Annotated in this window: 104 protein-coding genes and 5 pseudogenes (2 of these 109 cut by a window edge); 52 read left to right on the top strand and 57 right to left on the bottom strand. The window is 62.9% G+C overall.

The window, feature by feature from the left end:
- Positions 1-886 carry the 5' portion of a glycosyltransferase family 39 protein gene (locus ABIE49_RS24250; RefSeq protein ID WP_192739207.1) on the bottom strand. It extends 719 nt beyond the left edge of the window, so only the first 886 of its 1,605 coding nucleotides appear in the window; its start codon is at positions 884-886; the stop codon falls past the left edge of the window.
- 115 nt (positions 887-1,001) lie between these two features.
- Between ABIE49_RS24250 and lepA the strand changes: the two are divergent.
- The 5 genes and pseudogenes from lepA to ABIE49_RS24225 all read left to right on the top strand — a co-directional run.
- Positions 1,002-2,814 (top strand): annotated as a pseudogene (gene lepA / locus ABIE49_RS24245) (translation elongation factor 4).
- Positions 2,815-2,985: 171 nt separating this feature from the next.
- Entirely contained in the window at positions 2,986-4,233 is a 1,248-nt protein-coding gene (locus ABIE49_RS24240) for an MFS transporter (RefSeq protein WP_192739209.1), read from the top strand.
- A gap of 90 nt (positions 4,234-4,323) precedes the next feature.
- Entirely contained in the window at positions 4,324-5,496 is a 1,173-nt protein-coding gene (locus ABIE49_RS24235) for an acyl-CoA dehydrogenase family protein (RefSeq protein ID WP_192739210.1), read from the top strand.
- A 17-nt stretch (positions 5,497-5,513) separates the two neighbouring features.
- Positions 5,514-5,969 carry a DUF1801 domain-containing protein gene (locus tag ABIE49_RS24230; RefSeq protein WP_192739211.1) on the top strand — a complete coding sequence of 152 codons (456 nt, stop codon included), beginning with the start codon at positions 5,514-5,516 and terminating at the stop codon, positions 5,967-5,969.
- 12 nt (positions 5,970-5,981) lie between these two features.
- Positions 5,982-6,047 (top strand): annotated as a pseudogene (locus ABIE49_RS24225) (AsnC family transcriptional regulator); the annotation flags it as partial.
- A gap of 840 nt (positions 6,048-6,887) precedes the next feature.
- Here ABIE49_RS24225 and ABIE49_RS24220 read toward each other — a convergent pair.
- The 4 genes from ABIE49_RS24220 to ABIE49_RS24205 all read right to left on the bottom strand — a co-directional run bounded on the left by ABIE49_RS24220 (position 6,888) and on the right by ABIE49_RS24205 (position 13,594).
- Positions 6,888-9,107: a putative bifunctional diguanylate cyclase/phosphodiesterase gene (locus tag ABIE49_RS24220; protein ID WP_192739212.1), complete on the bottom strand. Its 2,220-nt coding sequence runs from the start codon at positions 9,105-9,107 to the stop codon at positions 6,888-6,890.
- 341 nt (positions 9,108-9,448) lie between these two features.
- Positions 9,449-11,566 (bottom strand): methyl-accepting chemotaxis protein, encoded by a 2,118-nt coding sequence (locus tag ABIE49_RS24215; protein ID WP_354066955.1) that lies wholly within the window; start codon positions 11,564-11,566, stop codon positions 9,449-9,451.
- Between the two features lie 84 nt (positions 11,567-11,650).
- Complete coding sequence (locus ABIE49_RS24210; RefSeq protein ID WP_192739213.1) at positions 11,651-12,826, bottom strand: ABC transporter substrate-binding protein; 1,176 nt, start codon at positions 12,824-12,826, stop codon at positions 11,651-11,653.
- Positions 12,827-13,207: 381 nt separating this feature from the next.
- Positions 13,208-13,594, bottom strand: coding sequence for a L,D-transpeptidase (locus tag ABIE49_RS24205; RefSeq protein WP_354066954.1), 387 nt, complete (start codon positions 13,592-13,594; stop codon positions 13,208-13,210).
- 283 nt (positions 13,595-13,877) lie between these two features.
- Here ABIE49_RS24205 and mepA point away from each other — a divergent pair, with 283 nt between their 5' ends.
- The 4 genes from mepA to modC all read left to right on the top strand — a co-directional run bounded on the left by mepA (position 13,878) and on the right by modC (position 17,166).
- The gene (gene mepA / locus ABIE49_RS24200; protein ID WP_192739215.1) at positions 13,878-14,825 is read left to right on the top strand and encodes a penicillin-insensitive murein endopeptidase; all 948 of its coding nucleotides are present in this window, start codon (positions 13,878-13,880) and stop codon (positions 14,823-14,825) included.
- 183 nt (positions 14,826-15,008) lie between these two features.
- Positions 15,009-15,794, top strand: coding sequence for a molybdate ABC transporter substrate-binding protein (gene modA / locus ABIE49_RS24195; RefSeq protein WP_192739216.1), 786 nt, complete (start codon positions 15,009-15,011; stop codon positions 15,792-15,794).
- Entirely contained in the window at positions 15,794-16,489 is a 696-nt protein-coding gene (modB, locus tag ABIE49_RS24190; protein ID WP_192739217.1) for a molybdate ABC transporter permease subunit, read from the top strand. The genes modA and modB overlap by 1 nt, the downstream gene beginning before the upstream one ends.
- A 2-nt stretch (positions 16,490-16,491) precedes the next feature.
- Positions 16,492-17,166: a molybdenum ABC transporter ATP-binding protein gene (gene modC / locus ABIE49_RS24185; protein WP_192739218.1), complete on the top strand. Its 675-nt coding sequence runs from the start codon at positions 16,492-16,494 to the stop codon at positions 17,164-17,166.
- Positions 17,167-17,288: 122 nt separating this feature from the next.
- Here modC and ABIE49_RS24180 read toward each other — a convergent pair whose 3' ends face one another.
- Positions 17,289-17,540, bottom strand: a complete 252-nt coding sequence (locus tag ABIE49_RS24180; RefSeq protein WP_192739219.1) for a hypothetical protein — start codon at positions 17,538-17,540, stop codon at positions 17,289-17,291.
- 185 nt (positions 17,541-17,725) lie between these two features.
- Entirely contained in the window at positions 17,726-18,619 is an 894-nt protein-coding gene (locus ABIE49_RS24175; protein ID WP_192739220.1) for a LysR family transcriptional regulator, read from the bottom strand.
- Between the two features lie 446 nt (positions 18,620-19,065).
- On the opposite strand from ABIE49_RS24175, the gene ABIE49_RS24170 reads away from it, so the two are divergent.
- Positions 19,066-19,419, top strand: a complete 354-nt coding sequence (locus ABIE49_RS24170) for a DUF1127 domain-containing protein (RefSeq protein WP_192739221.1) — start codon at positions 19,066-19,068, stop codon at positions 19,417-19,419.
- Positions 19,420-19,454: 35 nt separating this feature from the next.
- The gene (locus tag ABIE49_RS24165; RefSeq protein ID WP_192739222.1) at positions 19,455-19,742 is read left to right on the top strand and encodes a DUF1330 domain-containing protein; all 288 of its coding nucleotides are present in this window, start codon (positions 19,455-19,457) and stop codon (positions 19,740-19,742) included.
- Positions 19,743-19,800: 58 nt separating this feature from the next.
- Here the strand turns inward: ABIE49_RS24165 and ABIE49_RS24160 are convergent, their stop codons facing one another.
- The 6 genes from ABIE49_RS24160 to ABIE49_RS24135 form a co-directional block, all read right to left on the bottom strand.
- Positions 19,801-20,994 carry a CaiB/BaiF CoA transferase family protein gene (locus tag ABIE49_RS24160; protein ID WP_192739223.1) on the bottom strand — a complete coding sequence of 398 codons (1,194 nt, stop codon included), beginning with the start codon at positions 20,992-20,994 and terminating at the stop codon, positions 19,801-19,803.
- Between the two features lie 244 nt (positions 20,995-21,238).
- The gene (locus ABIE49_RS24155) at positions 21,239-22,168 is read right to left on the bottom strand and encodes a glycine reductase (RefSeq protein WP_192739224.1); all 930 of its coding nucleotides are present in this window, start codon (positions 22,166-22,168) and stop codon (positions 21,239-21,241) included.
- Positions 22,169-22,373: 205 nt separating this feature from the next.
- Positions 22,374-22,886 (bottom strand): hypothetical protein, encoded by a 513-nt coding sequence (locus ABIE49_RS24150; protein ID WP_192739225.1) that lies wholly within the window; start codon positions 22,884-22,886, stop codon positions 22,374-22,376.
- 83 nt (positions 22,887-22,969) lie between these two features.
- Positions 22,970-23,761: a hypothetical protein gene (locus ABIE49_RS24145; RefSeq protein ID WP_354066952.1), complete on the bottom strand. Its 792-nt coding sequence runs from the start codon at positions 23,759-23,761 to the stop codon at positions 22,970-22,972.
- Positions 23,762-23,777: 16 nt separating this feature from the next.
- Positions 23,778-24,638: a hypothetical protein gene (locus tag ABIE49_RS24140; RefSeq protein ID WP_192739227.1), complete on the bottom strand. Its 861-nt coding sequence runs from the start codon at positions 24,636-24,638 to the stop codon at positions 23,778-23,780.
- A gap of 149 nt (positions 24,639-24,787) precedes the next feature.
- Positions 24,788-26,581 carry a potassium/proton antiporter gene (locus ABIE49_RS24135; protein WP_192739228.1) on the bottom strand — a complete coding sequence of 598 codons (1,794 nt, stop codon included), beginning with the start codon at positions 26,579-26,581 and terminating at the stop codon, positions 24,788-24,790.
- A gap of 274 nt (positions 26,582-26,855) precedes the next feature.
- Between ABIE49_RS24135 and ABIE49_RS24130 the strand changes: the two genes are divergently transcribed.
- The 5 genes from ABIE49_RS24130 (at position 26,856) to radC (ending at position 31,836) form a co-directional block, all read left to right on the top strand.
- On the top strand, positions 26,856-28,172 hold the full coding sequence (locus tag ABIE49_RS24130) for a mechanosensitive ion channel family protein (RefSeq protein WP_192739229.1): 1,317 nt from the start codon (positions 26,856-26,858) through the stop codon (positions 28,170-28,172).
- A gap of 118 nt (positions 28,173-28,290) precedes the next feature.
- The gene (gene map, locus ABIE49_RS24125) at positions 28,291-29,115 is read left to right on the top strand and encodes a type I methionyl aminopeptidase (protein WP_192739230.1); all 825 of its coding nucleotides are present in this window, start codon (positions 28,291-28,293) and stop codon (positions 29,113-29,115) included.
- A complete protein-coding gene (locus tag ABIE49_RS24120; protein ID WP_192739231.1) occupies positions 29,116-29,805 on the top strand; it encodes an HAD family hydrolase in 690 nt (229 codons plus the stop codon).
- Positions 29,806-30,035: 230 nt separating this feature from the next.
- A complete protein-coding gene (locus ABIE49_RS24115; protein WP_192739232.1) occupies positions 30,036-30,995 on the top strand; it encodes an MBL fold metallo-hydrolase in 960 nt (319 codons plus the stop codon).
- Positions 30,996-31,122: 127 nt separating this feature from the next.
- Positions 31,123-31,836, top strand: a complete 714-nt coding sequence (radC, locus tag ABIE49_RS24110; RefSeq protein ID WP_192739304.1) for a RadC family protein — start codon at positions 31,123-31,125, stop codon at positions 31,834-31,836.
- A 48-nt stretch (positions 31,837-31,884) separates the two neighbouring features.
- On the opposite strand, the gene ABIE49_RS24105 is transcribed toward radC, so the two are convergent.
- Positions 31,885-33,792, bottom strand: a complete 1,908-nt coding sequence (locus ABIE49_RS24105; protein ID WP_354066951.1) for a serine hydrolase — start codon at positions 33,790-33,792, stop codon at positions 31,885-31,887.
- A 135-nt stretch (positions 33,793-33,927) separates the two neighbouring features.
- Positions 33,928-34,326 (bottom strand): annotated as a pseudogene (locus ABIE49_RS24100) (helix-turn-helix domain-containing protein); the annotation flags it as partial.
- Positions 34,327-34,547: 221 nt separating this feature from the next.
- On the opposite strand from ABIE49_RS24100, the gene ABIE49_RS24095 reads away from it, so the two are divergent.
- Positions 34,548-35,015 carry a hypothetical protein gene (locus ABIE49_RS24095; RefSeq protein WP_354066949.1) on the top strand — a complete coding sequence of 156 codons (468 nt, stop codon included), beginning with the start codon at positions 34,548-34,550 and terminating at the stop codon, positions 35,013-35,015.
- Between the two features lie 128 nt (positions 35,016-35,143).
- Positions 35,144-36,253 carry a helix-turn-helix transcriptional regulator gene (locus tag ABIE49_RS24090; protein ID WP_192739234.1) on the top strand — a complete coding sequence of 370 codons (1,110 nt, stop codon included), beginning with the start codon at positions 35,144-35,146 and terminating at the stop codon, positions 36,251-36,253.
- 50 nt (positions 36,254-36,303) lie between these two features.
- Here ABIE49_RS24090 and ABIE49_RS24085 read toward each other — a convergent pair whose 3' ends face one another.
- Positions 36,304-36,441 carry a hypothetical protein gene (locus tag ABIE49_RS24085; RefSeq protein ID WP_192739235.1) on the bottom strand — a complete coding sequence of 46 codons (138 nt, stop codon included), beginning with the start codon at positions 36,439-36,441 and terminating at the stop codon, positions 36,304-36,306.
- On the opposite strand from ABIE49_RS24085, the pseudogene ABIE49_RS40100 reads away from it, so the two are divergent.
- A pseudogene (locus ABIE49_RS40100) lies at positions 36,432-36,518 on the top strand (JAB domain-containing protein); the annotation flags it as partial. The gene ABIE49_RS24085 and the pseudogene ABIE49_RS40100 overlap by 10 nt on opposite strands.
- 171 nt (positions 36,519-36,689) lie before the next feature.
- Here ABIE49_RS40100 and ABIE49_RS24080 read toward each other — a convergent pair.
- From ABIE49_RS24080 to ABIE49_RS24070, 3 genes are all read right to left on the bottom strand, one after another.
- The gene (locus tag ABIE49_RS24080; RefSeq protein ID WP_192739236.1) at positions 36,690-37,505 is read right to left on the bottom strand and encodes an SDR family NAD(P)-dependent oxidoreductase; all 816 of its coding nucleotides are present in this window, start codon (positions 37,503-37,505) and stop codon (positions 36,690-36,692) included.
- 62 nt (positions 37,506-37,567) lie between these two features.
- Positions 37,568-39,820, bottom strand: a complete 2,253-nt coding sequence (locus tag ABIE49_RS24075) for an adenylate/guanylate cyclase domain-containing protein (protein ID WP_192739237.1) — start codon at positions 39,818-39,820, stop codon at positions 37,568-37,570.
- A 230-nt stretch (positions 39,821-40,050) separates the two neighbouring features.
- Entirely contained in the window at positions 40,051-40,935 is an 885-nt protein-coding gene (locus ABIE49_RS24070) for a substrate-binding domain-containing protein (RefSeq protein ID WP_192739238.1), read from the bottom strand.
- A 91-nt stretch (positions 40,936-41,026) separates the two neighbouring features.
- Between ABIE49_RS24070 and ABIE49_RS24065 the strand changes: the two genes are divergently transcribed.
- The 6 genes from ABIE49_RS24065 to ABIE49_RS24040 are packed head-to-tail and all read left to right on the top strand — an operon-like array spanning position 41,027 to position 44,618.
- Positions 41,027-41,719 carry an ABC transporter permease gene (locus tag ABIE49_RS24065; RefSeq protein WP_192739239.1) on the top strand — a complete coding sequence of 231 codons (693 nt, stop codon included), beginning with the start codon at positions 41,027-41,029 and terminating at the stop codon, positions 41,717-41,719.
- A 2-nt stretch (positions 41,720-41,721) separates the two neighbouring features.
- Entirely contained in the window at positions 41,722-42,444 is a 723-nt protein-coding gene (locus ABIE49_RS24060; protein WP_192739240.1) for an ABC transporter ATP-binding protein, read from the top strand.
- A gap of 22 nt (positions 42,445-42,466) precedes the next feature.
- Entirely contained in the window at positions 42,467-43,294 is an 828-nt protein-coding gene (locus ABIE49_RS24055) for an extracellular solute-binding protein (protein ID WP_192739241.1), read from the top strand.
- The gene (locus ABIE49_RS24050) at positions 43,294-44,100 is read left to right on the top strand and encodes a molybdate ABC transporter substrate-binding protein (RefSeq protein ID WP_192739242.1); all 807 of its coding nucleotides are present in this window, start codon (positions 43,294-43,296) and stop codon (positions 44,098-44,100) included. The genes ABIE49_RS24055 and ABIE49_RS24050 overlap by 1 nt, the downstream gene beginning before the upstream one ends.
- Positions 44,101-44,113: 13 nt before the next feature.
- Positions 44,114-44,302 carry a hypothetical protein gene (locus tag ABIE49_RS24045; protein ID WP_192739243.1) on the top strand — a complete coding sequence of 63 codons (189 nt, stop codon included), beginning with the start codon at positions 44,114-44,116 and terminating at the stop codon, positions 44,300-44,302.
- Entirely contained in the window at positions 44,253-44,618 is a 366-nt protein-coding gene (locus ABIE49_RS24040; RefSeq protein ID WP_192739244.1) for a hypothetical protein, read from the top strand. The genes ABIE49_RS24045 and ABIE49_RS24040 overlap by 50 nt, the downstream gene beginning before the upstream one ends.
- A gap of 62 nt (positions 44,619-44,680) precedes the next feature.
- On the opposite strand, the gene ABIE49_RS24035 is transcribed toward ABIE49_RS24040, so the two are convergent.
- The gene (locus ABIE49_RS24035; RefSeq protein ID WP_192739245.1) at positions 44,681-46,234 is read right to left on the bottom strand and encodes a serine hydrolase domain-containing protein; all 1,554 of its coding nucleotides are present in this window, start codon (positions 46,232-46,234) and stop codon (positions 44,681-44,683) included.
- A 185-nt stretch (positions 46,235-46,419) separates the two neighbouring features.
- Between ABIE49_RS24035 and ABIE49_RS24030 the strand changes: the two genes are divergently transcribed.
- From ABIE49_RS24030 to ABIE49_RS24015, 4 genes are all read left to right on the top strand, one after another.
- Complete coding sequence (locus ABIE49_RS24030; RefSeq protein WP_192739246.1) at positions 46,420-47,388, top strand: LysR family transcriptional regulator; 969 nt, start codon at positions 46,420-46,422, stop codon at positions 47,386-47,388.
- A gap of 100 nt (positions 47,389-47,488) precedes the next feature.
- On the top strand, positions 47,489-48,199 hold the full coding sequence (locus ABIE49_RS24025; RefSeq protein ID WP_192739247.1) for an SDR family NAD(P)-dependent oxidoreductase: 711 nt from the start codon (positions 47,489-47,491) through the stop codon (positions 48,197-48,199).
- Between the two features lie 36 nt (positions 48,200-48,235).
- Entirely contained in the window at positions 48,236-48,484 is a 249-nt protein-coding gene (locus ABIE49_RS24020; protein ID WP_192739248.1) for a tautomerase family protein, read from the top strand.
- Between the two features lie 713 nt (positions 48,485-49,197).
- On the top strand, positions 49,198-49,509 hold the full coding sequence (locus ABIE49_RS24015; RefSeq protein WP_192739249.1) for a putative quinol monooxygenase: 312 nt from the start codon (positions 49,198-49,200) through the stop codon (positions 49,507-49,509).
- 174 nt (positions 49,510-49,683) lie between these two features.
- On the opposite strand, the gene ABIE49_RS24010 is transcribed toward ABIE49_RS24015, so the two are convergent.
- The 9 genes from ABIE49_RS24010 to ABIE49_RS23970 form a co-directional block, all read right to left on the bottom strand.
- Positions 49,684-50,961, bottom strand: coding sequence for an RNA polymerase sigma factor (locus tag ABIE49_RS24010; RefSeq protein WP_192739305.1), 1,278 nt, complete (start codon positions 50,959-50,961; stop codon positions 49,684-49,686).
- A 31-nt stretch (positions 50,962-50,992) separates the two neighbouring features.
- Positions 50,993-51,385 carry a YciI family protein gene (locus ABIE49_RS24005; protein WP_192739250.1) on the bottom strand — a complete coding sequence of 131 codons (393 nt, stop codon included), beginning with the start codon at positions 51,383-51,385 and terminating at the stop codon, positions 50,993-50,995.
- Between the two features lie 72 nt (positions 51,386-51,457).
- The gene (locus tag ABIE49_RS24000; RefSeq protein WP_192739251.1) at positions 51,458-51,829 is read right to left on the bottom strand and encodes a YciI family protein; all 372 of its coding nucleotides are present in this window, start codon (positions 51,827-51,829) and stop codon (positions 51,458-51,460) included.
- Between the two features lie 170 nt (positions 51,830-51,999).
- Positions 52,000-53,073, bottom strand: coding sequence for a hypothetical protein (locus ABIE49_RS23995; RefSeq protein WP_192739252.1), 1,074 nt, complete (start codon positions 53,071-53,073; stop codon positions 52,000-52,002).
- A 177-nt stretch (positions 53,074-53,250) separates the two neighbouring features.
- Positions 53,251-53,922: an AprI/Inh family metalloprotease inhibitor gene (locus tag ABIE49_RS23990; RefSeq protein ID WP_354067590.1), complete on the bottom strand. Its 672-nt coding sequence runs from the start codon at positions 53,920-53,922 to the stop codon at positions 53,251-53,253.
- A gap of 146 nt (positions 53,923-54,068) precedes the next feature.
- The gene (locus ABIE49_RS23985) at positions 54,069-55,058 is read right to left on the bottom strand and encodes a 2-hydroxyacid dehydrogenase (RefSeq protein WP_192739254.1); all 990 of its coding nucleotides are present in this window, start codon (positions 55,056-55,058) and stop codon (positions 54,069-54,071) included.
- Positions 55,058-55,846, bottom strand: coding sequence for an ABC transporter permease (locus tag ABIE49_RS23980; protein WP_192739255.1), 789 nt, complete (start codon positions 55,844-55,846; stop codon positions 55,058-55,060). Before ABIE49_RS23980 ends, ABIE49_RS23985 begins: the two co-directional genes overlap by 1 nt.
- Entirely contained in the window at positions 55,843-56,643 is an 801-nt protein-coding gene (locus ABIE49_RS23975) for an ABC transporter ATP-binding protein (protein WP_192739256.1), read from the bottom strand. Before ABIE49_RS23975 ends, ABIE49_RS23980 begins: the two co-directional genes overlap by 4 nt.
- 5 nt (positions 56,644-56,648) lie before the next feature.
- Positions 56,649-57,668, bottom strand: coding sequence for an ABC transporter substrate-binding protein (locus ABIE49_RS23970; protein WP_192739257.1), 1,020 nt, complete (start codon positions 57,666-57,668; stop codon positions 56,649-56,651).
- A gap of 135 nt (positions 57,669-57,803) precedes the next feature.
- On the opposite strand from ABIE49_RS23970, the gene ABIE49_RS23965 reads away from it, so the two are divergent.
- Positions 57,804-58,625 (top strand): creatininase family protein, encoded by an 822-nt coding sequence (locus ABIE49_RS23965; protein ID WP_192739258.1) that lies wholly within the window; start codon positions 57,804-57,806, stop codon positions 58,623-58,625.
- Between the two features lie 473 nt (positions 58,626-59,098).
- Positions 59,099-61,099 (top strand): carbohydrate porin, encoded by a 2,001-nt coding sequence (locus ABIE49_RS23960; RefSeq protein WP_192739306.1) that lies wholly within the window; start codon positions 59,099-59,101, stop codon positions 61,097-61,099.
- Between the two features lie 32 nt (positions 61,100-61,131).
- Here the strand turns inward: ABIE49_RS23960 and ABIE49_RS23955 are convergent, their stop codons facing one another.
- The 4 genes from ABIE49_RS23955 to ABIE49_RS23940 all read right to left on the bottom strand — a co-directional run bounded on the left by ABIE49_RS23955 (position 61,132) and on the right by ABIE49_RS23940 (position 66,412).
- Positions 61,132-62,439 (bottom strand): hemolysin family protein, encoded by a 1,308-nt coding sequence (locus tag ABIE49_RS23955; RefSeq protein WP_192739259.1) that lies wholly within the window; start codon positions 62,437-62,439, stop codon positions 61,132-61,134.
- A 235-nt stretch (positions 62,440-62,674) separates the two neighbouring features.
- Positions 62,675-64,306 (bottom strand): FMN-binding glutamate synthase family protein, encoded by a 1,632-nt coding sequence (locus ABIE49_RS23950; protein WP_192739260.1) that lies wholly within the window; start codon positions 64,304-64,306, stop codon positions 62,675-62,677.
- 204 nt (positions 64,307-64,510) lie between these two features.
- Positions 64,511-65,383 carry a patatin-like phospholipase family protein gene (locus ABIE49_RS23945; protein ID WP_354066947.1) on the bottom strand — a complete coding sequence of 291 codons (873 nt, stop codon included), beginning with the start codon at positions 65,381-65,383 and terminating at the stop codon, positions 64,511-64,513.
- Positions 65,384-65,638: 255 nt separating this feature from the next.
- The gene (locus ABIE49_RS23940) at positions 65,639-66,412 is read right to left on the bottom strand and encodes a ferredoxin--NADP reductase (protein ID WP_192739262.1); all 774 of its coding nucleotides are present in this window, start codon (positions 66,410-66,412) and stop codon (positions 65,639-65,641) included.
- 305 nt (positions 66,413-66,717) lie between these two features.
- Between ABIE49_RS23940 and ABIE49_RS23935 the strand changes: the two genes are divergently transcribed.
- The 5 genes from ABIE49_RS23935 to ABIE49_RS23915 all read left to right on the top strand — a co-directional run bounded on the left by ABIE49_RS23935 (position 66,718) and on the right by ABIE49_RS23915 (position 73,764).
- Positions 66,718-67,722, top strand: coding sequence for an ATP-grasp domain-containing protein (locus ABIE49_RS23935; RefSeq protein WP_192739263.1), 1,005 nt, complete (start codon positions 66,718-66,720; stop codon positions 67,720-67,722).
- The gene (locus ABIE49_RS23930) at positions 67,715-69,031 is read left to right on the top strand and encodes a bifunctional folylpolyglutamate synthase/dihydrofolate synthase (protein ID WP_192739264.1); all 1,317 of its coding nucleotides are present in this window, start codon (positions 67,715-67,717) and stop codon (positions 69,029-69,031) included. Before ABIE49_RS23935 ends, ABIE49_RS23930 begins: the two co-directional genes overlap by 8 nt.
- Before the next feature lie 108 nt (positions 69,032-69,139).
- A complete protein-coding gene (locus tag ABIE49_RS23925; protein ID WP_192739265.1) occupies positions 69,140-70,141 on the top strand; it encodes an NADP-dependent oxidoreductase in 1,002 nt (333 codons plus the stop codon).
- Between the two features lie 120 nt (positions 70,142-70,261).
- Entirely contained in the window at positions 70,262-71,557 is a 1,296-nt protein-coding gene (locus ABIE49_RS23920; protein ID WP_192739266.1) for a YcaO-like family protein, read from the top strand.
- 44 nt (positions 71,558-71,601) lie between these two features.
- Positions 71,602-73,764, top strand: coding sequence for an AfsR/SARP family transcriptional regulator (locus ABIE49_RS23915; protein ID WP_192739267.1), 2,163 nt, complete (start codon positions 71,602-71,604; stop codon positions 73,762-73,764).
- An 18-nt stretch (positions 73,765-73,782) separates the two neighbouring features.
- Here ABIE49_RS23915 and ABIE49_RS23910 read toward each other — a convergent pair whose 3' ends face one another.
- The 6 genes from ABIE49_RS23910 to ABIE49_RS23885 all read right to left on the bottom strand — a co-directional run bounded on the left by ABIE49_RS23910 (position 73,783) and on the right by ABIE49_RS23885 (position 81,868).
- Positions 73,783-74,193, bottom strand: a complete 411-nt coding sequence (locus tag ABIE49_RS23910; protein ID WP_192739268.1) for a hypothetical protein — start codon at positions 74,191-74,193, stop codon at positions 73,783-73,785.
- A gap of 83 nt (positions 74,194-74,276) precedes the next feature.
- Positions 74,277-74,687 (bottom strand): hypothetical protein, encoded by a 411-nt coding sequence (locus ABIE49_RS23905; protein ID WP_192739269.1) that lies wholly within the window; start codon positions 74,685-74,687, stop codon positions 74,277-74,279.
- Positions 74,688-74,723: 36 nt separating this feature from the next.
- Positions 74,724-76,472 carry a peroxidase family protein gene (locus ABIE49_RS23900; protein WP_192739270.1) on the bottom strand — a complete coding sequence of 583 codons (1,749 nt, stop codon included), beginning with the start codon at positions 76,470-76,472 and terminating at the stop codon, positions 74,724-74,726.
- Positions 76,473-76,563: 91 nt separating this feature from the next.
- Complete coding sequence (locus ABIE49_RS23895) at positions 76,564-77,265, bottom strand: adenylate/guanylate cyclase domain-containing protein (protein WP_192739271.1); 702 nt, start codon at positions 77,263-77,265, stop codon at positions 76,564-76,566.
- A 307-nt stretch (positions 77,266-77,572) separates the two neighbouring features.
- Entirely contained in the window at positions 77,573-80,743 is a 3,171-nt protein-coding gene (locus ABIE49_RS23890) for an efflux RND transporter permease subunit (protein WP_192739272.1), read from the bottom strand.
- 9 nt (positions 80,744-80,752) lie between these two features.
- Positions 80,753-81,868: an efflux RND transporter periplasmic adaptor subunit gene (locus tag ABIE49_RS23885; RefSeq protein WP_354067586.1), complete on the bottom strand. Its 1,116-nt coding sequence runs from the start codon at positions 81,866-81,868 to the stop codon at positions 80,753-80,755.
- On the opposite strand from ABIE49_RS23885, the gene ABIE49_RS23880 reads away from it, so the two are divergent.
- Together ABIE49_RS23880 and ABIE49_RS23875 are read left to right on the top strand one after the other, a co-directional pair.
- The gene (locus ABIE49_RS23880) at positions 81,771-82,109 is read left to right on the top strand and encodes a hypothetical protein (RefSeq protein WP_354067751.1); all 339 of its coding nucleotides are present in this window, start codon (positions 81,771-81,773) and stop codon (positions 82,107-82,109) included. The genes ABIE49_RS23885 and ABIE49_RS23880 overlap by 98 nt on opposite strands.
- 53 nt (positions 82,110-82,162) lie before the next feature.
- Complete coding sequence (locus tag ABIE49_RS23875) at positions 82,163-82,993, top strand: hypothetical protein (protein WP_192739274.1); 831 nt, start codon at positions 82,163-82,165, stop codon at positions 82,991-82,993.
- A gap of 43 nt (positions 82,994-83,036) precedes the next feature.
- On the opposite strand, the gene ABIE49_RS23870 is transcribed toward ABIE49_RS23875, so the two are convergent.
- From ABIE49_RS23870 to ABIE49_RS23855, 4 genes are read right to left on the bottom strand one after another with little or no spacing between them, the layout of a single operon-like run.
- A complete protein-coding gene (locus ABIE49_RS23870) occupies positions 83,037-83,771 on the bottom strand; it encodes an amino acid ABC transporter ATP-binding protein (RefSeq protein WP_192739275.1) in 735 nt (244 codons plus the stop codon).
- Positions 83,758-84,408: an amino acid ABC transporter permease gene (locus ABIE49_RS23865; RefSeq protein WP_192739276.1), complete on the bottom strand. Its 651-nt coding sequence runs from the start codon at positions 84,406-84,408 to the stop codon at positions 83,758-83,760. The genes ABIE49_RS23870 and ABIE49_RS23865 overlap by 14 nt, the downstream gene beginning before the upstream one ends.
- Before the next feature lie 3 nt (positions 84,409-84,411).
- Positions 84,412-85,074, bottom strand: coding sequence for an amino acid ABC transporter permease (locus tag ABIE49_RS23860; RefSeq protein WP_192739277.1), 663 nt, complete (start codon positions 85,072-85,074; stop codon positions 84,412-84,414).
- 24 nt (positions 85,075-85,098) lie between these two features.
- The gene (locus ABIE49_RS23855) at positions 85,099-85,884 is read right to left on the bottom strand and encodes a transporter substrate-binding domain-containing protein (RefSeq protein ID WP_192739278.1); all 786 of its coding nucleotides are present in this window, start codon (positions 85,882-85,884) and stop codon (positions 85,099-85,101) included.
- Positions 85,885-86,325: 441 nt separating this feature from the next.
- On the opposite strand from ABIE49_RS23855, the gene ABIE49_RS40095 reads away from it, so the two are divergent.
- The 5 genes from ABIE49_RS40095 to ABIE49_RS23830 all read left to right on the top strand — a co-directional run bounded on the left by ABIE49_RS40095 (position 86,326) and on the right by ABIE49_RS23830 (position 91,318).
- The gene (locus ABIE49_RS40095) at positions 86,326-86,670 is read left to right on the top strand and encodes a cysteine rich repeat-containing protein (RefSeq protein ID WP_502915922.1); all 345 of its coding nucleotides are present in this window, start codon (positions 86,326-86,328) and stop codon (positions 86,668-86,670) included.
- A gap of 78 nt (positions 86,671-86,748) precedes the next feature.
- Positions 86,749-86,964: a hypothetical protein gene (locus tag ABIE49_RS23845; protein ID WP_192739279.1), complete on the top strand. Its 216-nt coding sequence runs from the start codon at positions 86,749-86,751 to the stop codon at positions 86,962-86,964.
- 170 nt (positions 86,965-87,134) lie between these two features.
- A complete protein-coding gene (locus ABIE49_RS23840) occupies positions 87,135-88,451 on the top strand; it encodes a TAXI family TRAP transporter solute-binding subunit (protein ID WP_192739280.1) in 1,317 nt (438 codons plus the stop codon).
- A 126-nt stretch (positions 88,452-88,577) separates the two neighbouring features.
- Complete coding sequence (locus ABIE49_RS23835) at positions 88,578-89,717, top strand: FAD-dependent monooxygenase (protein ID WP_192739281.1); 1,140 nt, start codon at positions 88,578-88,580, stop codon at positions 89,715-89,717.
- Entirely contained in the window at positions 89,714-91,318 is a 1,605-nt protein-coding gene (locus ABIE49_RS23830) for a benzoate-CoA ligase family protein (RefSeq protein WP_192739282.1), read from the top strand. Before ABIE49_RS23835 ends, ABIE49_RS23830 begins: the two co-directional genes overlap by 4 nt.
- Positions 91,319-91,419: 101 nt before the next feature.
- Here ABIE49_RS23830 and ABIE49_RS23825 read toward each other — a convergent pair whose 3' ends face one another.
- Complete coding sequence (locus tag ABIE49_RS23825; RefSeq protein ID WP_192739283.1) at positions 91,420-91,929, bottom strand: MarR family winged helix-turn-helix transcriptional regulator; 510 nt, start codon at positions 91,927-91,929, stop codon at positions 91,420-91,422.
- Complete coding sequence (gene maiA / locus ABIE49_RS23820; protein WP_192739284.1) at positions 91,919-92,551, bottom strand: maleylacetoacetate isomerase; 633 nt, start codon at positions 92,549-92,551, stop codon at positions 91,919-91,921. Before maiA ends, ABIE49_RS23825 begins: the two co-directional genes overlap by 11 nt.
- A gap of 109 nt (positions 92,552-92,660) precedes the next feature.
- Between maiA and gtdA the strand changes: the two genes are divergently transcribed.
- A complete protein-coding gene (gene gtdA, locus ABIE49_RS23815) occupies positions 92,661-93,701 on the top strand; it encodes a gentisate 1,2-dioxygenase (RefSeq protein WP_192739285.1) in 1,041 nt (346 codons plus the stop codon).
- Positions 93,702-93,822: 121 nt separating this feature from the next.
- On the opposite strand, the gene ABIE49_RS23810 is transcribed toward gtdA, so the two are convergent.
- The 4 genes from ABIE49_RS23810 to ABIE49_RS23795 all read right to left on the bottom strand — a co-directional run bounded on the left by ABIE49_RS23810 (position 93,823) and on the right by ABIE49_RS23795 (position 97,945).
- Positions 93,823-94,656, bottom strand: coding sequence for an ABC transporter permease (locus ABIE49_RS23810; RefSeq protein ID WP_192739286.1), 834 nt, complete (start codon positions 94,654-94,656; stop codon positions 93,823-93,825).
- Positions 94,649-95,422, bottom strand: a complete 774-nt coding sequence (locus ABIE49_RS23805; RefSeq protein WP_192739287.1) for an ABC transporter ATP-binding protein — start codon at positions 95,420-95,422, stop codon at positions 94,649-94,651. Before ABIE49_RS23805 ends, ABIE49_RS23810 begins: the two co-directional genes overlap by 8 nt.
- Positions 95,423-95,553: 131 nt before the next feature.
- A complete protein-coding gene (locus ABIE49_RS23800) occupies positions 95,554-96,558 on the bottom strand; it encodes an ABC transporter substrate-binding protein (protein WP_192739288.1) in 1,005 nt (334 codons plus the stop codon).
- Positions 96,559-96,580: 22 nt separating this feature from the next.
- Positions 96,581-97,945, bottom strand: coding sequence for an FAD-dependent oxidoreductase (locus tag ABIE49_RS23795; protein ID WP_192739289.1), 1,365 nt, complete (start codon positions 97,943-97,945; stop codon positions 96,581-96,583).
- A 35-nt stretch (positions 97,946-97,980) separates the two neighbouring features.
- On the opposite strand from ABIE49_RS23795, the gene ABIE49_RS23790 reads away from it, so the two are divergent.
- A complete protein-coding gene (locus ABIE49_RS23790) occupies positions 97,981-98,346 on the top strand; it encodes a hypothetical protein (protein ID WP_249135251.1) in 366 nt (121 codons plus the stop codon).
- Here the strand turns inward: ABIE49_RS23790 and ABIE49_RS23785 are convergent, their stop codons facing one another.
- Positions 98,347-99,144 carry an enoyl-CoA hydratase-related protein gene (locus ABIE49_RS23785; protein ID WP_192739290.1) on the bottom strand — a complete coding sequence of 266 codons (798 nt, stop codon included), beginning with the start codon at positions 99,142-99,144 and terminating at the stop codon, positions 98,347-98,349.
- 171 nt (positions 99,145-99,315) lie between these two features.
- Between ABIE49_RS23785 and ABIE49_RS23780 the strand changes: the two genes are divergently transcribed.
- Positions 99,316-100,290: a 2-dehydropantoate 2-reductase gene (locus tag ABIE49_RS23780; protein ID WP_192739291.1), complete on the top strand. Its 975-nt coding sequence runs from the start codon at positions 99,316-99,318 to the stop codon at positions 100,288-100,290.
- Positions 100,291-100,337: 47 nt separating this feature from the next.
- Positions 100,338-101,120 carry an SDR family oxidoreductase gene (locus ABIE49_RS23775; protein ID WP_192739292.1) on the top strand — a complete coding sequence of 261 codons (783 nt, stop codon included), beginning with the start codon at positions 100,338-100,340 and terminating at the stop codon, positions 101,118-101,120.
- Between the two features lie 9 nt (positions 101,121-101,129).
- Here the strand turns inward: ABIE49_RS23775 and ABIE49_RS23770 are convergent, their stop codons facing one another.
- Together ABIE49_RS23770 and ABIE49_RS23765 are read right to left on the bottom strand one after the other, a co-directional pair.
- Positions 101,130-101,858, bottom strand: a complete 729-nt coding sequence (locus tag ABIE49_RS23770; RefSeq protein ID WP_192739293.1) for an aspartate/glutamate racemase family protein — start codon at positions 101,856-101,858, stop codon at positions 101,130-101,132.
- 36 nt (positions 101,859-101,894) lie between these two features.
- Entirely contained in the window at positions 101,895-102,581 is a 687-nt protein-coding gene (locus tag ABIE49_RS23765) for an alpha/beta hydrolase family protein (RefSeq protein ID WP_192739294.1), read from the bottom strand.
- Positions 102,582-102,839: 258 nt separating this feature from the next.
- Here ABIE49_RS23765 and ABIE49_RS23760 point away from each other — a divergent pair, with 258 nt between their 5' ends.
- Both ABIE49_RS23760 and ABIE49_RS23755 read left to right on the top strand, forming a co-directional pair.
- Positions 102,840-104,681 carry a di-heme-cytochrome C peroxidase gene (locus ABIE49_RS23760; protein ID WP_354066946.1) on the top strand — a complete coding sequence of 614 codons (1,842 nt, stop codon included), beginning with the start codon at positions 102,840-102,842 and terminating at the stop codon, positions 104,679-104,681.
- A 165-nt stretch (positions 104,682-104,846) separates the two neighbouring features.
- Complete coding sequence (locus ABIE49_RS23755; RefSeq protein WP_192739295.1) at positions 104,847-106,595, top strand: flavin-containing monooxygenase; 1,749 nt, start codon at positions 104,847-104,849, stop codon at positions 106,593-106,595.
- Between the two features lie 33 nt (positions 106,596-106,628).
- Here the strand turns inward: ABIE49_RS23755 and ABIE49_RS23750 are convergent, their stop codons facing one another.
- Positions 106,629-106,871 carry a hypothetical protein gene (locus ABIE49_RS23750; protein WP_192739296.1) on the bottom strand — a complete coding sequence of 81 codons (243 nt, stop codon included), beginning with the start codon at positions 106,869-106,871 and terminating at the stop codon, positions 106,629-106,631.
- A 287-nt stretch (positions 106,872-107,158) separates the two neighbouring features.
- Between ABIE49_RS23750 and ABIE49_RS23745 the strand changes: the two genes are divergently transcribed.
- Both ABIE49_RS23745 and ABIE49_RS23740 read left to right on the top strand, forming a co-directional pair.
- The gene (locus ABIE49_RS23745; RefSeq protein ID WP_192739297.1) at positions 107,159-108,121 is read left to right on the top strand and encodes an alpha/beta hydrolase; all 963 of its coding nucleotides are present in this window, start codon (positions 107,159-107,161) and stop codon (positions 108,119-108,121) included.
- A 113-nt stretch (positions 108,122-108,234) separates the two neighbouring features.
- Positions 108,235-109,518: a serine hydrolase domain-containing protein gene (locus tag ABIE49_RS23740; RefSeq protein ID WP_192739298.1), complete on the top strand. Its 1,284-nt coding sequence runs from the start codon at positions 108,235-108,237 to the stop codon at positions 109,516-109,518.
- A gap of 130 nt (positions 109,519-109,648) precedes the next feature.
- Here the strand turns inward: ABIE49_RS23740 and ABIE49_RS23735 are convergent.
- The 3 genes and pseudogenes from ABIE49_RS23735 to ABIE49_RS23725 form a co-directional block, all read right to left on the bottom strand.
- A pseudogene (locus tag ABIE49_RS23735) lies at positions 109,649-110,406 on the bottom strand (IS5 family transposase).
- 76 nt (positions 110,407-110,482) lie between these two features.
- Entirely contained in the window at positions 110,483-112,165 is a 1,683-nt protein-coding gene (locus ABIE49_RS23730; protein ID WP_192736524.1) for a methyl-accepting chemotaxis protein, read from the bottom strand.
- A 214-nt stretch (positions 112,166-112,379) separates the two neighbouring features.
- Positions 112,380-113,351, bottom strand: coding sequence for a LysR family transcriptional regulator (locus ABIE49_RS23725; protein ID WP_192736523.1), 972 nt, complete (start codon positions 113,349-113,351; stop codon positions 112,380-112,382).
- 186 nt (positions 113,352-113,537) lie between these two features.
- On the opposite strand from ABIE49_RS23725, the gene ABIE49_RS23720 reads away from it, so the two are divergent.
- A complete protein-coding gene (locus ABIE49_RS23720; RefSeq protein WP_192736522.1) occupies positions 113,538-114,062 on the top strand; it encodes a YybH family protein in 525 nt (174 codons plus the stop codon).
- A gap of 13 nt (positions 114,063-114,075) precedes the next feature.
- Here ABIE49_RS23720 and ABIE49_RS23715 read toward each other — a convergent pair whose 3' ends face one another.
- Positions 114,076-115,343, bottom strand: the 3' portion of a protein-coding gene (locus tag ABIE49_RS23715; RefSeq protein WP_192736521.1) for a methyl-accepting chemotaxis protein. Its footprint extends 808 nt past the window's final position; 1,268 of the gene's 2,076 nt are visible here — the last part of the coding sequence; its start codon lies beyond the right edge, outside the window; the stop codon is at positions 114,076-114,078.

Here is a 115,343-nt window from a genome sequence, read left to right as displayed (position 1 = left end):
ACGCCAGCGCCACTCCCGCCAGCACCACCGGCAACGCCAGCAGCGCCAGATTATGGCCGACATAACCGAGCGCCAGGTTGTCGATCATGCGGCGGTCGGTGAGCGAATAGATTTCGCCGGCATAGGTGAGCGGGACGAAATTCACGTCCCTCAGCCAGATCAAATGCGGGACCATCGCCACGGCGAGCACGAAGATGGCCACCCACGGTGCCGGCGAGCGCAGGAATTGCAGGCGCAGCGGATGGATCAGCGCGGCGAGGCCGATGGCGCCGATCATGGTCAGCGCCCAGTATTTGGTCATCAGCGCCAGCGCGCCGGCGATCCCAAGCAACCATCCGGATTTCACGCTGCGCTTCTCGAACGCGTCGAGATAGGCCAGCACCAGAAGCGGCAGCGTCACCAGCTGCAGCAGGTCCGGATTGTACTTGAAGCCCTTGAAGTTGAAGATCGGATAGAGCGCGAGCATCACCACGACGAGGAAGGCGCGGCGGTGATCGACCACGCGCAGCGCCAGCAGCCAGCAGATCACGAGCCCCAGGCCCAGCGTCGCCATCGCCAGCGCATAGGTCGCCCAATCGGTGACCGGAAACAGCCTGAACCAGGCGCCCGCCACCCATCCCGACAGCGGCGGATGCTTGCCATAGCCGAGCAGGAACTTCTGGCCCCAGCCGAACGCCTCGGCGACGTCCATATGGATGTCCTGGCCGGTCTTCAGATTGACCAGGATCAGCGTCCAGAGCGCGGCATGGACCACGGCAAAGCCGCTCACCAGCCACAAAGCGCCCTTGGGGTCGCTGGCGCATGAGGCCAGCCATGCCGCCAGCCGCCGGACGGACAATCTGCGCCTGGAACGCGCGGCGGCGGGTAAAATTGATGCAGTCGACATGGAGGAGTGCGTAGCGCGTTTTTGGCGCGCGTGGAATCGGCTTGGCGTGAAGAATGCCCCTTAAAATACAGCAATATGGTTGCCGCACGGGGATGTGAATGCTATCCCGCGACCCATGACAACTGCCCCGATTTCCAACATCCGCAACTTCTCCATCGTCGCCCATATCGACCATGGCAAATCGACGCTGGCCGACCGCCTGATCCAGACCACGGGCGGGCTGACCGATCGCGAAATGGCGGGCAAGGAGCAGGTGCTCGATTCCATGGATATCGAGCGCGAGCGCGGCATCACCATCAAGGCGCAGACCGTCCGGCTGAAATACCGCGCCAAGAACGGCAAGGACTACATCTTCAACCTGATGGACACGCCGGGCCATGTCGACTTCGCCTACGAAGTCTCGCGCTCGCTGGCGGCCTGTGAAGGATCTCTGCTGGTGGTCGACGCCAGCCAGGGCGTCGAGGCGCAGACGCTCGCCAACGTCTACCACGCGCTCGACGCGGGTCATGAGATCGTGCCGGTGCTCAACAAGGTCGACCTGCCCGCCGCCGAGCCCGAAAAGGTCAGGCAGCAGATCGAGGACGTGATCGGCATCAGCGCCGCCGACGCGGTGATGATCTCGGCCAAGACCGGGCTTGGCATTCCCGACGTGCTGGAAGCCATCGTCACTCGCCTGCCGCCGCCGAAGGGCGACCGCAACGCGACGCTGAAGGCGCTGCTGGTGGACAGCTGGTATGACGTCTATCTCGGCGTCGTCGTTCTCATTCGTGTCGTCGACGGCGTGATGAAGAAGGGCAGCCGCATCCGAATGATGGGCAACCAACGCCGCCTATGACGTCGAGCGCGTCGGCTTCTTCACCCCGAAGATGACGCAGATCGACGAACTCGGCCCCGGCGAGATCGGCTTCATCACCGCCGCGATCAAGGAAGTCGCCGACACGAGAGTGGGCGATACCATCACCGACGATCGCAAGCCGATCACCGACATGCTGCCGGGCTTCAAGCCCGCGATCCCCGTGGTGTTCTGCGGCCTGTTCCCGGTCGATGCCGACGACTTCGAAACGTTGCGCGCGGCGATGGGCAAGCTGCGGCTCAACGACGCCAGCTTCTCGTTCGAGATGGAGACCTCCGCCGCGCTCGGCTTCGGCTTCCGCTGCGGTTTCCTCGGGCTGTTGCATCTGGAAATCATCCAGGAGCGCCTGCAGCGCGAATTCGATCTCAACCTGATCGCGACCGCGCCGAGCGTGATCTACAAGATGCACCTGACTGACGGTCAGGAGATCGAAATCCACAATCCCGTCGACATGCCCGACGTGGTCAAGATCGCCGAGATCCAGGAGCCATGGATCGAAGCCACCATCCTCACCCCCGACGAATATCTCGGCAGCGTGCTGAAGCTTTGCCAGGACCGCCGCGGTTCGCAGAAGGAGCTGACCTATGTCGGCTCGCGCGCGATGGTGAAGTATGATCTGCCGCTCAACGAGGTCGTGTTCGATTTCTACGACCGGCTCAAATCGGTCTCGAAGGGCTACGCCTCGTTCGATTATCATCTGACCGACTACAAGCCCGCGGATCTCGTCAAGATGCAGATCCTCGTCAACCTCGAGCCGGTGGACGCATTGTCGATGCTGGTGCATCGCACCCGCGCCGAAGGCCGCGGCCGCGCCATGGTCGAGCGGATGAAGGAACTGATCCCGCCGCACATGTTCGTGATTCCGATCCAGGCTGCGATCGGCGGCAAGGTGATCGCCCGCGAGACCGTCCGCGCGCTGCGCAAGGACGTCACCGCGAAATGCTACGGCGGCGACATCACGCGCAAGCGCAAGCTTCTGGAAAAGCAGAAGGAAGGCAAGAAGAAGATGCGGCAGTTCGGCAAGGTCGACATCCCGCAGGAAGCCTTCATCGCCGCGCTGAAGGTGGATAGCTGAGGCGCGCTTCGCGCACTTTGCCCGCTGGCTCAACGACCTGCGCCGCCCAAACCCTGGCGGTGAGATGCGAAAACCTGTGACCGGCCATTCGTCCGCCGCCTTGCTCTGCCGCGGCGGATAGGTCACCATCGTCCCGCGCACACAAAAAATATCACAAGCGCGAGGAAACGCATGAGCAAGCCCGCCGGTTTCTCCCAGTCCGGCTCCTCCTATGGCTGGATCGTCGTCGGCGCAGGCGCGCTGATGACCTGTGTCGGGTTCGGCACGATGCTGTCGCTGGCGGTGTTCCTGCAGCCGATTGCGACGGATACGGGCTGGTCGGTCAGCGGCGTCTCGGCGGCGGCGACGATCGATTTCCTCGCCATGGGATTTGCGGCGTTCTTCTGGGGCGCATTGTCCGACCGGTTCGGCACCCGCATCGTGGTTTTGGCCGGCGCGGTGCTGCTGGGCATCGGTCTGGTCGGCGCGAGCCAGGCCGCGAGCCTCTGGCAATTCCAGTTTTTCTTCGGCGTGCTGATCGGGATCGCTGCGGGGAGTTTCTATGCGCCGATGGTCGCGGTGGCGAGCGCCTGGATCGAACATCGCCGCAGCCTTGCGGTGGCGCTGGTGTCGGCCGGCATGGGCGTGTCGCCGCTGACGATTGCACCATTCGCAAGCTATTTGATCACGACCTATGACTGGCGCACGGCGATGCTGGTGATCGGCATCGCATCCTGGGCGCTGTTGATCCCGGCATCGTTCCTGGTGCGTCCGGCGCCGGAAGCCGCTCCACCTGCGAGCGGCGGGACGGACGCGCCGGAAGTGCAGTGGTCCGTCGGACAGGCGTTGCGGACCCCGCAATTCATCACGCTGGCGCTGGCGCATTTCGCCTGCTGCGCGGCGCATTCGGGGCCGATCTTCCACATGGTGAGCTACGCGATGATCTGCGGCATCGCGCCGCTGACCGCCGTCACCGTCTACAGCCTTGCCGGATTCTCCGGACTTGGCGGCCGGCTGCTGCTCGGCGTCATGGCCGACCGCCTCGGCGCCAAGCCGGTGCTGGTCGGCGGACTGTTCGTGCAGGCGATGTCGGTCGCGACCTATCTTGCGGTCGGCCAGCTCGGCGAGTTCTATGCGCTGTCCGTGATCTTCGGACTCGCCTATGGCGGCGTGATGCCGCTCTATGCGGTGCTGGTACGCGAATATTTCGGCGCGCGCATCATGGGCACGGTGTTCGGCGCGGTCTCCGCCTTTGCCAGCCTCGGCATGGCGCTGGGACCTTTGGCCGGCGGATGGGTGTTCGACACTTTCCACGCCTATAACTGGCTCTATGTCGGCTCCTTCGCGATCGGCATTACCGCGGTCGCGGTGGCGCTGAGTTTCCCGTCGGCGAAGCGGCCATCGCAGCCGTCGCTCGATCTCGGACGCGCCGCGGCCTGAGATGCGTATTCTCCGCCGCCTTGATCGGGGGCGGCGGATGGGCCACCATCGCCCCTCGCGCAAACAAAACAAGACAATGCGAGGAAGCGCATGAACAAGCACCCCGGCCTCGACCTCGTCGAGCGCGCGCGCATGCTGCAGCCATTGATCGCACGCGACGCCGACGAAATCGAGCGGACGCGGCGGCTGACGCCTGACGTGACCACCGCCCTGATCGAGAACGGGCTTTATCGTTCGTTGCTGCCGCAGAGCCTCGGCGGCGCCGAATTGCCGCTCGAGATATTCATGCAGATGCAGGAGGAAATCGCCAAGGCCGATGCTTCCACCGCCTGGTGCCTGGGCCAATGCAGCGTCTGCGCCATGACCGCCGCCTATCTCGATGCCGATGCCGCCAGCGTGATTTTCAACGTCGCGCCCGGCATCCTTGCCTGGGGCGCGATCAAGCATGAAGTGCAGGTGGTGCCCGGCGGCTACAAGGCCAGCGCGCGCTGGGATTTTGCCAGCGGCTCCCGGCAGGCGAGCTGGCTCGGCGCCCATGTCCGGGTCGTCGAGGCCGACGGCAGCCCGCGCCTCAAGGCGGACGGCTCGCCGGAGATCCGCACCATCCTGTTTCCGGTGGCTGATGCCACGATGTACGACGTCTGGGACGTCATCGGTCTGCGCGGCACCGGCACCGATTCCTATTCGGTCGATAATCTCTTCATCCCGGACAAATTCGCGGCGCTGCGCGACGACCCTGCGGCGCTCCGCGAGAACGGCCCGCTCTACAAGCTCTCCACCAACATGGTGTTCAGCATGGGCTTTGCCGCGACCTCGCTCGGCGTCGCGCGCGCGACGCTGGATGCCGCCACCGATCTGGCGCGCGGCAAGACGCCGCAAGGCCTCAAGGCGATGCGCGACAACAACGCCGTGCAGGGCCTGATCGGGCGCACCGAGGCGACCTTGCGCGCCGCGCGCGCCTATCTCTACACCACCGCGGCGGAAGTCTGGCGCGACCTGGCGCGCGGCGACGCCCTCACCGAGCAGCACCGCATCGCGCTGCGGATCGCCGCGACCTGGACCATCCATCAATCGGCCTCCGTGGTCGACACCGCCTATCACATGGCCGGCGCCACCGCCGTCTTCAGCGCCAACAAGTTCGAACGGCGCTTTCGCGACATGCACGCCATCGCGCAGCAGATCCAGGCCCGCGATACCCATTACGAGGATGCCGGCAAGGCGATTCTTTTCGCCAATCTCGACACGCCGCCGACGGCGCGCTGATGGGGCTTGCGAGGAAAATGGCCGGAACGAAAGCTGCAAAAAAGCAGCCCGCGAAAAACCCGGCTTCCGCCGTCGAAGCCGTCTTCGCCGCCTATCCCAAACCGGTCAAAGCCAGATTGCTGGCGCTGCGCCGGCTGATCTTCGACACCGCGAAAACCACCAAGGGCGTCGGCGCGCTGGAAGAGACGTTGAAATGGGGACAGCCGAGCTATCTCACGGCGGAGACCAAGAGCGGCAGCACGATCCGGATCGACCAGGTCAAGACCGAGGCCGGCCAGTACGCGGTTTACTTCCATTGCCAGACCAATCTGGTCGAGACGTTTCGCGAGCTTTATCCGGAGCTGCGTTACGAAGGAAACCGGGCCATCCTTCTTGGCGCGGAGGATAAGGTGCATGAGGCCGAGTTGCGCCACTGCGTGGCGCTGGCGCTAACCTATCATCTGGGGAAGCGGAAGGGCGCAGGAGCGAAGTAACTGATCACCGTCATTGCGTCGATCGAGTCGAGCTTTGCGCTGAGCCAGGTGAAGTATTCGATCGCGCTGCCGGTGTGAGGCGTGAGACGCGCATCGCCGCCCCAATGCTGTCGTCCTCCGCGAAAGCGGGGGACCAAGTACGCTGCGGCTTTTCGGTTCTATCATTGACGTCTCTGGAATACTGGATCACCCGCATGCGCGGGTGACGACAACTGAATATGACGTTGCGATCTCGCGACGCATTGCGCCCGAGCTTTGCCAGAAACTTCCCGCCCTCTCATCAAGAGGGCGCAGGGAAGACCGGGTGCGCGCTGCACCCGCGGTCCCGTGTGCGGTTTGCACTAAGTAGGCTGCACACGAGCATACAGGGCAGCGGAGAACACCCGGCCTTCCCTGCGCAATGGCTTTACGGCTTATGCCGTGATCTCCCCGGAGACGAGTTCTTGGTTGACTCCGTCGCTGCCGTTCCCGCTTACGCTTCTCCGACAGCTTGACGCCAGCAACGGGCGCCAGGACCACACGGTTTGCCGTACGCTTATCCACGCCATCGTCGAGGCGTAAACCAGCGTCCACCGCAACCCGTCCAACGTCCGTGACGACGGCCGACGCCCTTCTGAGTAGGACGGGATGGCCGAATATATGCACCTGATTGTCATTCTGGTAAACAGAAATATTTTTGATTTCTGGGCTTGACACGAGTTCCGTAAATCGGAATTGATTTGCCCGTCGGGTCGTTTTGTCGCAGGCATGCGTTCATTTGTGAGAAGCGAACCGCGCAAAAGGTCGGCTCCCTCCCCCCTTGCGGGGGAGGGCTGGGGAGAGGGGTTCACACGGGCAGTCCCGATGACGCCACCCCTCTCCCTAACCCTCCCCCGCAAGGGGGGAGGGAACCGACCGTTCGTGTGGATGGACCTTCCCTTACGCCACCAGCGCCGCATCCACCTCGGCCGCTTCACCGCGCTGCGCCTTCAGCAGGCTGATGATCTCGGCATTGGGGCGGGCGCGACTGAACAGAAAACCCTGGCCTTCGTGGCAGCCTTCGTTGCGCAGGCAGCTCAGTTCGGCTTCGGTTTCGACGCCTTCGGCGGTGATGGTGACGCCGAGGCCCTTGCCGAGGCTGATGATCGAACGCACGATCGCCTGCGCGTCGCGGTTGGAGCCGAGGTCGCGCACGAACGACTGGTCGATCTTGATCTTGTCGAACGGAAAGCTGCGGAGATAACTCAGGCTGGAATAGCCGGTGCCGAAATCGTCCATCGAGATGCGGACGCCGAGCGCGCGCAGCGCATGCAGCGTCGCCAGCACCTGGCTGCTCTTTTCAAGCACCAGCGTCTCGGTGATCTCGAGTTCGAGCCGCGTTGCCGCCAGACCGGTTTGTTTCAACGTTTCCATCACCATCGACAGCAGATTGCCGACGCGGAACTGCAGCGGCGACAGATTGACCGCGACACGGACGTCGTCGGGCCATTGCGCCGCATCCATGCAGGCGCGGCGCAGCATCAAGCCGCCGACGGCGTTGATCAGGCCGGTCTCTTCGGCAACGGGGATGAACTCGCCGGGCGAGATCATGCCGCGTTCGGGATGCGGCCAGCGCACCAGCGCCTCGAAGCCGGTGACGCGACCGGTCGAAAGGTCGACCAGCGGCTGATAATGCGGCCGCAGCAAATCGTTCTCGATCGCGTGGCGCAGCTCGATCTCGATCTTGCGGCGGGACTGGGCGCGGGCGTCCATTTCGGCTTCGAAGAAGCTGAACGTGCCACGGAACTCGTTCTTGGCGCGCGACAGCGCCATGTCGGCGTTCTTCAGCAATCTCTCGGACTCGTCGCCGTCGCTCGGCGACATCGCGATGCCGACGCTGGAGCCGATCACCACCGAATGGCCGTCGAGCAGATAGGGGTCGCCGATCGCCTCCAGCAGGCGCCTGGCCAGCAGCACGGCGTCTTCGGGGCGCGTCACCCCGCTCTGGACGATCGCGAACTCGTCGGAGTTGAGGCGCGCCAGCACGTCTTCCTCACGCAGCGTCGATCGCAGGCGCTTGGCGACACCGCGCAGCAGCTTGTCACCGATGCCGTGGCCGAGCGTGTCGTTGACCGCCTTGAAATTGTCGAGGCCGAGCACCAGCACCGCCACCTTTTCCGCACTGCGCCGCGTATGCAGCAGCAGATCGTCCATCTGCTGACGCAACAGGGTGCGGTTCGGCAATCCGGTCAGGCCGTCGTGCTGGGCCATGAAGGCAAGCCGCGCTTCGGCACGTTTGCGTTCGGTGATGTCCATCAACGCCAGCAGTACGGCTGGCTGGTCGCCGTAAACCAGCTGGCGCGAATAGATCGCCAGATCAATCAGCGCGCCGTCGGCCCTGACATGCTTCCAGGTCCGGGCCGCCTGTTCGTCGCCGCTCCGATCGCCCGCCCACGGCAATTCCGGATCGAACGCCTGCAGACTGCGGATCGTCAGTCGCTCGAACTCGGAGCGGCTATGGCCGTAGTGCTGGACCGCGGCGTCGTTGACGCCGAGAATGCGCTCGCCATCCAGCGAACAGACGATCATCGGCACCGGGTTGCTGTCGAACAGCAGGCGGAATGACGCCTCGCGCTGTTTCAGCTCGGTAATGTCGACGCGCAGACCGATGACGCCGCCGTCTTCGGTGAGCCGCTCGTCGATCAGGATCACGCGGCCATCGGCCAGCGTCTGCTCGTGACGATCGCCGGGCTGGTGAAGCCTGGTCAGACGCTCGGTGAGCCATTCCTCCTCGCGGCCGATCGCTTCCGGATAATCGCCGCGCTCGACGCCGACGCGGATGGTGTCCTCCAGCCGCGCGCCCGGCCTGAACAGGTCGGAGCTGCGGGTGTAGATCTCCGCATATTTCTTGTTCCAGAGAATGTAGCGGCCTTCGGCGTCGAGAAACACGATGCCCTGGGGCAGGATGTCGATCGCCTCGCGCAGCCGCTCATGCGATTTGCGCGCGTCCGCAATCGCAGCCTCCGCCTCGGCGCGCGTGCGCAGGATTTCGCTGCGCTCGGCGGGACCATGGCGGCGATTACCTGAAAGCTTTGGGCTGGGTTTTACCGGTCGACCGAACAGGCGAGCAATCGAAGTCCGCTTTGGTTGCTTGATTGTCTTTTGCCTTATCTTCGGCATTGCTGCGCCTCGCCCGCCTTCTGCGTGCAATGTTCTCCGATAAGTGTCTGAAAAAATGGTATCTCTTGCCGGTTCGAAGCGCCCCGTGCCCGGCTCTCCGATGCCCGCTAAAAAGGCTGGTTCACGCTATGCGTGTGTTGCTGCAACAGGCGCGCGAGACCAAACGGGAGTGCGCACGCAGAATCTCATCCAGCGCACGAAGAACACGCGACACGCATTCGGATTGCACACGGAATGCGCGAAATCTCGCGCCGGCGCATCAATATGCGCCAATGGTCGGCAGGGTTATTGAAGCGTTAAGCCGGCGCTGATCCTCGCACAGTGCAAGCTGCCTGAAGAGTTTAGGCCGCGCGCACCGTGTCGAGGAATTTGCCGACTTCCAGCCGGAGGCGGTTGCTTTCGCCGGACAGTGACTGGGCCGAGGAAAGAACCTGCGCGGAAGCGGAGCCGGTCCGGCGGGCGCCCTGGTTCACATCGACAATGTTGGTGGCGACATCGGAGGTGCCCACTGCGGCCTGCTCGACATTGCGCGCGATCTCCTGCGTGGCGCCGCCCTGCTGCTCCACGGAGGTCGAGATCGTCGCCGCGATCTGCGAAATCCGGCCGATGGTGGCGCCGATCTGCTTGATCGCCAGCACCGATTCCTGGGTCGCCACCTGCATCCCGGCAATCTGGCTGCTGATTTCCTTGGTTGCATTGGCGGTCTGCGCGGCGAGCGCTTTCACTTCCTGGGCGACCACCGCAAAGCCCCGTCCCGAATCACCCGCGCGCGCCGCCTCGATGGTGGCGTTGAGCGCCAGGAGATTGGTCTGTTCGGCGATCGTCGTGATCAAATTGACGACGTCGCCGATCCGCAAGGCTGCCTTCGACAGCTCGTTGATGCGGGCGTCGGTCATTTCCGCCTGATTGACGGCTTCGCCGGCGATCCGGTTCGACTCCTGGACCTGACGGCTGATTTCGGCGACCGAGGCGGTCATTTCTTCCGTCGCGGCGGCGACCGATCTGACGTTTGAGGAGGCTTCCTCAGACGCCGCCTCCACCCTGCCGGAGAGCTGCTGCGTCTCTTCGGCGGTCCGGCTTAGACTGGTCGCCGAGGCCTCGAGCTCCGTCGAGGCCGAGGATACGGTCTGCACGATCTCGCCGACCGCAGCCTCGAATTCGGCCGCGAGTTTCTGCATTTCCGCCTTGCGCTGGGCATGCGCTTGCTTTTCGGTTTCCGAACGTTCCGCGCGCAGCCGGTTCGATTCCAGCATGTTGTCCTTGAAGACCTGCAGCGCGCCAGCCATGTCGGCGATTTCGTCCGAACCGCCGGTCGAGATGCTGGTCGCCAGATCGCCCGAGGCAATCGACTTCATGCTGTTCTGCAGATGCACCAGGCGCCGCACCACGCCGCGCCCGACATAGTACCAACCGATGACCAGCGCCGTTAAAAGGCTGACGAGCGCAAGACTGATCAGGATGATGCGTCCCTGCCCGATCTCCGCCTCCGATTCACGGACCGCGGTGGCAGCGCCCGCTTCGCTGCGCTTACGCAGGCTGGCGACTTCCTTCTCGAACTCCTGGGCGAGCGTGCGGTTCTCCGTCACCACATTGGCGCCGGCCTTCGCGGCCACCAGTTCGCGTTGCTTGAGCTCGAAAATGTTGCCGGCGTCCTTGCCGGTCTTGACCAGCTCATCGACCAGTTTCGACGCCTCGGGATTCTTGAAGGTCGCGGCGGCCTTGCCAAGGCGGCCCGCGGTCGCCGTGAAGCGGTCCTTGACCGGCGGCAGCAGGTCGGAGGACGGCAGGTCGGCGGCCTCGACCAGGATTCCCAGTATCAAATTGGATTCCGCGCGCAACTCCAGGATGGCTTGCAGCGACGCCAGTTCGTTGTCGGCCAGCGCCGACAGCGTCTTCTGAACGACTTCCAAATCCTTGTTGTCGGCCGCGGTCTGCAGGCCCATCGTCAGGCTGAACCCGGCGTCATCGGCCATCGGCGCCAGTTTTTCGGCGAGCTTCTGATGCGATTTGCGCAGGCTCGCGACCAGCGCGTCGCGCGCGGCGGCAATGGTCTGGCGTTCGGTGACGGATTGCAGCAGCCGGTCGAGATTGACCAGGATGCGATCGGCGGTCTTGCTGACTTTGGCGACGTCATCGGGAGCCAGCGCGCCGATGCTCTGCTTGAGCTCCTGACGCGCGGCGGTCAAGATTTTGGAGGCGTGATCGCGCTCGGCCTGATCGGTCGCGGCGAGCAGGCGGGGTGCCGCGGCGGCGACGTCGCCGGCGGCCCTGGCGACCTCGGAGGCCCGTGTGATCTCAGGCAGGCTCTTCTCGGAGATCGCGCCCAGCGAACGCCCGAGGCTGTCGTAGGAGATGATCGCGCTGCCGCTTGCGAGCACCGTGAGCGCGGCGACGACGCCAAAGGCCATAAACAAGCGACCACGAAGGCCGAGGCGATACCACGACATGCCAGCGTTCATCGCAAAACTCCAAATAACAAATAACAACGGCAAAATAGCGCCGCGAGCAGCGGGGCGTTACCCGGTGCTCGCGGCCTGTTGTGCTTACGATCCGGTCTTCTCGAGCCGGTCGACCGCCTTGAAGCTGCCGTCCGCCTGGATCACGGTCAGGAACACCTCATTCGAGCCGCGGTTGCTGGTGGGACTGTAGGAGAGTTTGAAGCCGCCGAGATCGAGGCTGCCGGCCTTTTGCACGGCGTCGATCATGGCCTGGCGGGTGAGGTCGCCATCAACCTTCTCCAGCGCGGCGGCAATCGCACGGCCGACGAGGTAACCCTCGAGCGAAACGAAGCCGGGCTGCGCGTCGGGCGCGCTGGCCTTGAGCGAAGCATGGTAGCGGCCGACCACCGGGATCGCCGCGTCCTTCGGGAAAGGAACGACCTGCGTGATCACGACGCCGGTGCCGGCAGCGCCGAGTTCCTTTGCCAGCGCGTCGGAGCCGACAAAGGAGATGTTCACGAAGGTGGCGTCGAGCTTGATCTGCTTGGCCAGCTTGATGAACTCAGCCGCGGGCTTGTAGGGGCTGATCATGATCACGGCCTGGGGCTCGGCCTTCTTGATGGCCAGCAGCGCGGCCTTCACCGCCACCGTGTTGCGTTCGAAGGTGCCTTCGCCGGCAAGCTGCATCTGCCGCTTTTCGAGCGCCTTCTTGACGCCGGCAAGGCCGGCCTGACCGAAAGCATCGTCCTGGTACATGATCGCGATCCTGGTCGCGCCGAGATCCTTGGTCACGCGTTCGACCATGGCTTCGGTTTCCTGGAAGTAGCTGGCGCGAATATTCATCACCAGCGGCTTGTGCGGCTCGCGCAGGAATTCGGCGCCGGTGAAGGCACCGATGAAGGGCGCGCCTGCCGCCGTTGCGATCGGCTGGGTGGCGGCGGATGTCGGGGTGCCAACCGCGCCGACGAGCGCGAACACCTTGTCTTCCTCCAGCAGCTTCTTGGCCGCTTCGATCGACTTGGTCGGCTCATAGCCGTCGTCGACGCTCTTGAGCTCGAGCTTGCGGCCCTTGACGCCGCCGGCCTTGTTGATTTCAGCGAAGGCTGCTTCCAGGCCGATCTTCATGCCCTGGCCCAAGGCCGAGGCCGGGCCGTCAAGCGCCGCGGCCTGACCAAACACGATCTTGTCGGCCGACACGCCGTTTTCGGCGGATGCGGGAATGCTGGTCGCGAGGAGAACGGCCGACGCAGCAAGGAAGGCGTTGAACGGAGTAGCTCGCATATGAATTTGTCCTCTGGCGGGTGTAATGGTCGAACGGATCTGCTGGCCCCCGTCATCGTTGGCATGACGACACAGCAACACTGCGTTGCGATTGTGAGCCAGATAGCTTCAGAACAGATTAATGATTGACCGGTGCGTATTTGTACGGTTGCGGGTTCGAGGCGCGGTTCACGGCGGGGTTGCACCTGTGAAAACACCGCCGCACAAGGCGATCGACGCCCAACCAAAGACTCGGGAAATACCCAAAGCAGAATCGCCACTTGCGCGGATCAGCGACAAGTGTCCGAAAGTTCGACGGTGATCAGCAGGGTTATCGAAGGGTTAAGATGATGATCGCCTGATCGCGCGACGCCGCCGGCGACCGCACTTCGGCACTCTACCCTAATTGATTTGAATCCGCGTATTGCGCGGGCCGTTACGCTGCACCAGCGCGAACAGCGCCGCCGCATGCGACGGGTGCAGCCTGACGCAGCCATGCGAAGCGGGGCCGCCAAGCCGGCGGATATCCGTGGTGCCGTGGATGGCGAAGCCGTAGTGGAAGAAGATCGCGTGCGGCATCGGCGAATTGTAATATTTGCGCGAGAAGTAACGCCGCGACATCCATTGCGGACGGAATACGCCGCTCGGCGTGCCATAGCCGCTGCGGCCGGTCGAGACCGGCCAGCTGTACCGCATCGCGCCGTCGATGCTGACCGCCATGCGCTGCGATGATTTGTCGATCTGGACCACGACAGCGGCGCGTGCCGGGTTCAGTGCCAATGCCGACATGACAACCGCGGCCACAAATGACAGCCCCAATCGAAATTTCATAATGACGCCCTGCCGTCAAAAAATGCTCTCTAATGGCGGCATGATGTGTTTTGGAAACGCGCCGTTGTAAAGAGCGGCGGCCCGCCGGGCGCAAAGGGTCCGAATTAATCTTAACCCGGGGCGACCGGGATAGCGTGGAAATGCCGCGTGCAGATGCTGTGGGAGATCAAACAATTGCGATTGGCGCGGTTGTCCCGCGCGGCCGATTCCATGTTACGTCTTGGGCAGCTAGAGTGATCCGATGACACCCCGCCTGATTCTGATCCCGCTCCTGGTCTTGATCGGTCTCGCCAATGCCACCATGGCATCGGCGCAGGACAAGGGCAGCGTTGACCCCAAGCCGCTGCCGCCGCTGGCCAATCCAAACGATCCCAACATTGCCGCCAAGGAATTGTTCGGCCGCAAGGTGCTGCCGGCGACGACGCCGACGCGGGTGCTCGGCTTCTACGCCCATGGCTGCATCGCGGGCGCGGAGGGACTGCCGATCAACGGCGACGCCTGGCAGGTGATGCGGCTGTCGCGCAACCGCTACTGGGGGCATCCCGACATGGTCGCGCTGGTGAAGCGGCTGGCCAACAAGGCGCACAAGGATGCCGGCTGGCCCGGCATTCTGGTCGGCGACATGTCGCAGCCGCGCGGCGGCCCGATGTTGACAGGCCACGCCAGCCATCAGGTCGGGTTAGATGCCGACATCTGGCTGACACCGATGCCGAACCGCCGGTTGTCGCGCAACGAGCGCGAGGAAATGTCGGCGGTCATGATGGTGCGCTCCGACCGGCTCGACATCGATCCAAAGGTGTTCACACCAGGCCATCTGGTGGTGATCCGCGCCGCCGCGCAGGAGCCGACGGTGCAGCGCATCTTCGTCAATGCCGCGATCAAGAAGGCGCTGTGCCGCGAGGCCAAGGGCGATCGCGGCTGGCTGCACAAGGTGCGACCGATGTACGGCCACGACTATCATTTCCACATCCGCATCAAATGCCCGCCCGGCGCCGGCGAATGCGAGAGCCAGCCCGATCCGACCGAAGGCGAAGGATGCAGCGCCGGCGACCTCGCCTTCTGGTTCAAGGATTCGGTGCTCCATCCGAAACCGCCGCCCGTCCCGCCAAAACCAAAGCCGCCGATGACGATGGCGCAGCTCCCGCCGGCCTGCAAAGCGGTGCTGACCGCTCCGGACGCGAAGCAATAACCGGCGGTGCGGAGCCTTTGCGCCGCGCCAACAATGCTGTAAGGTTCGCCACGCGATCTTCCTGATGGACCGTAAGTCTCAGGAAAATGACCGGAACGGCGCTTCCGATTGTCGCATCCCTGACCCAACCAACGCCTGATTTGCGCGCGCCCACCGCGCCGCGGACTCGCACGGAGCGCCAACATGTATCGTCTCGCCGGAATTCTTGCCGCCTTTTTCATTCTGTTCGGCGCGATCCATTCGCCTGCTGCCGCGCAGGACAAGACGATTACCGTCTTCGCCGCCGCCTCGATGAAGAACGCGCTCGACGACATCGACGCCGCCTATACCGCCAAAACCGGCGTCAAGGTCACCGTGAGCTATGCCGCGAGCTCGGCACTCGCAAAACAGATCGAACAGGGCGCGCCGGCCGACGTCTTCATCTCCGCCGACACCGACTGGATGGATTACGCGATCGGCAAAAAGAACATCAACGAACCGACCCGGGTCAACCTGCTCGGCAACACCATCGTGCTGGTCGCGCCGAAGGATTCCAAAATCGACAATGTCAGCATCGGTGCGGGCTTCGATCTCGCCAAGCTCGCGGGTGACGGCAAGATCGCGACCGGCGACGTCAAATCCGTGCCGGTCGGCAAATACGCCAAGGCCGCACTCGAAAAGCTCGGCGCCTGGCAGGCGGCCGAGCCGAAATTCGCGATGGCCGACAGCGTGCGCGCGGCACTGACGCTGGTGGCGCGCGGTGAAGCCGTACTTGGCATCGTCTACTCCACCGACGCCAGGGTCGAGCCCGGCGTCAGGATCGTCGGTACCTTCCCGGGCGATTCCCATCCCGCGATCATTTATCCCGTCGCGGCGACCACGACCGCGAAACCGGAGACCTCGGATTATCTTGCCTTCCTGCGCTCGACCGCAGCCAAGAACATCCTCGAGAAATACGGCTTCAAGTTCCTGGTCAGCCCCTCGACCTGATGTTCGATATCTCGCCGACGGAATGGACGGCGATCCTGCTCAGCTTGCGGGTCGCCATCATCGCAACGCTGGTGGCGACGCCGTTCGGCATCGCGCTGGCGTGGCTGCTGGCGCGGCACAATTTCTGGGGCAAGTCGATCCTCGATGCGCTGGTCCATCTGCCGCTGGTGCTGCCGCCGGTCGTGACAGGCTATCTGCTGCTGCTCACCTTCGGCCGCCGCGGCATGGTCGGCGCGTGGCTGGCCGACAATCTCGGCATCGTGTTCGCGTTTCGCTGGACCGGAGCTGCGCTGGCTTGCGGCGTGATGTCGTTTCCGCTTCTGGTGCGGCCGATCCGCCTCTCGATCGAGGCGATCGACCGGCGGCTTGAACAGGCATCGAGCACGCTCGGCGCGGCACCGTGGCAGGTGTTTGCGACCGTGACCCTGCCGCTGGCACTACCGGGCATCCTCGCCGGCATGGTGCTCGGCTTTGCCAAGGCGATCGGCGAGTTCGGCGCCACCATTACGTTCGTCTCGAACATTCCCGGTGAGACCCAGACGATTTCCTCGGCGATCTATTCGCTGATCCAGACGCCCGACGGCGACCGCGCGGCGGGGCGGCTGGTGCTGATCTCCATCGTGATCGCGATGGGCGCGCTGATCGCATCCGAGTGGTTCGCACGGCGCGCCACGCAGCGCCTGCACGGGAACTGACCATGCTGCGCGTCGAGGTCACAAAGCAGCTTGGCGAGTTCTCGCTGGAAGCCTCGTTCACCAGCGAGGGCCGCGTCACCGGCCTGTTCGGCGCGTCCGGCGCCGGCAAGAGCTCGCTGATCAACATGATCGCGGGCTTGCTGCGGCCCGACCGCGGCGTCATCACCCTCGACGGCGAAACGCTCGACGACACCTCGACGGGCGCGCACGTGCCGCCGCACCGCCGCCGCATCGGCTACGTGTTCCAGGATGCGCGGCTGTTTCCGCATCTCGACGTGCGGCAAAATCTCGACTACGGCCGGCGCATGAACAGCCTCGCCGAGGACCCGGCGCAGCATGCGCGCATCACCGATCTGCTCGACATCGGCGGCTTGCTGGATCGCCGGCCCGGAAAACTTTCCGGCGGCGAGCGTCAGCGCGTCGCGCTCGGCCGCGCGCTGTTGTCGAAGCCGCGATTGCTGCTGCTCGATGAGCCGCTGGGATCGCTCGATGAAGGACGCAAGGTCGAAATCCTGCCTTATCTGATCCGACTGCGCGACGAGGGCATCCCGATGGTCTATGTCAGCCATGATGCAGCGGAGCTGCGCCAGCTCGCGACGCAGATCGTGATGCTGCGCAACGGACGCGTCACCGCGCTCGGCGGCGTGAAGGTGCTGACGGGCAGCACGCCTGCTTGATGTCGTCCGTGATCCAGATCACATCTGAACAACGATAAAATCGAAAAACGTCAATGTTTATAGTCACTTCCTGAACACCTGTTCAGAAAAATCTTTCGAACTATTTTCGCGGACGACACGTCTCATAAGCGCATCAGGCAATCACGCCTAGCACAATGGAGACTACAAATATGTTCCGTAAAATCGCTCTTGCAGCCGCTGCCGCGATCGCTCTGACCGCTGCTGCTGTTGCCCCGGCTTCGGCCGGTGGTAAGGGTGGCCACGGTCATGGTGGTCATCACGGTCATGGCCATCACGGCCATCATCATGGTCATCATCATCACGGTCATGGCCATCATCACCACCACGGTCATCATCACCACGGCCATCATCATCACGGCCACTTCTACATCGGCGGAAGCTGCTGGCGGACGGTGTGGACCGACTTCGGACCGCGTCGCGTCTACGTCTGCGGCCGCTATCTGTAAGCTGACGGCCATCGCAAGAAGGCCTCAGCCGAAGGCTGGGGCCTTCTCCCTTTTGCAGGGTTCGCCGTGACGAAGTCTGGCGAAGCAACGTTTTAGCTCACGCGCTTGCCTGCACGGTGCGCACCCAGCACGTCACGCAACGCCTGGATCTTCGGCGAGCCCGCGCCCTTGCGCCAGATCAGGTAGGTATCCGCCCTGTTCTCGCCCGGCGGCAACCGATGAACTCTCAGGCGCTTGCTCTCGGGAAACGTGGTGAGAACGCTTTTCGGCAACAGCGCAACGCCCATTCCCGCCACCACACATCCAAGCATCGCATGGTAGGAGCCGAGCTCGATCGTGCGTTCCGGCATCTGGTCGCGAAGCGCGTACCAGTCCTCCAGCCGCTTGCGATGCGGGCAGCCGTGCTCGAAGGCAATGATGGTTCTCGGAAAGTATTCTGTCTTGCCTTTGCTCTTGCCTTGACCGATCGCCGGCATGCCGGCCGCGGAAACGATCACCGGCTCCTCCTCGAACACCGCGACCTTTTCGAACAAGGCGTCCGCTATCGGCAACGTCACCAGCGCGGCATCGAGCTCGCCGGCCAGGATGGCCTTTGAAAGCGTCGGCGGATTGCCGGTGCGCAGTTCGAACTCCACCTCCGGATAGAGACGATGATATTCGCTGACCGGTCCCGGCAAGCGAACGGCCGCGGTGCTCTCCATCGCGCCGAGGCGAAAGATTCCCCTCGGCCGCGGATCCTGCACCGCGTTGCGCGCTTCATCGGCCAGTGCGAGCAGGCGGTCCGCGTAATCGAGCAGCACCTGACCGGCCGGTGCAAGATGCAGGCGCTTGCCCTCGCGAATAAAGAGCGCAACGCCGATATCGTCCTCGAGCTGGCGGATCCGCGTCGTGACGTTGGATTGGACGCGATGCAAATGCTCCGCCGCGCGCGTCACGCCGCCCTCGCGTACGACCGCACTGAAGATCTTCAGGTCGGACAAATCCATACATCTCTCCACGGGATCATAATTATCATAATTATTCATTTTATGTGATGTACGTCCCGCCGTAAAGAGGTCCCACCGCAGCGCCCCGGAAGACCCGGCGGCGCAAGCCGCGATCTATGGAGGTCACGATGGCAACAGAGCATGCAATCCAAGGCGACCCGTCCGACATTCGCCGAGCCTCGCCGGTCGCGCTTCTTCTACTGACGGAGCGGATGGTCCGACAGGCGCGAACCGCCAGAGCTGCGGCTATCGGTAACACCGTCGCTCGGGGGTTCGCGGCTGCCGCGCGCGGCGTGCGCCTGCTGTCATTGGCCGCCTGTGACGCGTTCGCCTTGCGCGACACCCTCATGCCCGCGCGCAGGCGCGGCCGAACGCACCATCTCAATCACCATCAGTGACAACGAAACGACGACGCCACCGGCATCACCTTTGAAAGAGAAACGATCATGCGGATCACCATCATGAAACTGGTTCGACTAGAGCCTTTTCCGTTCCGATGGAATCGGAACGGGGCTCTAGATTCTTGTTTTGACGCGTTTCCTTCACGCGAACCGGTATCCACTTCGCTCGAAAACGCTCTAGACACCGGCTCTCTCGCCCTGAACGCCTTTCGTGCCCTGCGAACGGCCGGCGCAGCACTTTGGCGCTGGCGGCAGCAGCGGCTGGCGGCGGCGGAGCTGCACAGCCTGAGCGACCACTCGCTGAGGGATATCGGCATCGCGCGAAGCTACATCGACGAACAGGTGCGCCTTGCCGCCAAACGCTACGCGCGGCCGCGCAACTCAACCAGATTGACCTGATTTCACATCACCAGACCTGAAACGGAGAAACCATCATGGCCAAGGCTTACTGGATCGTACGCGTCAGCGTTCATCAGCCGGCGCGGTACCCGGACTACCTCGCCGCGGCGCGCCCGGCCTTCGAAAAGTTCGACGCCAAATTCATCGTGCGCGGCGGCGCGTACGAGCTGATGGAGGGACAGGCACGCGAGCGCAACGTCGTGGTCGAGTTCGCGGATTTCGCAACGGCGACCGCCTGCTACCGCAGCGACGAATATCAGAAGGCAAAGGCGATCCGCCAGGCGAACGCGGATACCGACTTCATCATCATCGAAGGCGCCTGACGATGAAAGTCTGGATATTCATGCTGGTGGTGCTGGCGTCCGCCTCAGGGGTGACTCGCTAAACGATTTCGCGTGCCCGCAAATCCGCGATCGCGGCCGCGTCGTAGCCGAGCGAGGCCAGCACCTCGTCGGTATGGGCGCTGAGTTCGGGCGCCATGCGGTCGAGCTTGCCGCCGCCATGGGCGAGCTGAAACCCGCTGCCGGCAAAACGAAGCCGGCCGTAGGGCGTGTCGATTTCCTGAATCGCGCCGCGCGCTGCGATCTGCGGGTGATCGATCACTTCCTCGACCTTCCAGATGCTGGCGCAGGGCGCGCCGGCCGCTTCCAGGATGGTCTCCCACTCGCGCGGGTCTTTCTTCGACAGGGCGTCCTCGATGATGGCGCGCAAGGCCGGCTCGTTTTCCTGCCTCGCGAACCAGTCGACGAAGCGCGGGTCTTCCAGCGCATCGGCACGGCCGAGCGCCTTCATCAGCGACTGATACTGTTTCTCGCTGTTCACGGCGAGCAGGAGATAACCGTCGCCGGCCTTGAACAGATTGGCGGTCGGCCGGCGGCTGACGGCCTGATTGCCTGACAGTTGCTGGCGATGACCGGCAACCGCGTAATCCGCCACCTGACCTGAAAGAAACGCCAGCGTCGCCTCCAGCATGGAGACGTCGACCATCTGCCCCTTGCCGGTATGGGTGCGCTGGAACAGCGCGCTGGAGACACCGAACGCCGCGGTCGAACCGGACAAGACGTCGCAAACCGCGAAGCCGGCGCGCGTCGGTCCGGTCTCGGCGTGGCCTGTAATGGACATGATGCCTGATAGGGCCTGGATCTTGCCGTCATAGCCGGCGCCGAGCCGTGCCGGACCGGTCTGGCCAAAACCCGAAATCGCGCAATAGATCAGCCGCGGATTGATCGCCGAGAGCGCCGCATAGCCGATGCCGAGCTTGTCCATCACGCCGGGACGGAAATTCTCCATCACCACGTCGGCCTGCGCCGCGAGCTGCTTGACGATGGCGATCGCTTCCGGCTTTTGCAGGTCGAGCGTCAGGCTGCGCTTGTTGCCGTTGATCGCCTGCCAGCCCGGCGCGAGACCGCGCTCGGCCCATTCGCGGGAGAGCGGCGTGCGGCGCATGTCCTCGCCCTCGCGCCGCTCCACCTTGATGACGTCGGCGCCGAGCAGCGCGAGCTGGTAGCTGGCATAGGGGCCGGCCAGCACCTGCGTGAAGTCGAGAATCTTCACGCCTTCGAACGGTCGGGTCAATGGGAGGTCCTCCTGACGATTCTTCCCCTCTCCCCTTGTGGGAGAGGGTGGACGCGACGCGCAGCGTCGCGGACGGGTGAGGGGTTCTCTCCTCACGGCAACATTTCGAGATGAGGATAGAGACCCCTCATCCGGCGCCATAGCCGATGCAAAGCATCGGCGTTCTAAGAACGGCGGCCGGAGGCCGCCTATGCCACCTTCTCCCACAAGGGGAGAAGGGAAGTAGCGCGACCGTCCTCCGAAATCACGCCGCGCGGTTGCCGCGCGCGATTTCTTTCTGCTTGTCGAACTCGGCGCGGCGCCGTGCCAGTTCTTCCGGGCTCATCTGCGCGATGTTGTTGTAGTCGAGCTTCCAGGAGGCATCGTCGCTCCAGCGCAGCGGCGATTGCATCGTGGTGCGCGCGCCGGACGCGGTTTCGAGCAGGCGCAGCGCCAGTTCGAGCGTCTCCGCCTGCGAGGCCACGTCCTGCGGCTTGCCGGCGGAGTTGCCGAGCGGAAAGTCCGAAAACAGGAAGCGCGGCACGGCGGCGTGTTCGACGATGTCCTTGGCGCAGCCCATCACCACCGTGGCAATGCCGCTCTCTTCGAGATGGCGCGCGACCAAAGCCGAAGTCTGGTGGCACACCGGACAGTTCGGCACCAGCACGGCGACATCGACCTTGTCGGCGAGGCAACGCTCAAGAATCTCCGGCGCGTCGGTGTCGATGGTGACGCGATGGCTGCGATTGGTCGGCGCACCGAAGAAGCGCGGCGCCACCTCGCCGATCCGCCCCGCGGCTTGCGCCTTCAGAAGCTGCGGTAGTGGAAACCAGGTGCCGCTGTCGGTTGCTGACGTGTGCTTGCGGTCATAGCCGATATGCGAGATCCGCAGATCGTGCTGTTTCGAAGTATCGCCGTCATACACCGTGTAGAATTTCGCGCCGCCGTTATACGCGGCGCCCGGCCCCTGATCGCCCTTGGTGGGATCATATTGCGCGGCGGTCGTAACGATGGTCACCCGCGATTGCGCCAGCGGCTTTTTCAGCGGCTGGAATGGCGCATCGACGTAATGCGCCCAGCGGTAGGGCATGGTGTAGCCGATCGCCGCGTAATAATCGCGGGTCCGCTGCATATAGGGGACCGCGGAATCGTAGTCGGGCGCAAAGCCCAGTTGATCGTCGGACGGACCGGACATTGTTGTGTCTCCTGCGTTTCCACCGTGAGGGCGCTGATCTGGCTTGAGCACTAAGCTAGTGATAGTCAGCCTGTTCCTCAACAGCGGATATTGCACGAGCCGACCAAAGACCATGCGCGCCACGGCCGGACAGCAGGCCTTAACCGCGGGCTGGTATCTTGTTTTGCCTGTGCGGGTGCCGGCAACGCGGCGGCGCGGCGCGCGCCTAGTCCTCCTCGGCCGGCTCACCAATTCTGCACGGGCGCAAGGCATCGCCGCCCTTGAGCACGATGATCGAGACCGCCGCATGATTCTGCCGGAAATCGTTGAGGCGGAAGATTCCGGCGGCGTAGCGTTCGCGCAGGCCTTGTTCCACCCTGGCGTCGATCGGATCACGGAAGATTTCGCGCGCACGCATCAAACCCAGATCACCATAGTCGCGGTACAGATTCGAGGTGTGCTGCAAGCGCGAGGACAGATACCAGAACATCGCCGAGCGGTATTCCTTCAAGGCGTCTCTCGGACAGGACAGCGGCGTACAGACACGCAAAGCCAGCGTGATCTTGTCGGGGTCAAAGTTGGGGAAACGATCATCGATCGAGCGCCCGCCGCGGTCGCGCGAGCCGCGCGAGGGAATCGCTTTCGTTCCAGCGACATGCTGTCGACCGTAGCAGGCCGGCGCCGTCTTTGGCTCGGACATGTATCTCTCCACGCGAGCGAAAACACCGAAGCCGATCATCGCGACGCCGCCGACGGCCAGACCTGTGGCAACCGCGCGCCAGCGGGTGAAGAAGCCCGAAGGCAAGCCTTGTTCGAGCATGCTCATCCGCATGCGTTCTTGCTGGGTTGAGCAGGGCCTACGACAGGCATCGGGGGCATCCCGCGCGGCGGCGGCGGACTTCCGAAGACTCCCGGCGTTCGGTTTGACATGAGCCGGGCAACATCGCTGGCCGGGATGTAACCGTCGGCTTCGAGCGCGACCAGTCCTTCCTTGAGTTGCGGATCGATCCGGGCGCTGGGCATGCCGGCCGCGTCTTGCTTGTAATCGATCGGCCCGCCGGCAATCATTGCCGATGGGCTGCCCGCCTGTATTTGCCATTCTTCACGCGCCTGAACGACCAGCTTGGCATACTGCCGAACCGCCTCGTACAAATGATCCCGGTGCGGCTTCTGACAGAAGCGCTGCGGCTGTTCCCTGGTCAGGCACGCCACATAGGCGCCGCCGCGCACGACCCGGTGCTCGACGACATAGAGGCTATCGAAAGCTGCGTTCCTCTGCGTCGCGGTCAATTCGGCCGTAGCGGCGCGGTCGGTGCAGATGCGATGAACCCGCTGCAACAGCGCGTCACCGCCGCCGGCCTGCTCGATCGCCGCCGCTGGGTTGCCGGCGTTGGCGGTTTCGACGAAACCCCGGTCGAGCGCTTTGCCCGCCTGCTTCATGAAGTAGACACTGGCGCCTCCGACGGCGAATGCCAGTGCGACTCCGAGCGCCATGCCGCCGACCTGCTTGACCAGCGGCGGCATCCCGCCGCCGGAAGACGCCGGGATCGGTCTCGACGCGTCAGGCTCCGGCTGTATCCCGCGCCGGCCAAAACCGCCATCCTGTCGACTCATGGTCTTTCCCTTTCGATCAGCGGCGCGCGCGCTGCTTGCACAGGCGATCCAGGTCGCCGGCGTACATGGTTTTGTCGGTAGAGCCGTCGCTCTGCGCCAGACCCGAAGTCGGCGTGATGCGGGATGGATTGAGCAACAGGGTGTAGCGGATAGCATCGAACGGCAGACCAAAATGATCGGCCCAGTTCTGCAACGACGTACACAATCCCTGACGGTTGCTGACTTCGCCGCCGGTCGGGTCCACGGGGCGCGCGAAACTGGGAGCGCCGAACGCGCCGATCCGGAAGCCCGCCAGCGAGCCCGGTTGAGCGTCGGATACGTCAAAGGCCGCATAGCCCTCAAATCCGACGCGGGGCGCCGATCCAGGCGTCAAGCCTTGCAGGCGCCAGCGGATCGGCTGATCGGCGATAATGACGACCGCATCGCGCGGAGCCTGTTTGAGGTCGAGTTGAAGAATCCGATAGCCGTCCTGATCGACAGCCTGTCGCGCCTGCGACGACGTTCCCCCGCCACCCGGTTTTGTGCTGTCGAATGCGACCGCGATAATCTGAAGCGATGCGGTCGTGCCGGAGGCCATTTCCGGCCTGCCGGTCAGCGCCCTGAGCCTCGCGATCTGCCGCCCGCGTTCCTTATCCAACACCGAGGTGACGATGCCTGGCTTCGATGCCGGCTCGTCGCGGGGACCGGCCTGCTCCAGAATCTGCTGAAACCTGTCATTGTTGCGACCGGCGACCGAGCCGAGCACGTGCCCGTACGTCATCGTCAGCACGACAAGCGGCGTGGCGATAAAACCGAGCACCGTGAACCAGACAAGAAAGCGAATGACCTGATCAAGCAGTGGCGGTCGCGGCGGCGGATCTGTTTGCGTCACACTCATCAACGGGCCCGATGGCCGCCGGGGGAGCGCGACCTTTCCGGGCTCAAACTTACACGGAGAGGTTGAAAGGCTTTTTTGAGTACCAGACTAAAAGTCGCTCGATCCCGGCCATGTTTGATTAACGGGTTGTGTCTTTTCGAGACGACACCTCAGACCCCCGCGACCTGCGACCATATCTCGGCGAGCTTGCGCCTGAACCGCTGCATGCGCGTCAGGGGCACGGCCACTTCGTCATCCTCGGGCAGCCGCAGGCCGATGACACTGACCCGGCCGCCACTGATGCTGCGCGCGACCAGGACGATGGGATCCAGCACCAGCTCGGCGCCTTCCTTTGGCGCGTGGTCGAGATGGATGTCGAAATGATCCGCCAACGTCAGCTTGGCCTGCTCTTCACCGACCGCAACGCCGTAGATCGCAGCGAGTTCGCCCAGCGTGTGTTCGCCCGACACCGTGAAATCGCCGAGCAGATGCGGATCGGGCGCCGCGCTCGGCGCCATGTCGACGAAGAACCGATCCAGCGCCTCGGCCTTTTCCGGCGGCGCCAGCAGATAGATGTAGTCACCGGGCGCGATAGGATCGGCCTCGATCGGCGAGAGGATCCGCTGGTCGCGGATCACCAGCGTCGGCTTCGACCAGGACGGGATCAGCCCGCGACGGAAATACAGGCTCTTTGAGCGCACGGGATAGCCGACCAGTTGCTGCTCGAGCTGGCCGGGCAGATCGAGCTCGACGCGGCGCGGGCCACGGTCCGCGCGGGGCAGCGCCACATGCAGCAGCCGCGCCGCCGGCGCCAGCGTCCAGCCCTGCAGCAGCAGCGAGATGAAGACGACGACAAAGGCGACGTCGAAATAGAGATAGGCTTTCGACAGCCCCACCAGCATCGGGATCGATGCCAGGAAGATCGCCACCGCGCCGCGCAGGCCGGTCCAGGCGATGAAGAGCTTTTCCCGCCAGTTGAAGCGAAACGGCGCGAGACAGAGAAACACCGCCAGCGGACGCGCCAGCAGCATCAGCACCAGCGCCACCAGCACGGCCGGACCGATGCTGCTCACCAGCCGCTGCGGCGACACCAGCAGGCCGAGCATGACGAACATCACGATCTGCGCCAGCCAGGTCGCGGCATCGAGGAACGTCACCACCGAATTATGCGCGCGCGTCGGCCGGTTGCCGATGATGATGCCGGCGAGATAGACCGCGAGAAAGCCGCTGGCGTGCGCGATCTGCGCCGCCCCGAAAATCACCAGCGCCGCGGTGGCGACAAAGGGCGCATGCAGGCCTTGCGGCAGCGCCACGCGATTGAGCCCCACCACCACCAGACGGCCGCCGATCACGCCGACGACGGCGCCGAGCCCGGCTTCACGGATGAATTCCAGCGCGATATGCACGGCCGAGCTTTGACCGAGCGAAATGTACTGGACCAGCATCAGCGTGAGGAAGACCGCGAAGGGATCGTTGGTGCCGGATTCGGCTTCCAGCGTCGCACCCACCCGGGGGCGCAGCCGCAGGCCCTGCGCATGCACCAGCAGGAACACCGCCGCCGCATCGGTCGAGGCCACGACGGCGCCGACCAGCAGCGACTCGCTCCAGTTCAGGTCGAGCACATATTTGGCGAACGGCGCCGTGACCAGGGCGGTGAGCAACACGCCGACCGTCGCCAGCACCGTGGACGGCGCCAGCACCGCACGGATGCTTTGAAACCGTGTTTTCAGACCGCCGTCGAACAGGATCAGCGCCAGCGCCACCGACCCCACCAGATAGGTCGAGCGCACGTCGTCGAAGCTCAGCTGGCCGGGCCCGGAATCGCCCGCCAGCATGCCGATCAGCAGGAAGACCAGCAGCAGCGGCGCGCCAAAGCGCAGCGCCAGCAGGCTCGAGAGAATTCCGGCCATAATCAGGACGGCTCCGAGCAAAATCGCCAGACTTACTGAATCGAGAGAAGCCATAAATTTAGGGAAGCCTCGAATCTAGAGAAGATTTGCACCTCTGCAACGTTGGGCAAATACTTGCAATTGCATCCTTATCGTCGCCACAGTTGAACGCCAACCCATTTCTCCAGATAGCGGCAATGTGCCCGGTTTATCGGCCTAACTTGCCCTTGCGGACGTCTGGTATCGATGGCATCCGCAGCGGGCTTGTGGGAATCTGCCAGCGCTTCGAATCAATTTTGCATGATGGGGCGGCTTGATAAGCAAGCTGGCCCCGAACGAGATTTTGCCGATGGATCCGAAAGAGATTATCGAGTTGCTGCACACCACCGCGCGGTCGCTCGGCGCGGAGGTCACCTCGCCCTGGTTCTATCTGCAATTTGGCCTGATCCTCGCCGGCGCAGGCATCGCCTATGCGAGCGACGCGGCGATTCGTTCGCGGGTCGACATGACCTCGTTCGCGATGGGCTTGCCGCTGCCGCTCAGGCACTTCGCCCGCGTGCTGGTCTTCAGCGCTTCCACCGCGGTGTTCGCCGTCCTGATGATCGCCGCCCGCATCACGATGTACCACTCGACCTGGCCGAGCCGCAGCTATCTGCTGGCGGTCTGCGCCAAGCTGGCGCTGGCCTGGCTGGTCATTCGCCTCGTGACATCGGTCATTCGCAACGAGTTCATTGTCCGCCTGGTGTCGCTGTCGGCGTGGCTGGTCGCAGCGCTCAGCGTCGTCGGCCAGCTTCAACCGACCCTGGACTTGCTGGATTCGGATGCGGCCTCGATCGTGCTCGGCGGATTGCGGTTGACGCCGCTGGTCCTGATCAAGCTCGGCGCCCTGCTGATCGTGGCGCTGTGGCTGACCAACATCGCCAGCAATTTCGTCGAAAGCCGCATCACCCGCTCCGCGGACCTGACGCCGTCGATCCAGGTGCTGCTGGTGAAGATGATCCGCATGGGCCTGATGGTGCTGGCGATCATCATCGCGCTCAGCGCCGTCGGCATCAATTTGTCCGCGCTCGCGGTGTTCTCCGGCGCGGTCGGCGTCGGTATCGGTATCGGCCTGCAGAAGATCGTCGCCAACTTCATCTCGGGCATCATCCTGCTGGCGGACAAATCCGTAAAACCCGGCGATCTCGTCACCATCGGCGACAGTTCGGGCCGCATCAGCGCGATGAAGACGCGCTACATTTCGGTCGCCGCCGGCGACGGCCGCGAATTCCTGATCCCGAACGAGGATCTGGTGACCCAGAAGGTCGTGAACTGGACCTATACCGACAAGAACACGCTGGTGAAGGTGCTGTTCGGCACCAATTACGACGCCGATCCGCGGCTGGTCTGCAAGCTCGCCATCGAGATCGCCGCGGCCGCGCCCCGCGCCATCAAGAACAAGCCGCCGAACTGCATCCTGACCGAATTCGCCGAGGCCGGGATGAAGTTCTCCCTGACCTTCTGGATCGCGGACCCCGACGGCATGGACACCGTGAAGAGCGACGTGATGCTGGCGCTGTGGGACGCCTTCAAACGCGAGGGCATCCGGGTTCCCTATCCGGTGCGTGAAATCCGGGTCCGGGGCGGCGCGCTGCCGGTCGAATCCGTGGTTGAGGTTTCCAGCTGAAATCAAGCGTTTAGATGCCCTCCAGCCCGCCAACCTTGGCTTGCACTGCTGGCCGCGATCATTAAATTAGGCGGCAAATCAGCCTTTGACGCCCTCAATTCCGAAGCATGACCCGCCCATGAGCTATATCGAAGCAACAGATACCTCCTTGCGAAAGACCGGACAGATCAAGCTGCATGGCGCGAGCGGTTTCGCCGGCATGCGCAAGGCGGGCGCCCTGGTCGCCAAATGCCTCGACGAGCTCACCGACATCGTCAAGGAAGGAATTCCCACCTCGCGGATCGACGAGTTCGTCCGCGATTTCGCCTTCAGCCATGGCGCCTATCCGGCGACGCTGATGTATCGCGGCTACCGCTATTCGACCTGCACCTCGATCAATCACGTGGTCTGCCACGGCATGCCCGGCGACCGCGCGCTGAAGGAAGGCGACATCGTCAATATCGACGTCACCTTCATCGTTGACGGCTGGTATGGCGATTCCAGCCGCATGTATGTGATCGGCCCGATCGCCCGCAAGGCCGAGCGGCTGATCGAGGTCACCTATGAGGCGATGATGCGCGGCATTGCCGCCGTTAAACCCGGCGCTACCACCGGCGACATCGGTCACGCCATCCAGAGTTTTGTCGAGCCGCAAGGCATGAGCGTGGTGCGCGATTTCTGCGGCCATGGTTTGGGGCGCATGTTCCACGACGAGCCGAACATCATCCATATCGGCCGGCCCGGCGAAGGCGTCGCGCTGAAGCCCGGCATGTTCTTCACCATCGAGCCGATGATCAACCTCGGCAAGCCGCATGTGAAGATCCTGTCCGACGGCTGGACCGCTGTCACGCGCGACCGCTCGCTGTCGGCGCAGTTCGAGCATTCGGTTGGCTTAACCGCTGATGGCGTCGAAATCTTCACGCTGTCGCAACGCCACGCCGAGAAGCCTCTGGCCAAGGCATAATTGGCCCGGCGCGTAACCCTGCCCCGCAGGCCGAAGGCCATCGTCTTCGATATGGACGGCCTGCTGATCGACACCATTCCCGCCTATGTCAGCGCCATGGTAGAGGCCGGCCATGATGTCGGACACGTCGTCTCGAACGACGAAGTCCTGTCGCTGGTCGGGCTGCTCGGCGCGGAGTTGGAGGCGCAGCTTCGTGCCGACCATGGCGCGGCGTTTCCACTCCCTGCCTATATGGCGGCAGTCTCGGCACGGCTTGGCCCGATACTGAACGCCGGCGTTCCCTTGAAGGCCGGCGCTTCAGAATTGCTGAAAGCGCTGGCACGGGCGGACATGCCGATGGCAGTCGGGACCTCGATGACGCGGAAGGAAGCGCTTCATCATCTGAACCGTTGCAAGGTCGAACATTTCTTCCGCAGCGTCGCCGCGCGAGACGACGTGGCCCGCGGCAAGCCGCATCCGGACGTTCACCTGAAGGCGATGTCGTCGCTGGGGGTAGAGGTCAGCGATTGCCTGATCCTCGAGGATTCCTTCAACGGCGTGCGCGCGGCGCATGCGACCGGCGCCATGGTAATCATGGTGCCGGATGTGGTAGCGCCGACGCCGGAGATTGCGGCGCTTTGCATCGGCGTGGCCATCGACCTGCATCAGGTCGAGGAGATCATCGGGTGGATGGAAACCCCGGCCAACTGATTTCCTGCCTTTGCGGCAGTTGATGATTGCAACGCACGAAATACTGGATTCCGACGCCATGAGGACGATGGCCAAGATCCTAGTTGCAAGTCGTTCTCAATATCCTGCGGCAAGATGCCGGTCCTTTAACTTGAATCCCTGCGGAATACGCCGCGCGCGACGGTGTAGAACTCACGCGGACGCTCTCGGTCGGGGCCTCCGACGGGCGATCAACCAAGGGAGCAAGAACAATGTTCGAGATTTCACGCAGAGATCTGATTCTCGGAAGCACAGGGGCCGCGCTCGTTTTCGGCCTCAAGGGACCGGTTTCGTTCATCGATGCGGCGCACGCGCAGCGCGCCGCGGACAGCCTCAAATACAAGGTCGGCGACATCGAGGTGTTCAGCCTGCATGAGGGCTCCGTCGAGCGCACCGTCACTGAAGCCATGGTCAAGAATGCCTCGCTCGACGACGTCAAGAAGGCGCTGACCGCGGCGGGCATCGGGCCTGACAAGATCGACAACCCCTTTACCGTCACGGCGATCCGAACCGGCGGCAAGGTCGTGCTGTTCGATACCGGCTTCGGCGGCAACGGTCCGGCCACGGTGGGCAAACTCGCCGACAACATGAAGGCCGCCGGCCTCGATCCCGCGACCGTCTCCACGGTGGTGATCTCGCATTTCCATGGCGACCACATCTCTGGTCTGTGGGTGAAGGAGACCAACGCGCAGGTGTTCCCGAACGCGGAAATCATGATGCCCGAGGTCGAGTTCAAGTACTGGACCGATCCGGCGCTGGTGGAGAAGCTGCCTGAAGCCAACCGTCCGATGGTCAAGCGCATCCAGGCGACGTTCCCGACCTGGAAGAACATCAAGCAATATAATGACGGCGCCGACCTCGCGCCCGGCGTCAAGGCGATCGCCACGCCTGGCCATACCGTCGGACACATGTCGTTCCTGGTGGCCTCGGGTGGACAGCAGCTCTTCATCCAGAGCGACGTCACCGGCATGCACCAGCTGTTCGTCAGGAATCCCGGCTGGTTCTCCAGCTTCGATGCGGATGGGCCGAAGGCGGAAGCCACGCGCCGCGCTCTGTTCGATCGTATCATCGCCGAGAAGGGCATGATCGCCGGCTATCATTTCGGCTTCCCGAATGTCGGCACCCTGACGAAGGATGGCAACGGCTATGCGTTCGCGGCCGTGAAGGCCTGATAGCGGGCAGGTTCGAAACAAGTGCAAGGCGCCGCATGTCGTGCGGCGCCTTTTCTCTATCCGAAATCCGCCGCCGCCCCGCACTTCAGAGTTGCAAAAGCTGGCCGGCACGGCATGCTTGATGCCGATGCCCGCCAAGCCGCGCGATCCCAATGCCGAGCCCGCCGAGACGCCGCATTACCACGGCCATCGCGAGCGGCTGCGCGAGCGCTTCTACAGCGCCGGGCCGGACGCGCTCAGCGATTATGAGCTGCTGGAGATGGCGCTATTCCCCGCCCTGCCCCGGCGCGACACCAAGCCGCTGGCCAAATTGCTGCTGAAGAAGTTCGGCTCCTTTGCCGAAGTCGTCCACGCGCCGGAAGCGCGCCTGCGCGAAGTCGAGGGGATCGGCGATGCGTCCGTCCACCAGATCAAGCTGCTCGCCGCCGCAGCGAGCCGGGTGGCCAAAGGCGAGATCAAGCGCAGCATCGCGCTGTCGTCCTGGAACGACGTGATCGGTTATTGCCGCAGCAGCATGGCATTCGCCGACAAGGAACAGTTTCGCCTGCTGTTCCTCGACAAGCGCAACCAGCTGATCGCCGACGAGGTGCAGCAGACCGGCACCGTCGACCACACCCCGGTCTACCCGCGCGAGGTGATCAAGCGCGCGCTGGAATTGTCCGCGACCGCACTGATCCTGGTGCACAACCACCCGTCCGGCGATCCGACGCCGTCGCAGGCGGACATCCAGATGACCAAGGCGATCGTCGACATCGCAGCTCCACTCGGCATCTCCGTGCACGACCACATCATCGTCGGCAAGAACGGGCACTCGAGTTTGAAGGGGATGCGGTTGATTTAGCCCGCAAGCACGCCGCAATGCGTCATGTCGTCAACCTTAAGTGCGCCCCTATCGGGCGAGCGCGCCGCGTTGCTCCCGTGGTCCCGGATTGAGGACCGCGCCGCTGACTTTGCCGGTGGTGTCTCTGACGAAGGCGATCCGCGTATGATCGCCACTCTCGACCTGGAATTCATCCTTTGAGCGGACCGCCACCGGCGTCGCCTGGCCCTTGTCGAAATCGAGGATCGACCAGGTGCCGGTCGCTTCAACAACAAGCTTGCCGTCGGCGGCGCGGACCTGCAGCTCGACACTGTGCGACGGCGCCGCTTCCCGGGCAAAGGCGATCACGAGTGGATCGGTCTGCTTCTGACGGATGATCTTGAGCTTGATCGGGGCATTGAACGGACCCGAGATTCGTCGAAAAGCCGCTTCCAGAGCCAGGCCCTTGATCGACCGGTCGTCGATCGCGGTGATGAGATCTCCGGCCATCACGCCAGCTCTCGCGGCGGGGCCCCCGTCAACCGGCTTGATCACCCTGATGCCATCCGTGTCAGCCACCACGGACTCAAGACCGGTCCAGCCGTAGCCGTCGACGAGAAGCGCAGTCTGTTTGTCCAATGAACTTGTGGATCCGCCGAAGTCGTAGCGTCCGGCATACTCCGTAAGCTCGCGCGGATTCAATTGCGTTGACGCGGTGGGTGCGGAGACTTCCGGAACCTTCAACGCCGCATAGGGCAGACGGCGGATCGCGTTGAAATAGAATCCGTTTACACTGTGCTGCGGTCGCTGCATCATCATGACAAGGATCAGCTTCTGGGCCGGGTCGACCGAGAAGAAAGTGCCCCAGCTTCCCTGCCAGTTGTAGCTGCCGACCGCGCCGGGGATCCAACTGAAATCCGGGTTGGTGCGAACCGCGAAGCCGAGCCCCCAACCGGTCCCATAGGCCGGACCGGCCTCATGTCCCGCGAGATGGATGTCCGGAGGCAGCGAATTTGTCGTCATCAGCCGGACCGTTTCCGGTTTCAAAATACGCGCGCCGTCGAGCTCGCCGCCGTTGAGCAGCATCTGGCAGAAGCGCAGGAAGTCCGGGACCGTGGAGACGATACCACCACCGCCGGAAAAGAATGTTTGCGGTTTGCCGACGTCGCCATCCGTCAGGGGTGCGGGCTGCGCGCCCGGCAGGGCGACGAGGCGGGAGAGTTTATCTTCCGGCACGTGGAAGCCGGTATCGACCATGCGGAGCGGCGCGAACAGGCGGCTTTGCAGAAACTGGTCAAATGGCTGGCCCGACACGGCTTCGATGACACGGCCAAGAACGTCATAGCCGATGGAGTATTCCCAGACTTCGCCCGGCTGGTGCACAAGCGGAAGAGTGCCGACGCTCGCGACAAAGGGCGCGATCGTCTTGTCGCGCCGCATCGGCGCCTTGACGCCGTAGAGCGCATGTATCGCCGCATTGCCAAACCCGGGATCGGCATAGTCGGGGCTTGCATAGACGAGGCCGGACGTGTTGCGCAGGAGATCGCGGATGGTCATCGCCCGCCTGGCCGGTTCAAGCTCGATCAGGGTCGCATCTCCGGTCACCGGATCCTTCTTGACGACCTGCATATCCCTGAGCTCCGGCAAATATTGCGCCACGGGAGCATCAAGCTCGAGCTTGCCGTCATCGACCAGGATCATGGTCGCGACGCTGGTGATCTGCTTGGACATCGAGCCGATGCGAAAGATCGAATCCGGCCGCATCGGAATTTTCCTGTCGTGGTCCGCAAAGCCGGTGGGCTGCAAATAGGCGAGCTTGCCGCCGCGGGCGATCGCCACGACAAAACCGGAGGGATCGCCCTTCCTGGTCTGCGACTCAAACCAGGAGGTCATGCGCGCCAGCCGCCGCGCCGAAAAGCCGAGACTCTCCGGATCGCCGGCGGTCTGCAGATCGTCGGCGATCGCCGTTCCCGCCAGACAGAGTGTGAGCGCTGCCACGCATGATGCCTGGATGAGTTTCATTGGGGAGCTTTCAGACGATCCCAGACCGGGATTCCCATACTTTTCCCGGAGAACCTGCCCGATCGTCTTGGTTCCTTCTCGCCAGATCCTGAAATTCGGTTGGCCGATTTCTCAGTCCGGCTTGCCTATTCCTGAACTGGTGCTCGCTTTCAGCGGGATCAATGCATTCCTCGCCATGGCAAGATGCCGGAATTCGGTTGGGGTCAGATCGGTGGCGGCCTTGAACGCGCGGTTGAATGGCCCGATCGACTGGAAGCCGGTGTCCATCGCGATCGTCAATACCGGCACCTCCTTCTGTCCGGGGTCGGCCAGCGCCGCCTTGGCTTCCTCGATCCGGTAGCGGTTGAGGAACGCATTGAAATTGCGGTGACCCATGCCTTCATTGATGAGCTGCCGCAGCCGGTATTCCGGCACGGCAAGCTCGGCGGACAGCACGCCGATGGTCAGCCCCTCGCGCCGATAGGCGCGATCGACCGCCATCAGCCGCTGCAGCCGGCGCACCAAGGCCGGCTCGACGACAGGAGGCTTGTCCTCCGCTTCTGACGCGACGGCGCTGATGTCGCCGAGGATGCCGCTGCCGTCGCCGCCCCTCCACCATGTCTGCTCGCCATGTCGCAAGCGTCTGCGCCACGGCCAATAGAGCAAGGCCAAGAGACACGACCTGCACCGCACGGTCGAGCGCCTGTCCGGGCATCGGCCACTCGACGGCTCCGCCGGCGACGAGCACTTCGGTGCCGGCCATCGCGGCCCACAGGGCGCCATGCCAGCGCCGCAGCTCGAAGTCGTCATCGAAGGCCGCACGCGCCCAAAGCCAGAACAAGACCGCGCTACCGGCCGTCAACGCCAGCAGAAACAGACTCCACCATTGCCAGGGCCGCGGAAAATTCGGCGCCGAACAGATCGCGGAAGCGGCGGCGCTGATCGCGACCGCCGCGCCGAGGCGTGCGACCGTGCTGTCACGGAGATCCCGCAGCCCTACAGCCGCGATCAGCAGCGACAACCCCACCGTTGCGCCGCGCAAACCGAGATCGAGCGATAAGAAACCGCTGCTGGCCACGACCGAAAACACTCCGGATGATTTTGTCGATGCAACGCCTTATGCGTCTCGCCCGTTACTCAAGCTGCGCCGACGGAACATTTGCACATCATCGTTCAATCCGCCAAGCGGTCGCGGAACGCAGAATCGTGATCGAACATGATCGTCACGAACGGCCACCATCTCATTTCCGGGATCCAGCCAAATTGTGATGCGGGCCCTTGCCAGCCGTCGGGCAGGCTCTAAGCTTTGATGCGATTGCGACCGCCGGCATGGCGGCACGGGGGGCCGATGAACCAGGACGAATTGCTCGCCCTGATCGACCAGATCTATGGCGCGGCGGCCGATATCGACCGCTGGCCCGCGGTGCTGCAGACCATCGCCGATGCGTTTGGCGCCGGCGACGCCTCGCTCAGCGCGGTCTCGCAGCGGGACGTCCCGTGGCTGGTGGCTCCCCGCACCGATCCGGCATTCCTGCAAAGCTATGGCGCCTACTACCATCCGCTCAATCTGTTCTGGCAGCGTGCGGCGAGCCTGCCGGTCGGGACCGTCGTCACAGACCGCATGGTGCTGCCCAGGGAGACGCTGCACGCCAGCCAGTTCTTCAACGAATGGTCGCGGCCGCAAGGGTATCTCTCGGTGATGGGCGCGACGCTGCTGGCCGACGACGACTGGCGCGTCGAGTTCGTCGTTCCCGGTAGAGACGAATTCGGACCGGAGCAGCTGAAACTTTATGAGGCGATTGCACCGCATCTGAAACGGGCGGTGCAGTTCAACCACCGCCTGCAAGCCCTGGCGCTCGACCGCCATTATTCGTTCGCCGCCCTCGACAGCATCGGCCAGGGCGTGCTCGTCGTCGATTTCAGGGCGCGCGTCCTGTTCGCGAACCGGGCCTGCGACAGCGCGTTCGCCGATGGCCTGCGGCTCGACGACGGCATGCTTTGCGGCGGCTCCTCGGCCGAGACCGCGCGTCTGCATCTGGCGATTGCGGCCAGCGCGCAGGCGGGCGAGGATGACGCACGGAACTCGGTGCCGATTTCGCGAGGCGAGTTCAAGAGCGCGTTGTCGCTGCTCGTCATTCCGCTCCGATCCGAGATCGAGGCGATCGCAAGATATAACCGGGCGGCAATCATTTTCGTCACCGATCCGGACAAAGTGGTGTTGCCCGACGACAGGCAATTGCAGAAGAAGTTCGGGCTTACCCCGGCGGAAGTCGGGCTGATTCGTGAATTGACCGGGGGCAGCAGCCTTCAGACCGCTGCGGACCGACTCGGTATCAAGATTGCGACGGCGCGGACCCATCTGCATCGCATCTTTGCGAAAACCGGCACGACGCGTCAGGCCGAACTGATGCGCCTGATGCTGACAAGGGAGCCTTGGACACGGCCCGGCAGGAACTAGCAACCGCAGCGCAGCGGCCGGAGCAAAGCCGGTATTCAATCGAAGACGGCCTAATTCACCAGCAGAACTTCGCCGACACGGTCGATGTCGTAGCCGGCAAGTTCTGTCGCATGCTCACGGAAGGCCGCCGACCGCAGGAAGCCGAACAGGCGCTGCGGCCCAGGCAGGAAGTAATCGCGCTGCCGCACTCGGCATCTCCGTACACGACCACATCATTGTGGGCAAGAACGGGCATACGAGCCTGAAGGGGTTGCGGCTGATCTGATAGCTCGCAGCACGAATGCGCGCACCAATGTCCGCTTCCAAGCGTGAACCGGACCGAGTTCGGATATGCGGCCATGGCCGAGTTTGACCCCGATTCGGATATCAGTCGATTCGCCGTTTTGCGCCGATACTGGAGGCTAAGCAGACGCTCGGCAGACTACCGGTTTCGTTCCTAGATTGAGGATTTGTCGAAAGCAGCAAGTATCTGGTCGAAACGTCCCGCAATCGCGCTGCGCAACTCCGGATGCGTAAGGATGTAGAGTTCATTTTCTCGGATTGCCGCTAAAACGCGGCGGGCCACAATTGTTGGATCCAATCCGGCGTCGACCAGGGCGGCCATTTGTGGGTTGGCTGGCTCGTCGAGGCGAGCGCCGAAGCGTGGCGGGCGGTTTCGAGCGCTCGTCGCAATTCGCGTACGCACGAACGCCGTACATAGCACGCTCACCCCGATTTCAGTGCCGGCCAACTCGGCAGCGAGCGTCTCGGTCAGGCTGATCACCGCGGACTTTGAGGCATTGTACGGTGCTATTCCGGGCGGACCAATTAGACCTGCCATGGACGCGGTATTAACGATATGGCCGCCCTCTCCATGCGCCTTGATATGTGGTAGGAACGCCTGAACGCCGTAGATTGCACCCATCAGATTGACGCCGATGATCCAATCCCAGTCCACCGGGGCTATCGACTCGATGGGTCCCCCTACGCCGACACCCGCGTTGTTGCATACGACATGAACGTTGCCGAAGGCTGCGAACGTTTGGTCTGCGGCGCGCTGCACCGATGCGCGATCTGACACGTCGCATACGACTCCTCGTGCCTCAACACCGGAAGCCTTGAGGTTCTCCAGCGCGGCATCCAGGGCTCGTTCTTCAATATCAGCGAGCATTACCTTTAGCTTTGCTTCGGCAAAGACACGCGCTAAGGCGAGACCAATGCCACTGGCCCCGCCGGTCACGAAGGCTACCTTTCCTTCAAGATCTCCGATCATCTCTCCCTCCTGCCTCTCCATTACTCAAATACTGAGACGTTAAAGTCGTGTCTTGAGCGCCGTCAGGCCGACCACCACCACCATCCACCCAGCATGATCCGGTTTCGCAGTTCGATCGTGCGCTGGGCCAGAGGCGGAAGCGTCTTGACCAGTGCGAGAGCTCTTTTGAGATGCGCCGCCGCCTCTATATTATTCGATGCAGCGGTCGCGCATTGCGACGCCGAAATATATAGCTCCACTGCCTTTTCCGTCAGACCCGCTTCGGCGCAATGGCGGGCGAGGGTTTCGGGCTGGGTCCTTCGTATTTCGGGGAAGTCGAGTTCGAGGACCGCGGCGATGCGCTCATGCAACTGCTGCCGTTTCTCTCGGAGCATCGTACTGTAGGCGGCATCCTGCACCAGCGCGTGCTTGAAGGTGTATTCCGCTTCCGGCGGCGTTCCCCGCCGGAAGATCAATTCGGCGCGCTCAAGCTGCATCAGCAAATCGTCCAGTTGCCACTTCGCAAGCTGCGCGACGGCACTGATCAGGTCGTAGGAGAAATTGCGGCCGAGTGCGGCCCCGACTTGCGCCAAATCGCGCGTCGGCGCCAGCCGGTCGAGACGGGCGAGCAAGGACGCGTGCAACGTCGTCGGGATCGCCGTCGGGCTGACGAGGCCGGTCGCGAGGTAGGCCTTCCCGGCTTCCCTGACCAGGCCGCTCTCCAGGACCGTTTTGGTCAACTCCTCGACGAACAGCGGAACTCCATCGGTACGATCCAGAATCTGATCGGCGATCTCCTTCGGCAGCGCCTTGCCGCCCGTCAGATGACCGATCATCTTTGCACATTGCTCGGGCGGCAGCCGGCCAAGGCTCAGCAGATCCACGTGACGACGATTGACCCACGTTGGGGCAGGCTCCGGACGCAAGGTGGCGATCAAGAGTACCCGCAAGCCCGATATCCGGTCGACGAGGATGTCCAGCAAGTCTCGCGTGGTCGGATCGCTCCAGTGCACGTCCTCGAAGACCATCAGCACCGGCTGCTGCGCGGCCAATCCCGCTGTCAGGGCAAGCTGCGCGTGAAGCGTCTTCTCCTTGCGCAACTGTGGCGTCAGTTCGAGGGGTGGGTAGCGGTCGCCGATCGGTACGCTCAGCAATTCGGCGAACAGAGGTACGGCCTCACTCAAATCGAGGGTTGCGCGCGTGAGCACTGCTTCGAGCTTAGCGAGGCGCTGCTCATCGGTGTCGTTTCGGCGAATGCCCGCTGCGCGCTTCAACTGCGTGATAATCGGGTATAGTGCGCTATCCTGATGGTGGGGGGAGCAGAAATATCGTAGGCGCGCGTTCGGCTCGTGAGCCAATCGTTCCAGCAGGGCTTGGGTGATCCGCGACTTGCCGACGCCCGGATCTCCCGACAACAGGACTACGCGACCTTCTCCCGCCTTTGCCTGCTCCCAACGCCGCGCGAGAAGCTCGGTCTCGTCCTCGCGGCCGATGAGCGGCGTGCCGGCGGCGCGTAGCGCCTCGAACCGGCTGTCTGTCGCTTCGCCCGCCACGACGTGCCAGGCCTGAACGCTCTGGTCGAAGCCCTTCAGGGCAACGGCGCCGAGATCGCGGTACTCGAAGAGGCCACCTATCAGATCGCGGGTAGCCGACGCGATGACGAGGCTACCCGGCTCTGCCAATGCCTGGAGCCGGGCCGCGAGGTTCGGGGTCTCGCCGACGACCGCCTGCTCTAGAGCCGCGCCCGTCCCAATGAGGTCGCCAACCACGACCAACCCGGTTGCGATCCCGATCCTTACACTCAACGGCACGCCGGCGGCTGTCTGAAGATTCGGCACGGCCTCTATGAGTGAGAGGCCCGCTCGGACGGCGCGCTCGGCGTCGTGTTCGCTCGCCTTCGGATAGCCGAAATATGCGAGTACACCATCCCCCATGTACTTTGCGATGAAACCGCCGTGTCGGCCGATCAACTCCGCGCAACATCGGTGATACGTCCCGATGACCGCGCGCAGGTCCTCGAGATCGAGTCGCGTCGACAGCGTGGTGGACCCGACCAGGTCGCAGAACATGATGGAAATCTGGCGGCGCTCGGCATCGTCATGCCGCATCGGCCCGGACGGCGCGGAAGGGGATCCGGCGCGAAGGGCACCTGGCAGTTCGGCAATCCCCGCCAGCAGCTTTCGGCGATGACCGAGCGAGACACCGAGTTCCTTCAAATCCTGATCGGTCAAATGGACCAAGACGGAGAGGTCGATATCGTTCTCGGCAAAACGGACCGCGTACTCTGGCATTCCGACGGTCGTCAACCAATCTGCAACCGACGTTTGGTGGGGCATCTGGACCCCTTCATGCGAACCTGAACTTAAGGACTTTACCAAAACCTCAGATACAGGTCAGTATCTCTCTGCCCAAGGGCCGTCGTCATTTGGAAGGTTTCGGTTGCGGCGCGCTGAATCGAATCTCGGTCACTGACGTCGCACAGCTCGGAGCATTGGGCCCGGCCGGGCAGCAACTAGCAACCGCAGCACAGCGGCTAGAGCAAGCCAAGTAATTCATCGAAGCCAGCCTAATTCACTAACAACACCTCGCCGACACGGTCGATGTCATAGCCCGCAAGTTCTTTCGCATGCTCGCGGAACGCCGCCGACCGCAGGAAGCCGAACAGACGCTGCGGCCCGGGCAGGAAATAGTCGCGCTGCCGCAGCACCAGATCGAAATTCTCCCACGTCAGCGGCAGGAATTCGAGGGCGGCGGCGAGCGCGACCGACCTTGTTGCGATCCCGCAATCGGCGCGGCCGGAGCGCACCGCCTGCGCGACGTCGGTTCCGGTCGGGCAAGCCGGCTTCAACAAGCGCAGATCATGCGCTGCAAGGCCGGCGCGGGCCAGCAAGGCGAGCAACAGCAATTGCGCGCCGGCGCCGAGCGGACGCTGCGCCATCCGCGCGCCGGACCGCGCGACCGAAGCGATGTCGCTCAGCCCGAGCGGATTGCCTGGGGCGACCAGAATGCCTTGCTCGCGCCGTGCAAACGCAATCACGACGGCATCGTGCAACCCCGGCGCGCCGGCAACGGTTGCGATATTGACCTGCTCGTCGTCTTCGTGGGCATGCAGATGGATCGCCGCGGCCATCACCTCGCCGCGCGCCAGCCGCCGTAATCCTTCTTCGCTGCCTTCCGGCAGGCTCGCGAGACCGCAGCGGCTCTCGCGCAGCGCCCATTCCAGCAGGGGATCATGACTGCCACCAACGATCGGGGGAGCTGCGACATGGGTGAGCGCCGCCGGCGCGATCAGGCCGGCCGTCACCCAGCGGTCAAGCGCCGCGCGCGGAAACAGCCATCGGCCGGTCACCTTGGTGCACGGCACCGCGCCTTGCGCGACCAGCTCGTAGAGCTTGCGCTCGGACAGCCGCAGGTACGTCGCGGCCTCGTCGGTGGTCAGTAAATCTGCCATGGCAAGCACAGATATGCATAAATATGAATAGATTACGAAGTTTGACCATAACCGCGGCTTCTGCACAAGATGCGCAGAGGGATGGATTTCGATGCCGGGCGATGTTTCTGCGCTTCAACTGGTGCTGACCGGTGACCCAGCGCTGCTGGCTATCGTGCGGCTGTCGCTCATCGTCAGCCTTTCCGCGGTCGTCCTTGCCGCCCTGATCGGAATCCCCTTCGGCGCAGCGCTGGCGCTGATCCAGTTTCCCGGCCGTCAGGCCGTCATCATCGTGCTCAACGCGCTGATGGGCCTGCCGCCGGTGGTGGTCGGGCTGGCGGTTTTCCTGGCGCTGTCGCGTGCGGGTCCGCTCGGCTCATGGGGCCTGCTGTTCACGCCGAAGGCGATGATCATCGCGCAGACGGTGCTCGTGGCCCCGATCATCGCAGCCCTCACGCGCCAGACCATCGAAGATCTGTGGCTCGAATACCGCGACGAACTCACCGCGATGAATGTCGGCCCGGTCGGCCGGGTAGCGACGCTGATCTGGGACGCGCGCTTCAGTCTCGTCACCGCATTGCTTGCCGGGTTTGGCCGGGCAGCGGCCGAGGTTGGCGCCATCATCATTGTCGGCGGCAATATCGACGGCTTCACCCGCACCATGACGACCGCAATCGCGCTGGAAACGTCCAAGGGCGACCTGCCGCTGGCCGTCGGGCTCGGCATGGTGCTGATCGTAATCGTGATCGCGGTCAACGCGCTGGCCTGGACCGCCCGCCGCGCGGGCGAGCGAATGGCGGGGTGACCATGCGCGCGCCAGTTTCCGATCTGCCGATCAGGTTCGAGAACGTCACCGTCGCCGCCGGGACGGTGACGATCCTCGACGGCATCGGCCTCACGCTGAACCCGGGAACGCCGACCATTTTGATCGGGCCAAACGGCTCAGGGAAAAGCACGCTGCTGCGCACGGCGATGGGACTGGTGCGGCCATCACAGGGGCGCGTGACGTGGGGAGGACGGGAAGATGTCCCGCCAACGCGGCGCGCCATCGTGCTGCAGCGCCCGGCCATGCTGCGGCGTAGCGCAAGCGCCAATATCCGCTATGCCTTGCGTGCGTCTGATGTCGCGCGGACGGAACAGCAAAGCCGTATCGATGAGCTGCTGGCGCTGGTCGGGCTCGGACAATTGGCGGATCGTCCCGCGCGCCGGCTATCAGGCGGCGAACAGCAGCGCCTTGCGCTGGCGCGCGCGCTCGCCCGCGATCCCGCCATCCTTTTTCTGGACGAGCCGACCGCGAGCCTCGATCCCGCCGCCACCAAGGCGATCGAGGACATCGTCCACGCAGTGAGCCAGCGCGGCATCAAGATCGTCATGGCGACTCATGACCTCGGCGAGGCCAGGCGGCTGGCGGGCGACATCGTCATGCTTCACCGCGGCCGCGTGATCGAAACCGGTCCGGCGGCAGCGTTCTTCAACACACCACAAACCGGCGAAGCGAGAACGTTCATCGCCGGCGAACTGCTCGTTTGACTGATCTTTGGGAGGACATGAGATGCTTACTCGCCGCTTGCTGATGGCGATCGCCGCCAGCGCTGTTTTTGCGACCACCGCCTTTGCGCAGGACAAATCGATCCTGGTGGCGTCGACCACCTCGACGCAGGATTCCGGCCTGTTCGGCCACCTGCTGCCGATGTTCAAGGCCAAGACGGGTATCGACGTGAAAGTGGTTGCACAGGGCACCGGCCAGGCGATCGATACCGGCCGCCGCGGCGACGCCGACGTGCTGTTCGTCCACGCCAAGGCGGCGGAGGAAAAATTCCTCAGCGAAGGCTTTGGCGTCAAGCGTTACCCTGTCATGTACAACGACTTCGTCCTGGTCGGCCCGAAAAACGATCCTGCAGGCATCAAGGATTCAAAGGACATCGTCGCCGCGTTCAAGGCGCTCAAGGACAAGGGCATCGACTTCATTTCGCGCGGCGACAAGTCCGGCACGCACCAGGCCGAGCTCAATCTCTGGAAGGTCGCCGGCATCGACATCGTGACGGACAAGGGCCCCTGGTACAAGGAGATCGGCCAGGGCATGGGCGCCGCGCTCAACACCGCGGCGGCTTCAAACGCCTATGTGCTGACCGATCGCGCCACCTGGCTTTCGTTCAAGAACAAGGGCGAACTCGTCATCGAGGTCGAAGGCGACAAGCGGCTGTTCAACCAGTATGGCGTCATGCTGGTGAATCCGGCGAAGCATCCGAACGTCAAGAAGGAATTCGGCCAGCAGTTCATCGACTGGCTGGTCTCAACCGAAGGCCAGAAGGCGATCGCCGACTTCAAGATCAACGGCGAGCAGCTGTTCTATCCCAATGCCAGCGATCCGGGCGCCTGATGCGCATTCGCCTTTTTGCAAGCCTTGCGGTTCTCACGTTGATGTCAGCACCAGCCATCGCGGAAGATCAGGTGCTGCTTCATGCAGCCGGCAGCCTACGCGGCGCGCTAAGCGACGTTGCGGCCAGCTTCGAGGCCGCAACCGGGACCAAGGTGAAGGCAAAGTTCGGTGCATCGGGTTTGCTGAAGGACGAGATCGCCGGCGGCGCCAAGGCTGAAGTGTTCGCTTCCGCCAACATGGAACACCCGCGCGCATTGGCTCTCGCCAAACGCAGCGGCCCGGTGGTGCTGTTCGCGCGCAACAAGCTGTGCGCGCTGGTGAAGCCGGGTCTCGCAGTCGAACCCGCGACGCTGCTCGACCGGATGCTCGACGCCGGGATCAAGCTTGGCACCTCGACGCCGCGCGCCGATCCGTCAGGCGACTATGCCTGGGAGGTGTTTCGCAAGGCCGACAAGATCAAACCCGGCGCCTACGCCCTGCTCGACAAGAAAGCCCTGCAGCTCACCGGTGGGCCGACCAGCCCCCCGGCACCTCCGGACCGCTCGATCTATGGCAATTTGCTCGCACAGGGCGCCGCCGACATCTTCCTGACCTATTGCACCGGCGCGCTGGCGGCGCAGAAGGAAAATCCGGCGCAGCAGATCGTCGGCCTTCCCGACGCGCTGGCGGTCGGCGCCGATTACGGACTGACCGTGATCAACGACGCGTCGGCGCCTGCCTACAAATTCGCGCTGTTCTTTCTTTCGGCCGAGGGCCAGCAACTGCTCGCCAAGCACGGGTTTGCCGCGCCGGGCGCGGCGCCGTAGGGATGGATTGAACATGCGCCGCATCGCTCTGCTCGGCATCACGTTCCTTGCTATGCTCACACAAGCGAGCGCGGCCAACGACGGCTGCGAAAAATTCGCATGGTCGCTCGCGCGCGCGGACATGGTTTGCGGCATCCGACAAGGTGAGCGTCGTGTCCGGCGCAACGCTCGCCGCATTTCCGAAGGCAGCCATTGCAATTAGTCTGCGGCCGGCCGGTGAGGCCGTATTCGAAATGCCGTCGGAGCGAACGCCGCGGATCGAACGATGGTTTGGCGGCTCCGTTCGATTTCCGGCGACTGAGCGGCCAGGCATCTATCAGGTGACCCCTTCGGAGGACGCGTGGATCGATATCATTCAGGACGGACGCTATGCACGCTCCGTCGGCAGCACCGGGCGAAGTGATTGCCCGGAATTGCGGAAGAGCCTGCGCCTGGAGCTTGGCGCCACCCCGTTTACACTGCAGGACAGCGGCGTCCCATCGGATGCGATCGTCATCGCAATCAGCCCGAGCGAATAGTTTTCTGCGCGGCGATATCGAGGCCTCGACCAAACGCCTGCCGCACAACAGACTTTGCCCGATTAGCCGCCAGCTTCGCCATCAGCGGAAACCTCGCGGCCGGCCCTGTCCCTGCCGCGAAGGTGAAGCCTGTCGCCGTCAAACGACAGGGTCCACTTCTGTAGCTCGTCCATTCCCACCGCCTGCCGCTCAATCTCAAACGTGGAGCCGTTCAACCACTTCCCCTTGGTCGCAAATACGCCGCCGACGATCGAGTCTGCCTTGCGATACAGACCATCAAGTCCAATCGGACCGATAAACCGGCGTGACGGCTGGCTCGGATCGGATGCGTATAACTCGAGGTCGTAGTGCGGGCTTGGATGAGCGAGGATCAGCGATATCGATTTGACGTTCAGCGCATTGGCCGAAAACTTGTAGGTACGTCCCGAGACCGCGGCTGCGGTCCCCGGCGTTTCGCCAGTTTCCGTCGCCTTCTCGGTCGATATCTCGCGAATCTTGTCCGCGAGCCGATTCGAGGCGGTGGAATCCGGGGGCAATGCCGTTTCGGATTTGACGGCGCCAGAAATCAGATCAGCCAGCCTGCCTAACGGACAAAAATCCCTGGCGGTGGTCACCGCGACGATATCAAGCCGGGGCAAAACCATGATGAGCTGGCAATGGTATCCGTTCGCCATGTAGACGTGCTTGTCGGGAAGCGCCCAGAACAAATTGGAATACCGCAGATCCGGCGCTCTCGGCATATTCATGTTCACGGTGGCGTGGCTCACCTTGTCGATCCAGCCGGGTGGAAGCAGCGATTTGTCCTCCCACTGGCCGTTGCGCAAATACAGATAGCCGATCTTCGCCATGTCGCGCGGCAGCAAGGCCAGACCGTATCCGCCGGTCGAGTTACCCTGGGGATCACGCCACCAGTTCGAGACGGTGATCCCGAGCGGCCCGAACAGCTTGGCCTTCGCATAGTCCGCGGCGCTCATGCCGGTGAGCTTGGTGATGATGCCGGACAACAGGTGCGTGCCGCCGCTGTTGTAGTTGAAGGCCTCTCCCGGCGCGCTCGACATCGGACGATCAAGGATGAATTTGATCCAGTCCCGCTGGCGGCTCATTTCGATGACCGAATCCGGACGCCCGTCCAGCGGCTCCTTCCAGTCGACTCCGGAAGTCATATCCAACAGGTGCTGAACCGTGATGGCTTTCTTTCTGTCGTCGGCATCTGCGACGCTGCGATCGCCAAAGAAATCCAGCACCGGATGATCGAAGCTATCAAGCAGACCATCCTTGTTGGCAATCGCCGCCAGCGTCCCGACGACCGCTTTGGTCGAAGAGTTTATCCGGTGCGGAATGTCGGCCGTATATGGCGCGTAATAGGCGTCCAGCACGATGCGTCCACGCCGAACCAGCAACAGGCTGTCGAGGCTGCGGGTTTTCCCGAAATCGAGCAGGTCGGCGAGCGCCATCGAATCCATGCCCTGCTCTTCCGGCGTGGATGTTTGCCATTGCCGGGTTGGCCAGACCGACGCTGCTCCGCCTTGCGCAAATGCGGCATCGCTGGAGATCGAAGCGGCCAGAGCGAGCATGCCGAGCGTGGCCCTTGAGACGGCAGATCGTATGTTTGGCATGAACGCTTCGCCAGTTGATTGCAGGCTCAATCATTTGCGACCAGGGATCGGAATGTCAATCACAGCTGCGCACCGCAACCGAGGTCGACACCGGAGCTACATTCGTCAGCCGGTTACCCACCTTGCCGATCTGCGGAAGAATGCCTATGACCGGACGGTCAGTGTTCCCCTAGGCGGAAGACCAAATGGACCGCATCGACGCGATGAAAGTCTTTGTCTCCGCCGTCGACGAGGGCAGCCTCGCCGGTGCGGGCCGGCGCCTGCGCCGGTCACCGGCCGCCGTGAGCCGCGCGATCGCCTTCCTCGAGAACCATGTCGGGGCTGAACTGCTTCATCGCACCACGCGGTCGCTGAAGCTGAGCGAGGCCGGCGAGCGCTATGTCGTTGCCTGCCGCCGCGTTCTCGTCGAACTCGAGGAGGCCGATCTCGTAGCCGGCAGCGAACGCTCGGCGCCACGCGGCACGCTGACCCTGACCGCGCCCATCATCACCGGTGAAGATATTCTGCGCTCGATCCTCGAAGCCTTCATGAACGAATATCAGGCGGTGTCGGCGCGGCTCGTTCTGCTCGACCGGCCGGTGAACCTGATCGACGAGGGCATCGACGTCGCGCTCCGCATCGCGCATCTCGCCGATTCGAATTTCGTCGCAGTGCGTGTCGGCGAAGTCCGCCGCGTGATCGCGGCGTCTCCGGGATATCTGGCGCGGCATCCCGTCATCCGCGAACCGGCTGATCTGGCAAAGCACCGGATTGTCGCCATGACCCATTTCGGGCTGAATTCCTGGAGCTTCCCGCCGCTGAACGGATCCTCCGTTCCACGGGTGGTCCAGTTCGCGCCGCGGCTGGTCGTCAACACGGTTCGCGCGGCGATCGCCTCGGTGACGGAAGGGCACGGGGTCACGCGGCTGTTTTCCTATCACATCGCCGACGAAATCCGAGACGGCCGGCTGCAACTGCTGCTCGGCAAGGACGAACACCCGCCGCTGCCGGTTCATTTGCTGGCGCCGCAGGGACGTCTGTCGGTGCCGAAGGTGCGCGCCTTTGTCGATTTCGCCGCGCCGCGCCTGAAGCGGTATTTCACCCGGCTCTCGAACGAGGCCGACAAGAACGCCAGCGCCATTCGTTCGCGCAGCGGAAGAGTGCCTTCCGAATAACGGGCATTCGCACCGAAACCCGGAAGAATTAGCCTGATCTCCATCGGCGCCACACGGCCCGACGGCAAACCTGCCGCGTCACAGAGATCAGGAGGCTACCATGGGTAAGGAACAGAAAGTCGTCATCATCACCGGCGCGTCGCAAGGCATTGGCGCGGATCTGGTGAAGGGATATCGCGACCGCAACTACCGCGTCGTCGCCAATTCCCGTTCGATCAAGCCGTCCAGCGATCCGGATATTCTGGCTGTTGCCGGCGACGTTTCCGACCCGGCGACCGCGCAGAAAATCGTGTCGCAGGCGCTCGAGCGGTTCGGCCGCATCGATTCCCTGGTCAACAATGCCGGCATTTTCGTCGCCAAGCCGTTCACCAGCTATACCGCCGAGGATTTCGCGTCGGTGGTTGCGACCAATGTTGGAAGCTTCTTCCATCTGACAAAACTCGCCGCGGCCGAGATGCTGAAGCAGGGTTCGGGTCACATCGTGCAGATCACGACCAGCCTGGTCGATCACGCCAACAGCAACGTTCCCTCGGTGCTGGCCTCGCTGACCAAGGGTGGACTGAACGCCGCCACCAAATCATTGGCGATCGAGTACGCAAAGCGGGGCATCCGCGTCAACGCCATCTCCCCGGGTGTCATCAAGACCCCGATGCACAAACCTGAAACGCACGAATTCCTGGCCAATCTGCATCCGGTCGGGCGCATGGGCGAAGCCAAGGACATCGTCGACGCCGTGCTGTTCCTGGAAGGCGCCGCCTTCGTCACCGGCGAGATCCTGCATGTCGATGGCGGCCAGAGCGCCGGTCACTGACAGCCATTCGGAACAACGCCAGCAAGGACAATGAACATGCCCATCGTCACCATCCAGATCACCCGCGAAGGCACCGAAGGCGGTGCCGACGCGGCCACACGGGAAGAAAAGGCCGCACTGATCAAGGGCGTCAGCCAGTTGCTGCTCGACGTGCTGAAGAAGCCCTTGGAGTCGACCTTCGTCGTCATCGACGAAGTCGACACCGGCAACTGGGGTTGGGGCGGGCTTCCCGTGCTCGACTACCGAAACAAGCGTGCGCGCGAGCGCGCGGCCTCCGCAGGCTAGCGGGAGGGATGTTCGATACCGTCGTCAGCGATGGCCCGTGTGGTAATTGGCGGCTGAAAGCGACCGCCAACTGAGGCGGCCCTAACGGCCGCCACCACTGCCCGGCGGGCGGGCGATACGACCACCGCCGCCCATTCGGTCGCTCGTGTTCGATTTGCTGCTTTTGACGGTGGTCCGGTCTCGCGGCCGAGGATTTCATTGTCCGATACTTTGCTCTTCGTCGGGTTCCCGACAATGTAAATTCCGATCCCGCGCGACTGCGCATGGCCCGCGGTTGCGGTGAACATCATTGCGCCGCAGACCAGAGAGAGCGCGCCGCCGCACACAGCGGGCCGATAAAACGGATGGTCATGAAATTCCCTCCCGGCGGCACGGGCGCCGGTAATGGCTCCGAGGCCACGACCGTAGAGGGTTGCAGCGCTAATGACAGAGCAATCTTGCGCAATGCTGAGGAATCAACCTGCCAAGGGCGTGCAGTGGCGTTTGCGCCATAGTACCGTTGAAGTCCTGCAGGGAACGCTCGATACCGATCGCGAGCACGGTCTTTCTCGCGATGCGCGTGCTCCACACCGGGCGACAGGATCGCAGGGTAAACGCACGCGCGCGGCCCTCATATGACAATTCGATTGATGTCGAAGCATTGATGTCGCGATCCCTGTTATGATGATTGCAGTCGCCGGATCGAACCGGCGCTGCATTCACAGGAGAACAACATGGCAGCAATCGACAACGCCAACCAAAGCCTGGTCGTCACCGCGTTCTGGGAGGTCAATCCCGGCGAGGAAGCGGCGGTCGCTAGTCTACTGAAAGATTTTCTGCCGCAGGCGCAGCGCGAGCCCGGCGTGAAAGAATTCCAGATCCATCAGAACCTGGCCGAGCCGCGGAAATACTTCTTCTATGAGGTGTTCGCGGGCGAAGCAGCATTCGCCGATCATCAGCAAACGCCGCACTTCAAGAACATCATCGTCGGTCAGGCGATTCCAAAACTTGCGAAGCGCGAACGGTCGCAGTTCCGCTTCATCTAGCAACCGCGAAGGAACTACGCTCCCTCTCCCGCTTGCGGGGGAGGGTTGGGGTGGGGGTCTATCCACGAATCATCGTTTCGAGAGAGCCCCCACCCGCCGCGCTTCGTGCGTCGACCTCCCCCGCAAGCGGGAGAGGTGCAGCGAGCCAGCCGCCGGACCGATTCAACTTATCTGCTAGTTTGAGGCCGGCGCGTCGCTGCCTGCTTCGGCGGCGCGCCGCTTCAGTAACTCCTGCTCGCGCTTGTTGCCGGCGAGACTGGCAGCGGCCTCGAACGCGGCGCGCGCTTCATCGAAGCGGCCAAGCTTGTGCAGGAGATCGCCGCGAACGCTTCCCAGTAGATGATAGGTCTTCAGCGCGGGCTCGTGCGCGAGACGGTCCACGATCGCAAGCGCCGCTGCCGGTCCCTCCGCCATGCCGACCGCAACGGCGCGGTTGAGTTCGATGATGGGCGAGCGCACCAACGCGGCCAATTCCGCGTAGAGTTCTGCAATGCGCGGCCAGGGTGTCTCATCGGGCGCCGACGCTTGAGCGTGACAGGCGATGATCGCCGCCTGTAACGCGTAGAAGCCGCCGGCGCCGCCGAGTTCGTGCACCCGCGCCAGTGCCGACATGCCGCGGCGGATCTGGAGCTGGTCCCACAGCCCGCGGTTCTGGTCCATCAGCAGGATCGGATCGCCGGCTTGATCGGTGCGCGCGGCGATGCGCGAGGCATTTAGCTCCATCAGCGCCAGCAGGCCGTGCGCCTCGGATTCCTGCGGCGCGATCGAGGTCAGCACGCGCCCCATCCGCAGCGCGTCATTGCAGAGCTGCGGCCGCAGCCATTCGTCGCCGCGAGCCGCCGTATAGCCTTCGTTGAAGATGAGGTAGACGACCTCGAGCACGGAAGCGAGCCGTTCGGAAAGCTCCTCGCCGCGCGGGGTCTCGTAAGCGAGCCCGGATTCCGACAAAGTCCGCTTCGCCCGCACGATCCTTTGAGCAATGGTCGCCTCCGGCAGCAGGAAGGCGCGCGCGATCTCGTCCGTGGTCAGGCCGCAGATCATACGCAGCGCCAGCGCGGCGCGGGCCTCACGCGACAGGCGGGGATGGCACGCGGTGAAGATCAGCCGCAGCAATTCATCGCCGATATCGTCGTCGAGCGCGCTGTCGAAATCGGGCATGGCCTGCTGTTCCTGCTCCATGTCCCGCGCCACGATCTCGTGCTTGCGGGTGAGCATCTGGCGGCGGCGCAGATGATCCAGCGCCCGCCGCTTGGCGATCGCTATCAGCCAGGCGCCGGGCTTTTCCGGAACGCCCGTCACCGGCCAATGCTCGATGGCCGCCAGCAGCGCTTCCTGCGTCAGGTCCTCGGCCAGCGGTACGTCGCGCAGCATCCGCGACAGGCTGGTGAGCAGCCGCGGCTGCTCGATGCGCCAGACCGCGACGACGGTGCGATGGATGTCGGCGGCGGTCATCGCCGCCGACGGTGCGTGCATGGTGAGGGCCTCAAGAGGCGGCCCGCGCACTGACCGAGCAGGCCGCCTCCCAATCCGCCGTCACAAAAGCGCGGACTTCGCACGTGCCCTCCCAACCCGGCATGTAGTCGCGGTGGACCTGCATGAACTCGACCGCCTTCTCGATCGCCTCCTGCTTGTCGCGGAGTTCGAAGATCGCATAGCCGCCGATCACCTCCTTGGCTTCCACGAACGGCCCGTCCACGACACCAAGCCTGCCGTCCGTGATCCGCACTTGCGCGCCCAATGTGCGAGGTTGTAGCGCACCGCTGGTTACCATGCGGCCGGCCTTGATTTCGCGTTCGGCAAGCTTGTGCACGGCCGCCATCAATTCCGGCGTCGGCGGTGTGGGGTGGACAGGCGTAACGATGTACATGAAGCGCATGTGAAGAACTCCCTTGTGAACTAGCCACCGCTGTTCCTGGTTAGCGGCGGCCGGGATGGCGAACGGCGACGATCAGGAACACTCGCCCGGCGCGCCGTCGAAGAACGCGCGAATCTCGCACGTCCCTTCCCAGCCCGGCATGTGATCGACGTGGAGCTGCATGAATTCCTTCGCCAGCGCCACCGCCTCTTCCTTGCTGCGCAGTTCTGATATCGCGTAGCCGCCGATCACTTCCTTGGCCTCCACGAACGGGCCATCGACGACACTGAGCTTGCCGTCGGTGATGCGCACCTGCGCGCCCATCGCGAGCGGCATCAACCCGCCGGTGTCCAGCATGCGGCCGGCCTTGATTTCCCTGTCGGCGAGCTTGTTCATCGCCTCCATCATTGCTGCCGGCGGCTCGGCAGGCGGATGGGACGACATGACGATCGACATGAAGCGCATGAAAAACTCCTGTTTGAGGCGAGCCGCAGGCACCCAGCCCGCGGAACTGTCCCGCTATTTGAGACGACGAACGGGATTGCCGGGAATCGACAGGGATTTTGAGAATTTTTCGAGAGGGCCAATGGACGCGGCAATCCGGGATCAGCGCCGTCTCGGCAACAATACCGGCCTTAACCGGCGCAAAACAGCCGGTTTCGATCCGCGCCGCCGCGCAAATAGGTCGTCAACGCCAATGTTTCCGCTTCGGTCAAATCCTGGCGCAAGGAGACGCCGGGGAATTCCCGCGCCATCATGGCCTTTGCCGCCTCGGGCTGCTCGCCCTTGACCAGCACGGTGAGATATCTTGCAACCGCCCTGACCTCGCGCCGCTCCTGAACGGTCCTGGGCTGCGGCAGCTTCGCCGGCGATCCGGCCATCAGGTCCTCGAGCGCGACCCCGGCAAGCCGGCGCTGGGCGGGATCGGGATCATCGACCGTTGGGCGACCCGCGTAGGTCAGTGCGGTCAAATAATAGTGCGCGGCCGCGATGTAGTCGCGGATCGCGGGCAGCATCGGCTTGTCATTGCGCAGCGGCATCAACCTGACGTCTCCGCCGGTGGCGGAAGCGAGATAGCAGCGCCAATGCTGCAGGGCGGAGAGGTTGGACACCATGATGCCCGCGCGCAGCCGGCGCAATTTCTCGGGCGCTATCTTGACGAAGGCACGTGGCTCCTCGCCTGCGGCCCGACGCAACAAAAGCATACCGTCGTCGACATCCACCCGACCCTCGGCCATCCAGGCACTTGTTGCGCTCACGCTGCGCGCGCGGATGATCGAATCGCCACGCGGCGAGTCAATTCGGTTCGCCGCTGTGCTGATATCGCTGAGCAGGAGTTTGTTGCCGGACTCAAAAGTCTGTCCTGTGCCGGTGGCGCGGGTCGAACCTGAAAGCGCGAGCCGTCCGGTGGCAATCAGCGGAGCATCGCTGCAGAGGTTTTCCTTGGCGCAATAGCCGGGATCGATACCGTAGAATCCCATCATGCGGTTCTCGAACCGCCCGTCACTCTCGATGATGAGAAGCTCCTCCATCGGCACGATGGTGCCGTCCCGCCACAGCGGCGGAAAGGCGACGTTGTCCACCGCGATCCACCAGGCCGCAAGGTGGGACGGAACCGATGACTGCGCCGAAGCCGATCCAGCGGCCGTCAAAACCAGGAAAGTAAGGGGCGCAATCAGCATGCGCCTGACATAGCGGAAGAGCGACATGACCGTTTCCTGCGGTTCCCGGCCCGCCGCGGTTCAGCTTCCACACGATTGGACCGCGTACGCGGGACCTGGCGACACCAATTGGTGATCGCTGTGGCTTAGTGGTTCGAAGAAAGGCGGCGACAGCCGAAAGGTTCCACCGGACCCTCCTGTCGCCGGGGCCGGCGCGGATGGTGCCTACTGCCCCCGGATCATGATCAGGGGATCGGCGCTGTCAGGCACCCGCCGCCATTGCGCATTGTCGTCGGCCTCGAACTGCCAGGTCTGGCCGCTGGCCGACATCAATATCATCCGGCCGTGATCGAGCCGCCACTGGTTGGGCGCGAACGCGGCCACCGCAGGATCGCAGCGCGGCTTCAAAAATACCTGGAAATTATCGCCTGTCGCCTCGGTGTTGGTGAGCGTCAGGCCGCAGATCGCCTTGCCATTGCCGCGCACCATCGACCAGTCGCCGATCATCTGGTCCATCGATTTGGCGAGCGAGCGGGCGGCTGCGAGATTCTGCAGGATGTAGACGCCTTCGCCGGTCCGCAGCCCTTCGAAAATGCCGCTCTCGACCTCGGTGAAATCGATCACCGGCTGGCCGGCGGCATCCTGCATCCGCACGATGTCGCCGAGGCCCTTGATACTCCAGGCGGTGATATCCTTGGTGAAGGGCAGCGCCGCCGCACAGCTCGGCTCAAGTTCGAGCTTCAGGCCTTGCGATGTCGCATCGGATTTGAGCGTCACGACGCAGGTCTTGCTGCGCTCGGTGGTCGCAAGCTCCCACTGGCCGACCATGTCTTTCTGCAGGCTCGGAGCCGCCTGCGACCACGCGGGCGATCCAGGAACAAGCAGAGCGGCGAGCAGCGCTGATAGCACCGCAACCGCGACACCTGGGCGGCAGGAGCCTTTTCCGTTTCGATTAAATCGAAACGGGGCTCTGGATTCTTTATTTTGACGCGTTTTCTTGACGCGAACCGGGACCACTTCGCTGGAAAACGCTCTGACTTGCATCAGCGCCCCTTCACCGGTGTTTCCGGTACCGGCGTCAGCGGTGCCTTGCCGGCAAACCAGTTCTTGATGTTATCGACCACGAGCTGATCCATCGCATTGCGCGTTACCACCGAGGCTGAGCCGATATGTGGCAGCAGCACGACATTTTGCATCGCCTTCAGTTCATCCGGCACGCTCGGCTCCTTGGCGAACACGTCGAGGCCCGCGGCCAGGATCGTCCCCGACTTCAGCGCCGCGACCAGCGCCTCTTCGTCGACCACGGAACCGCGCGCGACGTTGATCAGCACGCCGCGCGGACCGAGCGCCTTGAGGACGTCGGCGTTGATCATCTTCGCAGTAGAGGCGCCGCCGGGCACGATCACGATCAGCGTATCGACCGCCTTCGCCATCTCCATCAGGTCGCCATAGTGCTTGTAAGAGACGACCGATGACGGATTGCGCGAATGATAGGAGACCGGCACCAGCGAAGCCTCCAGCCGGCGGCCGATCGCCTGGCCGATGCGACCCATGCCGACGATGCCGACCTTGCGGTCGCGCAGCGAGCCGACGCTGAGCGGATAATTCTGCGTCTGCCACAGGCCCGAACGCAGATAGCGATCAGCCTTGACGAATTCGCGCAGGGTCGAGATCAACAGCCCCATCGCAACGTCGGCGACCTCTTCGGTCAGCACGTCGGGCGTGTTGGTGACCACCACATTGTGTTCACGCGAATAGTTGCAGTCGACGTGGTCGTAGCCGACGCCGAAGCTGGCGATGATTTCGAGCTTGGGAAAATGCGACAACGCCTTGGCGTCGGCCGGCACCGAATGATAGGTCACCGCCATGCCGCGGGTCCTGGCCAGCACGTCGGGCGTCAGCCGTTCGAGATCCGCCCGGCTCTCCGCCTTGTGCAGTACATATTGATCGGAGAAGCCGTTTTCGAGGATCGGCCTGATTGGCCCATAGACCAGCAAATCGATCTTTTCGGACGAAATATTCCCGGCAGCCATCAGTTTTCCTTTCGAAGCGCGCTTTCATGCCAGCGCCGCAGTACCAGATGCGAAATTAGCGCCAGCAGGCCATAGATGACAATCCCGGCGACGGAGAGCAACAGCAGAGCGGCGAACATTCGGGGAATGTTGAGACGGTAGCCGGACTCGGCAATACGGAACGCAAGGCCCGAGCCTGCGCCCGCCGTGCCAGCCGCGATTTCGGCGACCACTGCGCCAATCAGGGATAGTCCGCCTGCGATCCGCAATCCACCGAGAATATAGGGCAATGCTGCTGGCAATTTCAGGTACCGCAGCGTCTGCAGCCGCGACGCGCCATAGAGACTGAACAGGCCGGCCAGATTGCGGTCGACCGAATTTAGCCCGAGCGTGGTGTTGGACAGCACCGGAAAGAAGGCGACGATCCAGGCGCAAACGATCACCGCGGTCTGTTGCTGCAGATAGATCAGCAGCAATGGTGCGATCGCGATCACAGGCGTGACCTGCAGGATCACCGCGTAGGGAAACAGCGAATATTCCAGCCATTTCGATTGATTGAACAACAGCGCCAGCGCGACGCCGCCGATGGCGGCGGCGATGAAGCCTTCCAGCGTGGTCAGCAAGGTGACGCCGAGGGATTCCGACAGCACCGGCCAGTCCGCGACCAGCGTCTGGAACACCGCTGATGGCCCAGGCAGCACATAGGGCTGGATGTCGTTGACACGCACCACCAGTTCCCACAACGCGATGCCGGCGGCGAGCACCACGACGGGTAGCAAAAAGCGAACAAAATCCCGTGAAGAACTCATGCGCTTGTTTGCCCCGAATAGGAAGGCACCAGCGCTTGAGAGACCTCGCGGCAATACGCGGCATAGCTGGCCGACATCCGGAAGTCCTCGACCCGCGGCTCCGGCGTGTCGATACGAAATTCGGCGCTGACGCGCCCGGGCCGTGACGACATCACGACCACGCGCTGCGACAGATACACCGACTCGAACACCGAATGGGTGACGAAGATGACCGTCATATTCAGCTTGCGCCACAGCTCCAGCAGATCGTTGTTGAGACGGAAGCGCGTGATTTCGTCGAGTGCGGCGAACGGCTCATCCATCAACAGGATATCCGGACGGGTGACCAGCGCCCGCGCCAGCGATACCCGCATCTTCATGCCGCCGGACAATTCGCGCGGGTATGCAGCGGCGAACTCCGACAGGGCCACCTGCGCCAGCGCCTCATTGATCCGCCTGTCCGCTTCCGTCGCCGGCATGCCGGCAAGCTTCAGCGGCAGCCGGACATTGTCCTGCACGCTGGCCCACGGCATCAGGGTCGGCTCCTGAAACACAAAGCCGATGGCATGACCCGCGCGGGTTTCGTTCGCGCGGCGGGAAACGCCGACCACACCTGAACTCGGCGTGGTCAGTCCCGCAATCAGCCGCAAGGCGGTGGATTTGCCGCATCCGGAGGGGCCGAGCAAGGAGACGAATTCGCCACGCCTGACGTCGAGGTCGAGCGGTCCAAGCGCGGCCACGCCGTTGTCATAGACCTTGGTGACGGCACCAAGGCGCACCGCCATCGCATCGGCTTCAGACAAAGCGGGACCGGCCATCACGCCTAGTTCTTCGGCCGCAGATTGAGGCCGACGCCCTTGTTGATGAAGCGCAGCGTATAGGCCTGGCGGTAGTCGATATCGCGGCGAACCACGCCGGCGCGCACCATCTTGTCGAAGAAGCTGGCGACGCGCGCATCGGTCATGGCGCCGATGCCGTCCTTCAAGGTGTCGCCGGAATCGACGATGCCGTATTCCTTCATCTTGGCCGTGGAATATTTCAGCAATTCATCGGTCATCTCAGGATTGAGCTTCTTGATCATGGCATTGCCCGGCGTGTTGTCGCCGTAGAGATAATTGTACCAGCCGATCATGGACGCATCGACGAAGCGCTGCACCAGGTCGGGCTTCTTGTCGACGATCTCGGTGCGGGTCTCGATCAGGGTCGAATAGGCGTTGAAGCCGTAATCGGCCAGCAGCACGACGTTCGGCTTGAAGCCTGCGGCTTTTTCGACCGCGTACGGCTCGGAGGTGACATATCCCTGCATCGCGCTTTGCTTGTTCACGATGAAAGGCTGCGAATTGAAGGTGTAAGGTTTGACCTTGCTCTCGCTGAACCCATACTCGGACTTCAGCCACTGGAAATAGCTCGTGATGCCTTCCTTCGACACCAGCAGGGTCAGCGGTTTGAGATCCTCCAGTTTGCCGATCTTGAATTCCGGGTGGGTCAGGAAGACCTGCGGATCCTTCTGGAAGATGGCGGCGACCGCCACCAGCGGCACCTTGTTGGTGACCGCATCGAAGGATTGCAGCGTGTTCGCGCTCATGAAGAAGTCGAGCTTGCCGGCGATCAGCAGCATACGGTTGTTGCTGTTGGGGCCGCCCGGCACGATGGTGACGTCAAGCCCGTAATTCTTGTAGGTGCCGTCGGCGACCGCCTGGAAGAAGCCGCCATGCTCGGCTTCCGCGACCCAGTTGGTTCCAAACGAGACCTTGTCGAGGGTCTGCCCGCGCGCTGGCGCCAGCACGGCCACCAGCGCCAACAGGGCTGCGGTTAACGTTCGCGGCAAAAAGGCCGGGTTCATGGTTGGACTCCGTCGATCATTCTGGCCCATGATAAGGAGGGTGTGGACGTGGATCACGCCCCCAAGGAGGGAGATATCGTCCCTGGTTGACTAACAAACTACCCTGCAAATCCATTCAAAGAAACGCTTGGCTCGATGACTTCGCCTGTTCCGCCCCGCAACTGGACCGACATCCACTGGCCCGATATCGCAGCCAGCGGCCCCGAGCGCTGGATCGCGGTGCTGCCGCTGGCGGCAACCGAACAGCACGGCCCGCATTTGCCTCTCGGCACCGACGTCATGATCGGCGAGGCCTATCTGGCGCGGGTCGGCGAGTTGCTGCCGGCGAGCGTTCCGGTCACGTTCCTGCCGCTGCAGCCGGTTGGGATTTCCACCGAACATATCGACTATCCGGGCACGCTGACGCTACCCACTGAGGTCGCGCTGAAGAGCTGGATGGCGCTCGGCGAAAGCGTCGCGCGCGCCGGCGTCAAAAAGCTCGTGATGGTGACGAGCCATGGGGGCAACAGCGCGGCGATGACGATGGTCGCGCAGGATCTTCGCGCACAGCATGGACTGCTCGTGGTCACCACCAGCTGGTCGCGCTTCGGCGTCCCGGATGGACTGTTCCCGGCGGAAGAACTGCGCCACGGCATCCATGGCGGCGCGGTCGAAACCTCGATCATGCTGGCGCGATATCCGCACACCGTGCGCCAGGACGCGATCATCGATTTTCGCCCGAGCAGCATCGCGATGGAAAAGGATCACCGCTGGCTGTCGGCGCATCGGCCCGTACCATTCGCCTGGCAGGCGCAGGACCTGCACGGCAGCGGCGCCGTCGGCGACGCTACCCAGGCCTCCGCCGAAAAGGGCGAAAAGCTGCTCGATCACGGCGCCCGCGCGTTCTGCGAGTTGCTTGAAGATGTCGATAAATTCGACGTGAAGAGGCTGGCGAGTGGCCCGGATTATATCCTCTAAGCGACTGTATTGACTGCCGAATAATCTCCGATCCGGATTCCCCAAACTTCGTTCGAACCGGAATCGGGATGGCACCGTCCAACTGGATGCGGACCACGATGACCGCCTTAAGGCTGCTCTCTTGGTTCCCTGTCCGGCATGGCGCCTCATCCACCCTGTGCCGAACCCGACCCGCCCGGCTGTCCCCCCGGGCGGGTCACTTTTTTTGAGCCAACCATCCCACCGCTGTTGCAAAACTGTCATGTAGCAATGCCATCCAAGGCGGACTCCATCGCCATATTGTTGCGAATTAATTGCAACTGGGATGGGGTGTATGGTGCGTTTTTCCGACCTGGCTTTGAGCGGACGAATCGGGAAGAAGCCGACCGGGGGCGGCGGGGTTGATGACTTCATTTCTTGGGTGGCGGCGGGCGTTCAAATCTGCAGTGATGGTGCCAGACCGCACCCCGCTACGCGCGGGAACAGGCCGCATCATGGGTTCGTACCGCCAATCCCTGCAGCATGTTTTGGCTGGCGCCGCCGTCGGTGCCATGACGCTCGCCAGCCCCGTCCTGGCGGCCGATATGTCGCTCAAGGCGCCTGCGCTCAAGGCCGTCTATCACTGGACCGGGCTCTATGTGGGCGGTCATGTCGGTTACGGCGCCGGCAGCCTCGGCCCGGGCACCAACACCGAGCCCTTGCAGGGCGTGTTCTTCCCCCACAGCGTGACGGGACTGACCGGCGGCTACCAAGCCGGCTACGTCAGGCAGCTGGCCAACAAGGTCGTGCTCGGTGTGGAGGCCGACATATCGTTCGGCAGCCCGGTGGACATTCCGCGGCTCGCGCCGGCTCCGTTCAACAGCACCATCGATTACATCGCAACCGCGCGCGGCCGGGTCGGCTACGCGATGGGAACGTGGATGCCTTACGTCACGGGCGGCCTCGCGTGGGGAAGCACCCACGTCAACCTCAATGACCTCGGAGCAATCATCCCGCCGAAGCGGTACCTCACGCATGTCGGCTGGACCGCCGGGCTGGGCATCGAGGTGGCCGTCGGCGGCAACTGGACCGCCAAGGCCGAATACAATTACGTCGATCTGGCGCGCCGGACCTATGACCTGACCGACGTCGGATTGCCGCGCGTCAACGTCGATCCCAACGTTCACTTGTTCAAGCTCGGACTGAATTACCGGCTGTGGGAGACACCGCCTTGGGCGGGGCCCACACCGGTCGATGGACGCACCGCGCTTGCCGAGCCGAAAAACTGGAACGTGCACGGGCAGACCACGGTCATCGCGCAAGCCTATCCGCGCATGCGCTCGCCCTATGAGGGCACCAACAGTCTACCGGGCGGCGGCCAGGGCCGACAAACATGGACTGCGGATGTGTTTCTCGGCTGGCGGCTGTGGCAGGGCGGCGAGTTCTATTTCAACCCCGAACTGGCGCAGGGTTTTGGCCTCAACAGCACGCTGGGACTTGCCGGCTTCCCCAACGGTGAAGCCCAGAAAGGTGGCGCGCCCTATCCGAAATATCGCCCGCAGCGCTACGTGTTTCGCCAGACCTTCGGCCTCGGCGGCGAGCAGGAAGATGTCGCCGACGGTCCGATGCAACTCGCGGGCAAGCGCGACATCGACCGCGTCACGGTCACGGTCGGACGTTTTGCGGTTGGCGACTATTTCGACGGCAATTCCTACGCCAAGGATCCCCGCGTCGACTTCATGAACTGGGCGATGTGGTCGTCCGCGGCTTACGACTTCCCTGCCGACCTGCCCGGCTTCACCCGCGGCGCGGTGGTCGAACTCAACCGCAAGGACTGGGCGCTCCGGGCCGGCCTGTTCCAGGTCCCCAACGCGCCCAACAGCGACGTCCTCGTGTTCAAGTCCGGCGGTGCCGTAGTGGAATTCGAGGAACGTCACACGATCTTCGATCAGCCCGGCAAGCTCAGGCTCGGCATTTTCGGCAATCGCGGCAACACCGGCAGCTACCGAAACGCGCTGGGGATGGCAGCGGCGGACCCAACGCTCGACATCAACGACGTCATCGTCGGCATCCGGCGTGAAAACACCAAGTACGGATTCTACATCAACGCCGAACAGCAGATCATCAGGGACGTCGGCCTGTTCGCCCGAGCGAGCTGGAACGACGGGCGCAACGAAATCCTGTCGTTCACCGATGTGGATCGCAGCGTCTCCGCCGGCTTGTCGGTCAAGGGCAGTTATTGGGGCCGGCCGAGCGATACGTTCGGCATCGGCGGCGCCGTCAACGGATTGTCATCTGACCATCGCGACTTCCTGGCGGCGGGCGGCCTCGGCCTCCTGATCGGCGACGGCCGGCTCAACTACCGCAATGAAAGTATCTTCGAGACCTACTACGCGTTCGCGATCGACAAGACCTTCACCTTCACCGCCGACTATCAGTTGATCGCAAACCCCGCCTATAATGGCGACCGTGGCCCGGTCTCGATCTTCTCGGGCCGTTTGCACGGCGAGTTCTGAGCCTCGACGTCAGAAAACTCGGCATCGCGCCATCACGCCTGCTCGTCGGCGGCCCCATCGTCGATACGTGTCGCCAATGTCTTGTCGATACGCCGGCCATCGAGATCGACGATCTCGAAGCGCCAACCCTGCGCCTCGACCTGCTCACCGACAGTCGGAATTGCGCCGAACTGCTGGAGCAGGAAACCGGCCATGGTCTGATACTGCCGCGACGACGGCAGGGTGATCTGGAGCAAATTCGCAAATTCGACCGCCGGCATCCAGCCCGAGATCAGATACGAGCCGTCGTCCCGCTTCACCACGGCCGCTTCGGGCGGCCCCTCTTCGGTATGGAAGCCGCCGACGATCGATTCGAGAATGTCGGCACTGGTTACGACGCCCTGGAAGACGCCGTATTCGTCATGCACCAGCCCCATATGCACGGGGGAGTCACGTAGCACCGCGACGACGTCCCTCGCATCGAGGAATTCGGGAATGATCGGGGCATCCCGGACCAGCTTGCGAATATCAGGTGCCTCTCCCGACAAATAGCTGTCCAGCATGTCCTTGGCTTGGACAATGCCGAGCGCCGCATCCGGATCCCCGTCGAACACCACAAAACGGGAATGGTTGCGACCGGCGAGCGCCGCGAAAATGACATCAGGCGGATCGGCCAGATTGATCATGCTGACTTCGGGGCGGGGTGTCATGACGGCGCCGACCGGAAGATCGCCAAGCCGCATGACGCCCGCGATCATTTCCTTTTCGCCGGGCTCGAGCACACCGGCATTCTCGGCCTCGACCACCAATGTGCGGATTTCGTCTTCGCTGACCTTGTCTTCGGCTTCACCGCGGTGGCCGAGCAGCCACAACAGCCCCTTGCCGGAGCGATCCAACAGCCACACCAGGGGTGACGAAATCTTCGAGAGCAGCATCATGTAGGGCGCCACGCGCACCGCCACCGATTCCGGGTCGCGCAAGGCGATTTGCTTGGGCACCAGTTCGCCAATGATGAGTGAGGCGTAGGTGATGACACTCACCACGACGCCGACGCCGATCGCGTCAGCCAGGCCTTTCGACAATCCGGATTCGACCAGCAGGTTGGTCAGGCGCTGGCCCAGCGTGGCGCCGGAAATCGCACCTGAGAGCACGCCGATCAGCGTGATCCCGATCTGGACCGTCGACAGGAACTTGCCGGGATCAGAAGCCAGCGCGAGTGCACGGCGGGAACCCGTGACGTTCTTTTCGACCAGCGCGGCGAGCCGTGCTGGCCGCGACGAGACAATGGCAAGTTCCGACATTGAAAGCAGGCCATTGGTGATGATCAGGACCGTTACGATCCCGAGTTCCAGATAAAGCATTGTCTCCCTTTTTACGGGTGGTCATTCCAAGATGGAGAGAGGCTTTATCAGAGCAGCGGCCCTGCGGCGAGTTATCTGTCGTCCCGAAGCCAATCTCCGTCGTCGTCCCTGCGAACGCAGGGACCCATAACCACAGGCGGTTGTTGCTGAAGGGAGGTGTGTTTAGCTCCGCGCTCAACCGGTAAGCCGCGGCGTATGGGTCCCTGCGTTCGCAGGGACGACACGAGTGGTATCCTCACCCCACCGGCCGAAACGAATCCGCCCGGGCCATATCCCAGGCGTCGCGGAAGCGTGGATCGCTGGTGCCGTCGATCAGCTCGCCCGGGCGCAGCGACGGATAAAGTTTCGCGAACGTCAATGTGTCGTTCGTGGAGGATCGCTGCGAGAAGTGGATCGGCCGCAACTGCTGCGGATGGTCGAGGCCGGCGGCGGCGAGAAGTTCGGACAGGGCGTGCAGGGTGGCGTGATGGTAGGAGTAGACCCGCTCGCTCTTGAGTGGCACCACCAACGCGCGGGCGCGGAGCGGGTCCTGGGTGGTCACCCCCGTCGGACAGCGGTCGGTATGGCAGCTCAGCGACTGGATGCAGCCCAGCGCGAACATGAAGCCGCGCGCCGAATTGCACCAGTCGGCGCCGATCGCCATCGCGCGCGCCATGTCGAAGGCGGTCGCAATCTTGCCGGCGGCACCGATGCGGATGCGGTCGCGCGCATTGATGCCTACCAGCGCGTTATGGACGAAATTGACACCCTCGCGCATCGGCATGCCCAGATGGTCCATGAATTCCAGCGGTGCTGCGCCGGTGCCGCCTTCATTGCCGTCGACCACGATGAAATCAGGGTAGATCCCGGTCTGCAGCATCGCCTTGCAGATGGCCAGGAACTCCCAGGGGTGGCCGATGCATAGCTTGAATCCGGCAGGCTTGCCGCCGGACAACCGCCGCATCTCACCGATGAAGCTCATCATTTCGAGCGGCGTCGAGAACGCGCGGTGAGTGGCCGGCGAGATGCAGTCTTCGCCCATCGGCACGCCCCGGATCTTTGAAATCTCTTCCGAGACCTTGGCCGCCGGCAACACGCCGCCGTGTCCGGGCTTGGCGCCCTGGCTGATCTTGAGTTCGACCATCTTGATCTGGTCGTCGGAAGCAATGCGCGCGAACAATTCGGGATTGAAGCTGCCGTCGCGGTTGCGGCAACCGAAATAGCCGGATCCGATTTCCCAGATGATGTCGCCGCCGTTCTCGCGGTGGTAGGGACTGACGCCGCCCTCGCCGGTGTCATGCGCGAATTCGCCTTTCCTGGCGCCTGCATTCAACGCGCGTACGGCATTTGGACTAAGCGCACCAAAACTCATCGCCGAGATGTTGAACACCGAGGCCGAATACGGCTTGGTGCAATCCGGACCGCCGATGGTAACGCGAAACTGCTCGACGGCGCGAGCCTTCGGCGACATCGAATGATGCATCCATTCATAACCGTCGCGATAGACGTCTTCCTGGGTGCCGAACGGCCGCTTGTCGAGCTGCATCTTGGCGCGCTGATAGACCAGCGCGCGGGTATCGCGGGAGAACGGCATGCCGTCCTTCTCGCTCTCGAAGAAATACTGCCGCATCTCCGGCCGGATCTCTTCCAGCAGGAAACGGATGTGCGCGGAGATCGGATAATTCCGCAGCACCGCGTGGCTCTCTTGCGTGAGGTCGCGAATGCCGAGAAGGGTAAGCCCGCCGAAGATCACGATGGGAATCAGCAGTATTTCCCACACCTTCAAATTATGATCGAAGATGCCGATGCCGATCAGCAGTGCCGTGACGACCGCGCAGATCGTCAGCACGATGTAGCGTGGCGAGAACGGCATCAACAGCGTTTCCATGACATTCCCTCAGCCGGAAAATATTCTTGCGGAATTGTTCTTGTCCGCCAGCAGCTTAATCCAACCATTGGAATAAGCACCATACGATATACGGTCCAGCCGTCGCGAACGTGACACAGGATCGAGAAAAGATTTGCCGATGCCGGCGGTGGTTGAATCAATTGATCGGAAACGGCTTTTGCAGTGCAGCGCAACGGTCGTGCCTCAGTGGCTGTGCAGCCGCATTTCTCCGGGAATCTTGCCCTGTTGCGGGCCATCGTGGGCCAGCCACGCATCTGTCGTGGCAATCGCGCGGTCGATGTGATCGGCGGTGCGCGAAAAATCGTAAGGTGATCCTACCAGCGGGCACAGCGGCGGCACCACGAAATATTCGATGCCGGGGTCGAGGCCCTCCAGCTCGATGACCAGTTGTCGCGCGATCAGCAGCGTCAGCGCGTGCAACGCATTGGCGACCGCGCCGACGGGAGGTGCCTGCGTGGCGCAGGCGTGCCCGGTCGGCAGGATGATCAGCCGTTTGGCGCCTTTCTGAACCGCGACCTGGATCGGCGTGTTGCTGGAGATCGCACCATCGGCGAGATAGTAATTCTTGTAGGGGATCGGCGCGAAAGCGCCGGGGATCGCGGTCGAAGCAACGATCGCTTCCGAGGTCGAGCCTTCCGACAGCACAACGCTGTCGCCGGAAATGATGTCGGTGGTGACGATATGCACCGGCACCTTGGCGTCCTGCAGATTGCGGTAGGGAATGTGGTCGTCGATCAGCTTGCGGATGCCGTCGTGGGAAATCAGGAAATCGCGGCGCCACAGAAAGCTCAACACCGTGCGCCAATTCATCGGAAACACGTCATGCCGCGTCAATCCGCGCCAGATGTCGCCCAGCCGCTCCACGCCCTTGAGCGTCGGGTCGCCGGCATAGAAGGCGCCGTTGAGGGCGCCGACGCTGGAGCCGACCACCATATCGGCGGAAATTCCATGGGCGGCGAGCGAATGCAACATGCCGACCTGAATGGCGCCAAAACTGCCGCCGCCGGCGAACACAAAGGCAGTCTTCACCGGACCGATCTGATCGCGTACCGACAACACCTGGCTCCCTGATCGCCGCGTCGGCACAGGCCGCATGGCGCTGGGAGGGTTATAGCAGCGCGGGAATGGGATGGGCTACTAACAGAGCCGTCATTGCGGGCGATGGAGCGACGCTCTATCCCCACGTCGTCCCGGCCTTGAGCCGGGACCCATAGCCACCGGCGGCAATTGGTTTGCACGCTGGTCGCTTTTTCCTTTTCAACAACGCGGGCCGCAGCGTATGGGTCCCGGCTCAAGGCCGGGACGACACCGTTAGCGCTCGACGAACGCCTTTTCGATCACGAAGTGACCGGGCTGGTTGTGGCTGCCTTCGAGGAAGTCGCGGCTCTCGAACAGCTGGCGCAGTTCTTCCAGCATCCCGGGGCTGCCGCACATCATGATGCGGTCGGTCGCGATATCGAGCGGCGGCTGGTGGATGTCGTTGAACAGCTGGTCCGAGGTGATCAGGTCGGTGATGCGGCCGCGATTGCGGAACGGCTCGCGGGTCACGGTCGGATAATACAGCAGCTTCTCGGACAATAGCGGTCCGAACAATTCGTCGTCGCGCAGCTTCGCGACCAGTTCCTCGCCATAAGCGAGTTCGGAAACCTGCCGGCAGCCATGAACCAGAACGATGGTTTCATAGCGCTCATAAACATCAGGATCCTTGATCAGGCTCGCGAACGGCGCGAGCCCGGTGCCGGTCGACAGCAGCAGCAGGCGCTTGCCCGGAATCAGATTGTCGGTGATCAGCGTTCCCGTCGCCTTGCGGCCGACCAGGATCGTGTCGCCTTCGCGGATCTTCTGCAGCTTCGAGGTCAGCGGCCCGTCCGCGACCTTGATCGAGAAGAACTCGAGTTCCTCCTCGTGATTGGCGCTCGCCATGCTGTAGGCGCGCAGCAGCGGCCGGCCCTCGACCTCGAGGCCGATCATCGCGAACTGCCCATTCTGGAAACGGAAGCCGGAATCGCGGGTGGCGGTGAAGCTGAAAAGCGTATCGGTCCAATGACGGACAGAAAGAACTTTCTCTCTATAGAACGCGCTCATGTGTTTTCGTTTTTCCTGACGTCTTGGTGTAGAACAAATCAGTTTCTTGCCGGTTTTTCGGGTCTCGAAGAGCTAAAAACCCCCAAAATCATTGGCGATTTGACGTTTCAATTGCGCCAAAGCGAGAGATAGTCAAGATCGATTGCCGCACAACTGAGAACTCGGAATGGCAGTCGGTTTATTTTGCAGAAAGGTTCGATTGGTCTTCGTTAACGTAAGACGATACACGCAATTAACTTGCTGAAATCGACGCCGATCTGGCAATAAATTGCTACGGAATTTTAGAACGCGTCAAAAGAGACCGCATGCGAAACGTGAGCGAATTTCGACAAGGTAAACCGGGCTTTTATCCGGACCAGTCGATCTATGCCGAATTCGCCTGCGCCGAGTTCGGATTGAGCTTTGGCGATCTCGACGGCGGTTCGGGGCTGCTGTTTATCGTCGCTTCAACGAATAAATCGCTGCATTTCGGCGCGGGCCGCTGCTCGTGGTATCCGCAGAACAACGCCACCGCCTCGACGCTGGCTTCCGACAAATACTTCACTGCGAAAATTCTCGCGCAGGCCGGCGTGTCGACAATCGAGGGCGAGTACTTCTTCCTGCACGATCGCTATCGTGCGCATCGACCATTGGGCCACGAGCGCGCCGACGCGCTGGCGTATTTTCGGGAATTGGGCGGATCCGCCTTCACCAAACCGCTGACGGGATCGCGCGGCGATTTCGCACAAAGGATTCATGACGAAGCTGCGCTAAGCCGGTATCTCGACGACGTCGCGAAGTATTACGACGCGGTCCTGATCCAGCCGATCGTCGAAGGCATCGAGTTCCGGATATTCCTGCTCGACGATGATGCGCTGTACTGCGCGCGCAAATATCCGCCCTTCGTCCGCGGCGACGGCGTCCACACGCTGCGCGAATTATTCGCTGCCCATAACCATGCCCTTCGCGCCCGCGGCCTCTCGCCGGCTTCGCCCGGAGAGCGCGACCCATCGCTAGAAGCCGTGCTGGCGAAGGGCGAACGCCGCGACATTCCCGGCCGGATGAATCTGAGCGCAGGCGGAACGATGGTGCTCGAAGAAGCGCCTTCCGAAGCAGCGGTTATGCTGGCGAAAAAAGCCGCCCGCGCGCTCGGGCTTCGTGTCGCAGCCGTCGATCTGTTCGCCGGCATTGGCGGCGAGCCCGGCGCGGCAACCGCGATCGAGGTCAACTCCAATCCGTCGATCCGGCTGCTGGAAGAATCCGATCGCGGCGACCTGATTCTCAAAATCTGGCATCACACGTTTCACACGATGGGACTGCTCGGTGTTTGACCTGCCGAAATATGGCGACGGCATCTGCCTGGCGCGCCTGGCCGAACTACTCGACGCGCTCGGGATCGATCGCGCACGGCTGCAGCGGAGTTCGGTCGTGGTGACCGGCTCGAACGGCAAGGGCAGCACGGCCGCGATGTGCGCCGCGATCGGACGCGCCTATGGCCTGCGAACCGGCCTCTTCACCTCGCCTCACCTGCTGCGCTTCAATGAACGTATCCGGGTCGACGATGCCGAGATCGGCGATGATGATTTTGCTCGGTGCAAGCAAAGGGTTGCGACCGCCATCGCCGCGATTTCGCAGCAGCGCGGTGAACAATTCGGCGCGTTCGAAGCGCTGTTTGCACTCGCCTGTCTGCATTTCGAGGAGAGCGACTGCGAGTTCGCGGTGTTTGAGGCTGGCATCGGCGGCCGCTACGATCCCGTCCGCCTGGTTGGCGCACTTCAGACCTGCGTAACCTCGGTCGATTACGAGCATGTCGAACTGCTCGGCAACTCGCTGCAGCTGATCGTCTCCGACAAGAGCGATGCCTGCGCCAGTAGCGGCACCATCATCTACGGCGAGAACTGCCGGGGCCTGCGGCGCCATCTGCTGGAGTATAATCGCTCTCGCGGGATCACGTCGCTGTTCGTTCGCGACGAGATCGGCATCGACGGCGAGTCCGCGTCCCCATCGGCAGCGCGGTTCGATTACCGGTTCGGCCATCACGATTATCGCGGCATCGGGATGCGCCTTCTCGGCGCGGTTCAGTTCAACAATGCCGCGATCGCCATCACGCTGTTCCTGCTCTGGCTGCAGGGCCGGCAACCGCACAAGGCGCCGGAGCGGATTGACCAAGCCATCCGGGCCGGCCTTCGCGAGACGCAATGGCCCGGCCGTCTCGAAATCATCGCGCAGTATCCATTGACGGTGATCGATGTCGGCCACACCCCCGACGGCATCCGGCAATCGCTCGCAAGTCTCAAGGCGATCCACGGCGCCGATGGCTGGATTCTCGTCACCGGCGCCTCCGGCGACAAGAAGACCGATGAGATCGTAGGCAGCCTGGCGCCGGCGTTCGATACGATCATTTGCACGGCGGCGTACCACAAGGGCGCGAAACCGCAGGACATCGCGGCAGCGGCGCGGCTCGCCAATCCCGCGGCGGATGTTCAGGTCGCCGCGACGATCGGGGACGCGGTGCGGCTGGCCGGTGCGTTGGCGGCGTCGCAGAAGCGCAAAGTATATGTCGCGGGCGGACTGTTCCTGGCGATCGAATACGCCACAATCGCCCGCGGTGGCTGCGCGCAGGATTTGAAGTTCTTCTGAGGCCTGGATTTTACAGATCTGGCGGGAGGCGCAACACCACGAGTGCAATCGGTCGCCCGATATGCGATCAACTGCATCAAGAACGATCAATCCGAGGGAGGGAACGCCATGAACGCAACCGTCAATCGCCAGATCCTGCTGGTGGAAAAGCCGACCGGAAAACTCGGGCCCGAGCATTTCAAGATGTCGGAGGGCGCGGTGCCGGAGCCGAAGGACGGCGAGGTGCTGGTGCGGGCCCGCTATATCTCGCTCGACGCCGCCAACCGCGCATGGATGCACGGCGCCACCTATCGCGCCGCGGTCGAGGCCAACACCGTGATGGCCGGCGGCGGCATCGCCGAGGTCGTGTCCTCGAAGGCTCCGGGCCTTAGCCCCGGCGACATCGTGTTCGGCGATACCGGCTGGCAGGATTACGCGGCGGTGCCCGCAAAGCATTTGACAAAAATGCCCCGGATGGAGCCGATGACGCATCTGCTCAGCGTCTACGGCATCGCCGGCCTCACCGCCTATTTCGGCCTGCTCCATGTCGGCAAGCCCAGAGAGGGTGAGACCGTCGTGGTCTCGGCCGCCGCCGGCTCGGTCGGCTCGATCGTCGGCCAGATTGCAAAGATCAAGGGATGCCACGTCGTCGGCATCGCCGGCGGCAAGGACAAGTGTAACTGGCTCACCAGCGAACTCGGCTTCGACGCCGCCGTCGATTACAAGGACGGCGCGACCTACAAGGCGCTGCGGGCAGCGGCGCCGAAGGGCATCGACGTCTATTTCGACAATGTCGGCGGCGACATTCTGGAGGCCTGCATCGCGCTGATGAACAACCGCGGCCGCATCTCCTGCTGCGGCGCGATCTCGCAATATGATGGCGTGCCGTCAGCAACCGGCCCGCGCGGCGTGCCCGGCCTGATCGTGGTGAAGCGGCTGATCATGCAGGGCTTCATCGTGATGGACTACATGAACGAGCGCGACCAGGCCCTGAAGGACCTGCAGTCCTGGGTCGCTTCCGGCAAATTGAAAGTGCAGGAAGACGTCATCAACGGTCTGGAAAACACGCCGCAGGCGCTGATTGGTCTACTGGCCGGCGAGAACCGCGGCAAGCGGATGGTGAAGGTGTAATTCCGACTCTTGTTGGGAAGATGCGTCGCGTTGTGGGCTGCATACATCGCTAAGCTCCGGTCAGGTGCATGAACTCGTGAGATCACTCTCGCACCTGCCCGGCTTGCATCAGGTGTCGTGATGATTGAGGCGCATGCTCGTCCCGGGTTCATGGAAATCGACCTGACTTCCGAGCAGGGATCGGCGCTTCAACGTGCCGTCTCGGACCGCTATGGGTCGAAGATCGCGCAGTCGGCGCGCCTCGCGCGGCGAATTTTCCTGGTTCGCTCGCCGTGGGCACCCGGCCTCCGCTTTGTCGGCGCCGAGACATGGCCCCAGGCGCCGCACGGAGCTTTATCCGATCCGATCTCATTCAGCCTGAGCGGATCGGGGGAAAGGCTCGAAGAAGCGTTCGTATCCTGTGTGGGCGAGGGAATCGACAGGCTGGCGCAAATCGAGTGTCCAGGGGACGTCACGACCGTCGCTGATTTCCCCGCGGTAAAGCGCCAGGTGCCAAGCAGCGTTGCTGCGGCGATCGAGCAGGACATGGCCGATCAGACGCTGGCGAAATCCACGCCGCTCGCATGGGCAAGAGGAAAACTGCTCGATACGGAACACGCCTTCGATAGCTGCCGTGATGTGCTGATTCCGGCCGACTGGTGCTTTCGGCGTACGGATGCAAGCCTGAAGCCTCGCACAGCGCTTAGCGTGGGCGTCGCAGCCGGCCCGACGTTTGATTGGGCAGCTTCGCGAGCGCTCCTTGAATTGATCGAGCGCGATGCGGCGAGCCTCTGGTGGCAGGGCGGGCGCCGCGGCAAGGCGATAGCGCTCGATGATCCGGCGATGGGTGAAATTGTGCGGCTGATGCGCGCTTTGCGGCAACAGACGGACGATCGCACCTCATGGCTGCTCGACATCACCACCGACGTCGGAATTCCAGTCATTGCCGCGTTGTCGTGCGACAAGGATGGCCGGCAGCTGGCTTACGGATTATCCGCCCGGCTTTCGATCGAGGAAGCCGCGCGCGGAGCAATTCTGGAGCTTTGTCAAACCGAGCTGGCGATCCTGTTCGCCAGGATCAAGCGGGACGAAGCCGGCGAGCAAATGCTCTCGCCCAGCGATCGCGCTCATGTCGAACGTATCGCGGCTATTCACGCCGAATGTGACCTCCTCCATTCCATCCATCTGAGGGTGTATAATGATACCCCAGCGACGGGATCCGAGCTTTCGCTTGTCGGGGGAGCGATGGCCAAGTCCGGAATTGAGACAGTTTTGGTCGACATGACCCGGCCGCAATTCGACATTCCCGTCGTACGCGCGTTAGCTCCGGCGCTGCAGCCGATGCCATCCAGAATTATGACGGATCGGCTGGTGCGTGCGTGTCGCGACCATGGCGGGGGCGATCGTTACACTGGAGGCCTGACGTTGATGGAATAGCCAAGGGTCAATGGAACCGGCCTCGTTAGTATGATAAGTCGCGGGTGATCAGCGTTGAGAACCGTGGCAGACACATGGGGCTACGAAGCGGAGCGCCAACAGGCGAAAGCGGCGGTGGTGCCAACAGCCCTACCCTGCACGTTCGTTTGCTTGGCAAATTGTCGTTGCTTGTCAACGACAATGAGATCGAGCTGCTGAGCCGCAAGACCAAAGCTTTGCTGGGATATTTGGCGCTGACCGAAGCCCAGGAGGAAAGCCGTGATCGCCTGATCGGCCTGTTCTGGAGTGAATCGTCGGAGGAGCGCGCGCGCGCTTCGTTGCGGCAGGCTCTCCACGAAATCCGCAACGCCTTTCTGCCCAGCGGGTTTGAAGGATTTCATACCGACAAACTTGTTGTCGCACTCGATCGTACGCAAATCCGGGTCGATCTGATCGATGTCCTCAAGGATGCGGTCAACGGATCGCCAAATCCCGTATTGCTGCAGCAACAAGACCTGATCGACCATATCCTGGCCGAAGTCGAGAGTAGTGATCCTGCGCTCCAGACGTGGGTGCTGGCAAAGCGGCAGACCATCCGCGATCAGCTCATTCGGCACCTGGAGACTGCACTTCGCGGGCAGACCAAGGTCACCGGGATAGGTCGCGATATCGCGGTAGCGATTATCAATCTCGACCAGACCCACGAAGAAGCGTGTCGATATTTGATTCGCGCGCATGTTGCAGACGGCGCGATCGGTAGTGCTCTCAGGGTATACAAGACATTGTGGGACCTGCTGGAAGCAGACTATGACGTCGAGCCGACCCAGCAGACTCAGGACTTGATCGCCGAGGTAAAAGCAGCGCTGCCGTTCAGTGGAGCCTCCTCAAACGCCGCCGACGCGCCGATCCCGCAACCGGAGGCCCCCGCTGATATCAAGCCGGCAACGGAGCCGCCACGGTCTGCTTCGCCGGCGGGGCTGGATGTCGACCAGCTGTTGGCGGCGCGCGAACCCAGGCTCATTCTCTCGGTGGGCCCGTTTGTGCTGTCGAGCCACGACTCGAAGCGAGACTACATGGCTCAGGGCTTCCGGCGCGAGTTGATAGCCTGCTTCGTCCGCTTTCGCGAATGGCACATCCGCGACTGGACCAGCCCGCCGACAGACCACGTACCGGAAGGCCCAAAGGATGAATTCATCCTTGACGCAGGCGGCTTCGAAACCCGGAAGGCGCTGCATTTGGTGCTGACGCTGCGCGACGGCACGACCGGAACCTATCTGTGGAGCGAAAGCCTCACATTGACCCTCGAGAATTGGCACCAGGCCCAACAAAATCTGGTACGTCGCATCGCTTCCGCCCTGAACGTGCATGTTTCGGCGGAACGGATGAACCGGATCACGACGCGGCAAGTCCAGGACCTGAAGGCATACGACATCTGGCTGTTCGGCCAGGCGACATTGCTCGGCTTCGACCCGCAGCGATGGGATAATGCAGCGGATCTGTTTCGACAGGTCGTGCGACAGATGCCTGATTTTGCACCGGCTCATTCCAGCCTCGCGCAATTGAACAACTCCTATCATATCGTCAAGCCGGGAACTGCGCGCGACGCCAAACGAACCATGCAGGCGCTCGCTTATGCGCAGGAAGCGGTGCGCCTCGATCCGCTCGATTCACGCAGCCAGCTTTGTCTTGGATGGTCGCATGCGATGGCGAAGCATTACGAGCAGGCGATGATCTACATTCCGCTCGCGCACGGACTGAACGACAACGACCCTTGGACGCTGGTTTCGGCAGCCAATTGCTACGCATTCTGCGGCCGCGACAAGGAAGCGGCCGAAATTGTTGAGTCAATGCTGCAACGCAAGGCAACGGTCGCGCCAACCGCGCTGCAATGGGCGTATCACACAGCCGTCCGTTTCATGATCGGAGATTACGAAAGCTGCGTAGCGGCGGCTGATTTCGCCGGCGATCTCAACGCAAACGTCCCCGGCCTGAAGGCTGCCGCGCTTTACCACCTCGGCCGCGAGCAAGAAGCCGCGGCCGAGCTCAATCGCTTCTTCAGCATCGTTCAAAGCCGCTGGTCGGCGGAACAGCCGGCCACGCCGGCGGCCATGACGCGCTGGTTCCTGCACCTTTTCCCGATCGCGAAACCAGAGAGTTGGGCACGGTTGCGCGACGGCATCGAGGGTGCCGGCGCGCCCACCGAAGGCCTGTTTCATCACCAATGGTGATGACACGGCACGCGGCGCTCATCCGCAGTTTCGAATCGAATAATCTCCAATGCGAGCAGCATGCAGGTCGAGCAGACCCGCCTTCCTCATTTGCGGTAACGGGACGCTGAAGAAATCTTCGTAAAACCGCGGCATCGGGTAAAGCGCGTCCTTCTTGTTCAGGTCGGCCTCGGTGTCCTCGATCATCGATTTTGGCGGCAATTTTATCACCGCGGTTTGCGAACTGTATTGAACGATTTCCAGACCGACCATATCGTCTGGAAACTTGATGATCAGTCCGATATCCGCGGCTTGCGCCAATAGTTCTTCCATGGTCCGCGGTATCGCCGGCGCCGGCCTCTCTGGGGCAATGTAATTTTTTCCGGTCGCCCAGGACTTCACAAGCTTGCCCCAAAGGATGTCATCGTGGATCTCCAGTTTGGTGCCCATCACTATCTCCGATCTATCGATGAATTCAGATCAACGCATGCCGTCAGGCCAGCGCCGTCGACCGAACTGGCCAAGGTGGACGCTCAGCCGCAATTGCGTATCGAATAATCGCCGATCCGCGCCGCATGAAGATCGAAGAGTTGATCTCTGGAAAGCGCGGGAAGCGGGACCTGAAAGAATTCCTCGTAGAATTCGGGCATCGGGTAGACCGCACCGGGCTGCTCCAGCTTGGCCTCGGTGGCTTCCACCATCGCCTTCGGTGGCAGTTTGATCACAGCGGTTTGCGGGCTGTATTGGATCACCGCCAATCCGACCATTCCGTCCGGAAACGTGATGTGCAGGCCGACGTCGCGGGCGGTCTGCAACAGATCCTCCAGCGTTCGAGGGATCGCGATGGCGTCGCGATCCGGATGGATATAATTACGCCCGGTCGCCCATGATTTCACCAGCTTGCCCCACAGGATGTCGTTGTCGATCACGAGAGTATCACCCATGTCTATCCTCCATTGTTGACTAGATGTGCGGTTTGGTCATTGAGGCGGATGTTCGTCACTGCGCGGTTCAAGGATTCCGTTTGACTTCATGAACGTCAGGAGATCGTCGAAGGTTACGATCTCCGGTATTTTGGAGATCGCCGCCGCCGGAGCTCCAAGTCTTTGCAACGGCCCCAGCTGCGCCTTGAGTTCCCGCAAGGGATTGAATTCAGAATCCGCGACCATCAGCGGATATTTCAGCATGGCGCCCACGACCGTCTCCGCAATGATGATCGAGCCGAGCGGTCCGAGACGCAATCCGTGGTGCTTTTTCTTGGCTTCGTACAGAACGAAGAACGGCAGCGGCGGATCCTGCACGATCGCAGCGATGTCGTCGTCAGTGAATTGTTCTGATATGCCTCCCGGATCGGCTGTCTTCTTCAGCCATTCCGTCAAACCGGAAATGTGCTCATCATACATCGGAAGAAAATTGGAAAGCTCGGTACCTTTTTCGGCGCTTCTGAGCCGCAGTTTGTCGATCAATTTGGGAACCGACCAAACCCTGGCAAAGACTGAACTCACGAGATCGCGATTGGGCAGTCCGGCGATGTCGCCACGCCCATCTCGGTTGGGCATCATTGGCGCAAAATAGAATCCGCTCTTTGCAAGCGACGAGAAATGAGGAAGGAGCCGGCGGCTGTGGTTCACAGGCTCATGGCCGTTGACCTTGAAGAACCGCTCCCAATTGACGATCCAATCCTCGGTCAGCGGGACGAACCCCGGAGAACGCCGCGAGTTGAACTGCATCGCTCGACCGGCGTCGAGCGGCTCGTCTAATGCATCCTTCACGACGTATGTGTCGCGAAACATCGCGTGCCCGCAGCGAAAAGCTCCGTGAGAAAATTCAACGGGAATCTTGCCGAACTCCGCCGCATCGTCGGACAGAAGATTGCCGGGATTGATCTCGGGCAGAAAATAGTATCGGTAAACGGAAGAATCGAGCAGCTGATAGAGCACGTCCTTGATGATGATCTTTCGGTAAATCAAGGTCAGGACGAAACGCGCGCAAATGAAGTTGCGATAGGCATCCGGCGCGGTCGATGGTGGAAGCACGGAATCGATCTGATCCAGTATGAAATTGTGCATCCGATGAAAGAGAAGGGTCATCTGGGCGATAAGCGCCTGATCCTCATTGCGGGCGTCGGCTATCAGCGCCTCCGTGCGCAGGCAACGCGGAGCGCCACCGGGGTTCGCTAGTCCGTCGTCCCTGACGTCCACCGGCATCGCCCGGCCGACATCCGCAAATGGCGTGTTGGCCGTAGATCCGGAACGGGTTTGCGCACGACCGCAACGCAACTTTGTGCGCGGCATGAATCCACGGGATTGCATGCACACCCGGCTGTATTCGTATGCATGCGGACTGATATCGGGACCCCCGCCGTAAATCGTATCCAGGGTCAGAGGCTGCTGTCTGGTATTTTGAAACCCGAAGCGGCGGCCCTGTGTGGCGGCGAGCGAGATGGACGTGTTCACCATGTCATGGGTGATGAGCTGCAGAAGATAGGTGTATCCGGACGGGATGTTCGGATTGTCCTCGGGCTCCGGATCGTTGACTTTTTCCCGGTTGATGCGAGCGGCCAGCTTGCGCATGAGGATGCGCAGATCGGCCGGGTTCTTGCCTGCCCCGAATACCGAGGAGTCGGACAGCGGAAACAGATTTCGCATGCCGTCAAGATTGCTGTCGGCACCGAGCTCTCGGGGGCCGCCCTCGAGCTCGGGGATCACTGAAAGATTCACGCCGTGCATGGGTTGTGTCCTTCCTGGTTCGAAAGCGATTAGGCCACGGCAGCGTCAATTCAGCGTCAAGAGGCGGCAAAGCAATGAATTTGCTGCTCTTTTATCGACGGTATTCACCGGCGAACTCGCACTGAAAGACGTGCACCGGCTGGCACATGTTGCGAAACTGCTGCATGCCGGAATCCTGCAGCGGCAATCGGAGGCCCGCCTGCACGCGCTTCGCCACCTCGTCCGTCATCGCGATTCCGCCCGGGGGAGCCACGGCTTGCAGCCTTGCCGCGACGTTGACGTCGTGGCCATAGATGTCTTCCGGATCGGCAATGATGTTGCCGCAGCTTAGCCCGATGCGGAAGACGATCTGTCGATCGGCGGACATGCCCTTGCAGCGCTCAGCCATGCCCTGCTGTATCTGGACGGCGCAACGCACCGCATTCAGCGCGCAGCGGAATTCAGCGAGAACGCCGTCTCCCGTCGACTTCACAAACCTTGCGCGATGTTCGGCAATTTTCGGGTCAAGTAACTCCCGGCGATGCGATTTATAGAGCAGATAGGTACGCTCCTCGTTCAGGCTCGTCAGCCGGGAATATTCGACGACGTCTGCTGCAAGCACCGTTCCCCACCTGCGGTCGGGAAAGTGCGGAACTGGCTCGATTGCGGGCAAACTGGTAACCGCAGTGAAGTGCTCTACACGCATCTTCGACTCCATCTGTTTGCGCTTCCCATTCCGTTCGAAACGTTGCTGCGATGACCCGCAACTCGTCTCATTGTTCGGATTGACGACAATCTGGCAGGCCTGCGTCATCCGAGCGTTAGCTGACGGGAAGCAGTGCCGATTGGCCGGGAAACGTCGATTTTGACGCCTCCTTTGCGCTCCGACACCGATTGGAAGCGGCCAAGCGACCTAATTCCGCGTCCGGCCCAAACGGCTGCCGGGCCGCGGGACGCAACGAGAGGGCAGCGATCCGCTTTCGCGTCGCGTCCAGCGATTGATGTGATCCGAGCTTCAGGTGCAGGGCGAGCCTGTGCGGTCCGCGCGGGCGCGTGTTGAACGCTCGGCTGTCCGGAGTGCATTCCGGCTCAACTCGAGCCGTGTCTATTCTACGTCGAAATCAATGCGCGGCACCCGGCGTCTGCGGCGCCGCCTGCCCGCCCGCTTTCTTTCGCTTCCGCTCGCTGAGCCAGTTCTCGAACCGCTGCACCACGACAAAGAACGTCGGCACGAACAGCACCGCGAGGCAGGTCGAGGCCAGCATGCCCGAGAACACGGTGATGCCGATCGATTTGCGGGCGTTAGCGCCGGCGCCGGTCGCCAGCACCAGCGGCACCACGCCGAGGATGAAGGCAAACGACGTCATCAGGATCGGCCGGAACCGGGCGCGCGCCGCCTCAACAGCGGATTCCAGCAGCGGCTTGCGGTCGCGCACATGCAGTTCGAGCGCGACCTCGACGATCAGAATGGCGTTCTTGGCCGACAGCGCGATCAGCAGGATGATGCCGATCTGGGTATAGAGGTTGTTCTCGATCCGCAGCCCCGTCAGCACGATCATCGGACCGAGTAGCGACAACGGCACCGCCAGTATCACCGAGATCGGCGCGAACCAGCTTTCATATTGTCCGGCCAGCACGAGATAGACCAGCAACAGCGCGAGCCCGAACGCCCAGTAGATCTGGCCGCCGACAACCTTCTCCTGGTACGACATCGCCGTCCATTCAAAGCCGGTGCCCTGCGGCAGGGTCTTGTCGGCGATCTCCTCCATCAGTTTCATCGACTGGCCCGAGCTGTAGCCCGTGGCCGGCAGGCCGATGATGCTTGCGGACGGATAGAGATTGTACAGGCTGATCAGCGAGGGGCCGACCGAGGGCGTGATCTTGGCGACCGTGCCGAGCGGGATCATGTCGCCATTGCTGTTACGCACCATCATGTTTTGCATGTCGCGCAGGGTGAGGCGGTACTGCGCGTCCGCCTGGGCGTAGACCTGGAAGGTGCGGCCGAACTTGTTGAACTGGTTGACGTAGGTCGAGCCCATGTAGGACGACAGCGTCGAGAAGATCTGGTCGGTCGTGACATGCAGGGTCTGGGTCTTGACCCGGTCAACCTCGACGTCGAATTGCGGCACCATCGAGCGGAACGACGAACTGACGCGCTGCAGCGCGCTCTGCGTCTGCGCGTTGGAGACGATGGCGCCGGCAATCGCCTGCAGCTTGCCGTAGTCGGCATTGCCGTCGCGTAGTTGAACCTGCATCGCAAAACCGGCGGCGTTGCCGATGCCCTGGATCGGCGGCGGCGGAACCACCAGGATGCGCGCCTCCTCGATGACGGACATTTTCTCGTTCAGGCCGACGAACAGCGACCGCAGGTCCTCGCCCTCGCCGCGCGCGCTCCACTCCTTCAGGATCAGATAGGCGACGCCGGCATTGGCGAGGCTGGAAGAACTATCGAGCGCCGAGATGCCGGAGATGCTGATGACCTGATCGACGCCCGGGTGCTTGCTGGCGATGTCGCTGACGCGGGTGAGCACTTGCTGGGTGCGGTCGAGCGAGGCGCCGTCGGGCAGTTGCACGGCGACCAGGAGATAGCCCTGATCTTCAATGGGAATAAACCCGGTCGGCACCCGCGACAGGCCGTAGCCTGCGCCGCAGATCAGGATGAGGGCTGCGATCACCGAGATATTGCTGTGCGCAACCAGGCGGCCGATCAGCCGGGCATAGGCGCGTTCGACCCGGTCATAGACCGCGTTGAAGCCGCGGTAGAAGAAATTGCGCTGTTCCGGCGGCGCCGGCCGGCGCAGCCACAGCGCGCATTGCGTCGGCTTCAGCGTCGCGGCGTTGATGGCGCTGAGCAGCGCGGTCGCCGCGATCACCAGCGCGAACTGCGAATACATCCGCCCCGTCAATCCCGGCAGGAAGGCCGACGGCAGGAAGACCGAGATCAGCACCAGCGTGATGCCGACGATCGGCGCGAACAGCGCGTCCATCGCCGATATCGCGGCGTCATGGCCGGACATGCCCTTCTCGATGTTATGCGCCGCGCCCTCGACCACGACGATGGCGTCGTCGACCACGATGCCGATCGCAAGCACGATCGCGAACAAAGTCGAGATGTTGACGGTGAAGCCGAGCGCCGCCATCGCGGCAAAGGCGCCGATGATCGTCACCGGCACGGTCGTCGCCGGCACCAGCATCGCCCGCCAGTCCTGCAGGAAGATCAGGATCACGATCAGGACGAGGAAGCCGGCCTCGATCAGCGTCTTGTAGACCTCCTTGATCGATTCGGACACGAACTTGGTGGTGTCAAACGGCGTGTCGTACTTCACGTCCTGCGGAAACGCCTTGGCGAGCACGGCCATCTTTGCCTCGACGGCCTTCTCGACCTCGAGCGCGTTGGCGCCGGGCGACTGGAACACGCCGATGCCGGTGGCGGGCTTGTTATTGAGCGAGAACACCTGGCTGTAGGTCTGCGCGCCGAGCTCGACCCAGCCGACGTCGCGGACGCGGGTGACATCGCCGTTGCTGCCGGTCTTGACGATGATGTCCTCGAACTGGCTCTTGTCGCTGAGCCGCCCATTGACGTTCAGCGTGTACTGGAACGCCTGCCCCGCCGGCGTCGGCGGCGCACCGATCTGGCCCGCGGTGACCTGCTGGCTCTGCTGCTGGATCGAGGTGACGACGTCCTGCGGCATCAGGTTGCGCACCTGCAGCTTGTTCGGATCGAGCCAGACCCGCATCGAATACTGGCCGGCGCCGAACACCGTGACGTTGCCGACGCCGGGCAGACGCGACAGTTCATCCCTGATGTTGATGGTGGCGTAATTGCTCAGGAACAGGCTGTCATAGGTCGCATTCGGCGACGTCAGCGTCACGAACAAGAGAATCGCCGTCGATTTCTTCTGCACGGTGACGCCCTGGTTCTGCACCGATTGCGGCAGCTGCGACAGCGCGCTCGACACCCGGTTTTGCACCAGCACCTGCGCGAAGTTGAGGTCGGTGCCGATCTTGAACGTCACGGTCAGCGAATAGGTGCCGTCGGCGCCGCTGTAGGACTGCATGTACAGCATGTCCTCGACGCCGTTGACCTGCTGCTCGATCGGCAGCGCCACGGTATCGATCACGGTCTTGGCGCTGGCGCCGGGATAGCGCGTCGTCACCTGCACCGTCGGCGGCACCACATCAGGGTATTGCGCCACCGCGAGGCGAAACAGGCACACCCCGCCGATCAGGATCATCAGGATCGCGATGACGTTGGAAAGGACGGGGCGCTCGATGAAAAATTTCGAAATCATGGCCGGTCCTTATTTGGTGGGCGCCGGCGACGCTTCGATTTTCTTGACCTGCGGGTCGACCTTCTGACCGGGGATCGCGCGCAACAGCCCCGCCGTGACCACCCGGTCGTCCGGCTTCAGGCCGCTCTCGATGACGCGCAGGTCGCCCTCCAGCGGCCCGGTCTGCACCTTGCGTTGTTCGACCACATTTTCCGCGTTCACGACCAGCACGTAACGGCCCGCCTGGTCGCTGCCGAGCGCCACGTCAGGCACCAGCAATGCGTTCACCTGCTCATCGAAGGGCACGCGGACCCGGACGAAGAATCCCGGCAACAGCGCCCGGTCCGGATTCGGCAATACGCCGCGCACCGCGAGCGTACCGGTCGATTGATTCAGGGTCGGCGAGACGTAGTCGAGGTTGCCCTTGTGCGGAAAGCCGGTCTCGGTCTGCAATCCGACCTCGACCGGTAGCTTCCGGAGTTCTTCGACCGAGATGCCCCTTTTCCGGGCTTCGTCCCGAATCCGCAGCACGTCCTGTTCGTTGACGTTGAAATTCACATAGATCGGGTCGAGCGCCACGATGTTAGCGAGCTGTGTCGGCGATGATACGCCGACCAGTTCGCCGATGGAGACCAGATGCGCGCTGACGATGCCATCGAACGGCGCCGTGACATTGGTGTAGCCGTAATTCATCGCCGCGATTTTGGTGTTGACCTGGGCCTGCTGCAGGTTTGCCTGCGCGTTCTCGCGCGCCGCCGTCGAAGTATCGAGCGTTGCCTGCGAGACCGCCTGTCTTTGCACCAGATCCGACTGCCGCTTGAAATCGGCTTCGGCCTGCTTCATCGAAGCTTCCATTCCGGTTTGGGCGGCCTGCGCCTGATCGAGCTTCAGCTTGTAGGTTTCAGGTTCGATCGTGAACAGCGTGGTGCCTGCCTTCACGAAGGTGCCGTCTTTATAATTGATCGATTGCAGGAAGCCCTGCACGCGCGCGACCAGATCGACGTTCTTGATCGGCGCGGTATTGCCGGTCGCCTCCAGATAGCGCGTGATGCTGCGCTGCACCGGCACGGCAACCTCAACTTTCGGCGGCGGCGGCGGCACAAAAGTATTTTGTTCGCAGGCACTTAAGACACCGAATGCGGCAATGGCGAAGACCGCGCGACACGCAATGGCGCCTCTCTGTCTGAAGGTGTCATGTGGTTTGCTGCATGCCAGCGAACGCTCAGACTTCATTTGCGTGCCTCAATACGTTTGTTCTTGTAAAGCGCGTTCTATTCAAATTATGGCGTTCGACCATCCCATAAAAATAGCAACAATCCACTTGCAGGGGAACCCGAAACCGAAAATGATGCCGCGCGCGAAATTTTCTTCGCTTTCTCGTTCATGATTTCACTTCTGTTGAAGCGGCGGCTCCAGCGACTACAAAAAGGATTTATTCAAATGATCAACACGTTGACACGTGCCGCAACACTCGGGGCGTTGATGACGGCAGTGACATTCGCAGTTGCAGCACCGGCATTTGCGCAGGCGCCGAGCCAGGCGCAGCGCGATGCGATCAAGACCCAATGCCGGTCGGATTATATCGCGCATTGCTCCAGTATTCCGCCGGGCGGCGAAGCTTCGCTGCAATGCCTGCAGAAGAATATGTCGAGCCTGTCATCAAGCTGTCAAAGCGCGGTGCGTGCCGTGCAAGCGCCGGCAGCTGCCGCGCCCGCGGCCAAGCCCGAATCCGCTCCGGCCGCGGCCGGTGCAAAGCCCGCCACCACGACCGCGGCGCCCAAGGCCGATTCCAAGGCTGACGCCAAGCCCGCAGCTGCGGGGCAGCCGTCCAGCGCGCAGATCTCCGCGGTCCGCAGCGCCTGCCGCTCCGACTATCCAAAAGTCTGCGCTGGCGTGCCGACCGGCGGTGCCCCGGCGCTACAGTGCCTGGACAAGAACAAGGCAAAACTTTCACCGGCTTGCGAAAAGGCGGTCACGGCGGCCGTCGGCGGTGGTGGCGCGCCGGCGGCGGGCGCCGCTCCCGCGGCGGCGGCAGCTCCGGCAGCGGCAGGCGCTGCTGCTGCACCGGCCGCGCCCACCGTGATCGTGCTGCGACCGATGCGGCCGCGCGAAGAGCTGATGGTGCTGCGGTCGGCCTGCGGCGCCGATGTCCGCACGATCTGCGGTAGCGTTCAGCCGGGCGGTGGCCGCATCGTGCAGTGCCTCGCCACCAACGCGGCTTCACTGTCGCCCGCCTGCAAGGACGTGCTGAGCCAGTTCGCGGCGCGCTAGTGACCCGTGCGATCCGATCACGCCGTGAAGCGGCGTGGTCGGACTATGCGTGCGCGACGGTACCGACGAACTGCTGCAATTCCGGCGTTCGCGGCGCGGCAAATACCTCTTTCGGAACGCCCTCTTCATGCACCCTGCCGTGGTGCATGAAGACGAGCTTGGTGCCGACGTCCCGGGCGAAACGCATTTCGTGCGTAACCAGAATCAGCGTCATGCCTTCGCGCGCCAGCTGCTCGACCACGCGCAGCACCTCATTGACCAGTTCCGGGTCGAGCGCCGAGGTGATTTCATCGCACAGCAATACTTTCGGCCGCATCGCCAGCGAACGCGCGATCGCGACGCGTTGCTGCTGGCCGCCGGAGAGCTGGTTCGGATAGGCGTCCATCTTCTCGGACAGTCCGACCTTCGCCAGCACCTCGGCCGCGGTGGCGCGCGCCTCCTTGGCCGACACCTTGTTGACGACGGTCGGCGCCAGCATCACGTTCTCGGCGGCGGTCAAATGCGGAAACAGATTGAACTGCTGGAACACCATGCCGACATGGCGGCGCAGCTCGCGCAGATTGGTGGTGGAGCCGCCGACCTCGATGCTGTCGGCGATGATCGCGCCGGACTGATAGGTCTCCAGGCCGTTGATGCAGCGGAGCAGCGTGCTCTTGCCCGATCCGGAGCGGCCGATGATGGCGACCACGTCGCCCTTGGCGACCTCGAGCGAGACGCCCTTCAGCACCTCGTTCGGACCAAAACTCTTTCTGACGTCACGAATGCTAACGAGCGACATTGAGGCGGCTCTCGATTTTTTTCGCCCACCAGGACAGCGGGAAACACAGGCAGAAATAGATCAGCGCAACCAGCGAATAGACCACGAAGGGGCGGAAGGTCGCGTTGTTGAGCATGGTGCCGGCCTTGGTCAGCTCGACGAAGCCGATGATCGAAGCCAGCGCGGTGCCTTTGACCACCTGCACCGAGAAGCCGACGGTCGGAGCAACCGCGATCCGCGAGGCCTGCGGCAGGATGACGTAACGCATCTGCTCGATGTAGCTCATCGCGAGGCTGGAGGAGGCCTCCCACTGGCCCTTCGGGATCGACTCGACGCAGCCACGCCAGATCTCGGCGAGAAAAGCGCTGGTCCAGAACGTCAGCGCCAGGGTCGCAGCCATCCACGGGCTCACCTCGATGCCGAAAAGCGCGATGCCGAAGAAGAACAGGAACAGCTGCATCAGGAGCGGCGTACCCTGGAACAGCTCAATGTAGATATTGGTGGACCATTCCAGCGCCGGGATCCTGGAGGTCCGCATGAACAGCAGGATCAGCCCGACAACGCCGCCGCAGACAAAGGCGATCAGCGACAGCACGATGGTCCACTGCGTGGCGATCAGGAGGTTCGACAGGATGTCCCAGAGGCTGAACTGCAACATGGCTCACTTCGCCTTGAACAGGATGCGGCCGAGGCCGCGCAGCAGCGAACGTGTCAGCATGGCGAGCAAGAGATAGGCCAAAGCCACCAGCAGATAGACTTCGAAGTTGCGGAAATTGCGCGAGGCGATGAGGTTGGCGGCATAGGTCAGGTCCTGCGCCGAGATCTGCGACACCACGGCGGAGCCCAGCATGACGATGATGATCTGCGACGACAGCGCCGGATAGATCTTCTCGAACGCCTGCTTGAGGACGATGTGGCGCAGCACTTCCCATTTGGTCATGGCAAGGCTGATACCGGCCTCGATATGGCCTTTCGGCACCGCTTCGATGCCGGCGCGGATGATCTCGGTCGAATACGCGCCGAGATTGATGGTCATGGCGAGGAATGCCGCGGTCGATTCGCTGAGCTTCAACCCGGCGGCCGGCAGGCCGAAGAAGATAAAGAACAACTGCACGATGAACGGCGTGTTGCGGATCACCTCGACATAGGCCGCGACCAGGCTGCCGAGCCATTTCGGCCCGAAAGTGCGCGCCGATGCGCCGGCGGTGCCGACGGCGATGCCGGCGACGGTCGAGACGACCGTCAGAACGACGGTGAACAGCAGCCCCCACAGCAGCACATCCCAGTGAGGCAGCAATTCACCGAATTGGAGCTTGTAGTTCATGACGGGCCGGCCCCCGCGACCAGGTCAAAAGCCCGGCGGCAAGGGTGCCTTCAGCCACTTCTCGGACAGTTTGGCGATGTCGCCGGACGTCTTGGCCTGCGCGATGATCTCGTTGAGCTTGGCCAGCAGCTTCGGCTCTTCCTTGTTGAGCCCGATGAAGCACGGGCTGTCCTTGATCACGAATTTGAGCGCGGGCGCCCGGGCCGGGACCTTCTCGGCAATGGCGGCGGCGACCGTATTGCCGGTCGCGATCAGGTCGACCTGTCCGGATACGAAGGCGGCAATGGTGGCGTTGTTATCCTCGAAACGCTTGATGGTGGTGTCGGCCGGCGCGAGCTTGGTCAGCTCCTGCTCCTCGATGGCGCCGCGGGTGGCGCCGATCGTCTTGCCCTTGAGTTCGTCGGCCGATGCGACCTTGATTTCCTTGGTACCGAACACGCCGGAGAAGAACGGCGCATAGGCGACGGAAAAGTCGATCACCTTCTCGCGCTCGGCATTCTTGCCGAGGCTGGAAATCACGATGTCGGCCTTCTTGGTCTGCAGATAGGGAATCCGGTTGGCGCTGGTCACGGCGATGATCTCGACCTTCACCCCGAGCGCCTTGCCGATCAGGTTGGCCATGTCGATGTCGTAGCCCTGCGGCTTGAGATCGAGCCCGGCGGAGCCGAACGGCGCAAAATCCTGCGGCACTGCAACCTTGATGACCTTGGCCGCCATGATCGAGTCCAGCGCGTCGGCATGGGCCGGCGCGGTCAGCGCGGCGGTGGCGACCGCGAAAGCCGCGGCAAGCATCGATTTCTTGAGCAACATCCTATGTCCCCTGTGCATCGCGACACCGGCGGGTCGGTTTGGCCGATGTCTTCGGATCCCCTTCGCAGTGCGGGACCCTGCCCGATGCTCAATCATCAGGCAATGCCTCGAACTGCTCCTAATTTTATCATCGACTGCCCTGGAATTAGGCTGCGATGGGTGACAGATTCACGCCCAAATGATACACGTCCTGCCATTCGATGCAGGGTTGTGGCGTGCTTGCTCGCCACGAAACGCGAGGATCAATTGAACCAACCTCACGGATCGCGCGACATAACAAATCGTCATCGCGATCTGATACGCGGTGTGCCAATTGACCTTTGCCCTGCCGATACGATCAACGTCCCGATGATCAATTTTCGACGTGCGGAAATATTTCCTTGGAAGCCGGCTCGACATGATCGGCACAGAATGAAAGCCATCCGGCTCTGATCTCCGCCATTGGTTCTCCTGATCTCGCAACAAAGAGGGCGCTTCAATACGGCGAGATCGAGAAGCAAGCGGGCGGCCTGCCTGACGTTTTTGAGAACAACAATCATCAACCAACACGAGGAGGAAAAACAAATGCTACGTGCCATCCTGACTGCAGCCACCCTGTTGTGTGCATCGCAAGCGTTCGCGCAGGAGATGACTGCCGCGCAGCGCGACGCTTGCATGGGCGATTACGAGAAATATTGCAAAAGCGTCACGCCGGGCGGCGGGCGGATCATCGCCTGTCTCGCCAAGGAGAGCGACAAGCTGACACCTGCTTGCAAGAAAGTGTTGCAGGCGGCGGAGAAGAAGTAGACGCGCGGTCTGAGACGTATCCGCAGCACCTTCCAGAAGAAACCTGAGCACCAACCAAGATAAGTCCGGGAGAGAAACATGCGTTCATTTCTGCTCATTGCCGCCGCCCTGCTCGCCATTGGCACCGCCATGACCTTCGAGTCGACCGATGCCAACGCGGCTGTCTGCGCCGACGGCGTCGTTCGCGCCGGCTGCGCGGGACCTCGAGGCGCGGTCGTCGTCAAAAAGCCGAAGCCGGCGGTCGTGTGCCGCACCGTGATCGTGAACGGCGTCAAGGTTCGCCGCTGCACTTGATCGAAGCTGATCCGGCTCAAAACTAAGGACATCTGCACCTGCCGGCCGCTGCCTGCCGTCATTGGCGGCGCAGCGGCCGACTTTTGGCAATTCCTGTTTTGCTTTTGCCGGATCGCAATTGATGTGCCAGCATCGGCGGCTTCGAAGCGTTCGAAGGCCGTGAACCCGGAATGAGTAGTTTTTCAATCGCATTGCCAGTCTGGGCCCGGGTACTCCTGCTGGCGGGCGTTGCCGGCATCGTCCTCGGTGCCGGCCTCATCGCCTATCGCTTCTACGACAGACCGACGGTGCTGAGCGTCGCGGTGGGGTCGTTCGACGGCGAAGCGGCCAAGGTCGCGTCGGTCATCGCCGCCCGGCTGGAAGCCACCAAGTCCGCGGTCCGTTTGAAGATCGTTCCGACCGAGGACGTGCTCGATTCCGCAAAAATCTTTGCCGAGGGGAAAACCGACCTTGCCATCGTGCGCGCCGATGTCGGCGATCTCTCGCTGGCGCGGAGCGTGGCGCTGGTCACCAAATCGGTCCTGATGATCCTGGCCCTGCCGGGATCGCAGGTGACCAGCATCGAGAAGATGAAGAGCCACACGGTCGGCGTGGTCGGTGGCGAGATCAACCAGAAGATCGTCGAGGCCCTGAAAAAGGAATATGACCTCGGCGACAAGGTGATCTTCAGGAACATGGCGCCGGCGGATACGCCGCGCGCGATCCAGTCGAAAGAGGCGAGCGCGTTCGTGCTGGTCGTCCCGCTCAGCGAAAAGTACCTTTCGCTGGTGAGGCGCTTCTTCCGGGGCGGGCATAATTCCTTCCCCACCCTGATTCCGGTTGAATCGGCCGGCGCCATCGCCGATGTCGAAGGCGCCTATGAGAGCTTCGATATTCCGCAAGGCACGCTGCGCGGCAGCCCGCCGGTGCCGGACGCCGACCTGACCACGCTCCGCGTCGCGACGTATCTGGTGGCCAACAAGAAACTCGACCCGGACACGATCACGACGCTGACCCAGGCGCTGGTCACTGCCCGCAACGATCTTGTGCGCGACCAGCCGCTGCTGGCCGGGCTGACGGCACCCGATACCGACCCCGGCGCCTACATCCCGGTCCATCCGGGGGCCGCTGCCTACTATAACGGGACCCAGCAAAGCTTCATGGACAAATACGGCAACTGGATTTACCTGACGCCGATGGTGCTGGGCGCACTGGCCTCGATCTTCGCAACCGCGTGGCGGTTTCTGGGCGGCCGGCAGGAACCGGCCGAAACGACGTTGCGCAGCCTGTTCGCCTTGCCGCGGCGGATCAGGGAAGTGAAGAGCGAGGCCGAACTGACCGAGATCGAAAACCAGGTCGACCAGGCACTGGATGCCGAGATGGCGAGCGCGATCAGAAGCGAGAACGCGCAGGATATCTCGACGCTGGTTTCAATGGCGCATCGGCTGGAAGATTCGATCTATCGCCGCCGGCAAATGCTGGCGGAGGGGCCGGCGAAGCAGAACTAGTTCCGGGCGGCCCCACGGACAGGGTTGACCCGGACCAATTCCGGCAAAATTTTTGGTAGCGCCATTCCCCGGTCCGGTTTAGGGTGGCTCCAACTAGTAAGTATACTGTCAATTAGGGAGGGTACCGTGCGCATCGCCGTCATCGGCGGAGGCCCCGGCGGTCTCTACTTCGCCTATCTCTGGAAGCGGCGTCATCCGGACGCAGAGATCGACCTGTTCGAGCAGAACCCCGAAGGCGCGACCTGGGGTTTCGGCGTCGTGTTCTCCGAACAGGCGCTGGAATTCTTGCGCGCCGACGACCCCGAGACGGTCGATGCGATCGCGCCGCGGATGGAAAGCTGGAAGAACATCACGCTCAATTTGCGGGGCGAGAGCGTGGAGATCGACGGCGTCGGCTTTTCCTCGATCGGCCGGCTCGAATTGTTGACCATTTTGCAGCAGCGCGTGCGCGCCGCCGGCATCACGCCGCGCTACGATACCATCATCCAGTCGCTGGATGAACTCAAAGGTTATGACCTGATCGTCGCCGCCGACGGATTGAACTCGCTGGTGCGCCGCGGCTTCGAAAAGGAGTTCGGCGCCTCGGTCTCGCATTCGACCAACAAATTCGCATGGTACGGCACCAGCAAACGATTCGCCACGCTGTCGCAGACCTTCGTCAAAACCGACCTCGGGTCGTTCAACGCGCATCACTACCGCTATGCGCCTGCCATGAGCACCTTCCTGGTCGAATGCGACGCAGCGACCTGGCAGGCCTACGGTTTCGAGCACAAGACCATCGAACAATCGCAGGCGATCTGTGAAGAAGTATTTGCCGATACGCTCGACGGCCATTCGCTGGTGTCGAACAAATCGGTGTGGCGGAATTTCCCCTGGATCTGGAACGAGAACTGGTCGCACGGCAACATGGTGCTGATCGGCGATGCCCTGCACTCGGCGCACTTCTCGATCGGCTCGGGAACAAGGCTCGCGATCGAGGACGCCATCGCGCTGACCAAGGCGCTGGAGGCGGAAGCGGACATTCCCGCGGGCCTTGCCCGTTACCAGAGCGAACGCAAGCCAATCGTGAAAAAGCTGGTGACGGCGGCGCGCACCAGCGCCGACTGGTACGAACATTTTCCCGAACATATGAAGCTCGATCTGATGGATTTTGCCTACAGCTACATCACCCGCTCTGGGCGGATCGACGATTCGCGCCTGCGCGCGATGTCGCCGGCCTTCATGGCGCGCTTTGAGGCAGCAAAGAACAGCGGGAGCCGTGCATGATCGACGATCAGGTACCCCTCGACAATCCCGGTGCGCGCGAGATCGGATTTACGATTCCCGAGCGCTACAACGCCAGCCGCATCCTGTTCGACAATCTCGTGCACGGCCGCGGCGAACGCCTCGCACTGACCGGGCCAGCCGGCACGCGCAGCTATGCCGAGCTGTGCCGCGAGGCCTCGCAATGGGGCCACGGCTTCCAGTCGCTGGGGCTGAAGCGCGGCGACCGCATCCTGATGTTCCTCGACGACACGCCGGCTTACCCGGCCGCATTCTTCGGCGCGGTACGCTCCGGCTTCGTGCCGCTGCTGATTAACACCCTGACGCCGCCGGACCTGCTGCAGTTTTATCTCTCGGACGCCGGCGCCGCCGTCGCGGTCACCGATGCCGAGTTCACCTCCCGATTCGACGCTGTTGCCTGCAAGGACACGCCGCTGCACACGCTGGTCGTGGTCAACGGCACCGCCGGCGAACACGCCGTGCCGAAGACGCTTGCCGCCGATACCTGGCTTAAGGCCTTCCCCACCGAACTCGCGGAGGCTGATACGCACCGCAACGAGATGGCGTTCTGGATGTACTCGTCGGGCTCGACCGGACGCCCCAAGGGCATCGTGCATCTGCAGCACGACATGGCCTACAGCGAAGCTGCGTTTGCGCGCAACGTGCTCAAGCTCGGGCCCGACGACGTCTGCTTTTCGGTACCCAAGATTTTCTTCGCCTATGGCTTCGGCAATTCCATCACCTTCCCGTTCTCGGTCGGCGCCGCCACGCTGTTGCTGCCCGGCCAGCCGAAGCCCGCCGCGATCTTCGAGGCGATCGGGCGCTACCGCCCGAGCGTGTTTTTTGGATTGCCGACGCTCTACACCTCGCTGACCAAGGCCGACGGCGCAGCGGCCGCGGACTTTTCATCGTTGCGGATGGCGCTGTCCGCCGCCGAGGTGCTGTCGGGTGAAGTGTTCAACGGCTGGAAGACGCTGACCGGCCTCGAGATCATCGAGGGCCTGGGTTCGACCGAGGCACTGCACATCTATCTTTCCAACCGGCCCGATCACAAGAAGCTCGGTGCGGCCGGGCTGCGTGTCCCCGGTTATGAAATCGCGCTTCGGGACAAGGACGGCCGCGACGTCGGCGACGACGAGGAAGGGATCATGTGGGTGCGCGGCGATTCCAACACGCCGCTGTACTGGAACCGGCCGGACAAATCAGCCGAAACCATTCGCGAAGAGGGGTGGATCTACACCGGCGACCGCTTTGTCCGCGATGCTGACGGTTTTCATTTTTTCCGCGGCCGCGCCGACGACCTGATCAAGATTTCCGGCCAATGGGTCTATCCGCTCGAAGTCGAGCTGTGCCTTGCCGAGCACCCCGAGGTCAGGGAATGCGCCGTCTTCGCCGCCGAACTGCCGGACCGTCGCATGACGCTGAAGGCGGTGGTGGTGATGAACAAAGGCGGCTTCGACGCCGACAACGCGACCAAGAAGCTGCAGGATTTCGTCAAGGCAAAACTGCTGCCTTACAAATATCCGCGCGAGGTGCGGTTCATTGAGGAACTGCCGAAGACCGGTACGGGAAAGATCGACCGGCAGGCTTTGTTGAGGATGTAGCGCGTTGCCACACCAATGGTGTCGTCCCGGCCTTGAGCTCAGATGTGCAATTGCACATCTGAGATCGCGCTTCGCTTGTCCGGGACGACGATGGATGATGCTCAACCCGACTTCCCCAAATGCTCGAGCGCGTCTTCGGCGCGCAGCGGCACCCGCGAGGCCTCGTTGTTGAGATCGACGAGTTGCGTCATCAGCGCCAGCAACACCTTGCGGTCCGCGGGCTTCAGCGGCTGCAGCATCCGCGCCTGCGCGCGCTCGACCGATGGCATGATCTCGCGCAGCGTGGCCGCGCCCGCCTTGGTCAGATAAAGCAGTTTGACCCTCTTGTCTTCCCGCCCGGCCTTGCGCTCGACCAGGGCTTTGGATTCCAGCCGCTCGATCACGTTGCCGAGCGTCGAGCGGTCGAATGCGATCACCGCCGAGAGCCGCGTCGCGTCGATGCCGGGATGGGTGTGGATCGAAACCAGCGCGGCATACTGCACCGGCGTCAGGTCGAAGGCCTTGCATTCCTCGACAAAGATCGCGACCGCGATCTGCTGCATGCGCCGGAACAGATAGCCAGGCGCCGCGTAGACGGCGTCCATGGTAATGGGCGTGGGCTTACTCGGCATCGGGCTGCTTGTCCGGTGCGGCGTCGGCGAACGCCTTGATTTCCTTTGCCGCGGCTTCAGCCTTGAGCAGGCGCGGGAAGATCGAGACATCCACCCCGAAGCGCCGCGCGTTGCCGAGTTGCGGCACGAGGCAGAGATCGGCGATCGTCGGCGTTGCGCCGAAACAGAACGGCCCCTTTTCGCCGGTGGCCAGCGCCTCGCAAGCCGTCAGTCCCTCGCGGTTGACCCAGGCCGCCCACTCCGTCACCTTTTCCTCGGGTAAACCGAGTTGCCGCAGCCGGTTCAATACTTTCAGGTTCTGCACCGGGTGGGTGTCACAGGCCAGCGCCATGGCGAAGGCACGAACTTTTGCGCGACCCAGCGCATCGCCGGGCAACAGCGCCGGTTCGGGATAGGTTTCATCCAGCCATTCAATGATCGCCAGCGATTGCGTGAGTACGGCGCCGGCGTCGTCCTCCAGTGCGGGCACGAGCCCCTGCGGGTTGATGGCGAGATAGGCCGGCGCGCATTGTTCGCCCTTGCGAAGGTGATGCGGCAAATGTTCGGGTCGCAGCCCCTTCAGATTCAGGGCGATCCTGACCCGGTAGGCCGCGGCACTGCGGAAATAGCCGTGCAGCTTCATCGGTACCTCCCCGTAAATCTGTCGTTGCGGTCTACGCCGTCATTGACGCTACCCATATTGTAAGTATGCTGTCAATAAATGGACGGACAAGAACAACGGGAGGCTAGCCATGGAAGCCGTGCAGAAGACCCCGGAACGCGAGGCGTTCTACAAGAAGATCGACGGCGAGAACCTCTCCGCACTCTGGAACGTGATGGGCGATCTGATCACACCGGAGCCGCGCAGCGCCTGCCGGCCGCATCTGTGGAAGTTCGACCAGATCCGCGACTACATGACCGAGGCCGGCAAGCTGATCACCGCCAAGGAAGCCGAGCGGCGGGTGCTGGTGCTGGAAAATCCGGGCCTGCGCGGCCAGTCGAAAATCACGACCTCGCTGTTTGCCGGCGTGCAGATGGTGGTCCCCGGCGACGTCGCCCCGGCGCACTGCCACAGCCAGTCGGCGCTGCGTTTCGTGCTCGAAGGCAAGGGAGCGGCAACCGCGGTCGACGGCGAGAAGACGCTGATGGAGCCCGGCGATTTCGTCATCACGCCGTCAATGACCTGGCATGATCATTCCAACGAAACCTCCGAGCCGATGTTCTGGCTCGACGGACTAGACATCCCGATGGTGCAGTTCTTCGATGCGTCCTTTGCCGAGGGCTCGAACGAGGACCAGCAGAAGATCACGCGACCTTCCGGCGACAGCTTTGCCCGTTACGGACGCAACCTCCTCCCCGTCGACGAGAAGCGAAAGTCGAAGACATCACCGATCTTCAACTATCCCTACAGCTACACCCGCGAGGCGCTGGAACAGGCCAAGATCCGCAACGAGTGGGACGCCTGCCACGGGCTGAAGCTGAAATTCTCCAACCCCGAAACCGGCGAATTCGCGATGCCGACCATCGGCACCTTCATCCAGATGCTGCCGAAGGGTTTTAAGACGGCGCGCTATCGCTCCACCGACGCGACCGTGTTCGCGGCGATCGAGGGCAAGGGCCGCACGCGGGTCGGCGAGCAGGCGTTTGAGTGGGGCGCGCGCGATCTGTTCGTGGTGCCGAGCTGGCAGTGGGTCACCCACGAGGCCGATGTAGACTCGGTGCTGTTCAGCTTCTCCGACCGTCCGGTGCAGCAGAAGCTCGACCTGTTCCGCGAAGACCGCGGAAATGCGTGAGGGTGATGAAATTGTAGGGTGTGCAAAGGAGCGTTAGCGACGTGCCTACCGTCAGGCACCGTGCGCACAATGGTGGGCACGCTTCGCTTTGCCCACCCTACGTTTTCCCACGCGCGACCACTCACCGCCAGTGCAGCAGCCGCGCTTCCAGCAAGTTAATCCCCTTCCCGACCACCAGCCCGAACACCGACAGGATCACGACGCCGGCCAATAACTGATCGGTCTGCATCAGATTGCCGGCCTGCAGCACGAAGGCGCCGATGCCGTACTGGGCGCCGATCATTTCCGCGCTCACCACCAGCAGCAGCGCCACCGACGCCGTGATACGAAAACCCGCGAGGATCGAGGGCAGCGCGCCCGGCCAGATCACGCGGCGCACGATCAAATGGAACGGCACATTGAAACTCTGCGCCATCCGGATCAAATTGCGCGGCACCGCGTCGACGCCGCTATAGACCGAGATCGCGGTGGAGAAGAACACGCCGAGCGCGATGGTTGCGATCTTCGGCTCCTCGCCGATCCCGAGCCACAGGATCAGCAGCGGCAGCAATGCGATCTTCGGAATCGGAAACAGCGCCGAGATGAAGGTGATGCCGACGCCGCGCGCCAGCGTCGACAGCCCGATCCCGAAACCGACGATGACGCCGGCAGCCGTGCCAAGGATCCAGCCCGATCCGATCCGCATCACCGACCAGGACAGATGCTGCCAGAGCGCGCCTGATAGCGCGAGCTTGTAGATCGCAACCGCGATCGCCGAGGGCGGCGGCAGGAACAGCGCATTGACCCAGCCGGCGCTGCCCGCGAGTTGCCAGAACGCGATCACCAGCGCGAGCGCGATCCAACCGGAATAGCGGCCGGCACTCGGCGTAAAGCCCGCGCCGCGAAACGTCACCGGCCGCGACCCTGCCTTGTCCTTGGCCTCGTCCTGCGTTCCCTGCGGCGCGCGGTCAAGCATGCTGGACCTCACGCTCGGCGTCGATCGCCTCCTCACGGATCAGCGACCACAGATCGTTTTGGATCGCGAGCAGTTTTCCGCGGGCATTGATGTCGCCGCGCTCATCGCGCGTCATCGGGATGGTCACGACCTCGCGGACGCGGCCGGGACGACGCGACAGCACCACGATGCGGTCGGCGAGCCGCACCGCTTCTTCGAGATTATGCGTCACGTAAGCCGCGCCCATCGAACCATCGGCGAGCAGGCGGATAAAATCCTCCATCAGCAGTTCGCGGGTCTGCGAATCCAGCGCCGACAGCGGCTCGTCCATCAAAAGGATCGCGGGTCGCACCGCGAGCGCCCGCGCAATGCCGACACGCTGGCGCATGCCGCCGGACAATTGCTTCGGGTAGGCGCCGCGAAAATCGGTGAGCCCTGTGCGGCGCAGCGCATCGTCGATCACGGCGCGGCGCTCGCTTATCCCGAGCGCCGTGTGCACCAGCGGAAATTCCACATTGGCTTCCACCGTACACCAGGGCAGCAGCGCAAAATCCTGGAATACGAAGGTCAGCGGGTTGAGGCTGCCCACCGGCGGCGCGCCGCGCAGCTCGGCCTGGCCCTCGCTCGGCCGCAGCAATCCCCCCAATATCGACAGCAGCGTGCTCTTGCCGCAGCCGGATGGCCCGACGATCGCAACCACCTCGCCCGCGCGCACCGTGAACGAGACGTTGTCGAGCACGTCCAGCGTACCGAAGCGGTGGCTGATATGGTCGGCGATCAGGTCCATTTGGTCCTTATATCCCGAAGTTGGTTTTCGCCGTCATGGCCGGGCTTGTCCCGGGCATCCACGTCTTATCGGTACAACTGCAAGGAAGACGTGGATGGCCGGGACAAGCCCCGCCATGACGAAGGTGCCCGTCAATCCGCCTTCACATATTCCTTGGCGATGATCGCATCCACGCCGAATCCCTTGTCGACGAAACCTTGTTCCTGCAACCAGCTGATCTGGTTGGCGACGTTCTTGACGTCGAGTTTGCCGTCGGGATCGATATAGGCGCAATTGCCGACCACCTGCTCGACCGGCAGGATGGTGTATTTGGCAATGATCTCCAGCAGCGGTTTGGTCTTGTCGTTGATTGCGGCCTTGCCGTCCTTCACGGAGGCCAGGATCACGTCATGATACTCGCGGTCGGCGCGGACCAGCGCGCCCAGCAATTTCGTCACCAGCGCCTTGTTGGTCAGCGCTTTCGGGGAAGCGAACACCGCACCGAGTTGCCACGGCGTCTCGTCGCCGACCCAGCCGAGCAGTTTGGCGCCATCGGAATCGATCAGCGTGCGCGCGGTCGACACCGGCAGCAATGCCGCATCGACGGTCTCGCCCTTCAGCGCGGCGGCGGCGTTCGACAGCGACTGCAACGGCAGCACCTTTACGTCCGCAAGCTTGAAGCCATATTTGTCGGCGAGCAGTCCCAGCGAATAATGGAAGCTGGAGCCAACCTGCGTCACCGCAATGCGCTTTCCGGCGAGATCCTTCGGCGCCTTCAGCCCGGCGGCATAGGCGTTGTTGCTGGCGAAATAGCCGATCAGGGGATAGCCGGCCTTCTCACGGCTCATGCCGCCGATCACCTTCAGCGTGCCCTTGCCCGCCAGATTATAAAGCCCGGCCGTGAACGCGGTGACACCGAAATCGACGTCGCCCGAGGTGGTCGCCACCGCGATCGGCTGCGCCGCGTCGAAGAATTTCAGTTCGATGTCGAGGCCGGCCTCGCGGAAATAGCCCTTGTCCTGCGCGATGAACACCGGCGCCGACGAGGACAGCCTGAGCACGCCGATCCTGGCCTTCAGCGCATCATCGGCCCGCGCGATGCCGCCTGCTGCGATCGCCAGCAGGGCGGCCATAGCGAGCCGTGCAAATCCCGTCATTCCGTTTCCTCCGTAACTTCTCTTACAACCCTTCGGGCACGTTCTGGCCGCGGCCAATAAAAGCGCCCTGTTGTTGCAATGCTTGTTGCAACTTTGCAACGGCAATGTCGCGTGGAATCGTGTTGCCTGACAGCGCCAGGTCGGCGGCGATCCCAACCGCCTCGCCCATCGCAAAGCAGGCGCCGGAAACCCGCGCTGCCGACTGGCCGTCATGGGTCATCGAGGCACAGCGCCCGGCCATCAGCAGATTGTCGATACCCTCGGGCACCAGCATCCGATACGGCAGCTCGTTGTAGCCGCGGGATTCCGGGATCGGCGGGAACTTGAAGACCACATCGCCCGCGACATGGGATTCCATCGGCCAGCCATTGACGCCGATGGAATCCTCGAACGAGGCGCAGCCCAGCACGTCCTCGCCGGACAGCATGTAGCCGCCGACGACGCGGCGGGTCTCGCGGATGCCGAGCTGCGGCGGCAGATCGACGATGTAGGATTGTTCGAAGCCGGGCACGGTGCGCAGGAACTCGAACGCCTGCACCGCCTGGCGGCGGCCCTCGATTTCGCCGCGGGTCATATCGTCAGGCTCGAGGCCGTTCACCGCCGTGCCGTCCTCGCGCGCGAGCTGGGTGAAATTCACCCGCCATTCGACGGCGTGGCGCTGCGGCCGCACGATCGCGGCCTTGCGCGGAAACTTGTGCGTGCCTGCGGCCTCGGCCTTTTCCATCAGCGCCGGAATGGTCCGCCAGGCGTCGCCGGCTCTTTCGGGATCGATGCCGTTGAGGCGGAACATCATCGAGGGGTAGAGCATGCTGCCGGCGTTATCGCCGACCTCGAACGGCGCGCCGGCCCAGGCCGCGAGATCGCCGTCGCCGGAGCAATCGATGTAGATGCCGGCGCGCACCGCCTGCCGGCCCGCCTTGGTCTCGACCATGAGCGCGTCGATGCGCCTCTCGTCATGCATCACCACGCCGGCGCCGAGCGCGTGAAAGAGAATGTCGACCTTGTGCGCGGCCAGGAGATCGTCGGCCGCGATCTTGTAGGCCGCGGTGTCATAGGCCTGCGCGAAAATCTTGCCCAGGATCAGATGCGGCGCGTTGAGCCCGCCGAGCCGGTCGATCCGACCAAGCAGTTCGGTGGCAATTCCCTGCACCACCCGATGCATCTCGCCATGGACATTGGCATGCAGCCCGCAGAAATTGGTGACGCCGGCGGCCGTGCCCATGCCGCCGAGGAAGCCATAGCGTTCGATCAGCAGCGTCCGCCGCCCGGCACGTGCGGCGGCAACAGCGGCTGCGATGCCGGCAGGCCCGCCGCCCAGCACGGCGACATCATATTCGCCATAGAGCGGAATTTGGCGTGCAGGCTCGGTGATGGTTTTGGAAGGCAATTCAGGGTTCCCGGATGAGGCCAAGGCATCATGCCTTGGCGAGGGCATTTTGGCTATGTGTCGAACGGTTGAAATCAAGACGGAAGATATTGCTCCGACGGTACAAAATTGAGAAGGTGGCGACGAAAGGATTGACCGTTTTGAGATTACTCGCGCCCCTTGTGCTTGGCCTCCTGTTCGTCATCTCCACCGTGCAGGCGGAAGTGGAACAGAATTGCCGCTTCGTTCCGGTCAAGACCGAGCGCGAAGCCTGCTATCAACGCCAGGAGGCTGCGCTAGCCGAAAAACGCAAGCAAGCCGTTGCTCGCGACGCCGCGATGACGTCATCGTCGCCGGAACAAATGAGTGCAGACGATGCAGCGCTTAGAGCCACACTGCGCAGCATCTGCCGCGGCTGCTGACTATTTGCTACCCCAATTCGCCGCGCGCTTTTCTGCAAACGAGGCTAATCCTTCCGAAGCCTCCGATGTCCGCCGCCGGTCCGAATGCAATTTGACCAGCCGCGCATAGGCCTCGTCGTCGACGCTCATACCGCCGAATGAACTCTCCAGCGCCAACGCCTTGGTTTCGGCCAGCGCCTCGGGACCATTGGCCAGCAATTGCTCCACGACCTTGGCACCCGACGCTTCAAGCTCCGCCAGCGGCACCACCTCATGCACCAGTCCAATGCGGCGCGCGTCCTCGGCGCCGAAGCGCTCGCCGGTCAGCGCGTAGCGGCGCACCTGACGGACACCGATGGAATCGCAGAGCTGCGGAATGATGATCGCGGCCGTCAACCCCCAGCGGACTTCCGTGATCGAGAACAGCGCGTTATCGGCGGCAATCACCACGTCGCACGCCGAAATCACGCCGGTGCCGCCGCCGAAGCAGCCACCTTGCACCAGCGCCACCGTCGGGATCGGCAGCGTATTGAGCCGCTGCACCGCCTCGAATGTGGCGCGCGACACCACCTCGTTCTCTTCAGGCGATTTCGGCCGCACGCCATTGATCCATTTCAGGTCAGCGCCGGCCTGGAAATGCTTGCCGTTGCCCTTCAGCACCACGACGCGCAGGTGAGGCTTCTTGCCGAGTTCATCCATCGCCGCGAGCACGCCGTTGATGAGCCCGGCATCGTAGGCGTTGTTCACTTCCGGGCGATTCAGCGTGACCGTCGCGACGCCGCGTTGATCGAGATCCCACAAAACCGGATTGGCAGACATTGACGGCCCTTTTTGGTTGCAGCAGTTTCATCAGGCAATATGCCGACACACCGGCAATTGATCTATCCCTTTCCGTGATGCCTGCGATGCAAACGGCATCGGCGGTTGCGCTGCGGTGCAAGCTTGTGGAAACTGGTGCCTCACGGTTCCCCTCAGCAGGACATCAACTCGATGCGGATATGCGTTTTCGGTGCGGGCGCCGTCGGCAGCCATTTCGCGGTGCGGCTGGCGCTCGCCGGACACGACGTTTCCTGCGTGATGCGCGGCCCGCACCTCGAAGCCGTGAGGGCCAACGGCCTGACGCTGCGCGCCGGGGAAGCCGAGTTCAAAGCCAAAGTGAGCGCCTCCGACAACCCCGCTGATCTCGGCCCGCAGGATGTCGTGATCAGCACGCTGAAGGCAACGGGCGTAAGCGCGCTCGCCGCCGGTCTGCAACCGCTGTTGCGCGATAATACCGCCGTGGTCTTGGCCCAGAACGGGATCCCCTGGTGGTACGATGTCGGGCTTCCTGCAAAACATCCGCCGACGCCCGATCTTGGCTTCCTCGACGCGAACAGCCAGTTGCGTACCGCGATACCCAAGGAACGGATTATCGGGGGCGTGATCTATTCATCCAATGAGATCATCGCGCCTGGTGTGGTCGCGAATCTCTCGCCTGATCGGAACCGGCTCCTGATCGGCGAATGCGACGACCGCCACAGCGAGCGGATCGCGCGGCTTCGCACAGCGCTCAATGAATCTTCCATCGAATCGCCCGATGTCACCGAGATCAGGGAAGCGATCTGGTCCAAGCTTTTGACCAACATGTCGATGTCGGTGCTGTGCCTGCTCACCGGCCAGACCGCCCGCGGCGTCCGGGACGAGCCGGCGCTCGCCGAGGTGATCCCGCGCTTGCTGGATGAAGCCAACAGCATCGCCCAGAGCTGTTACCCCGACGTCAAGCGCGTCACCCGCTCCGGCCCCGCGCCCGCTCACAAGCCATCGATCCTTCAGGATTTTGAGCTCGGCCGCGCCATGGAGATCGACGTGCTGGTCCGCGCGCCCGCCGCATTCGCGCGGGCGGCAGGGCTTTCGACACCGATGCTCGATTTGATGGCGGGACTCGCAATTCGCCAGGCGCGCGACAAGGGGCTTTACCAGGGCTGAACACCGCGCGCGGAACGTACTGAAGTCAGCTAGAGGGAAGCTTCAACATGAACATCAAAGGCAAGGTCTGTGTCGTTACCGGCGCCGCAAGCGGCATTGGCGAAGCGGTCGCGCGTGCTTATGCCGAGGCCGGCGCGCGCGGCGTTGTCGTCGCCGACCTGAAAACCTCGCGCGACCGGCTGGCGAAAGTCGCCGGTGACATCGACGGATTGGCTGTCACCGCCGACGTCGGCCTTGAAGAAGACGTCAAGGCGCTGATCGCGGCGGCCGAGGACAAATATGGCCCGGTCGACGTGTTCTTTTCCAATGCCGGCCTGTCGCGCAAGGGACAGGAAAGTGCGTCCGACGCGGACTGGGACGTCAGCTGGCGGGTCCATGTCATGAGCCACGTGTTCGCGGCACGCGTGCTGGTACCTAGCATGCTCGCGCGCGGCTCGGGCTATCTGCTCAACACCGCATCCGCCGCCGGCTTGTTGGCGTCGCTGAATTCGATGCCCTACGGCGTCACCAAGCATGCCGCGGTGGCGCTCGCCGAACATCTCGCCATTCAATATGGCGACCGCGGCATCCGCGTGTCGGTGCTTTGCCCGCAATCGGTACAAACCGGCATGACGACACCCGGCCCGAGCGCCGCGCGGGTCGACGGCGTGCTGCAGGCGCCCGAAGTCGCCCGCATGGTGATCGAGGCGATGGAAGCCGAACGGTTTTTAATTCTGTCGCACCCGCAGGTCGCCGAATACATGCTGCGCAAGGCGTCCAGCCGCGAACGCTGGCTGGCCGGCATGCGGCGGCTGCGCGACAAGATTTACGGAGCGCCGCAGTCTGGCTGAATGCTCAATCTATTTCCCGGGCGCAAACGGCGCCAGCAGGCCGCTATAGTCCTTTGCGCCCGGCAGCGCGTAGGAACCGCGCCGCGATGTGGTGAGCTTCAGGCCGACCAGTGCCTCGGCCTGCTTCACCGCGGCCGCGACGCCGTCGACAACGGGGACACCGAATTTTTGCGAAAGTTTTGATGCGAGATCGGCCATCCCGGCGCAACCGAGTACGATGGCTTCCGCGCCCTTTTCCAGCGCCCGCGCAATCTCGGCGTCGAGTTTCTCTTCCGCGCCGGAGCCCGGCTTCTCGAGATCGAGCACCGCGACATTGCAGGCGGTGACATGCGCCCGTTCCGCAAAGCCGTAGCGGCGCACCAGTTCTTCAAGAGGCACGATCGAACGCGGCAGCGTGGTCACTACTCCGATGCGTTTTGCCAGTTGCCCCGCGGTCACCAAGGCGGCCTCGCAGATCCCAACCACCGGAAACGGCGCGACCGATCGCGCGGCGTCGAGGCCGGTGTCATCGAAGCAGGCGATGATGCCGGCGTCGGCATCCCTTGCGTTCAACAGCGCCTGAATCAGGCCGGGAACGGCGAAGGCTTCGTCATAAAATCCCTCGATCGAAACTGGCCCCATCGCCGACGTCACGTCGACGATCTCGGTGCCTGATGCCGCGACCGCGCGCGCAGCCTCGCCGATGGTTTTCGTCATGGACGCGGTGGTGTTCGGATTGACGATGAGGATCTTGGCCATAGGCCTGATTAGCATCCGCTGCGCGCTTCGCCAACGCTATCCTGCGCCGATCTTACCGGCCCACGCCGCGAACGCATCCAGCACCTCGGTCATCACCTCGCGGTCGTTGCGCCCCGAGCGCGCCAGCACGTGAAAAGAGTGGTCCGCTTCCTTTACCAGGTGCAGCGTCGCCCGTTTGCCCAGCCCTTTGACGACGGGTTCAAGCAGGCTCAATTCCGCCAGCGCGTCGCGCGTCCCCTGCAGGAACAGCATGGGTACTTCGACCGCGGCAAGATGCTTGGCGCGGTCGCTGGACGGCTTCCCCGCCGGGTGCAGCGGAAAGGCGAAGAAGGCGAGCCCGCGAACGCCCGGCAAGGCATCGATCGCCTGCGCCTGCGAGGTCATGCGCCCGCCGAACGACTTGCCGCCCGCGATCAGCGGCAGCCCGGCGCAGCGTCGCGCCGCTTGCGCCACCGCAGCCCGCACGGCGGCGTGCGCCACAACAGGCGCATCCGGCCGCTTGCTGCCCTTTTCCATGTAGGGAAACTGATAGCGCAGCGTCGCGATGTCGCGGTCGGCAAGACCTGCGGCAATCACTTCCATCGAGGCATGCGCCATGCCGGCGCCTGCCCCATGCGCGAACACGTAACACGCGCGCGCCTGCGGCGGATGGATCAGCAATGCGGACACCGGGTCCGCAGAGGCGATTTCGATTTTGAGCGGTTGCGCGGTGGCGGCTTTCAAATCGGCGATCCCGGGATATGCTATCGCTTGATTCTACATTCAGGGGCGGCGCGTGCAAACGCGTTCGGCGAACCCACCCGGCGGATTCGAAACGGCACCTTCCGCTGCAGCAAAACGGCACAACGCACGAAATCGGCTTTATGGACAGCCAACTTACGCTACTATAAGATGGCGAAATATTTGATCGCACGCCAAGGCTGAGTACGTGTTTGGCGATTTTTTAATGAGATACGCATATTTCGCGCTCAGGCGGCGCAATTGAACAAAGGGCTGATCATGCGGGGCAGGACAAAAATTGTTATCGCAGCCTTGATCGCCGCCGCCGGCTACGTCGCCTTCAAGGATGACATCGCAAAACTCTGGGAAAACCTTCACGTCAGGATCGCGGAGTACCCGCAGCCGAAGAAGACCGTCTGGCTCGACCAGGGCATCAGCAAGGAAAAACTCAGCTGGTTCTACCACGCCGACCAGGGAACGCGGACCTTCGGCATGCCCTATGAATGGTTCATGGCGCTGGAGCAGCCGACGATTCCGTGGCTTGTCTTCACCGAAGCTGGCCCGTTGAGCGACCCGGCCTATCTCGATCGCTACGGCTTCATTCCGGACACCATCATCCCTGGCAAGAAGGCGCTTCCGATCGGCATTGCGCAGGGCGGTCCGATGCTCGACCCGTCGGGCGCGCCCTGGCGCAATCCACGCAGCAAGCAGGACATGACCGGCGTCGGCCTGACCTGCGCGGCCTGCCACACCGGACGGTTCACCTACAAGGACACCGCTGTCATCGTCGACGGCGCGCCGGCGCTGACCGACCTGTTCAAGCTGAAGCAGGGAATGGGCGTGGCGCTGCTCTTTACGCGACTGATACCCACGCGCTTCGATCGGTTCGCCGAACGGATCCTGGGGCCGGACTCGGCGGTCGCGGATCGCGAGATCCTGAAATACCAGATCGACCAGGTCCTCACGCAATTGAAGGCCGTCAAGAATCTCGAGGAGGCTGTCGCTTCCCAGAGCGTCCTCGAAGGCTATGGCCGGCTGGACGCGCTGAACCGGATCGGCAATCAGGTGTTTTCAATCGACCTGAAGAAGCCGGAAAATTACGCGGGCTCCTCGGCGCCGGTGCATTACCCGCGGATCTGGAACACACCGTGGTTCGATTGGGTGCAGTATAACGGCTCCATCATGCAGCCGATGGTGCGCAATGCCGGCGAAGCGCTGGGCGTATCGGCCGAACTCAATCTGCTCGACCCGTCGAAGGGCCTGTTCAAATCGAGCGTCGACATCGACCGGCTCAACGAAATGGAGCAAATGATCGCCGGCGATCCGCCGAGCCTGGAAAAAGGCTTCTCGGGCCTGAAGTCACCGCGCTGGCCGAGCGACATCCTGCCGGCGATCGACGAAAAGCTCGCCACCCAGGGCGGCGAACTCTACAAGGTGCATTGTCAGGAATGCCACCGACCGCCGGTCTCGACCAAAGCGTTCTTCGATTTCAACAACAAGGATTGGTGGACCAGGAACGAGGTCGGCCAACCGGTCCTCAAGATCGAAAACATCCCGATTGAGCATATCGGCACCGATCCCGCCCAGGCCGCGGACATGATGAGCCGAACCGTCGCGATCCCCCCGCATCTGGGTATCGACAAGAGCGATTTCGCTGACGCGCTCAGGCTCCTGGTCGCAAAGACCGTCAACGTCATTTACGACCAGCGAAAACTGGACGACAAACAGCGCAACGCCATGAACGGCAACATGCCCAACGAAATCCAGGGCAAGCTTGAGTACAAGGTCCGCCCGCTCAACGGGGTTTGGGCGACCCCGCCCTATCTTCACAACGGCTCGGTTCCAAACGTCTACGCGCTGCTGTCCCCGGTCGAGGAAAGGCCGAAGAAATTCTATCTCGGCAACCGCGAGTACGATCCGGTGAATCTCGGCTACAAACACGACAAGCTCACCAACGGCTTCGAATTCGACACCTCGATCCGCGGAAACTGGAACACCGGCCACGAATTCGCTGACAAGCCGCCGAAGACCAAGGGCGTGATCGGCAAGAAACTGGCTCCCGACGAGCGCAAGGCGATCATCGAGTACCTCAAGACGCTCTGAGACATGATGCCGCGCAGGCCGAACCGACTCCGGCCGCGCTGCAACACGCTTGCGGAAACGAACGGGCCGCGACCGGGCGCAACCCGCCCATGCGATGGCGCGATTGACGCTTCCAGCGCTTTGGTCTGATGTAGGCACAGCTTTCGTCTTCATCGGGAAAAGCGCATGGCTGCGGGCAAGCAAGATCAACAACAACGTCCGGCCGAGGTTGATGCGGTGTTTGACGCCGTCATCGTCGGCGCCGGTTTCGCCGGCATGTACATGCTGCACCGCCTGCGCGGGCTTGGCTTCACCGCACGGGTATATGAGGCCGGTGGTGGCGTCGGCGGCACCTGGTACTGGAACCGCTATCCCGGCGCGCGCTGCGACGTCGAGAGCATGCAGTATTCGTTTTCGTTCTCGGAAGAACTCGACCAGCAATGGGACTGGTCGGAGAAATACGCGCCGCAGCCGGAAATCCTCGCCTACGCCAACCATGTCGCCGACCGCTTCGATCTGCGCCAGCACATCCGGTTCGACACCCGCGTCACCGCCGCGACCTTCGACGAAATTGCAAAAGGCTGGCGCATCGAAACCGACCGCGGCGACAAGGTGTTCGCCAAGTTCTGCATCATGGCGATCGGCTGCCTGTCGGCGGCAAACCATCCGCCCTTCAAGGGACGCGAGGATTTCAAGGGGCCGGTCTATCACACCGGCGAATGGCCGCATGAAGGGGTCGATTTCACCGGGCTTCGCGTCGGCATCATCGGCACAGGTTCATCGGCGATCCAGTCGATCCCGATCATCGCGCAGCAGGCCTCCGCGCTTACCGTATTCCAGCGCACCGCGACCTATTCCGTGCCAGCCTGGAACGCGAAACTGACGCCGGAATACCGCCAATCGATCAAGGCCGATTATCCGGCGCTTCGGGCGAAAGCGCGGGCGCGGCCAACCGGCTTCTATTTTCCCTTCAACATGAAGCCGGCGCTGGAGGCTTCGCCAGAGGAACGCGAGCAGAAATATGAGGAAGCCTGGGAACGCGGCGGGCTGCCGTTCCTCGGCGCCTTCGGCGACCTCTTGTTCGAGAAGGAAGCCAACGACACCATCGCCGAATTCGCGCGCAACAAGATCCGCGGCATCGTCAAAGATCCCGCGACCGCCGAGCTGCTGTGCCCTTCCAACGTGTTCGGCTGCAAGCGTCTGTGCGTCGATACCGGCTATTTCGAAACCTATAATTTGCCGCATGTGAAACTGGTCGACGTCTCCAGGACGCCGATCGAACGCTTTACGAGCAAAGGCATCGAGGTCGACGGGTCAGAACATCAATTCGACGCCATCGTCTCCGCGACCGGCTTTGCCGCGATGACCGGCTCGTTCGACAAGATCCGCATCACCGGCCGCAACGGGCAGACACTCGCCGAGAGATGGCGCGCCGGCCCCCGCGCCTATCTCGGTGTCGCGACCGTGGGCTTTCCCAATCTGTTCACCATCACCGGGCCGGGCAGTCCGTCGGTGCTGGCGAGCATGATCCAGGCGATCGAGCAGCATGTCGACTGGATGGCCGACTGCATGGCGCATATCCGCGACATAGGTGCCGATACAATCGAGCCCATCGAGCAATATCAGGATGAATGGGTCGAGCACGTCAACGAGGTTTCAAAAATCTCGCTGCGGTCGACCTGCAGCTCCTGGTATGTCGGCGCCAACATCCCCGGCCGGCCGCGCGTCTTCATGCCCTATATCGGCGGCTTTCCGATCTACGTGCAGAAATGCAACGAGGTCATGAGCAACGGTTTTGAGGGTTTTGTGATCGACGGCGCCGACCCACACAACGAAGCACCGCGCGTGCGATTGACCAAGCGCTGGCGCGTCCCGCTCGACATCGACGTCATTTCGCCGGCGGCGGTCGCCGCCCGGCGCGTACCCGTGGTTTGAGGCGTTTACTCTGGCGCGCTTGCTCTGAAGCGCTTATCTGGAGACCACCAACCGCAATCGCGGCTTGATCGTCTCATCGAGTTCGGCCTTGAGTTCGTGCACGCGCGGATCGTCGGAACGCGCGGCACACACCGAGTATTGATTGACCGAACGCACCAGCGCGCGTCGCTCGTCAGCCCGTTTCGTCACCTGCGGGCTGGACAGCCTCAGGACCATTTGCCCGAGTTGCACCAGCAACTCGTCGATCGCACGGTCTATCGCGGCAACTTCCTTCATCGCGCGTCTCCTTTCAGAGGAGCAATGAACGGCGAAGAGAGCCGTTCCTCGCACTCAGGCCTGATGGATAATCAGCCGTAAACGGGGAACCAGCCTACCAAGGCGCGCGCTAATTCTGCTTGATGGAATTCTTCGCAATTTAGCAAACTCGGCGGCATTCCCGTTCGATGCTGCGTCGCCAAAAATGAGCGGGCGGGGCAGCTCGGCGTCCGGCCATGCGGCAAACGTAATTGCGGCAGCTTTGCGCGCGACCTAAGGTGCGGCCTGTCCAATGCGAGGCATTCTGCATGGTTACGCCGCTCGATCCCGTCATCGCCCAGATCATTCCGCTGTTACCGCTGCGCGACCCCACCACGATGACGCCTCAGAGCGCGCGCGATGCCCTTCGCGCGCTGGCGGATGCCCGTGCCGCAGTGCCGCCGCCTCCGGTCGCGAGCGCAGAAAACACCAAGGTCAAGGGTGCTGCCGGTTTCCTTGCCGCGCGGGTCTATCGCAATACAGACGAGAAATCGCCGACGGTGGTGTTCTTCCATGGCGGCGGCTGGGTCGCCGGCGATCTCGAAACCCATGACCGGCAAGCCCGCCTGCTTGCGATCGAGACCGGCGCCGTGGTTATTTCAATCGACTACCGGCGGCCGCCCGAGGTGCGCTTTCCCGGCGCGTTCGAGGACGCATTCGCCGCCGTCAAGGACATCGTCGAACGCATCGCCGAGTTCGGCGGCGATGCGAAACGCGTCGGCGTCGCCGGTGACAGCGCCGGCGGCAATCTGGCGGCGGCGACCGCAATCGCCTGCCGCGATGCCGGTATCAAGCTCGCAGCGCAATTGCTGGTCTATCCCGTTACCGACGTGTTCGGCAGTTTCGCGGATATCAAGGAGAACGCGCGGTTTCCCTCCCGCGCGGAAAACGCCGAGGGCTACTTCCTGTCGCGCGCCGTCATGGAATGGTTCTGCGGCCATTATCTCGAGCGCGCCGCTGACGGCACCGACTGGCGCGCCTCGCCGCTACGCGCAAAAAATCTCGCCGGGCTGGCGCCCGCGATCGTCACCACGGCATGGTTCGATCCGCTCCGCGACGAGGGCAAGGCCTATGCGGATGCGCTCATCGCCGCCGGCGTCGCCACCAAATATTATGACGGGCCAGGCCTGATCCACGGCTATTTCGGGCTCGGGGAAGCCTCCGAGGCAGCTAGATGCGAAGCGCAGAACGCCCGCGCCGATTTCAAGGTGCTGCTGGAAGCAGGCGCATAAGCACAGCGGGCCTTGTCAGCGCCATCGAGCTAGGCAACTATCCCGCATCATCGGGCCAGCGTCACGTGCGGCCGGGGCGTTCGGACGTCAAGATCCGACCAGGGAGGATAGACATGCTCGCATCCATCCGCTTACACGGCGTTGCCGTCGCTGCATTGTTGCTCGCATCCATCTCCGGCGCATTCGCCGAAGGCCCCATCGCCACCAAGGCTGAGGAGACGGGTTTTTCGAGCACAGGGCTCGCGCGCATCGATGCCTATCTCAAGAACGAAATTGCCACGGACAAGATTCCCGGCGCGATCATGATGATCCAGCGCAACGGCAAGACCGCCTATTTCAACAGTTTTGGCGTTCGCGATCCCGGCACCAAGGCGCCGATGACGCCGGATACCATTTTCCGCATCTATTCGATGACGAAGCCGATCACGACGGTGGCGGCGATGATGCTGGTCGAGGAAGGCAAACTCCAGCTCGACGAGCCCGTGTCCAAATACATCTCGGCTTTCGCTGACGTGAAAGTTGGCGTCGAGAAGAAGGGCGAGGACGGCAAGATCGGCCTCGATCTGGTCGCTCCCAGGCGACCGATGACGATCCAGGATTTGATGCGCCACACCTCCGGCCTGACCTACGGCGTCTTCGGCGATGGCGCCGTCAAGAAGCTCTATCGCGAGGCAAACCTGTCCGAGGGCGATCCTGACAACGCGCAGTTTGCCGAACGGCTGGCCAAATTGCCGCTCGTCTATCAACCCGGCTCGACATGGGAATACAGCCAATCGACCGATATCCTCGGCCGCGTGATTGAGGTGGTCACCGGAAAATCGCTCCTTCAGTTCATGAAGGAGCGCCTGTTCGATCCGCTCGGCATGACCAATACGAGCTTTTTTGTCACCGACGCGGCCAAGCAATCGCTGGTGGCCGAACCGTTTCCGAGCGACCGCAAGATCGGTCCCGGTGCTGACATGGGCGACCCGCGCGTCGTGCGAAGGTACGAGTCCGGCGGCGGCGGCCTGATGTCAACCATCGGCGATTATTCGCGTTTCGCAGCGATGCTGGCCAACGGCGGCGCGCTCGACGGCAAGCGATACCTCAGCCCGAAGACCATTGCCTATATGGGCTCGAACCATATCGGGCCGGGATCAGGCGTGACCCCGGGCCCCGTCTATTCGCCGGGACCCGGCTTCGGATTTGGCCTCGGCTTCGCCGTTCGCACCGACGCCGGCGTCAGTCCGATCGAGGGATCGGTCGGCGAGATGAACTGGTCAGGCGCCGGCGGCACGACCTTCTGGGTCGATCCGAAGGAAAACATGTTCGTCGTCTTCATGTCGCAGACGGTCGTGCACCGCGGCCGGCTTCGCGTCGCCCTGAAAAATATCGTCTACGGCGCTTTCGAAAAATAGGAATTTATCGAGCGACCGCCAGGCCAGATGCCGCTTGCGCAGGGCGCACGGAGACGCGCGCCTTGAGCCTGAATCCAGAGCTGCGGTCTGATTCAAACAGAACAGATCATGCCCTAGGGCCGATCGACATTCATTGCCCCCAAATCATTGCTGCGGCGAGGTGGATGAAGCCGGCAAAGTGGGAAGATCGTCTGTCGTAGCGTGTGGCCAAGCGCCGGAAGTGCTTGAGGCGACAGAAGCAGCGCTCGATGCGATTGCGCTGTTTGTAGGCCATGGTGTCGTGCGGGATGATGATCCTGCGGGTTCGGTTGGACGGGATGACCGCTGTTGCGCCCATATCAGCGATGATCGCGCGCATGGCGTTGCTGTCATAGGCTTTGTCGGCGAGCACGGCATCGCCGTTCTGACCGTGAAGTAAGGCAGGCGCCTGGGTGACGTCGCCAGTCTGGCCGGCCGTAATGACGAAGCGGAGCGGGCGACCGAGCGCGTCGGCCAGCATGTGGATCTTCGTCGTCAGTCCACCTCGGGAGCGCCCCAGCGCCTGATCTTTGGCCCCCCTTTTCCGCTCGCTGCCTGCTGATGGGCACGAACGATGGTGCTGTCGATCATCAGATACTGATTGTCACGGTCCGCCGTCAGGGCTGTGAACACACGTTCCCAGACGCCCGCATGGCACCAGCGGCTGAACCGCCGGTGCACCGATTTCCACTTGCCGTACCGCTCCGGCAGGTCGCACCAATGCGCCCCAGAGCGCAGAACCCACAAACATCCGTTCACGAACAGACGGTTATCCGCGGCCGTCCGGCCAGGGTCGCCACCCTTGCCCGGCAGCAGTGGTGAAATCTTTACCCACTGCGCCTCGTTCAGCTCGTATCTTCTCGTCGCCATCATCCGCTCCGTGCAAATCACGGAACCCTATGAATCAGCGATTACACCTCTTGGGAATCCTGAATGTCGATCGGCCCTAAGCCGCCCGCACGCCGGCCAGGAAGCTCGACACTTCGTCCTGCAGCGCCTTCAGCTTGCGGCCGAGCCGGTCGCTGGACTGCAGCACCATCTGCGCTTTCTCGCCGGTTTCCGTCGTCGCCGTGGTGACGTCGGTGATGTTCTGCGAGACCTGATTGGTGCCGGCCGCGGCCTTCTGGACGCTCGAAGCGATTTCCTGCGTCGCGGCGCCCTGCTGTTCGACAGCGGCCGCAATCGAGGACGAAATCTCGTTCACTTCCATGATCGTCGCGCGAATGCTCTGGATGTTTTCGACCACCTGCTGGGTCTCGGCCTGAATGGCGTTGATCTGCGCGCTGATCTCTTCGGTCGCCTTGGCGGTCTGGCTGGCGAGCGACTTGACCTCGCTGGCGACCACCGCGAAGCCCTTGCCGGCTTCGCCGGCGCGCGCCGCCTCGATGGTGGCGTTGAGCGCCAGCAGATTGGTCTGTGACGCGATGTCGTTGATCAGGCCGATCACTTCGCCGATCTTGTGGGCGGCAATCGCGAGGCCCTGGACGGTCTCGTTGGTGCGCTGGCCGTCGGCGGCGGCCTTGTCGGCGATCTGGGCGGCGTGACCGACGCGCTGGGTGATCTCGGAAATCGACGCGGAAAGTTCTTCGGCGGCCGACGCCACCGTCTGCACGTTCGACGACGCCTCCTGGGAAGCCATCGCCACCGCCTTGGAGCGGTCGCTGGCCTGGCTGGCGGTATGGGACATCCCTTGCGCGGTACCCTGCATTTCGCTCGCATCCTTGATGACGTCACCGACGACGGCCTGGACGCTGGCTTCGAACTTGCTGGCCAGATCCATCATCGATTTTCGCTTCTCGGCATCGGCCTCGGTCTTCAGCTGCGCCTGCTCGGCGTGCATCTTGGTCACCGCCTCGGCATTGTCCTTGAAGACGCGCAGCGATTTGGCGAGCGCGCCGACCTCATCCTTGCGCTGCGTATAGGGCACCTCGAAAGCGGTATCGCCGGACGCCAGCCGGTCGGTCAGGTCAGTGATGGTCGTGAGCGGGCGCGTCACGCTGCGGCCAATGAAGAACGAGCTGATCAGCACCAGCGCGAACACGGCCAGACAGACCAGCGCGAACATCTGGGCGGTCTGCTTGAACACCGCATCGACGTCGTCGAGATAGATGCCGGTGCCGATGATCCAGCCCCACGGCGTGAAGCCTTTCACATAGGAAATCTTCGGCACCGGTTGATCGAAGCCGGGCTTTGGCCAGAGATAGCTGTAGAAGCCGGCGCCCTTCGACTTCACGACGTCGACGAATCCGATGAACAGCCGGTTGCCGTTCGGATCCTTCATTTCGCCGAGATCCTTGCCGTCAAGCTCGGCCCTGATCGGATGCATGATCATCTTCGGCGACATGTCGTTGATCCAGAAATACTCGACCTTGTCGTAACGCAGGCTCTTGAGTTCCTGGATCGCGGCCTTTTGAGCGTCTGCCTGCGGCAGCTTTCCGTCGGTTTCCAGCTTCTGGTAATGGGTCAGGATTCCGTAGCCGATATCGATCATCTGCTGCGTCTTGACCTGACGGTCCGTCATCATCTGCCCGCGCATGGTGTAGAGCGCGATCGGGGCCATCACGACCATGCCGGCGAGGCTGAGACCAATCATGACGGCAAGCTTGAAGCTGATGCGGGAAAAGAACATCGGGTCAAATCCTGGGCCTGGGACGGGAAAACGACTGTTCCAATATAGACAGGACTTGTTAGCGAACTTTTAAGCATGCGCTGGGCGGCAGCGGGGACTCGGTTGTATTGATATTGTTGAGCTTTGTGGTCGCCCTGGAACTCCTGAGTACCCGGCCGGACTTGCCGTCTCGCGCAGGCAGCCAGGGGTGAGGCGTGTTTTCGGGACCGATCGCTCAAATGGAGTGCTTCGGCTTGCGTGTACCGGGCGTCTTGATCTGGTCGAGCTCCGCGACAAGCCAGGCAACGCCCGCATCCATCATTGCAACCTTTGGGAGAACCGCATTGATGGCAAAGTGCGGCAGCGCGATCGGCGCCTTGACGGCGACGATTCCAAAGCGCGGACCGTGCATCTCGACGAACCGTCGCGGCAACGCCGAGACCAGATCGGTTTCAGCCAGCACGCCGAGGGCAAAGGTGAAGTTCGGCACCGTCAATGCGACGCGGCGCGACAATCCTTGCCGGGCGAGTTCGACATCGACGAAGCCATAGGCATCCCCGGTATGCGAGACGACGAGATGCTGCATCTCGCAGTAATTCCGCAAGCGCGGTGCTTTCTGAAACGGGTGGCCCGCGCGCGCGGCGATGACAAACTCTTCCTGGTAGAGCGTTTGCTTGTGGAAGCGCGCCGGCACATCGTCGAACGGGATCACGGCGATATCCATGTCGCGCGCTTCGAGATCGGCCAGCGCTTCCTTCCACGCGAGGTCGGGCGTGGGCTGGCCCTGCGTCGGCAAAATCTGGCGGATGCCGATGTCGATTCCCGGCGCGGTCTTCCGTAACACTTCGAGCAATGGCGGCAGGAACACCGCCGACGTTCCGTCCGGCGCGCCGATGACGAAGCGGCGCGTCGATCGGGCCGGATCGAACGGCGCGCTGCTCGACACCACACCCCGGATGCGCGTCAGGATTTCGGAAACGGGCGCCGCGAGTTCGCTGGCCCGCGCGGTCGGCACCACGCCCTTGGGCGTCCTGAGAAACAAGGGATCATCAAGCAGTTTACGCAGGCGTCCAAGGCCATGGCTGACCGCCGATGGCGACAGGTTCAGCCGCTCGGCGGATCGCCCGGCGTGGCGCTCCTCCATCAGGATTTCGAACAGCACCAGCAGGTTCAGGTCGGCTCTGGATAGATCAGTCTTATTCATCATATCGGTGAAATCATATCATTTTATTCACCTCTGATGAAGTGGCAAATGCACCCCGCCGGACACGGATCCGGTCGAAATCAGATCGGGAGTGCTCACATGTTCGGATTCTTGCTCAGGACACGACGGCCATTGGACCAAGGTAAGCCTTCTGCTTGCCCGCTCGCCGGCCTATCGAGACGCGCGGCGATGACGGCCGCGCTGACGGCATCCCTGTCGTTCCGGCCATCGGGATGCCTGGCCAATTCAGCCGCCAGCGCGGGACAGCCGGTCGCGGAGCTGATCCAGCGCACCGAAGCGCAAGCGGTCGCCTTCATGCGCGGCGAAATGGACGAATGGTCCAGGATGGTTCGTATCGCTGATGATTTCACGCTGATGCAGCCGTTCGGCGGCCCGGCCAGCCGCGGCTTTGATGCCAGCCCCGAACGTCTGGCACAGCTCGCCAAGTACTTCAGAAACGGCGACGCGAAACTCGAACTCGTGCAGAGCTACGCGTCCGACGGTCTGGTGGTCCTCGTGATGATCGAGCGTCAGCATGGTGAGGTCGGCGGTCTGCCCGATCAGGACTGGTCACTCCGCGTCACCCAGGTCTATCGCAAGCATGGTTCGGAATGGCAGCTGGTCCATCGCCATGCCGATCCGCTCGTCCAAAACATCGGCCTGGAGGCAGCCGCGGCCATCGCCCGCGGGGCACGGCTCGGCGAAAAGTCCTGAGGCCGTCGCGTCTTTAGGCCGCCCGGACCGAACTCAGGAACTGGCCGACCTCGCGCTTGAGCCGGCTGCTTTCGCCGGACAGCGATTTGGCCGCCGCGAGCACTTGGGAAGAAGCCGATCCGGTCGCGCAGGCGCCCTGCTGAACATCGGCGATGTTGGAAGAGACCTGCTGGGTGCCGTGCGCGGCCTGCTGCACGTTACGGGCAATTTCCTGCGTCGCCGCGCCCTGCTGCTCGACGGCAGCCGCGATCGCGGACGCAATTTCGGACATCCGCCCGATCGTATCGCCGATTTCCTTGATGGCGCCGACCGATTCCTGCGTCGCCGCCTGGATGCCGTTGATCTGCTGGCTGATCTCGCCGGTCGCCTTGGCCGTTTGTTCGGCCAGCGCCTTCACTTCCGAGGCCACGACGGCAAAGCCGCGTCCCGCCTCGCCCGCCCGCGCCGCCTCGATGGTGGCGTTCAGCGCCAGCAGATTGGTCTGCCCGGCGATGGTGTTGATCAGCTCCACCACATCGCCGATCCGGGCGGCCGCTTTCGCCAGCTCGCCGACGCGATCGTTGGTTCGCTGCGCCTGCTCCACCGCTTCAGAGGCGATCCGCGCCGAGTCCTGCACCTGACGGCTGATCTCGTTGACCGACGATGCCATTTCCTCGGTGGCGGAGGCGACCGACTGCACATTGGTGGAGGCTTCTTCGGAGGCCGCCGCCACCGTGGTGGCCAGTTTCTCCGAACGGTCCGCGTTCGATGTCAGCGTCCCGGCCGATACTTCAAGCTCGCTCGAGGCCGTCGATACGATCTCGACGATCTCGCCGATCATCGATTCGAAGTCGCGGGTAATCGTGTCGACGCGCTGGCCGCGCTGGATCTTGGCGTCGGCCTCTACCGCCACCGCCTCATCGGCGGCCTTCTTGGCGATCAGGGCTTCCTTGAAGACCTGCAATGAACCTGCCATCGCGCCGATCTCATCGGCGCGCTCGATCGTCGGGATGGTCACGTCATGGCGGCCGGCGGCGAGGTCACCGACGACGTCGGTCAGATTGGCGAGCGGCGTAATCACCCGGCGGCGCAGCATCATTGTGACGCCGGCGAGCACGCCGAGCAGTGCGACAACGGCAAGGCCTGCCAGCGCCAGCATCGTCAGGGCGCCGTCGCGCGCGGCGCCGGCGCGTTCGGCGGCTTCAGCCAATGCGGCATCGCGCACGACAAAGAAACTCTGCACCGCGGGCACGATCGTGGCGGCGAGCTCTTCGGAATTGATGGCGTACTTGCCGTCGCCGC

Origin of the sequence: Bradyrhizobium sp. OAE829, assembly GCF_040546575.1 — a bacterium.
GTDB lineage: Bacteria > Pseudomonadota > Alphaproteobacteria > Rhizobiales > Xanthobacteraceae > Bradyrhizobium.
The sequence above is the reverse complement of the archived record's forward strand: the minus strand, read 5'-3'. Positions and strand labels throughout refer to the sequence as shown.

Coding starts and splice junctions, on each gene's coding strand:
- ABIE49_RS24115 (WP_192739232.1), top strand. CDS start 30,036: ATGTTCGAGATTTCACGCAGAGATCTGATTCTCGGAAGCACAGGGGCC.
- ABIE49_RS23975 (WP_192739256.1), bottom strand. CDS start 56,643: ATGGCCGGTCCCGCTTTGTCTGAAGCCGATGCGATGGCGGTGCGCCTT.
- ABIE49_RS24230 (WP_192739211.1), top strand. CDS start 5,514: ATGGCCGGAACGAAAGCTGCAAAAAAGCAGCCCGCGAAAAACCCGGCT.
- ABIE49_RS24025 (WP_192739247.1), top strand. CDS start 47,489: ATGGGTAAGGAACAGAAAGTCGTCATCATCACCGGCGCGTCGCAAGGC.
- ABIE49_RS23740 (WP_192739298.1), top strand. CDS start 108,235: ATGCTCGCATCCATCCGCTTACACGGCGTTGCCGTCGCTGCATTGTTG.
- ABIE49_RS23860 (WP_192739277.1), bottom strand. CDS start 85,074: ATGAACTACAAGCTCCAATTCGGTGAATTGCTGCCTCACTGGGATGTG.
- ABIE49_RS23905 (WP_192739269.1), bottom strand. CDS start 74,687: ATGGGTGATACTCTCGTGATCGACAACGACATCCTGTGGGGCAAGCTG.
- ABIE49_RS23725 (WP_192736523.1), bottom strand. CDS start 113,351: ATGATGAATAAGACTGATCTATCCAGAGCCGACCTGAACCTGCTGGTG.
- ABIE49_RS23995 (WP_192739252.1), bottom strand. CDS start 53,073: ATGTCGCTCTTCCGCTATGTCAGGCGCATGCTGATTGCGCCCCTTACT.
- ABIE49_RS23880 (WP_354067751.1), top strand. CDS start 81,771: ATGCTGCGCTGCACCGGCACGGCAACCTCAACTTTCGGCGGCGGCGGC.
- ABIE49_RS24140 (WP_192739227.1), bottom strand. CDS start 24,638: ATGAGTGTGACGCAAACAGATCCGCCGCCGCGACCGCCACTGCTTGAT.
- ABIE49_RS24145 (WP_354066952.1), bottom strand. CDS start 23,761: ATGAGTCGACAGGATGGCGGTTTTGGCCGGCGCGGGATACAGCCGGAG.
- ABIE49_RS24165 (WP_192739222.1), top strand. CDS start 19,455: ATGGCCAAGGCTTACTGGATCGTACGCGTCAGCGTTCATCAGCCGGCG.
- ABIE49_RS24170 (WP_192739221.1), top strand. CDS start 19,066: ATGCGGATCACCATCATGAAACTGGTTCGACTAGAGCCTTTTCCGTTC.
- ABIE49_RS24070 (WP_192739238.1), bottom strand. CDS start 40,935: ATGGCAGATTTACTGACCACCGACGAGGCCGCGACGTACCTGCGGCTG.
- ABIE49_RS24155 (WP_192739224.1), bottom strand. CDS start 22,168: ATGTCCGGTCCGTCCGACGATCAACTGGGCTTTGCGCCCGACTACGAT.
- ABIE49_RS23955 (WP_192739259.1), bottom strand. CDS start 62,439: ATGCTTTATCTGGAACTCGGGATCGTAACGGTCCTGATCATCACCAAT.
- ABIE49_RS23810 (WP_192739286.1), bottom strand. CDS start 94,656: ATGCTTGACCGCGCGCCGCAGGGAACGCAGGACGAGGCCAAGGACAAG.
- ABIE49_RS23855 (WP_192739278.1), bottom strand. CDS start 85,884: ATGTTGCTCAAGAAATCGATGCTTGCCGCGGCTTTCGCGGTCGCCACC.
- ABIE49_RS24010 (WP_192739305.1), bottom strand. CDS start 50,961: ATGACCGCCGCCGACATCCATCGCACCGTCGTCGCGGTCTGGCGCATC.
- ABIE49_RS24080 (WP_192739236.1), bottom strand. CDS start 37,505: ATGATCGGAGATCTTGAAGGAAAGGTAGCCTTCGTGACCGGCGGGGCC.
- ABIE49_RS23985 (WP_192739254.1), bottom strand. CDS start 55,058: ATGGCTGCCGGGAATATTTCGTCCGAAAAGATCGATTTGCTGGTCTAT.
- ABIE49_RS24015 (WP_192739249.1), top strand. CDS start 49,198: ATGGCAGCAATCGACAACGCCAACCAAAGCCTGGTCGTCACCGCGTTC.
- ABIE49_RS23805 (WP_192739287.1), bottom strand. CDS start 95,422: ATGGACCTGATCGCCGACCATATCAGCCACCGCTTCGGTACGCTGGAC.
- ABIE49_RS23890 (WP_192739272.1), bottom strand. CDS start 80,743: ATGATTTCGAAATTTTTCATCGAGCGCCCCGTCCTTTCCAACGTCATC.
- ABIE49_RS23865 (WP_192739276.1), bottom strand. CDS start 84,408: ATGTTGCAGTTCAGCCTCTGGGACATCCTGTCGAACCTCCTGATCGCC.
- ABIE49_RS24220 (WP_192739212.1), bottom strand. CDS start 9,107: ATGCCGAAGATAAGGCAAAAGACAATCAAGCAACCAAAGCGGACTTCG.
- ABIE49_RS23840 (WP_192739280.1), top strand. CDS start 87,135: ATGAGTAGTTTTTCAATCGCATTGCCAGTCTGGGCCCGGGTACTCCTG.
- ABIE49_RS24135 (WP_192739228.1), bottom strand. CDS start 26,581: ATGGCTTCTCTCGATTCAGTAAGTCTGGCGATTTTGCTCGGAGCCGTC.
- ABIE49_RS23875 (WP_192739274.1), top strand. CDS start 82,163: ATGATCAACACGTTGACACGTGCCGCAACACTCGGGGCGTTGATGACG.
- ABIE49_RS24000 (WP_192739251.1), bottom strand. CDS start 51,829: ATGCGCTTCATGTCGATCGTCATGTCGTCCCATCCGCCTGCCGAGCCG.
- ABIE49_RS24215 (WP_354066955.1), bottom strand. CDS start 11,566: ATGAACGCTGGCATGTCGTGGTATCGCCTCGGCCTTCGTGGTCGCTTG.
- ABIE49_RS23775 (WP_192739292.1), top strand. CDS start 100,338: ATGAACATCAAAGGCAAGGTCTGTGTCGTTACCGGCGCCGCAAGCGGC.
- modC (WP_192739218.1), top strand. CDS start 16,492: ATGCTGCGCGTCGAGGTCACAAAGCAGCTTGGCGAGTTCTCGCTGGAA.
- ABIE49_RS24045 (WP_192739243.1), top strand. CDS start 44,114: ATGCGCCGCATCGCTCTGCTCGGCATCACGTTCCTTGCTATGCTCACA.
- ABIE49_RS24075 (WP_192739237.1), bottom strand. CDS start 39,820: ATGCCCCACCAAACGTCGGTTGCAGATTGGTTGACGACCGTCGGAATG.
- ABIE49_RS24065 (WP_192739239.1), top strand. CDS start 41,027: ATGCCGGGCGATGTTTCTGCGCTTCAACTGGTGCTGACCGGTGACCCA.
- ABIE49_RS23870 (WP_192739275.1), bottom strand. CDS start 83,771: ATGTCGCTCGTTAGCATTCGTGACGTCAGAAAGAGTTTTGGTCCGAAC.
- ABIE49_RS23745 (WP_192739297.1), top strand. CDS start 107,159: ATGGTTACGCCGCTCGATCCCGTCATCGCCCAGATCATTCCGCTGTTA.
- ABIE49_RS24240 (WP_192739209.1), top strand. CDS start 2,986: ATGAGCAAGCCCGCCGGTTTCTCCCAGTCCGGCTCCTCCTATGGCTGG.
- ABIE49_RS24150 (WP_192739225.1), bottom strand. CDS start 22,886: ATGATCGGCTTCGGTGTTTTCGCTCGCGTGGAGAGATACATGTCCGAG.
- ABIE49_RS23920 (WP_192739266.1), top strand. CDS start 70,262: ATGATTGAGGCGCATGCTCGTCCCGGGTTCATGGAAATCGACCTGACT.
- gtdA (WP_192739285.1), top strand. CDS start 92,661: ATGGAAGCCGTGCAGAAGACCCCGGAACGCGAGGCGTTCTACAAGAAG.
- ABIE49_RS24235 (WP_192739210.1), top strand. CDS start 4,324: ATGAACAAGCACCCCGGCCTCGACCTCGTCGAGCGCGCGCGCATGCTG.
- ABIE49_RS24175 (WP_192739220.1), bottom strand. CDS start 18,619: ATGGATTTGTCCGACCTGAAGATCTTCAGTGCGGTCGTACGCGAGGGC.
- ABIE49_RS23755 (WP_192739295.1), top strand. CDS start 104,847: ATGGCTGCGGGCAAGCAAGATCAACAACAACGTCCGGCCGAGGTTGAT.
- ABIE49_RS24130 (WP_192739229.1), top strand. CDS start 26,856: ATGGATCCGAAAGAGATTATCGAGTTGCTGCACACCACCGCGCGGTCG.
- ABIE49_RS23940 (WP_192739262.1), bottom strand. CDS start 66,412: ATGAGCGCGTTCTATAGAGAGAAAGTTCTTTCTGTCCGTCATTGGACC.
- modB (WP_192739217.1), top strand. CDS start 15,794: ATGTTCGATATCTCGCCGACGGAATGGACGGCGATCCTGCTCAGCTTG.
- map (WP_192739230.1), top strand. CDS start 28,291: ATGAGCTATATCGAAGCAACAGATACCTCCTTGCGAAAGACCGGACAG.
- ABIE49_RS24005 (WP_192739250.1), bottom strand. CDS start 51,385: ATGCGCTTCATGTACATCGTTACGCCTGTCCACCCCACACCGCCGACG.
- maiA (WP_192739284.1), bottom strand. CDS start 92,551: ATGAAGCTGCACGGCTATTTCCGCAGTGCCGCGGCCTACCGGGTCAGG.
- ABIE49_RS23730 (WP_192736524.1), bottom strand. CDS start 112,165: ATGTTCTTTTCCCGCATCAGCTTCAAGCTTGCCGTCATGATTGGTCTC.
- ABIE49_RS23800 (WP_192739288.1), bottom strand. CDS start 96,558: ATGACGGGATTTGCACGGCTCGCTATGGCCGCCCTGCTGGCGATCGCA.
- ABIE49_RS23965 (WP_192739258.1), top strand. CDS start 57,804: ATGACTTCGCCTGTTCCGCCCCGCAACTGGACCGACATCCACTGGCCC.
- ABIE49_RS23970 (WP_192739257.1), bottom strand. CDS start 57,668: ATGAACCCGGCCTTTTTGCCGCGAACGTTAACCGCAGCCCTGTTGGCG.
- ABIE49_RS24180 (WP_192739219.1), bottom strand. CDS start 17,540: ATGATGATGGCCGTGGTGATGATGACCGTGGTGGTGATGATGGCCATG.
- ABIE49_RS23960 (WP_192739306.1), top strand. CDS start 59,099: ATGGGTTCGTACCGCCAATCCCTGCAGCATGTTTTGGCTGGCGCCGCC.
- ABIE49_RS24060 (WP_192739240.1), top strand. CDS start 41,722: ATGCGCGCGCCAGTTTCCGATCTGCCGATCAGGTTCGAGAACGTCACC.
- ABIE49_RS23925 (WP_192739265.1), top strand. CDS start 69,140: ATGAACGCAACCGTCAATCGCCAGATCCTGCTGGTGGAAAAGCCGACC.
- ABIE49_RS23910 (WP_192739268.1), bottom strand. CDS start 74,193: ATGGGCACCAAACTGGAGATCCACGATGACATCCTTTGGGGCAAGCTT.
- mepA (WP_192739215.1), top strand. CDS start 13,878: ATGACACCCCGCCTGATTCTGATCCCGCTCCTGGTCTTGATCGGTCTC.
- ABIE49_RS23950 (WP_192739260.1), bottom strand. CDS start 64,306: ATGGAAACGCTGTTGATGCCGTTCTCGCCACGCTACATCGTGCTGACG.
- ABIE49_RS24205 (WP_354066954.1), bottom strand. CDS start 13,594: ATGTCGGCATTGGCACTGAACCCGGCACGCGCCGCTGTCGTGGTCCAG.
- ABIE49_RS23895 (WP_192739271.1), bottom strand. CDS start 77,265: ATGACGCAGGCCTGCCAGATTGTCGTCAATCCGAACAATGAGACGAGT.
- ABIE49_RS24090 (WP_192739234.1), top strand. CDS start 35,144: ATGAACCAGGACGAATTGCTCGCCCTGATCGACCAGATCTATGGCGCG.
- ABIE49_RS23750 (WP_192739296.1), bottom strand. CDS start 106,871: ATGAAGGAAGTTGCCGCGATAGACCGTGCGATCGACGAGTTGCTGGTG.
- ABIE49_RS24210 (WP_192739213.1), bottom strand. CDS start 12,826: ATGCGAGCTACTCCGTTCAACGCCTTCCTTGCTGCGTCGGCCGTTCTC.
- ABIE49_RS23770 (WP_192739293.1), bottom strand. CDS start 101,858: ATGGCCAAGATCCTCATCGTCAATCCGAACACCACCGCGTCCATGACG.
- radC (WP_192739304.1), top strand. CDS start 31,123: ATGCCCGCCAAGCCGCGCGATCCCAATGCCGAGCCCGCCGAGACGCCG.
- ABIE49_RS23845 (WP_192739279.1), top strand. CDS start 86,749: ATGCGTTCATTTCTGCTCATTGCCGCCGCCCTGCTCGCCATTGGCACC.
- ABIE49_RS23825 (WP_192739283.1), bottom strand. CDS start 91,929: ATGCCGAGTAAGCCCACGCCCATTACCATGGACGCCGTCTACGCGGCG.
- ABIE49_RS24055 (WP_192739241.1), top strand. CDS start 42,467: ATGCTTACTCGCCGCTTGCTGATGGCGATCGCCGCCAGCGCTGTTTTT.
- ABIE49_RS23900 (WP_192739270.1), bottom strand. CDS start 76,472: ATGCACGGCGTGAATCTTTCAGTGATCCCCGAGCTCGAGGGCGGCCCC.
- modA (WP_192739216.1), top strand. CDS start 15,009: ATGTATCGTCTCGCCGGAATTCTTGCCGCCTTTTTCATTCTGTTCGGC.
- ABIE49_RS23980 (WP_192739255.1), bottom strand. CDS start 55,846: ATGAGTTCTTCACGGGATTTTGTTCGCTTTTTGCTACCCGTCGTGGTG.
- ABIE49_RS24020 (WP_192739248.1), top strand. CDS start 48,236: ATGCCCATCGTCACCATCCAGATCACCCGCGAAGGCACCGAAGGCGGT.
- ABIE49_RS23720 (WP_192736522.1), top strand. CDS start 113,538: ATGACGGCCGCGCTGACGGCATCCCTGTCGTTCCGGCCATCGGGATGC.
- ABIE49_RS24035 (WP_192739245.1), bottom strand. CDS start 46,234: ATGCCAAACATACGATCTGCCGTCTCAAGGGCCACGCTCGGCATGCTC.
- ABIE49_RS23785 (WP_192739290.1), bottom strand. CDS start 99,144: ATGTCTGCCAATCCGGTTTTGTGGGATCTCGATCAACGCGGCGTCGCG.
- ABIE49_RS23780 (WP_192739291.1), top strand. CDS start 99,316: ATGCGGATATGCGTTTTCGGTGCGGGCGCCGTCGGCAGCCATTTCGCG.
- ABIE49_RS24050 (WP_192739242.1), top strand. CDS start 43,294: ATGCGCATTCGCCTTTTTGCAAGCCTTGCGGTTCTCACGTTGATGTCA.
- ABIE49_RS24030 (WP_192739246.1), top strand. CDS start 46,420: ATGGACCGCATCGACGCGATGAAAGTCTTTGTCTCCGCCGTCGACGAG.
- ABIE49_RS23935 (WP_192739263.1), top strand. CDS start 66,718: ATGCGAAACGTGAGCGAATTTCGACAAGGTAAACCGGGCTTTTATCCG.
- ABIE49_RS23830 (WP_192739282.1), top strand. CDS start 89,714: ATGATCGACGATCAGGTACCCCTCGACAATCCCGGTGCGCGCGAGATC.